The 113,933-nt window shown below is 72.7% G+C and carries 98 protein-coding genes and 1 pseudogene (1 of these 99 running past the window's edge); 54 read left to right on the top strand and 45 right to left on the bottom strand.

Annotated features, from left to right (window positions below):
• A protein-coding gene (locus ACIRPH_RS01650; RefSeq protein ID WP_402908055.1) for an ABC transporter crosses the window boundary here: on the bottom strand, positions 1–446 show its 5' portion. Its footprint begins 763 nt before the window's first position; the window shows 446 of its 1,209 coding nt (coding positions 1–446); the start codon lies at positions 444–446; its stop codon lies off the left edge, out of view.
• Positions 443–1,336, bottom strand: coding sequence for a zinc ABC transporter permease AztB (aztB, locus tag ACIRPH_RS01645; protein WP_402908053.1), 894 nt, complete (start codon positions 1,334–1,336; stop codon positions 443–445). Before aztB ends, ACIRPH_RS01650 begins: the two co-directional genes overlap by 4 nt.
• 51 nt (positions 1,337–1,387) lie before the next feature.
• Here aztB and aztA point away from each other — a divergent pair, with 51 nt between their 5' ends.
• Both aztA and ACIRPH_RS01635 read left to right on the top strand, forming a co-directional pair.
• Positions 1,388–2,086 (top strand): zinc ABC transporter ATP-binding protein AztA, encoded by a 699-nt coding sequence (gene aztA / locus ACIRPH_RS01640; protein WP_402908051.1) that lies wholly within the window; start codon positions 1,388–1,390, stop codon positions 2,084–2,086.
• A gap of 61 nt (positions 2,087–2,147) precedes the next feature.
• Complete coding sequence (locus ACIRPH_RS01635) at positions 2,148–2,456, top strand: threonine dehydratase (RefSeq protein WP_402908049.1); 309 nt, start codon at positions 2,148–2,150, stop codon at positions 2,454–2,456.
• A 186-nt stretch (positions 2,457–2,642) separates the two neighbouring features.
• Here the strand turns inward: ACIRPH_RS01635 and ACIRPH_RS01630 are convergent, their stop codons facing one another.
• Positions 2,643–3,143, bottom strand: a complete 501-nt coding sequence (locus ACIRPH_RS01630; protein ID WP_402908047.1) for a GNAT family N-acetyltransferase — start codon at positions 3,141–3,143, stop codon at positions 2,643–2,645.
• A gap of 66 nt (positions 3,144–3,209) precedes the next feature.
• Positions 3,210–4,490, bottom strand: a complete 1,281-nt coding sequence (locus tag ACIRPH_RS01625) for an isochorismate synthase MenF (RefSeq protein WP_402908045.1) — start codon at positions 4,488–4,490, stop codon at positions 3,210–3,212.
• A gap of 321 nt (positions 4,491–4,811) precedes the next feature.
• Between ACIRPH_RS01625 and ACIRPH_RS01620 the strand changes: the two genes are divergently transcribed.
• The 6 genes from ACIRPH_RS01620 to ACIRPH_RS01595 all read left to right on the top strand — a co-directional run bounded on the left by ACIRPH_RS01620 (position 4,812) and on the right by ACIRPH_RS01595 (position 10,331).
• Positions 4,812–6,440: a glycoside hydrolase family 10 protein gene (locus ACIRPH_RS01620; protein ID WP_402908043.1), complete on the top strand. Its 1,629-nt coding sequence runs from the start codon at positions 4,812–4,814 to the stop codon at positions 6,438–6,440.
• 178 nt (positions 6,441–6,618) lie between these two features.
• A complete protein-coding gene (locus ACIRPH_RS01615; protein WP_402908041.1) occupies positions 6,619–7,020 on the top strand; it encodes a molybdopterin-binding protein in 402 nt (133 codons plus the stop codon).
• The gene (gene modA, locus ACIRPH_RS01610; protein ID WP_402908039.1) at positions 7,013–7,825 is read left to right on the top strand and encodes a molybdate ABC transporter substrate-binding protein; all 813 of its coding nucleotides are present in this window, start codon (positions 7,013–7,015) and stop codon (positions 7,823–7,825) included. The genes ACIRPH_RS01615 and modA overlap by 8 nt, the downstream gene beginning before the upstream one ends.
• A complete protein-coding gene (locus ACIRPH_RS01605) occupies positions 7,822–8,667 on the top strand; it encodes an ABC transporter permease (protein ID WP_402908037.1) in 846 nt (281 codons plus the stop codon). The genes modA and ACIRPH_RS01605 overlap by 4 nt, the downstream gene beginning before the upstream one ends.
• On the top strand, positions 8,667–9,755 hold the full coding sequence (locus ACIRPH_RS01600; protein ID WP_402909449.1) for an ABC transporter ATP-binding protein: 1,089 nt from the start codon (positions 8,667–8,669) through the stop codon (positions 9,753–9,755). The genes ACIRPH_RS01605 and ACIRPH_RS01600 overlap by 1 nt, the downstream gene beginning before the upstream one ends.
• A gap of 204 nt (positions 9,756–9,959) precedes the next feature.
• Positions 9,960–10,331 carry a DUF3040 domain-containing protein gene (locus ACIRPH_RS01595; protein WP_402908035.1) on the top strand — a complete coding sequence of 124 codons (372 nt, stop codon included), beginning with the start codon at positions 9,960–9,962 and terminating at the stop codon, positions 10,329–10,331.
• 323 nt (positions 10,332–10,654) lie between these two features.
• On the opposite strand, the gene ACIRPH_RS01590 is transcribed toward ACIRPH_RS01595, so the two are convergent.
• The 3 genes from ACIRPH_RS01590 to ACIRPH_RS01580 form a co-directional block, all read right to left on the bottom strand.
• A complete protein-coding gene (locus ACIRPH_RS01590; RefSeq protein WP_402908033.1) occupies positions 10,655–13,531 on the bottom strand; it encodes a penicillin-binding transpeptidase domain-containing protein in 2,877 nt (958 codons plus the stop codon).
• Positions 13,532–13,900: 369 nt separating this feature from the next.
• Positions 13,901–15,259, bottom strand: coding sequence for an FAD-dependent oxidoreductase (locus ACIRPH_RS01585; protein WP_402909447.1), 1,359 nt, complete (start codon positions 15,257–15,259; stop codon positions 13,901–13,903).
• A 292-nt stretch (positions 15,260–15,551) separates the two neighbouring features.
• A complete protein-coding gene (locus ACIRPH_RS01580; protein ID WP_402909445.1) occupies positions 15,552–16,235 on the bottom strand; it encodes a lysophospholipid acyltransferase family protein in 684 nt (227 codons plus the stop codon).
• Between the two features lie 251 nt (positions 16,236–16,486).
• Here ACIRPH_RS01580 and ACIRPH_RS01575 point away from each other — a divergent pair, with 251 nt between their 5' ends.
• Positions 16,487–17,140: a cyclase family protein gene (locus tag ACIRPH_RS01575; protein ID WP_402908031.1), complete on the top strand. Its 654-nt coding sequence runs from the start codon at positions 16,487–16,489 to the stop codon at positions 17,138–17,140.
• 69 nt (positions 17,141–17,209) lie between these two features.
• Here ACIRPH_RS01575 and ACIRPH_RS01570 read toward each other — a convergent pair whose 3' ends face one another.
• The 3 genes from ACIRPH_RS01570 to ACIRPH_RS01560 form a co-directional block, all read right to left on the bottom strand.
• On the bottom strand, positions 17,210–19,318 hold the full coding sequence (locus ACIRPH_RS01570; RefSeq protein WP_402909442.1) for an FUSC family protein: 2,109 nt from the start codon (positions 19,316–19,318) through the stop codon (positions 17,210–17,212).
• Positions 19,319–19,394: 76 nt separating this feature from the next.
• Positions 19,395–20,603 (bottom strand): hypothetical protein, encoded by a 1,209-nt coding sequence (locus ACIRPH_RS01565; protein ID WP_402908029.1) that lies wholly within the window; start codon positions 20,601–20,603, stop codon positions 19,395–19,397.
• A gap of 316 nt (positions 20,604–20,919) precedes the next feature.
• The gene (locus tag ACIRPH_RS01560; RefSeq protein ID WP_402908027.1) at positions 20,920–21,462 is read right to left on the bottom strand and encodes a GNAT family N-acetyltransferase; all 543 of its coding nucleotides are present in this window, start codon (positions 21,460–21,462) and stop codon (positions 20,920–20,922) included.
• 317 nt (positions 21,463–21,779) lie between these two features.
• Between ACIRPH_RS01560 and ACIRPH_RS01555 the strand changes: the two genes are divergently transcribed.
• A complete protein-coding gene (locus tag ACIRPH_RS01555) occupies positions 21,780–22,709 on the top strand; it encodes a LysR family transcriptional regulator (RefSeq protein WP_402908025.1) in 930 nt (309 codons plus the stop codon).
• A 30-nt stretch (positions 22,710–22,739) separates the two neighbouring features.
• On the opposite strand, the gene ACIRPH_RS01550 is transcribed toward ACIRPH_RS01555, so the two are convergent.
• Positions 22,740–23,660, bottom strand: coding sequence for a LysR family transcriptional regulator (locus ACIRPH_RS01550; RefSeq protein WP_402908023.1), 921 nt, complete (start codon positions 23,658–23,660; stop codon positions 22,740–22,742).
• Positions 23,661–23,731: 71 nt separating this feature from the next.
• On the opposite strand from ACIRPH_RS01550, the gene ACIRPH_RS01545 reads away from it, so the two are divergent.
• Positions 23,732–24,793 (top strand): EamA family transporter, encoded by a 1,062-nt coding sequence (locus ACIRPH_RS01545; RefSeq protein WP_402908021.1) that lies wholly within the window; start codon positions 23,732–23,734, stop codon positions 24,791–24,793.
• A 66-nt stretch (positions 24,794–24,859) separates the two neighbouring features.
• Here ACIRPH_RS01545 and ACIRPH_RS01540 read toward each other — a convergent pair whose 3' ends face one another.
• Entirely contained in the window at positions 24,860–25,141 is a 282-nt protein-coding gene (locus ACIRPH_RS01540; RefSeq protein WP_402908019.1) for a helix-turn-helix domain-containing protein, read from the bottom strand.
• 98 nt (positions 25,142–25,239) lie between these two features.
• Between ACIRPH_RS01540 and ACIRPH_RS01535 the strand changes: the two genes are divergently transcribed.
• The 3 genes from ACIRPH_RS01535 to ACIRPH_RS01525 all read left to right on the top strand — a co-directional run bounded on the left by ACIRPH_RS01535 (position 25,240) and on the right by ACIRPH_RS01525 (position 28,225).
• Positions 25,240–25,980, top strand: a complete 741-nt coding sequence (locus ACIRPH_RS01535) for a Scr1 family TA system antitoxin-like transcriptional regulator (RefSeq protein WP_402908017.1) — start codon at positions 25,240–25,242, stop codon at positions 25,978–25,980.
• Positions 25,977–26,147, top strand: coding sequence for a DUF397 domain-containing protein (locus tag ACIRPH_RS01530; RefSeq protein ID WP_402908015.1), 171 nt, complete (start codon positions 25,977–25,979; stop codon positions 26,145–26,147). Before ACIRPH_RS01535 ends, ACIRPH_RS01530 begins: the two co-directional genes overlap by 4 nt.
• Positions 26,148–26,422: 275 nt before the next feature.
• Entirely contained in the window at positions 26,423–28,225 is a 1,803-nt protein-coding gene (locus ACIRPH_RS01525) for a hypothetical protein (protein WP_402908013.1), read from the top strand.
• Positions 28,226–28,277: 52 nt separating this feature from the next.
• Here the strand turns inward: ACIRPH_RS01525 and ACIRPH_RS01520 are convergent, their stop codons facing one another.
• Positions 28,278–29,090, bottom strand: coding sequence for a hypothetical protein (locus ACIRPH_RS01520; protein WP_402908011.1), 813 nt, complete (start codon positions 29,088–29,090; stop codon positions 28,278–28,280).
• Positions 29,091–29,293: 203 nt separating this feature from the next.
• Between ACIRPH_RS01520 and ACIRPH_RS01515 the strand changes: the two genes are divergently transcribed.
• The 3 genes from ACIRPH_RS01515 to ACIRPH_RS01505 all read left to right on the top strand — a co-directional run bounded on the left by ACIRPH_RS01515 (position 29,294) and on the right by ACIRPH_RS01505 (position 32,159).
• Positions 29,294–29,947, top strand: a complete 654-nt coding sequence (locus ACIRPH_RS01515) for an alpha-ketoglutarate-dependent dioxygenase AlkB family protein (protein ID WP_402908009.1) — start codon at positions 29,294–29,296, stop codon at positions 29,945–29,947.
• A 97-nt stretch (positions 29,948–30,044) separates the two neighbouring features.
• A complete protein-coding gene (locus ACIRPH_RS01510) occupies positions 30,045–31,130 on the top strand; it encodes a magnesium and cobalt transport protein CorA (RefSeq protein ID WP_402908007.1) in 1,086 nt (361 codons plus the stop codon).
• 54 nt (positions 31,131–31,184) lie between these two features.
• Positions 31,185–32,159, top strand: a complete 975-nt coding sequence (locus tag ACIRPH_RS01505) for a methyltransferase (protein ID WP_402909439.1) — start codon at positions 31,185–31,187, stop codon at positions 32,157–32,159.
• A gap of 33 nt (positions 32,160–32,192) precedes the next feature.
• Here the strand turns inward: ACIRPH_RS01505 and ACIRPH_RS01500 are convergent, their stop codons facing one another.
• Entirely contained in the window at positions 32,193–32,960 is a 768-nt protein-coding gene (locus ACIRPH_RS01500) for a DUF1266 domain-containing protein (RefSeq protein ID WP_402908005.1), read from the bottom strand.
• Positions 32,961–32,971: 11 nt separating this feature from the next.
• A complete protein-coding gene (locus ACIRPH_RS01495; RefSeq protein ID WP_402908003.1) occupies positions 32,972–33,142 on the bottom strand; it encodes a hypothetical protein in 171 nt (56 codons plus the stop codon).
• 218 nt (positions 33,143–33,360) lie between these two features.
• On the opposite strand from ACIRPH_RS01495, the gene ACIRPH_RS01490 reads away from it, so the two are divergent.
• Positions 33,361–34,764: a GH1 family beta-glucosidase gene (locus ACIRPH_RS01490; RefSeq protein ID WP_402908001.1), complete on the top strand. Its 1,404-nt coding sequence runs from the start codon at positions 33,361–33,363 to the stop codon at positions 34,762–34,764.
• A gap of 46 nt (positions 34,765–34,810) precedes the next feature.
• Here ACIRPH_RS01490 and ACIRPH_RS01485 read toward each other — a convergent pair whose 3' ends face one another.
• Positions 34,811–34,984 (bottom strand): hypothetical protein, encoded by a 174-nt coding sequence (locus tag ACIRPH_RS01485; RefSeq protein ID WP_267949469.1) that lies wholly within the window; start codon positions 34,982–34,984, stop codon positions 34,811–34,813.
• Positions 34,985–35,587: 603 nt separating this feature from the next.
• Positions 35,588–36,196: a TetR/AcrR family transcriptional regulator gene (locus tag ACIRPH_RS01480; protein WP_402907998.1), complete on the bottom strand. Its 609-nt coding sequence runs from the start codon at positions 36,194–36,196 to the stop codon at positions 35,588–35,590.
• Between the two features lie 115 nt (positions 36,197–36,311).
• Here ACIRPH_RS01480 and ACIRPH_RS01475 point away from each other — a divergent pair, with 115 nt between their 5' ends.
• A complete protein-coding gene (locus ACIRPH_RS01475; RefSeq protein ID WP_402907996.1) occupies positions 36,312–37,133 on the top strand; it encodes an SDR family NAD(P)-dependent oxidoreductase in 822 nt (273 codons plus the stop codon).
• 346 nt (positions 37,134–37,479) lie between these two features.
• On the opposite strand, the gene ACIRPH_RS01470 is transcribed toward ACIRPH_RS01475, so the two are convergent.
• Complete coding sequence (locus ACIRPH_RS01470) at positions 37,480–38,388, bottom strand: LysR family transcriptional regulator (RefSeq protein ID WP_402907994.1); 909 nt, start codon at positions 38,386–38,388, stop codon at positions 37,480–37,482.
• Between the two features lie 283 nt (positions 38,389–38,671).
• Between ACIRPH_RS01470 and ACIRPH_RS01465 the strand changes: the two genes are divergently transcribed.
• The 6 genes from ACIRPH_RS01465 to ACIRPH_RS01440 all read left to right on the top strand — a co-directional run bounded on the left by ACIRPH_RS01465 (position 38,672) and on the right by ACIRPH_RS01440 (position 45,203).
• Positions 38,672–39,988, top strand: a complete 1,317-nt coding sequence (locus ACIRPH_RS01465; RefSeq protein ID WP_402907992.1) for an MFS transporter — start codon at positions 38,672–38,674, stop codon at positions 39,986–39,988.
• A 226-nt stretch (positions 39,989–40,214) separates the two neighbouring features.
• Complete coding sequence (locus ACIRPH_RS01460) at positions 40,215–41,504, top strand: flavin-containing monooxygenase (RefSeq protein ID WP_402907990.1); 1,290 nt, start codon at positions 40,215–40,217, stop codon at positions 41,502–41,504.
• 7 nt (positions 41,505–41,511) lie between these two features.
• Complete coding sequence (locus tag ACIRPH_RS01455; RefSeq protein ID WP_402907988.1) at positions 41,512–41,934, top strand: RidA family protein; 423 nt, start codon at positions 41,512–41,514, stop codon at positions 41,932–41,934.
• On the top strand, positions 41,931–42,599 hold the full coding sequence (locus tag ACIRPH_RS01450) for a DUF1028 domain-containing protein (RefSeq protein WP_402907986.1): 669 nt from the start codon (positions 41,931–41,933) through the stop codon (positions 42,597–42,599). Before ACIRPH_RS01455 ends, ACIRPH_RS01450 begins: the two co-directional genes overlap by 4 nt.
• The gene (locus ACIRPH_RS01445; protein WP_402907984.1) at positions 42,589–43,788 is read left to right on the top strand and encodes a M20 family metallopeptidase; all 1,200 of its coding nucleotides are present in this window, start codon (positions 42,589–42,591) and stop codon (positions 43,786–43,788) included. The genes ACIRPH_RS01450 and ACIRPH_RS01445 overlap by 11 nt, the downstream gene beginning before the upstream one ends.
• A complete protein-coding gene (locus ACIRPH_RS01440; protein WP_402907982.1) occupies positions 43,785–45,203 on the top strand; it encodes an aspartate ammonia-lyase in 1,419 nt (472 codons plus the stop codon). The genes ACIRPH_RS01445 and ACIRPH_RS01440 overlap by 4 nt, the downstream gene beginning before the upstream one ends.
• 262 nt (positions 45,204–45,465) lie before the next feature.
• Here ACIRPH_RS01440 and ACIRPH_RS01435 read toward each other — a convergent pair whose 3' ends face one another.
• Positions 45,466–46,827, bottom strand: coding sequence for an MFS transporter (locus ACIRPH_RS01435; RefSeq protein ID WP_402907980.1), 1,362 nt, complete (start codon positions 46,825–46,827; stop codon positions 45,466–45,468).
• Positions 46,828–46,867: 40 nt separating this feature from the next.
• Positions 46,868–47,812, bottom strand: coding sequence for an SDR family oxidoreductase (locus ACIRPH_RS01430; protein WP_402907978.1), 945 nt, complete (start codon positions 47,810–47,812; stop codon positions 46,868–46,870).
• 327 nt (positions 47,813–48,139) lie between these two features.
• Here ACIRPH_RS01430 and ACIRPH_RS01425 point away from each other — a divergent pair, with 327 nt between their 5' ends.
• Positions 48,140–48,979 carry a helix-turn-helix transcriptional regulator gene (locus ACIRPH_RS01425; protein WP_402907976.1) on the top strand — a complete coding sequence of 280 codons (840 nt, stop codon included), beginning with the start codon at positions 48,140–48,142 and terminating at the stop codon, positions 48,977–48,979.
• Positions 48,980–49,198: 219 nt separating this feature from the next.
• On the opposite strand, the gene folE is transcribed toward ACIRPH_RS01425, so the two are convergent.
• From folE to ACIRPH_RS01395, 6 genes are all read right to left on the bottom strand, one after another.
• Positions 49,199–49,777, bottom strand: coding sequence for a GTP cyclohydrolase I (folE, locus tag ACIRPH_RS01420; protein ID WP_402907974.1), 579 nt, complete (start codon positions 49,775–49,777; stop codon positions 49,199–49,201).
• Entirely contained in the window at positions 49,774–50,379 is a 606-nt protein-coding gene (locus ACIRPH_RS01415; protein WP_402909436.1) for a 7-carboxy-7-deazaguanine synthase QueE, read from the bottom strand. Before ACIRPH_RS01415 ends, folE begins: the two co-directional genes overlap by 4 nt.
• Positions 50,380–51,256: 877 nt before the next feature.
• Positions 51,257–51,988: a 7-cyano-7-deazaguanine synthase QueC gene (gene queC / locus ACIRPH_RS01410; RefSeq protein WP_402907972.1), complete on the bottom strand. Its 732-nt coding sequence runs from the start codon at positions 51,986–51,988 to the stop codon at positions 51,257–51,259.
• Positions 51,989–52,143: 155 nt separating this feature from the next.
• The gene (locus ACIRPH_RS01405; protein ID WP_402907970.1) at positions 52,144–54,951 is read right to left on the bottom strand and encodes an AAA family ATPase; all 2,808 of its coding nucleotides are present in this window, start codon (positions 54,949–54,951) and stop codon (positions 52,144–52,146) included.
• Positions 54,952–55,234: 283 nt separating this feature from the next.
• Positions 55,235–56,131: a class I SAM-dependent methyltransferase gene (locus ACIRPH_RS01400; protein WP_402907968.1), complete on the bottom strand. Its 897-nt coding sequence runs from the start codon at positions 56,129–56,131 to the stop codon at positions 55,235–55,237.
• Positions 56,132–56,928: 797 nt separating this feature from the next.
• Positions 56,929–57,405: a MarR family winged helix-turn-helix transcriptional regulator gene (locus ACIRPH_RS01395; RefSeq protein WP_267949488.1), complete on the bottom strand. Its 477-nt coding sequence runs from the start codon at positions 57,403–57,405 to the stop codon at positions 56,929–56,931.
• Positions 57,406–57,629: 224 nt separating this feature from the next.
• On the opposite strand from ACIRPH_RS01395, the gene ACIRPH_RS01390 reads away from it, so the two are divergent.
• Both ACIRPH_RS01390 and ACIRPH_RS01385 read left to right on the top strand, forming a co-directional pair.
• Complete coding sequence (locus ACIRPH_RS01390; protein ID WP_402907965.1) at positions 57,630–59,447, top strand: flavin-containing monooxygenase; 1,818 nt, start codon at positions 57,630–57,632, stop codon at positions 59,445–59,447.
• A gap of 100 nt (positions 59,448–59,547) precedes the next feature.
• Positions 59,548–60,579, top strand: a complete 1,032-nt coding sequence (locus ACIRPH_RS01385; RefSeq protein WP_402907963.1) for an SMP-30/gluconolactonase/LRE family protein — start codon at positions 59,548–59,550, stop codon at positions 60,577–60,579.
• A 386-nt stretch (positions 60,580–60,965) separates the two neighbouring features.
• Here ACIRPH_RS01385 and ACIRPH_RS01380 read toward each other — a convergent pair whose 3' ends face one another.
• Positions 60,966–61,661, bottom strand: a complete 696-nt coding sequence (locus ACIRPH_RS01380; RefSeq protein WP_402907961.1) for an alpha/beta hydrolase — start codon at positions 61,659–61,661, stop codon at positions 60,966–60,968.
• A gap of 408 nt (positions 61,662–62,069) precedes the next feature.
• Positions 62,070–62,708, bottom strand: coding sequence for a TetR/AcrR family transcriptional regulator (locus tag ACIRPH_RS01375; RefSeq protein WP_402907959.1), 639 nt, complete (start codon positions 62,706–62,708; stop codon positions 62,070–62,072).
• 148 nt (positions 62,709–62,856) lie between these two features.
• On the opposite strand from ACIRPH_RS01375, the gene ACIRPH_RS01370 reads away from it, so the two are divergent.
• From ACIRPH_RS01370 to ACIRPH_RS01360, 3 genes are all read left to right on the top strand, one after another.
• Positions 62,857–63,591: an SDR family NAD(P)-dependent oxidoreductase gene (locus ACIRPH_RS01370; RefSeq protein ID WP_402907957.1), complete on the top strand. Its 735-nt coding sequence runs from the start codon at positions 62,857–62,859 to the stop codon at positions 63,589–63,591.
• A 203-nt stretch (positions 63,592–63,794) separates the two neighbouring features.
• Positions 63,795–65,060 carry a pyroglutamyl peptidase gene (locus ACIRPH_RS01365; protein ID WP_402909434.1) on the top strand — a complete coding sequence of 422 codons (1,266 nt, stop codon included), beginning with the start codon at positions 63,795–63,797 and terminating at the stop codon, positions 65,058–65,060.
• 694 nt (positions 65,061–65,754) lie between these two features.
• Positions 65,755–66,693, top strand: coding sequence for a serine hydrolase (locus ACIRPH_RS01360; RefSeq protein WP_402907955.1), 939 nt, complete (start codon positions 65,755–65,757; stop codon positions 66,691–66,693).
• A gap of 154 nt (positions 66,694–66,847) precedes the next feature.
• On the opposite strand, the gene ACIRPH_RS01355 is transcribed toward ACIRPH_RS01360, so the two are convergent.
• The 4 genes from ACIRPH_RS01355 to ACIRPH_RS01340 form a co-directional block, all read right to left on the bottom strand.
• The gene (locus ACIRPH_RS01355; RefSeq protein WP_330158028.1) at positions 66,848–67,798 is read right to left on the bottom strand and encodes a DUF1177 domain-containing protein; all 951 of its coding nucleotides are present in this window, start codon (positions 67,796–67,798) and stop codon (positions 66,848–66,850) included.
• A gap of 140 nt (positions 67,799–67,938) precedes the next feature.
• Positions 67,939–68,580 (bottom strand): aspartate/glutamate racemase family protein, encoded by a 642-nt coding sequence (locus ACIRPH_RS01350; protein WP_402907952.1) that lies wholly within the window; start codon positions 68,578–68,580, stop codon positions 67,939–67,941.
• The gene (locus tag ACIRPH_RS01345) at positions 68,577–69,284 is read right to left on the bottom strand and encodes an AroM family protein (protein WP_402907950.1); all 708 of its coding nucleotides are present in this window, start codon (positions 69,282–69,284) and stop codon (positions 68,577–68,579) included. The genes ACIRPH_RS01350 and ACIRPH_RS01345 overlap by 4 nt, the downstream gene beginning before the upstream one ends.
• Positions 69,285–69,298: 14 nt before the next feature.
• Complete coding sequence (locus ACIRPH_RS01340; protein ID WP_402907948.1) at positions 69,299–70,948, bottom strand: OPT/YSL family transporter; 1,650 nt, start codon at positions 70,946–70,948, stop codon at positions 69,299–69,301.
• Positions 70,949–71,162: 214 nt separating this feature from the next.
• Here ACIRPH_RS01340 and ACIRPH_RS01335 point away from each other — a divergent pair, with 214 nt between their 5' ends.
• Positions 71,163–72,014, top strand: a complete 852-nt coding sequence (locus ACIRPH_RS01335; protein ID WP_402907946.1) for an IclR family transcriptional regulator — start codon at positions 71,163–71,165, stop codon at positions 72,012–72,014.
• Between the two features lie 9 nt (positions 72,015–72,023).
• Positions 72,024–72,782, top strand: a complete 759-nt coding sequence (gene pepE / locus ACIRPH_RS01330) for a dipeptidase PepE (RefSeq protein WP_402907944.1) — start codon at positions 72,024–72,026, stop codon at positions 72,780–72,782.
• 236 nt (positions 72,783–73,018) lie between these two features.
• Here pepE and ACIRPH_RS01325 read toward each other — a convergent pair whose 3' ends face one another.
• Entirely contained in the window at positions 73,019–73,408 is a 390-nt protein-coding gene (locus ACIRPH_RS01325) for a DUF2267 domain-containing protein (protein ID WP_402907942.1), read from the bottom strand.
• A gap of 421 nt (positions 73,409–73,829) precedes the next feature.
• On the opposite strand from ACIRPH_RS01325, the gene gntD reads away from it, so the two are divergent.
• The 6 genes from gntD to ACIRPH_RS01295 all read left to right on the top strand — a co-directional run bounded on the left by gntD (position 73,830) and on the right by ACIRPH_RS01295 (position 77,008).
• A complete protein-coding gene (gntD, locus tag ACIRPH_RS01320) occupies positions 73,830–74,858 on the top strand; it encodes a guanitoxin biosynthesis L-enduracididine beta-hydroxylase GntD (protein WP_402907940.1) in 1,029 nt (342 codons plus the stop codon).
• 174 nt (positions 74,859–75,032) lie between these two features.
• On the top strand, positions 75,033–75,188 hold the full coding sequence (locus ACIRPH_RS01315) for a hypothetical protein (protein ID WP_344178579.1): 156 nt from the start codon (positions 75,033–75,035) through the stop codon (positions 75,186–75,188).
• A gap of 25 nt (positions 75,189–75,213) precedes the next feature.
• On the top strand, positions 75,214–75,630 hold the full coding sequence (locus ACIRPH_RS01310) for a DUF5959 family protein (protein WP_402907937.1): 417 nt from the start codon (positions 75,214–75,216) through the stop codon (positions 75,628–75,630).
• Positions 75,631–76,003: 373 nt separating this feature from the next.
• Positions 76,004–76,303, top strand: coding sequence for a polymorphic toxin-type HINT domain-containing protein (locus ACIRPH_RS01305; protein WP_402909432.1), 300 nt, complete (start codon positions 76,004–76,006; stop codon positions 76,301–76,303).
• Positions 76,198–76,599: a hypothetical protein gene (locus ACIRPH_RS01300; RefSeq protein WP_402907935.1), complete on the top strand. Its 402-nt coding sequence runs from the start codon at positions 76,198–76,200 to the stop codon at positions 76,597–76,599. The genes ACIRPH_RS01305 and ACIRPH_RS01300 overlap by 106 nt, the downstream gene beginning before the upstream one ends.
• 46 nt (positions 76,600–76,645) lie before the next feature.
• Entirely contained in the window at positions 76,646–77,008 is a 363-nt protein-coding gene (locus ACIRPH_RS01295) for a hypothetical protein (RefSeq protein WP_402907933.1), read from the top strand.
• 70 nt (positions 77,009–77,078) lie between these two features.
• Here ACIRPH_RS01295 and ACIRPH_RS01290 read toward each other — a convergent pair.
• A pseudogene (locus tag ACIRPH_RS01290) lies at positions 77,079–77,942 on the bottom strand (tyrosine-type recombinase/integrase).
• Between the two features lie 812 nt (positions 77,943–78,754).
• On the opposite strand from ACIRPH_RS01290, the gene ACIRPH_RS01285 reads away from it, so the two are divergent.
• From ACIRPH_RS01285 to ACIRPH_RS01260, 6 genes are all read left to right on the top strand, one after another.
• Positions 78,755–82,240 carry a LamG-like jellyroll fold domain-containing protein gene (locus tag ACIRPH_RS01285; RefSeq protein ID WP_402907931.1) on the top strand — a complete coding sequence of 1,162 codons (3,486 nt, stop codon included), beginning with the start codon at positions 78,755–78,757 and terminating at the stop codon, positions 82,238–82,240.
• A gap of 225 nt (positions 82,241–82,465) precedes the next feature.
• Positions 82,466–82,762: a hypothetical protein gene (locus ACIRPH_RS01280; RefSeq protein WP_402907929.1), complete on the top strand. Its 297-nt coding sequence runs from the start codon at positions 82,466–82,468 to the stop codon at positions 82,760–82,762.
• 193 nt (positions 82,763–82,955) lie between these two features.
• Positions 82,956–89,396 carry an RHS repeat-associated core domain-containing protein gene (locus ACIRPH_RS01275; protein ID WP_402907927.1) on the top strand — a complete coding sequence of 2,147 codons (6,441 nt, stop codon included), beginning with the start codon at positions 82,956–82,958 and terminating at the stop codon, positions 89,394–89,396.
• Positions 89,397–89,421: 25 nt separating this feature from the next.
• Positions 89,422–89,886 (top strand): hypothetical protein, encoded by a 465-nt coding sequence (locus ACIRPH_RS01270; RefSeq protein ID WP_402907925.1) that lies wholly within the window; start codon positions 89,422–89,424, stop codon positions 89,884–89,886.
• Positions 89,887–90,015: 129 nt separating this feature from the next.
• Positions 90,016–90,759, top strand: a complete 744-nt coding sequence (locus tag ACIRPH_RS01265) for an Imm1 family immunity protein (RefSeq protein WP_402907923.1) — start codon at positions 90,016–90,018, stop codon at positions 90,757–90,759.
• A gap of 405 nt (positions 90,760–91,164) precedes the next feature.
• Positions 91,165–91,425 carry a hypothetical protein gene (locus tag ACIRPH_RS01260; RefSeq protein ID WP_402907922.1) on the top strand — a complete coding sequence of 87 codons (261 nt, stop codon included), beginning with the start codon at positions 91,165–91,167 and terminating at the stop codon, positions 91,423–91,425.
• Between the two features lie 76 nt (positions 91,426–91,501).
• On the opposite strand, the gene ACIRPH_RS01255 is transcribed toward ACIRPH_RS01260, so the two are convergent.
• Positions 91,502–91,750, bottom strand: a complete 249-nt coding sequence (locus ACIRPH_RS01255; protein WP_402907920.1) for a PLDc N-terminal domain-containing protein — start codon at positions 91,748–91,750, stop codon at positions 91,502–91,504.
• Between the two features lie 318 nt (positions 91,751–92,068).
• On the opposite strand from ACIRPH_RS01255, the gene ACIRPH_RS01250 reads away from it, so the two are divergent.
• Positions 92,069–93,772, top strand: coding sequence for a RelA/SpoT family protein (locus ACIRPH_RS01250; protein ID WP_402907918.1), 1,704 nt, complete (start codon positions 92,069–92,071; stop codon positions 93,770–93,772).
• 175 nt (positions 93,773–93,947) lie between these two features.
• Positions 93,948–94,283, top strand: a complete 336-nt coding sequence (locus ACIRPH_RS01245; protein WP_402907917.1) for a hypothetical protein — start codon at positions 93,948–93,950, stop codon at positions 94,281–94,283.
• Positions 94,284–94,413: 130 nt separating this feature from the next.
• On the opposite strand, the gene ACIRPH_RS01240 is transcribed toward ACIRPH_RS01245, so the two are convergent.
• The 5 genes from ACIRPH_RS01240 to ACIRPH_RS01220 all read right to left on the bottom strand — a co-directional run bounded on the left by ACIRPH_RS01240 (position 94,414) and on the right by ACIRPH_RS01220 (position 99,744).
• A complete protein-coding gene (locus ACIRPH_RS01240) occupies positions 94,414–94,872 on the bottom strand; it encodes a hypothetical protein (protein WP_402907916.1) in 459 nt (152 codons plus the stop codon).
• Between the two features lie 329 nt (positions 94,873–95,201).
• The gene (locus tag ACIRPH_RS01235) at positions 95,202–96,476 is read right to left on the bottom strand and encodes an MFS transporter (RefSeq protein WP_402907914.1); all 1,275 of its coding nucleotides are present in this window, start codon (positions 96,474–96,476) and stop codon (positions 95,202–95,204) included.
• A 166-nt stretch (positions 96,477–96,642) separates the two neighbouring features.
• Positions 96,643–97,095 (bottom strand): MarR family winged helix-turn-helix transcriptional regulator, encoded by a 453-nt coding sequence (locus ACIRPH_RS01230; RefSeq protein WP_402907912.1) that lies wholly within the window; start codon positions 97,093–97,095, stop codon positions 96,643–96,645.
• Between the two features lie 214 nt (positions 97,096–97,309).
• Complete coding sequence (locus ACIRPH_RS01225) at positions 97,310–97,966, bottom strand: response regulator (RefSeq protein WP_402907910.1); 657 nt, start codon at positions 97,964–97,966, stop codon at positions 97,310–97,312.
• Positions 97,963–99,744 carry a sensor histidine kinase gene (locus ACIRPH_RS01220; protein ID WP_402907908.1) on the bottom strand — a complete coding sequence of 594 codons (1,782 nt, stop codon included), beginning with the start codon at positions 99,742–99,744 and terminating at the stop codon, positions 97,963–97,965. The genes ACIRPH_RS01225 and ACIRPH_RS01220 overlap by 4 nt, the downstream gene beginning before the upstream one ends.
• 194 nt (positions 99,745–99,938) lie before the next feature.
• On the opposite strand from ACIRPH_RS01220, the gene ACIRPH_RS01215 reads away from it, so the two are divergent.
• The 3 genes from ACIRPH_RS01215 (at position 99,939) to ACIRPH_RS01205 (ending at position 103,154) form a co-directional block, all read left to right on the top strand.
• On the top strand, positions 99,939–101,768 hold the full coding sequence (locus ACIRPH_RS01215; protein WP_402907906.1) for a serine hydrolase domain-containing protein: 1,830 nt from the start codon (positions 99,939–99,941) through the stop codon (positions 101,766–101,768).
• Between the two features lie 79 nt (positions 101,769–101,847).
• Positions 101,848–102,615 carry an enoyl-CoA hydratase/isomerase family protein gene (locus ACIRPH_RS01210; RefSeq protein WP_402907904.1) on the top strand — a complete coding sequence of 256 codons (768 nt, stop codon included), beginning with the start codon at positions 101,848–101,850 and terminating at the stop codon, positions 102,613–102,615.
• 38 nt (positions 102,616–102,653) lie between these two features.
• Complete coding sequence (locus ACIRPH_RS01205) at positions 102,654–103,154, top strand: metallophosphoesterase family protein (protein ID WP_402907902.1); 501 nt, start codon at positions 102,654–102,656, stop codon at positions 103,152–103,154.
• Positions 103,155–103,191: 37 nt separating this feature from the next.
• Here the strand turns inward: ACIRPH_RS01205 and ACIRPH_RS01200 are convergent, their stop codons facing one another.
• Entirely contained in the window at positions 103,192–104,031 is an 840-nt protein-coding gene (locus tag ACIRPH_RS01200; RefSeq protein WP_402907900.1) for a phosphotransferase enzyme family protein, read from the bottom strand.
• 244 nt (positions 104,032–104,275) lie between these two features.
• Positions 104,276–104,797 (bottom strand): DinB family protein, encoded by a 522-nt coding sequence (locus tag ACIRPH_RS01195; protein ID WP_402907898.1) that lies wholly within the window; start codon positions 104,795–104,797, stop codon positions 104,276–104,278.
• Between the two features lie 497 nt (positions 104,798–105,294).
• Between ACIRPH_RS01195 and ACIRPH_RS01190 the strand changes: the two genes are divergently transcribed.
• On the top strand, positions 105,295–105,669 hold the full coding sequence (locus tag ACIRPH_RS01190; protein ID WP_402907896.1) for a hypothetical protein: 375 nt from the start codon (positions 105,295–105,297) through the stop codon (positions 105,667–105,669).
• Positions 105,670–105,923: 254 nt separating this feature from the next.
• On the opposite strand, the gene ACIRPH_RS01185 is transcribed toward ACIRPH_RS01190, so the two are convergent.
• On the bottom strand, positions 105,924–107,720 hold the full coding sequence (locus ACIRPH_RS01185; protein ID WP_402907894.1) for an acyl-CoA dehydrogenase: 1,797 nt from the start codon (positions 107,718–107,720) through the stop codon (positions 105,924–105,926).
• Between the two features lie 398 nt (positions 107,721–108,118).
• Between ACIRPH_RS01185 and aroQ the strand changes: the two genes are divergently transcribed.
• Positions 108,119–108,583 carry a type II 3-dehydroquinate dehydratase gene (gene aroQ / locus ACIRPH_RS01180; RefSeq protein ID WP_402907892.1) on the top strand — a complete coding sequence of 155 codons (465 nt, stop codon included), beginning with the start codon at positions 108,119–108,121 and terminating at the stop codon, positions 108,581–108,583.
• A 54-nt stretch (positions 108,584–108,637) separates the two neighbouring features.
• On the opposite strand, the gene ACIRPH_RS01175 is transcribed toward aroQ, so the two are convergent.
• Entirely contained in the window at positions 108,638–109,273 is a 636-nt protein-coding gene (locus ACIRPH_RS01175) for a histidine phosphatase family protein (RefSeq protein WP_402907890.1), read from the bottom strand.
• Between the two features lie 238 nt (positions 109,274–109,511).
• Here ACIRPH_RS01175 and ACIRPH_RS01170 point away from each other — a divergent pair, with 238 nt between their 5' ends.
• Positions 109,512–110,858, top strand: coding sequence for a TIGR01777 family oxidoreductase (locus ACIRPH_RS01170; protein WP_402907888.1), 1,347 nt, complete (start codon positions 109,512–109,514; stop codon positions 110,856–110,858).
• Between the two features lie 84 nt (positions 110,859–110,942).
• On the opposite strand, the gene ACIRPH_RS01165 is transcribed toward ACIRPH_RS01170, so the two are convergent.
• Positions 110,943–113,258 carry an FdhF/YdeP family oxidoreductase gene (locus ACIRPH_RS01165; protein WP_402907886.1) on the bottom strand — a complete coding sequence of 772 codons (2,316 nt, stop codon included), beginning with the start codon at positions 113,256–113,258 and terminating at the stop codon, positions 110,943–110,945.
• 467 nt (positions 113,259–113,725) lie between these two features.
• On the opposite strand from ACIRPH_RS01165, the gene ACIRPH_RS01160 reads away from it, so the two are divergent.
• The coding region (locus tag ACIRPH_RS01160) for a tectonin domain-containing protein (protein WP_402907884.1) at positions 113,726–113,933 on the top strand (208 nt) is incomplete at its 3' end.

The raw sequence follows: 113,933 nt of genomic DNA, 5'->3' as shown, positions 1-113,933 counted from the left end.
GCGGTGTCGGTCGCCGCGTTCGCGGCGGCGATCCCCTCGGCGGTCCCGGCCGGGCGGATGTCGGCCCGGTAGTAGTGCATGTGGTCCCCGTGGTCCACGGTCCAGGTGCCGCTGTCGATCACGGTTGTCATCCGTTCACCGGATGAAAAGAGGTACGCGAACCTTCCGTCGCCGGTGATCCCGTCGACCGGTCCGACCGGGTCCAGGAGCGTGGTTTCCCCGGTGATGAGGTCGAGGACCTGGACGGCCCCCTCGGCGTCGGCGACGACCAGGCGGGACTGGGGCTCGGCGGCCTCCTCGGCCCCCTCGACGTAGCCGTGGGGTGTGGCCTCCCCGTCCTCGGGCTCCTGCGGGTCCGGGGCGGAGGCGCATCCGGTGAGCAGTGCCGCGGCGAGCAGCCAGGCGGACACCCCGGGGACCGCGGTCCTGCGGTGGGGGCGGTTCATGACACGTTCGACCTTTCGTGGGCGGGGATCGGTGCGGGGGGCGCGTCGGCGGCCCGGGACCGGCGCAGCGCCTCGAAGAGGGGGCGTGCGCGGGAGGAGGCGACCGAGACGAAGAAGAGGGCGACGGCGGTGGCCGAGATGCTGGCCCCGGCGGCCGTCCCCCAGTGCCAGGAGACGAGCAGGCCCACGAAGGTCGAGGCGGCGCCCAGCAGGGCGGCGCCGACCATGATCGCCGGGATGCTCCGGGCCCAGATCGCGGCGGCCGCCGGAGGGGCGATGAGCAGGCCGAAGACCAGCAGGGTGCCGACCACGTGGAACGAGGCCACCACCGCCAGGGTGACGAGGCCCAGCATGGCGGCGTGGGCGGCCCGGGGCGCCAGCCCCAGCGTCGTCGCCTTGCGCGGGTCGAAGGCCAGGGCCACGAAGGCGCGGTGGCCCCCGACCGCGATCACCAGGGCCGCCAGCAGGGCCAGCGCGAGGAGGAGCAGGTCCCGCTCCCGCACGGCGAGCACGTCGCCGAAGAGGAAGCCGGTCAGGTCCACGGCGAAGGAGCCGGAGTGGGAGACGATGATGACGCCCGCGGAGAGCATGCCCACGAAGAGCAGGCCGATGCTCGTGTCCTGGGAGAGCCGGGGCGACCGGTTCAGGGCGGTGACCCCCAGGGCCATGGCGACGGCGGCCAGGGCCGCGCCGACGAAGAGGCTCCCGCCCAGGAGCGAGGCCACCGCGACGCCGGGCAGCATCCCGTGCGACATCGCGTCGCCGAGGAAGGCCATGCCGCGGAGCACGACCCAGGTCCCGGCCAGGGCGCAGATGAGCGAGACGAGGACGCCTCCCCACAGGGCGCGTTGGACGAACACGACCTCGAACGGGTCGAACAGGGCTTCCATGTCGGGCACTCTATAATGAAAACCGTTTTCAATACCAAATCGGGAGTGGTCATGACATCGGTCGATGCGGCGGCGCCAGCTGCGGTGACGCTGGAGGACGTGTACGCGGGCTACGGCGGACGGGCGGTCCTGCACGGCGTCACCGCCACGATCCACGCGGGCACGGTCACGGCCCTGGTCGGCGCCAACGGCTCGGGGAAGTCGACCCTCCTGGCGGTGATGGCCTCGACCCTGGCCCCGACGGCGGGAAGGGTCCGCCGGGGCGCCGCCCGGCGTCCCGCCCTCGTCGTCCAGCGCAGCGCCGTCTCCGACGCGCTGCCCGTCACGGTGCGCGAGACCGTCGAGATGGGGCGGTGGGCCGAGCGCGGGCCCTGGCGGCGCCTGACCCGCGCGGACCGGGCTGCGGTCGAGGCGTGCATGGACCGGCTGGCCGTCGCCGACCTGGCCCGGCGCGCCCTGGGGGACCTGTCCGGAGGGCAGCGCCAACGGGTCCTGCTGGCCCAGGGGCTGGCGCAGGAAGCGGACCTTCTCCTGCTGGACGAGCCCGCCACCGGGCTGGACGCCGACTCCCGGGAGCGCATCACGGCGGTGCTGGCCGAGGAGAGGGAACGGGGGGTCGCGGTGGTCCACGCCACGCACTCGGCCCGGGAGGCCGCGCACGCCGACCGCGTCCTGCGCATGGAGGACGGGCGTCTGTCGGAGCGGTCCCCCTCCTCCGACCAGGCCCTTTCCACCGCGGACGATCTCTGATGGACTGGTCGTGCACGCGTTCCGGCCACACCGGGACGACGGACCGTCTCGAGGGGGAGAGATGACGGCGAGGCATCTCGTGCACGAGGACCACGGGCACCGGCACGGAGAGGGGTGCGGCCACGTGTCGGTGCCCCACCAGGGCCATGTGGACTACGTGCACGACGGGCACCTGCACCACGGGCACGACGGCCACTGGGACGAGTGCGCGAACGAGGAGCACACCGTGCACGAGGATCACGGGCACCGGCACGGGGAGGGGTGCGGCCACGTGTCGGTGCCCCACGGGGACCACGTGGACTACGTGCACGACGGGCACCTGCACCGCGAGCACGACGGCCACTGGGACGAGCACGCCCCGGGTTCCTGACCCGGCCAGCGGGCCCGCTCCGGGTCCGCGCCCGCCCGGCCGCGAACGCGGCCGGTGCGGCGCGAGGGGTCCGGCCCGACCGTCCCGCGCCCGGGGCGGCGGCTGCCGCCCCCTCCGTGCGGGGCGGCCGGTCCCCTGTCCCGCCGCCCTCGGGAGGCCCGGGGCCGGTCCGCGCGCCCGGCCGCCTCAGCCGAGGCGCGCCTCGAGGCCGGCCCCGGAGGCCCCCGGGAGCGGCGCCCCGAGCGCCTTCTCGAAGCACAGGGAGGACGCCGACCCGGCGTACGCCCCGAAGCACGGGATGGGCGTGTAGCCCGACTTGGTGTAGAAGCGCACGGCGTCCGGCTGGCGGTCCCCGGTCTCCAGCCGCAGGTGCGTCCACCCGCGTCCGCGCGCCCAGTCCTCCAGCACCCCGAGGAGCCGGGGCGCCGCGCCGCTGCCGCGCGCCCCGGGGAGGACGTACATCCGCTTGACCTCGCCCACCCCGCCGCCGAGGTCGCGGAGCCCGCCGCACCCCACGGCGGCGCCCGAGCCGTCGCGGGCCACGGCGAAGACCGCGATGTCCTCGGCGGAGGGGGCCGCCCCGGGCTCGGAGTCGGGGGTTCCGTAACGCTCGGCGATCTCCGCCCGCTGCCCCGCGCGCAGGGCGGTGGCGTCGGGATCGTCCCAGTTCACGATGTCGATGCGCATGGGCGGTAACGTACCTCCCGCGTGTTTCCGGGGTGTGACGCGGCCCGTGCGGCGGTCCGGGGCCCTTCAGGCCCCGTCGGTGAGGGCCTCGCGCATGACCCGGAACTTGGACTCGGTCTCGGCGAGCTCGGCTTCCGGCACCGACCCCTCCACGATCCCGCCCCCCGCGAACAGCCGGGCCCGGGCGCCCTCCACGTGCGCGCAGCGCAGGGCGATGCCCCACTCGGAGTTGCCCGCGCCGTCGACCCACCCGACCGGTCCGGCGTAGCCGCCGCGGTCCATGCCCTCGGCCCCGGCGATCAGCCGCATGGCGGTGCCGGTGGGCGTGCCCCCCACGGCGGCGGTGGGGTGCAGGGCTGCGACGGCGTCCAGGGCGGACACGCCGGGGGAGAGGCGCGCGTGCGCGCGGGTCGCCAGGTGCTGCACGTTGGCGAGCCGGAGCAGGCTGGGCCGTGCCGGGACCTCCATCTCCTCGGCGAGCGGTGCGAGCGCGGTGCGCAGGGAGTCCACGGCCATCCGGTGCTCGTCGACGTCCTTGGCGGAGGCGAGGAGTTCGTCGGCGAGGCGCCGGTCGTCGCCGGGGTCCTCGCCCCGGGGACGGGTCCCGGCCAGGACCAGCGAGGTGAGCCGGTCGCCCTCGCGGCGCAGCAGGAGTTCCGGGGTCGCCCCGACCATGCCGTCGACGGAGAACGTGAAGCAGCTCGGGAAGCGCAGGCGCAGGCGTTCGAGGAGGGTGCGGACGTCGATGGGGGAGGCGGCCTCGGCGAAGGCGTCGCGCGCGAGCACGGCCTTGTCGAGCTCCCCCGCGCGGATGCGTTCGACGGTGCCGGCCACGGCGGACATCCAGTCCTCCCGTGACAGTGACCCCTGCGTCCAGGAGACGGGGCCCACGGGGCGCGGTTCGGACGCCGGGGGCGGGAGCTCGCCGGGGCGGTCCCCGGGCTCGTCGCCGACCGTGGTCAGCCAGCTGCGCCCGCCGCGCCGCCCGACCAGGACGCGGGGCACGACCAGGGCGGAACCGGGGGAGGTGGGGGCGAAGGCGAACGTCCCGAACGCGACCAGGCCGGTCCCCGCCGCACCGACCCCGTCGGAGACCTCGGCGTGCTCCATGAGCCCGTTGAGCCACCGGGCCGCCTCGGAGAAGCGGGTGGTGTCGGTCGGCGCCGTCCCCTCGGGCTCGGCGCCCAGGTCCAGCCGCGCGGCCTCGCCCCAGCCCACGACGCCCTCGTCCCCCGTCAGCCAGGCCAGGGGGGCGCCGTCCGGCAGGAGGCGGACCAGACCGGTGGTGTGATCGCTCAGGGGAACGGTGCGGACGAACAGTTTGGGTGGGCTCAGGGCGACGTTCACGGTCACCGAGTGTAGGACCTCGCCCGGGGCGGTTGTGTCCCGGTCCGTCCGAGGTCGGTGCGGTCTCCGCCCCTCGTGCTTCCCCGGGCGGACGGTCCGGATGGTGCCGATTTGACCCTTCCCGGGGGAGCGGGAGGGGCGGAGCCCCCTGGGCGGCGGTGTTTCGTTGCGTCGCGAGAATGTTCCCTCACCTGCCTTGATGCGACGTTATCCACAAGTTGTCCGAATCGTGTCCAAAAATTGACTTCCTGCCCTAACCTTGATCGCGGCGCCACGCCAGGGGGACGGCTGTGCGCCAAGGACCTCAGAGGAGAACCGTTCATGGGATCAGTGGCACGGGCCGGGAGTACGCGGCGCACCGCAGCGCGGTGGGCGGCGTCGGCAGCCGCGACCACCTTCCTGCTGTCGGGCTGCGCCGCCTCCGGCGGCGGGACGGCCGACGGCGACGCCCCCGGCACACGAGAGGCCGGGACGGCGGCGACCCCGCTCCAGTGCGAGGGCGCAGGCGCCGAGCGCCAGATGCGCGGGGCGTGGCTCACCACCGTCCGCAACATCGACTGGCCCTCCGAGCCCGGCCTGTCCGCGCAGGAGCAGAAGGACGAGCTCGACGCCTACCTCGACGACGCCGTCGACATGGGCCTCAACGCCGTCTTCCTGCACGCGCGCCCCACCGCCGACGCGGTCTACGAGTCCGAGCTGGAGCCGTGGGCCCGCTACCTCACCGGCGAGCAGGGCGGCGACCCCGGCTACGACCCGCTGGAGTACGCGGTGGCCGAGGCGCACGAGCGCGGGCTGGAGATGCACGCCTGGTTCAACCCCTACCGCGTGGGCCTCCAGGACCCCGACATCGAGGACATGGCCGAGGACCACCCGGTCAAGGAGAACCCGGACTGGCTGGTCGACTACGGCGACGAGGCGTACGTGGACCCGGGCAACCCGGAGGTCCGGGAGTGGGTCACCGGCGTCATCATGGACGTCGTCGAGCGCTACGACATCGACGGGGTCCACTTCGACGACTTCTTCTACCCCTATCCCAAGGACGGGGAGGAGTTCGACGACGACGCCACCTGGGAGGAGCACGGCGACGGCTTCGACGACCGGGGCGACTGGCGGCGCGACAACGTCAACCAGCTCATCGCCGACGTCCACGAGGGGATCGAGGCCACCAAGCCCTGGGTGAGCTTCGGGATCTCCCCGTTCGGGATCTGGCGCAACGAGAGCACCGACCCCAGCGGCTCGCCCAGCTCCGGCCTGCAGTCCTACGACGCCCAGTACGCGGACACCCGCACCTGGATCCAGGACGGCACCGTCGACTACGTCGCCCCGCAGCTGTACTGGGAGAGGGGCTTCTCCACCGCCGACTACGAGGCCATGACCGACTGGTGGGCCTCGGAGGTCGAGGGCACCGGCGTGGACCTCTACATCGGCCAGGCCGCCTACCGGGTCGGCGAGGAGGGCTGGCGCGGCGACGACGCGCTCAGCACCCAGCTCGACTACTCCGGCGAGCTGCCCGAGGTCGGAGGGGACGTCTACTTCTCCATCAAGAACCTGCGCGAGCAGGCGTCCGACGCCTACGCCGAACTCGCCGACGCCCACTACGGCCGGCCGGCGCTCCCGCCGCAGGCGGAGGCCCCGGAGAACCAGGGCCCGCTCGTCGGCGAGGTCGGGGGCGTTGAGGCCCGGACCGACGGCGACCGGGTCGAGGTCGCGTGGGACGCCGCCGACGCCGCCCGCTTCTACGCGGTCTACCGCCTGCCCGAGGGCGCGGACGCCGGCTCGGAGGAGGCGCGGTGCGCCGCCCTGGCCCCGGAGAACCTCGTGGGGCTCACCGGCGGGACCTCCCTGGCGGACGACGCGCCCCTGGAGGACGGCGCCGGGTACGTGGTCACCGCCCTGGACGACTACCGGGCCGAGGGCCCGGTGAGCGAGGCCGCCGACATCCGCGGCTGACCCGGGGAGCGCACCCTGCACGGGACCCCCGGCCGACGGCGATCCGTCGGCCGGGGGTCCCGTCGTCCGCGCCGCCCCGCGGGTTCGGCGCAACATCCATGCCCTTGGATGAAAAAGTTATGATCTGCCAGCCGAATACACCTTTTGCCCTGGTATCGACGAGGGGTAGGTTCGTCGCATGCCGACCTACCAGATCAGCGAGGCCGCCGACCTCCTCGGCGTCAGCGCCGACACCGTCCGCCGCTGGGTCGACTCCGGTCGGCTCGCGGCCACCCGCGACGCCTCCGCGCGGCGCCTCCTCGACGGGGCCGAACTCGCCGCGTTCATGCGCGCGGGAGCCGACGAGGACCCCGGCCGCCGGGTCTCCTCCGCCCGCAACCGCTTCCGCGGGCTGGTCACCAACGTCGTCCGCGACCAGGTCATGGCGGCCGTGGAGATCCAGGCGGGGCCGCACCGGGTGGTCTCGCTGATGAGCCGCGAGGCCGCCGACCAACTGGGGCTGGACGTGGGGACCACCGCCACCGCCGTCGTCAAGTCCACCAACGTCGTCGTCGAGACCACCGGGGGACACCATGCGTGAGAGCGCTCCCCGACGCGTCCCGCGCACGCTCTGCGCCCTGGCCGCCGCGGCCATGGCCGCCACCGCCTGCGGCGGGCAGGGCGGAGGAAGCGGCGGCTCCCCGGCCGGGGGCGGCGAGCTCCACGTCTTCGCCGCCGCCTCGCTCACCGACGTGTTCACCGCCCTGGCCGAGGACTTCGAGGAGGACCGCCCCGGCGTCGAGGTGGTCCTCAACTTCGCGGGCAGCAGTGAACTGGCCGCCCAGATCAACGCGGGCGCCCCCGCCGACGTCTTCGCCGCCGCCGACACCGCCACCATGCGGCGGGTCGTCGAGGGCGAGGGGCTGGACGCCGGGTGGGCGTCCGGCAGCGGCGGCGCCGCCGTCTTCGCCACGAACACGCTGCGGATCGCGGTGCCGCCCGACAACCCCGGCGGCGTCGAGGACTTCGCGGACCTGGCCGGGGACGGCGTCTCCGTCGCCCTGTGCGCCGAGGAGGTCCCCTGCGGCGCGGCCACCGCCACCGCCATGGAGGCCGCCGGGGTCGCCATCACCCCCGACACCTACGAGCAGGACGTGCGCGCCGTCCTGACCAAGGTCGAACTGGGCGAGGTCGACGCCGGGCTCGTTTACGCCACCGACGTCGCCTCGGCGGGGGGCAGGGTGACCGGCATCGACTTCCCCGAGGCCGGCGAGGCCGTCAACGAGTACCCCGTCGGGGTCCTGGCCGGCGCCGCCGACGCCGGGCTCGCCTCCGACTGGGTGGAGCTGGTCCTGTCCGAAACGGGGGAGCGGGTCCTCGCCGAGGCCGGGTTCGGTACGCCGTGACCGCGGGAGACCCGAGGGGAGGCCGGGCCGTCCGCCGCGGACGGGACCGCCCGCCGCGCATCCGGTCCGGCCGCCCCCCGTGGATCCTGGTCCTGCCCGCGCTCGCGGGCGCGGCCTTCCTCGTGCTCCCCTTCGCGGGGCTGCTGATCCGCGCGCCCTGGTCCACGATGGGTGCGCGGGTCACCGAGCCCGAGGTGCTGGCCGCCCTCTGGCTGTCCCTGTCGACCGCCACCGCCGCCACCCTGGTGTCGCTGCTCCTCGGGGTGCCCCTGGCCTGGCTGCTCGCCCGCACCGACTTCCCCGGCCGACGCGTCCTGCGCGCGGTGGTCACCGTCCCCCTGGTCATCCCGCCGGTCGTCGGCGGAGTGGCGCTGCTGCTCGTGCTGGGGCGCAACGGCCTGCTCGGCCGGCACCTGGACGCCTGGTTCGGGCTCACGATCCCCTTCACGCCCGTCGCCGTGGTCCTCGCGCAGGTGTTCGTCGCCATGCCGTTCCTGGTGATCAGCGTCGAGGGCGCGCTGCGCGGCGCGGACCGCCGCTACGAGGAGGCGGCCGCCACCCTCGGCGCGAGCCGGGTCACCGTCTTCGCCCGCGTCACCCTCCCCATGGTGCTGCCCGGGATCGGCGCGGGCGCCGTCCTGTGCTGGGCCCGCGCCCTGGGAGAGTTCGGCGCCACCATCACCTTCGCCGGGAACTTCCCCGGAACCACCCAGACGATGCCGCTGGCCGTCTACATGGCCATGCAGCGCGACCCGGAGGCCGCCATCGTGCTCAGCCTGGTCCTGCTCCTGGTCTCCCTGGCCGTCCTGGCCACGCTGCGCGAGAGGTGGGTGAACTCCTGATGGAGCCGGACGGCGACCGCGCCCCGCGTGCCCGGCCCCCCGCCCTCGACGCCGAGCTGCGGCTGAGCCGGGGCGGGTTCTCCCTCGACGTGGCCCTGGAGGCGGCGCAGGGGGAGATCCTGGCCCTGCTCGGCCCCAACGGGGCCGGCAAGTCCTCGGTTCTGCGCGCCCTGGCCGGGCTGGAGCCCCTCGACGGCGGGCACGTGCGCGTGGACGGCCGCGACGAGACCACCACGCCGGCGGAGCGCCGGCCCGTCGGCATGGTCTTCCAGGACTACCTGCTGTTCGAGCACATGAGCGCCCTGGACAACGTGGCGTTCGGCCCGCGCTGCCAGGGCGCGACCCGGGCCGCCGCCCGGGAGCGGGCCGCCAGGCTCCTCGACCACATGGGCCTGTCCGACCACGCGGGGGCCCGGCCCCGGAACCTGTCCGGCGGCCAGGCCCAGAGGGTCGCGCTGGCCCGGGCCCTGGCGGTGCGCCCCCGCCTGCTGCTCCTCGACGAGCCCATGGCCGCCCTGGACGCCAGCACCCGCATCGACGTGCGCGGCCGGCTGCGCCACCTCCTGGAGGGGTTCGACGGGGCCACCGTGCTGGTCACCCACGACCCCCTGGACGCCATGGTGCTGGCCGACCGCATCGCGGTCGTCGAGGACGGCCGGGTCGTCCAGCAGGGCCCTCCCGCCGAGGTGGCGCGCAGGCCCCGCACCCCGTACGCGGCCCGCCTGGTGGGGCTCAACCTCTTCCGGGGACGGGCCGAGGGGACCTCGGTCCTCCTGGACCCCCGGGGGCACGCGGACCGGGCCCGGGTGGAGGTGGGCGGGGAGCACCGGGGGGAGGTCCTGGTGGCCTTCCCGCCCCGCGCCGTCGCCCTGTACCCGCGGCGCCCGCACGGCGGCCCCCGCAACGTGTGGCGGCTGACCGTGGACGGCGTCGAGAGGTTCGGCGACCAGGTGCGCGTGCACCTGGCGGGCCGGCTGTCCCTGGCCGCCGACGTCAGCCCGGCCGCCCTGGCCGAGCTCGGGCTCGAACGGGGGAGCGAGGTGTGGGCGGGCGTCGAGGCGGCCGAGGTGGAGTGCTACCCCGGTTGAGGGCGTCGTCCCAGTTCACCGCGGTGACGGGCCGAGGCGGGGGCATGTCGGGCCCGGGATCCGTCCCCCGGGCCCGTCCTCGGCCCGCGTGCCCGAAACAGGCTCGGGAAAAGCGGCGGACACCTGGATATCCGGGGCCCACCCGGGGGAGACTTAAGGAACCCGGCGACGACAGTCCTTCCCCCAGCGGCTGAGGAGGGTGCCATGTCCCTGAGAGAGCATGAGCGAAGAATCCTCGAGGAGATCGAGCGGCAGCTCCGCGAGGACGAACCGGACCTTGCCGAACGCCTGGACTCCTTCGGGGCGGAGGATCCCGACGCCATGGCCGACCCGGGCCTGGACGGCTGGAAACCGTGGGTGGCGTGCGGCCTGATCGCCGCGGTCACCGCGGGGCTGCTGGTCCTGCTGTTCGTCCTCACACCGACCGCTCCGCAGCCCCCGCCGCCCGTGCCGGCCGGGACCTCGGAGACGGTGGAGGACACCGTTCCGGACACCGGCCCCGCGGGTGTCGCCCCGGCGGACGAGGACCCCGCGGACACCGGTCCGGGGACCGTGGACGAGGAACCGGGCCGCTAGAACCGGGCCGCCAGGACCCGGACCGCCAGGAACCCCGGGGGCCCGTCCCCCGTGGTTCCTGGCGGCCCCGGTCGGTCACGGCTCCGGCCGCGACCCCGCGGACGGGGGGGGGGGGGGGGGGGGGGGGGCGCCGGGGGGGGGGGGGGCCCCCCCGCCGGGGCGGGGGGGGGGGGGGGGGTGGGGGGGGGGGGGGGGGGGGCCGGCGGCCGCGCCCCCCGGGCGACCCGGCGGCCCCGGCCGGGCCCCGGCCCCGCCCCCCCCCCGGGGGCCGGCGGGGGGCGGCCCCCCCCCCCCGGGGGGCCCCCCGCCCGTCGCCGTTCCCGTCAGAGGGCGTTGGTGAACGCGGCGGCCAGGGGCGCGGCCACGGCCGAACCGCCGCCACCCCCGTCGACCACCACGGCGAACGCCACGTCGCCCTTGTACCCCACCATCCACGCGTGGCTGGGGAGCTCCTCGTCCTCGCCGGCGTCCTCGGCGGTCCCGTACTCGGCGGTGCCGGTCTTGCCGAACACCTCGCCCTGGAACGGGACGTTCTGGGCCGTGCCGTCGGTGACGACCGCCCGCATCATCCCCCGCAGCGCCTCGGCGTTGGCGATCGGCCGCGGCTCGGGCAGCTCGGTGGCGGCCGGCTCGGTCACCAGCACCGGGTGGCGCCAGGAACCGTCGGCGACGGCGGCGGGCACCGTCGCCATGTGCAGCGGCGACGTGAGGATCTGGCCCTGGCCGATGCTCTGCGCGCCCAGCATGGTGCTGCTGTCCACCGGCGGGAAGGACGGCTCGAAGGCGGGGACGCCGATGTCCAGCGGGGCGTTCATGCCGAACTGCTCGGCGCTGGCCTGGAGGGTCTCGCCGCTGAGCTGCGCGCCGACCCGCTCCACGAGGGCCGTGTTGCAGGAGGTCGCGAACGCCTCGGTCACCGACTGGGCGCCGTACTCGGCCCCGCCGGCGTTGCGGAACGGCCATCCGCCCAGGTCGTACTCCTCGGGGCAGTCCAGGGAGGCGTCCATGCCCATCCCGTTGTCCAGGAGGGCGCTGTAGGTGACGATCTTGAACGACGAGCCGGGAGGGTACTGGCCCTCGAAGGCCCGGTTGAACCCGCCGGGCACGTTCACCGCGGCCAGGACCTCCCCGGTCGAGGGCCGGATCGCGACCAGGCCCGCGGGGTCGTCGGAGTCGATGATGGCGCTCGACGCCGCGCTCTGGATCCCCATGTCGATGCTGGTGGTGATGTCCTGTCCGTCGGACCCGTCCAGGGTGGCGACCGTGTTCGCCTCGGTCGCCTCCAGCGAGGCGGGGTCCTCGGCCTGGGCGGCGTCCACCATCAGGATGGTGGTCGCCGCCTCGCCGGCCAGCTGCTCCTCGTAGGTGAGCTGGAGGCCGCCGAGGCCCACCGTGTCGCCGACGCTGTAGGCGGGGCCGAGGCGTTCGAGGTCCTCCTCGGTGGCCTCCCCCAGGGAGCCCGCGATCATCTGGAGCGAGCCGGAGATCCCGGAGCCCTCCAGGGGGGTGCCGTCCGCGGCGAGGACCTGCCCCCGCTCGCCCCACACGGCGGTGCGGGCCAGGACCTGGCCCTCGCCCAGCCCGGGGTAGGCGACCTCGGGCGAGAAGTCGATCCACCACGCGCCGTCCTCGCGGATGAGGGGCAGCTCCCCCTCCCACCCCCAGTCGTCGGCGTTGGTCAGCGACATGGTGACCTCGTAGGGCGCGCTGCCGGTGCCGCCGTCGGTCGTGGGCGTGCCGACCTCCACCTCGATGGAGTCGACGCCCAGGCCCGCGTCGATGCCGCCGAGGACCTCGGCGGCGTCGCCGCCCCTGGTGACGGCGGCCAGGCGCTCGTAGTCCTGCGCCTCCCAGGAGGCCTGGTACTCGGCGGCGGCCTCCTCGGGCTGGGGCATGGTCAGCACGTACCAGGACACGCCGCCGCCGACGAGCGCCAGCACCACCACGGCGGAGACGACGCCGATGATCAGGCCGCGCCGCGACTTGCGGGGCGGGGGCGGGGGCGGGCCGGGGGCGTGGGCGTCGTCGGGCCCGTCGGGGCCCTCCGGGCCGCCCGGGCCCGAGCCGCCGTTGTACAGGTACTCGAAGCCCTGGCCGGACGCCGGGCCCGCCGCCGCGCGGTTCTCCGCGTCGTCGCGGTGGGGCTCGCTCCCCGGATAGGGGGTGTCGCCCTGGTGGACGGGCTGACCCCTGTAGGGGTCGTCGTCCCAGCCGTCGGACCGGTCGTCCGGGGCGCCCGCCGCGGAGCGGGACTCCCGCCCCGGCTCGCCGGTGCTCCGGTAGGGGTCGTCGTCCCACGTGCCGCCGCGGCCGTCCGGGCCCGGCCCGGACTCCGCGTGCGGCTCCTGCCACGAGTCGTGCGCGTGCTGGGGGCCGCCGGGCTCGGGGGAGGCGTTCCAGTCACCGGAGGGGCCCTGGGCGGCGGGGTAGGGGGTGTCCCAGGAGTCGTCGGGCCTCGCGTCCGCCACGGGCGGGTTCCACGACTCGTCGGAGGGGGTTCTCCCCGAGGGGGCGTCCCATGCGTTCGTGGCGGGGGTCTCGCCGGAGGGGGCGTCCCAGGTGTCGCGGGGGCGCGCGTTCGCGTCGGAGGCGCTCCAGGTCCGGGCGGTGTCGCTCCAGGACTCGGTGGAGGGCTCTTCGTCCGAGGGGCTGTCCCACGCGTTCGCGGCGGAGGAGCCGCCGGCCGGAGCGTCCCAGGAGCGGGGCCGGTCGGGGTCGGCGGGGGCGTCCCACGCGTTCGGGGCGGGGGTCTCGCCGGAGGGGGCGTCCCAGGTGTCGCGGGGGCGCGCGTCCGCGTCGGAGGCGCTCCACGACTGCGTGGAGGGCTCGCCGTGCCGGGGGGAGTCCCACCCGGAGGGCTGCGCCCCGTCCGGGGGCGAGTCCCGGTCCGCGGACTCCTTGTAGGGGTCGTCCCACGACGGTGCCGAACGCTCGAAGGAGTCGTCCTCCCCCGGGTGTCCGTGCCGACCGTGCTGGGGCTCCCACGGCTGGGCCGGAGCGGGCTCCGGTCCGCCGGAGGCCGCGGGGTCCGCCGGGCGCGGCTGCTCGTAACCGAACCCCCCGGTCTCGGCCGGGCTCGGCGGTTGGGGCCGCCGGGGGATGCGGTAGGGGTTCTCGGGGCGCGAATCGCCTACCGGGGTCTCGTCCGACTGTTCGGGCGGCCCGGAGGAATCCGGCTGCCGGGGGGACCGTTCGTCCACGCCTGACCGTCCTTCGCTACGTTGCCTGGAGATACCACGATGCCCCGCTCCCACCTCGGTGGGAGCGGGGCACGAGGATGAAGGTCGGCATGGCGGTCGCCTCTCGGCGCGGGGCACAACGGGGCTCCTGGCCGTACGGTCACCCGCCCGAGGGCGGGGCCGGACGCGGTATTCCGCGAAGGCAATAGTTGAGGCCCGGGGGACACTTGCTACCACACCGACCAACAGTGACTCTAACCCATCGGCAGACGCCGTTGTTCCGCTACGGGGCGGCGATCGCACATGCGCAATCTCACGATGGGAACCCGACCCGGGCGGGAAGGGGGTGCGGCCGGTCCCGCAGAGGGGCGCGGGACCGGCCCGGGAAGCTCACACGCCCGGGCGGACCTGGCGTGCGATGCTGGTCTGTTCCTCGCGGGAGCGCAGCTTGAGGCGCTTGCGGCCGCGCTCGGCCCCCAGCTCCTCCTCGCGGGCCTCGATCCGCTGCCAGCCCTCCCAGGTGGTGTAGTCCACGCCGCGCTCCTCCAGCAGGGACCGGAAGGCGACCGGGTCGGGCTCGGCGGCGGGGGTGAAGGACTCGCGGTCGGCCACCAGGTTGGTGACCGTCTCCAGGGCGTCGCCCTTGGTGTGGCCGATGAGGCCCACGGGACCGCGCTTGATCCACCCCGTGGCGTAGACGCCGTCGATGTGGTTCTCGTCCAGGTCCAGGACGCGGCCGCCCGTGTTGGGGACGACGCCGCGCTCCTCGTCGAAGGGCAGGTCGGCCAGGGGCGACCCCAGGTAGCCGATGGCCCGGTAGACGGCCTGCACCTCGTGGTCGACGTACTCGCCGGTCCCGCGGACGCCGCCCTCGCCGTCCAGCTCCATGCGCTCGGTGCGGAAGCCGGTGACCCGGTCCTCGCCGAGGATCTCCACGGGGCTGTGCAGGAAGTGCAGGTGCAGGCGGCGCTCGGCGCCGCGCGGGTCGCGGATCGCCCAGTTCTGGAGGACCTTGACGTTGGTCTTGACCTGGTTGGACTCCTCGCACGAGCGGAGGCTGCCCTCGTCCATGTCGAAGTCCTCGGGGTACACGATGACCTCGACGCCGGGCTGCTTGTCGAGCTCGCGCAGCTCCATCGGCGTGGCCTTGCACTGGGCGATGCCGCGGCGGGCGAACACGTGGACGTCGGTGATCTGCTTGGCGCGCAGGCCCTCGTACACGTTGTCGGTGATGTCGGTGTCCAGCAGGTCGTCCGCGCTCTTGGCGAGGATGCGCGCGACGTCGACGGCGACGTTGCCCGCGCCGATCACGGCGACGCTGGTGCCCTCGACGTGCCAGGAGGGCGGGACGTCGGGGTGGGAGTCGTACCAGAAGACGAAGTCGGCGGCGCCGTGGCTCCCGGGCAGGTCCACGCCGGGGATGTCCAGCGGCCGGTCGCGGTCGCTGCCGGTGGAGAAGACGACCGCGTCGTAGTGGCGGCGCAGGTCCTCCAGCTTGAGGTCCACGCCGTACTCGACGTTGCCGTAGAAGGTGATCTCCGGCTTGTCGAGGATCTTGTGGAGGGCTCCCTGGATCTGCTTGATCCGGGGGTGGTCCGGTGCGACGCCGTAGCGGACCAGGCCGTAGGGGGCGGGCAGCTTGTCGAGGATGTCGATGCTGACGGACGTGCCGCACGCGGACAGGGTCTCGTCCTTGGTGAGCAGGTCCGCGGCGTAGATCCCCGCAGGCCCCGCACCCACGATTCCCACTCGCAGTGGTCGCGTCATCGCACAGCTCCAAGTCTTCGCGCCAGAGTCGGACGCCATCAAAAGGTAAGGCTTGCCTAATCTATCCGGTGTTGGCACCGGGAAAACCTACTATAATGGTAGACAATTCCGCTCCCGCCTCCAGGGGCGTGGAAGGGGCCCGGCCCCGCCCTGGGGGCGGACGCCCCTGGTGGGGGCGGGGTCCGCGGTGCCCCGCGGACGTCACCCGTGGTCCTCAATCAGGGGTCAACGCCCCGTCACGGGCGAATCAGCCCCCGTGCGCCTGTGGGGAAAGTCACCCCTGTTCGAGCTCGGCCTTGACCGACGAGGCGAACCGCGGCACCCGGTCCTGGCCGGAGAGCTTGGCGATGGCGTCCATGACGGCGTCCGTCGCCTCCCGGCGCGGACGCGCCTTGTGGGCCTCGCCCTTCCAGGGCGACAGGTCCACCGGCTCGCCGAAGCGCACCCCCACCCGGTTGAGGGAGGGGACCTTGCGGCCGGGGGGCAGGATGCGCTCGGTGCCGGTCAGGGCCACCGGCACCACGGGCGCGCCCGTGGTCAGCGCCAGCCACGCCAGCCCCGTCTGTCCCTTGTACAGGCGCCCGTCGGGGGAGCGGGTGCCCTCGGGGAAGATGCCGAAGACCTCTCCGCCCTCCAGGACGGCCAGGCTGTTGTCCATGGCCTCCTGGGCGCTCTCGCCGGGGCGCCGGTCCACCGACAGCTGGCCGATGGCGCGCAGGGCGCGGGCGAAGAGGCGCCGGGGCAGGGTGCCCTCGTCGAAGAGCTCCTGCTTGGCGATGAAGCGGACCGGCCTGCGGCAGGCCACGCCGATGAAGAGCGGGTCGATCAGCGCGAGGTGGTTGGAGGCCAGGATCACCGGCCCCGTCGAGGGGACGTGGGCCGCGCCCTCCACGCGCTGCGGCCACACCACGCGGGTGGCCGGCGCGATGACGGCCTTGGCGGCTGCGTAAAGTGACACCATGAGGTCGCCTCTTCTCGGTGGGTAGTGGGTCCGTGGGGTGTACGGACTTCCCGAGGGCTCCCGATGGTCCGCGCGCCCTCGAGCCTAGCGGGGGTCGGGAGCGGGAGGCGGGGCCGAGGCGCGGCCGGGCCTGTTCCCTCGGACACTGCCGTGCCGTGGGTCACACGCGCTACGCTGATGGTCTAGACCTCTGGCGCAGGTCGGGGGCCCAGCATCCGGACGCGCTCGTGAAGCGAGGAAGAACAGCCATGCCGAAACTGGTCGACGTCAGCCACCAGATCACCGACGGGATGACCACCTCTCCGGGCATCCCCCGGCCGGCCGTCAGGGAGGGGGCCGCCGTCCCCGGCGCCGTGCCCGGCCACGGCGACAGCAGCGGCCGCGTGACGATGGTGGGAGCCACGGGCACCTACGTCGAGATGCCCGCCCACCGCTACCGCGACGGCGCCGACCTCGCCGACCTGGACCTGGCGCGCGTGGCCGGCCTTCCCGGCAGGGTCGTCACCGCCGCGTCGTCCCCCGAGATCGGCCCGGAGGCCTTCGGCGGCCTCGACCTGCGCGGTCGCGCGGTGCTCGTGCGCACGGGGTGGGACAGGCACTGGCGGACCGAGGCCTACGGCCGTTTCGACCACCCGCACCTGACCGAGACCGCCGCCAAGGCCCTCGTGGAGGCCGGGGCCGTCCTGGTGGGCATCGACTCGGTCGGCGTGGACGACACCTCGCCCGCCGCGGAGGGGGCCAGGCCCGCGCTGGCCGTCCTCCTCGCCGCGGGGATCCCCGTCGTCTCGCACCTGTGCCTGCTCGACCAGCTCCCCGAGGAGGGGTTCACCTTCTTCGCCGCGCCCCCCAAGGTCCGCGGGATGGCGGCCTTCCCCGTGCGGGCCTTCGCCCTCACCGACTGACCGCCGCCGGACGCGTGCCGGGGACCGCGCTCCCCGGCATCCGTCCGCCCCGGCACACGGCGCCCGGCGTCACAGGTCGGCGTCCACGTCCTTCTGGGCCCGGTTGCGCTCCCGCTGGGCCCGCCGCTCGACCTCCTGCTGGGCGGCGCGCTCGTCCTGGGCGACGGCGCTGGTCATCGAGTTCGACAGTGCCCGCAGCTCCATGTTGATCCGGGGGTAGGCGGCCAGCCGCGGCAGCGCGCCCAGCCGCGGCGTGCGGCGCTCCTCTATCGCCGAGATCAGCTCGCCGAACGCCAGGTCCACCCTCTGGAGCGTGATGACGCCCACCGGTTCGGGCTTGCGGTCCTGCGCCAGCGCCGCCAGGGCGAGGTAGCCGATGCGCTGGGTGGCCACGACCACGGGCCACAGCGGCCGGGTCGAGGCGGCGCGCGGGACGTCGCCGATGGCGCTCTCGTACACGCCGCGCAGGCTCACCAGGGCCGCGCGCATGTCGCGCCGGAGCCGGTAGCGGCGCCCGGAGCCGATCTCCACCTCCTGGTCCAGCACCGCCAGCATGCACTGGCGCGTGGTCCCCAGCACGCCCGCGATGGCCTGCGGAAGCCGCGTCGCCGACGCCTTGCGCCACAGGAGCAGCGAGCCCGCCATGCCGAACGCGGACCCCACCACGGTGTCGATGATCCGCGACTCGGCCAGCGCGGTGATGGGGTGCGGCGAGGCCGTGTAGGACAGCAGCAGCGCCATCGGGGTCAGCAGCACCGAGGCGTAGAGGAAGTTGCGCCCCACCACCAGCTGCGTGGCCCCCTGGAGCACCCCGGCCAGCACGATGACCGCCGCCAGCGGCAGGTCGAGCGTCAGCAGCCCGGCGCCGGCGACCACGCCCAGCAGGGTGCCCAGCGAGCGCTGCACCGAGCGGTTCATCGTGAGCACGACGTTTCCGGCCTGGAGGACCGCCGTCGTGGTCAGCGCCACCCAGTAGTAGTGGTCCAGGCCCAGCCACAGGCCGAACGCCCCCGCCGCGGTGACCGTCACCCACATGCGCAGCGCGGTCGGGCGGATGAGCGAGTCCCCGCTCAGGCTGGAGCGCAGGGCGCCCCACAGCGCGGGGTAGCGCTCGTCGTGCAGGGTCTCCGTGCGCTCGTCGTCCTCCTCGTCCTGGCTCGCGCGCCGCGCCGAGTGCGCGGCCCGGGAGAGCAGCGAGTAGAGCCTGGCCTCCAGCGAGCGCGGGCGCATGCCCCGGCGCAGTTCGTCCAGGGAGTCGGGGTCCGGGGCACGGCCGGGGTCGGCCACGGCCAGGGCCAGGGCGTCGGCGTACTCCGAGACCTCCTCCGGGAGCGGGGAGGGGCGCGCCATGCACACCTGCGTCGCGGCCAGGTGGATGTCGGACACCCACCGGAGCAGGGCGCGCAGCCTGGCGGCCTCGGCCGTGGTGCGGTAGCCGCGGGTCTGTCCCAGGAGGACGATGCGCCAGGCGTCCGCGAGGGTCGTCGACGCCTTGTGCTGGGCGTGGTCCAGGTCCGGGGTTCCCACGGAGCGCAGCAGGGAGCCCAGCGCGCGGAAGGCCGCGGCCACCGCCTGGTACTCGGGGTGCCGGGCGCGCAGGGGCGCCCCCGACATGGAGACGGCCCACCCGACCGCCGCGCCCAGGGCCGCGACCAGGGCGTGCAGGGGCACGTCGGCCAGGGTCCCGGGGGCGATCGTGGAGATGGTCGCGACCAGCACGAAGAACATCGGCCCGGGCTTGTCGACCCGCCAGGCCGCGCAGACCCAGGTGGCGACCCCGGCGGTCAGGCCGATGGAGGCCACCGCCGCCCACGGGGACAGGGACGCGGCCATGGAGTTGACCGCGACGGCGGCGACGAAGCCCAGGCCCACCAGGGCCAGGGCGGCGGAGCGGTAGGCGTAGGGGGTCTTCTTCTCGTACAGGACGGTCATGGACCCCAGGGCGGCCAGGGTGCCGATCTGCGGGCCGAAGACGAGGGCGGCCAGGGCGAACGACACCGTCATCGCGATGGTGGCCTGGGCCGCGGTGGTCCACGCCCACGCCCCGGCCTCCAGGCCGAAGACGGCCTTCAGGTCCACGCGGGGGCGGGGGCGCTCTCCGACCTGGGCCCGCCGGGGCCCCTTGTCCGCGTCCGCGCCGGGGCCGCCGTCGGAGGCGTGGGAACCGCCCAGGTTCATCGGCCCGGTGTCTCCTGTGGTTCCCAGATCTCGCACGGCTTCCATCCTAGACCGGGATGAACCGGTACTTAGGTGACTACTTGGACGACTGTTGTACCGCAGCGGCGGCCGAGGCGACAGCCTCGTCGCGCTCCGCCTCCGCCCGCTCGGCACGCTCCACCGCCCTGTCCCGGGCCTCCTTCGCCAGGGAGAGGCGGGCGGCGGCGGCCTCCCTGGACTCCGCGAGGGTCAGCTCGGCGTTGCGGCGCTGGGAGTCGAGCTCCGCGGACAGGCGCTCGCGGTCGGCCGTGAGCCGGTCGAGTTCGGCCGCCAGGCGCTCGCGCTCGGCCGCCGCGGCCGCGCGGTCGGACTCCAGCCGCTCCTGGGCGCGGGCCAGCTCGGCGCCGAACCGCTCCCGCTCGGCGGACAGGTCCTCGGCCGACCGGAGCGCCTGCGCCTCGGCGCGCTCCGCGCGGGCCAGCGCGCTCTCCGCCGCCAGGACCGCCTCGTCGCGGCGGCGCGCGTGCTCCGCGGTCTCGGCGCGCAGCCCCTCCGCCTCGGCCCTGGCGTGCTGCACCCTCCGAGCGGCGTCGGCGCGCTCGCGGTCGAGCTCCTGCGCCGCCCGGGCGGTGATATCGGCGATCCGGCGCTCGGCCGAGGCCAGCCCGGCGTTGGCCTCCGCGGTGGCGGCGTCCCGCTCGACGGCGGCGGCGCGGGCCGCGGCCTCCTGCCGGTCACGCTCCTCCCGGGCGGCGTCCCGGGCGGCCAGGGCCTCGTCGGCCATCCGCTCGGCCTCCTGGGCGGCGGCCACGGCGGAGGCGGCCGCGTCCTCCGCGACCCGGCGCGCGGCCTCGGCCTCGCGGCGGCGGTTCTCCGCCTCCAGCCGTGCCCCGTCGGCCTCCGCGGCGTGCCGTGCGCCCGCGAGGCGCGCCGCCTCCACCTGGGCCTCGGCGGCAGCCGGATCGGTCATGGTGGAGAAGGCCTCGGTCGCGGCCCGCAGGGTGGCGGTGAGCTGCTCGCTCTGCACGGCGAACCGGGTGAGGAGGTCGTCCGCGCGCAGGCGCGCGGCGGTGACGGGCTCGGCGCCCGGCGCGGGGGAGGGGCCGGGGGCCGGCTCCTGGGCGGCCCGCGCCTCCTCTTCCTTGCGCTCGGCCTCCTGGGCCTGGCGCTGGCGCTCCTTCCAGGCGCGCCACCGGGTGTGCTCCGGAAGTCCGCAGTACTGGGGAGGACGCCCGGGGGAGGACGCGCGGGGCACCGGCCGGTCGCAGCCGGGGAAGTTGCAGGTGTTGGAGTCGGAGGTGGCCACGGGGTGAGCGTAGCGGTTCGCCGCCGCCCGCCGCCGGGGTGTGTCGCCCTCCCGCGAGGTGGGGGGCGGCCTCCGGCGCGCCCGCGGCCCCGCCCCCGCCGGGCACGCTCCCCGCGGGGGCGTGGGGCGGCGCGTCGGCGTCATCGGCCCCGAGGAGCCGGACGGGACCGCGCAGCCGGGGTGGAGGGCGCCGCGCCCCGCACCGGACAGGATCGGTGCGGGGCGCGGCGGGGGCGCCTGCCGGGGCGCCCTCCGCGACCCGCGCCCAGGGGGCGGGCCCGGACGCCTCTGCGGCGCTCGCCGGGGGAGAGGGGCGTCAGTCGTGGGCGCCGAAGCCGTCCACGCGGCAGACCATGGTCGTCACGAAGGGGCGGAAGCCCTCGCGCTCCAGGAAGCTGATGTCCTCGGACGCGGTGGCCAGCGCGGAGAACTCGATGTCGCGGATGCCCATGGAGGCGAGCTGGCGGCGCACCTCCTCCAGCAGCTTCGACCCGACCCCGCTGGAGGCGTACTCCGGGTCGATCGCGAACGTCTGCACGACCGCGACCCGCGCCCCGCGGTCCCAGCTGCCCTGTGCGCTCTCGCGGATGGTGACCATCGCGTACCCCGCCAGGTCCTCGCCGCTCTCGGCGAGGATCGCCATGGTGTCGGGGTCCGACAGCCAGGACAGGTACTGGGCGCGGCGGCGCCGCCAGGACTCGTCCAGGCTCGTGGCGCCGATGATGTCCGACAGGTGCGGGGCGCTCAGGGTGTGCTGCTGGTGGAGGGCGCCCCACAGGTCCGCGAGCTCCTCCACCTCGTGCGCGCCCAGGTAGCGGAAGCTGAGGAGCCCGACGTCGGTCGTACGAGGTTTGGTCATCAGCGAAGTTTGCATGTTCTTCTCACCCGTTCCCACCAGCATTGGGTGCTGATCCCCCGGGGGCCCCGAGATGGGGACCCGTGGTTGAGCTGTGCTCCGACTGTACGTGCCGGTATCGACCCGCATGGGCGTGACACGAAAAAAAGAGATGCACGAGATCGCACTAGGAGAATTAGTTCGATTCTTTCCTTGGTAAACCCAGGATTCGCCCGGTGTTGGGCCACGCTTCGACAGTGTGCACGGAATCACCTTCCGAGCTGGGGCAACAGGACGGAAACCACACGGAAACCTGTTCGTACTGTCATAAGTTGGATCACATGATCGACGTTCGGCGGTTGCAGCTCCTCCAGGCACTCGAACACCACCGCACGGTGGCGGCGACGGCGGAGGCGCTCAACGTGACCCCGTCGGCGGTCTCCCAGCAGCTCGCCGTCCTGGCCAAGGAGGCCGGGGTCCCCCTCGTCGAACGCCAGGGCCGCCGCTTCCTGCTCACCGGCGCCGCGCGGGTGCTGCTCCAGCGCGCGCACGTCATCTTCGCGGAGATGGAGCGGGCCACCGCCGACCTCGCCGAGTACGCGAAGGGCGACCGCGGCGTCATCCGCGTCGGCTCCTTCTCCACGGGGATCAGCGACCTCGTGGCCCCGGCCCTCGCGCGCCTGCGCACCAGCCACCCGGAGTGGTCGTTCGAGGTCGTCCAGGCCGAGCCCGAGGAGAGCGCCGAGATGGTGCGCTCCGGGCGCCTGGACGTGGCCCTGACGATGTCCACCCGGTACCTGCCCGCCTCGGGCGACCCCGACTTCCGGGTCGACCCCGTCATGGTGGAACTGCTCGACGCGATCCTGCCCTACCAGCACCCGCTGGCCGCCCGCACCAGCCTCCACCTGGCCGAGGACCTGTCCGACCAGGACTGGATCATGTCCGCGCCCGGCACCGCCTGGCACGAGTGCGTGTCCGGCGCGGCCAACCAGGCGGGCTTCCAGCCGCGCGTGGTGCACACCGTCGACGACTTCAGCGCCGTCTTCGCCCTGGTGCAGGCCGGACTGGGCATCGCCCTGATGCCGAGGCTGGCCTGGACGGGGCTGCACGCGCCCCAGATCGTCGTGCGGGGCGTGCGCGAGACGGCGCGCAGGCACATCGTCGCCCTGTCCCGCGCCGGCTCGTCCCCCGAACCCCTGCTCACCGCCGTCCGGGAGGCCGCCAGCAAGGTCCCGGTGCCGTCCGTGGGCCCCTTCGCCATCGCGGGCTGACCGGCGCCCGCCCGGGACACCGCCCCGGGCTCAGGCGGGCAGCGGCGGGACGTCGTCCAGGACCTCCCCGGCCGCCTCGTGCAGGTACCGCGCCACCAGCTGGATCGGCCGCCACGCCCACCCGCCGGTGCGACCGGCCAGGAAGACCTCCCTGACCCCGCCCAGCTCGCCCAGGGGCGCGTGCGCCACGCCGCGGCGGGTCACCGCCGCCAGGCGCGGGGCCACGCCGATGCCCAGCCCCGCCGCGACCAGCTCCTCGAACAGCTCCATGGTGTCGACGCGGTGCGCGATGCGCGGCGTGAAGCCCGCGTCGGCGCACATCCGCTGCACCAGCGCCTCCTCGTCCCCCCGGTAGGGGCTGGCGATCCACGACGCCCCCGACAGCTCCCGCAGCCGCCGCCGGGTCAGGGTCCGGCTGTCCGCGCCCTCGGACGGCTGGGACAGGAGCAGCTCCTCGCAGCCGATCGGGCGCACCGTCAGGGTTCCCGGGAAATTCCGGGGGAGAAGGCTGTACTGGTACACGACCCCCAGATCCGCGCCCCCGGTCTGGAGGAGGGTGAGCGCGTGCTCCGACTCGTGCTCGGTCAGCTGGACCTCGATGCCGGGGTGGTCCTGGCGCAGGCGCCGCAGGGCGGGAAGCACCACGGGCGCGGCGCTCGTGTACATCACCAGGTCGACGCGGCCGACGGGTTCGCCCTCGCCCTCGAACTCGGCCCGGGCCGCCTCCACCCGCGCCAGGATGTCCACCGCGTGCTCGGCGAGCCGCCGCCCCGCCGGGGTGAGGCGCACGCGGCGGCCGTCGGGCGCCAGGAGGGGGACGCCGGCCTCCTTCTCCAGGACGGCGAAGTGTTTGGAGACCGCCGACGTGCTCATGCCTGTGACCTCGGACACTGCGGCCATCGTGCCCAGGCGCTCCAGTTCCACGAGCAGGCCCAACCGGGTGAAATCCATCCACCGAAACTACACGGTCCATCAACCATCGGTCCGTGGACAGAAACGAACCTCTCGGATCCAATGGTCGGGTGATCCCCTCATTCGTGTCCTCGCTGCGCCGTGCCCGCCCCCCGGTCCCGGCACCGTTCATGCTGCTCGTCGGCATGTTCACCCTGCACACCGGCAGCGCCCTGGCCGTCACCGCGTTCGCGCACGCCAGCCCCGCCACCGTCACCTGGCTCAGGCTGACGTGGGCGGCGGTCCTGCTGCTGGCCCTCGGCGGTCGCTCCCTGTGGCGCGCCGTGCGCGCGGCGACGCCCCGCGAACTGGGGGCCGTGGTGATCCTGGGCACGGCGAGCGCGGGGATGATGCTGTTCTACTCCGAGGCGACGGCGCGGATCGAGCTCGGCGCCGCCACCTCGATCGAGTTCCTCGGCACCCTCGTCGTGGCCGTGGCCGCCATGCGCCGCCGGCGCGAACTCGTGTGGATCGCCGCGGCCGTGCTCGGCGTGCTCTGCCTCACCCGGCCCTGGCGGGGGGACCTCGACCTGGCCGGGGTCGGCTTCGCCCTGGCGGGGGCGGTCTGCGTGGTCGCCTACATCGTGCTGACCCAGAGGGTGGGCGCCGGCTTCGGGGCGGTGCACGGCCTGGCGCTGGCCATGACGGTGGGATCGCTGGTCAGCGCGCCCTTCGGGGCGCCCGCCGTGTTCGCCGCCCCGGACGTGGACCTGATCCTGTTCACGCTGGTGATCGCGCTGCTCTTCCCGATGGTGCCGTTCCTGCTGGAGATGGTCGCGCTCCAGCGGATGGGCCGGACCGCCTACAGCACCTTCTCCAGCCTGGAGCCCGCGGTCAGCCTGGTGATGGGCCTGGTCGTCATCGGCCAGGCGCCCGTGGCCGTGCAGGTCGTGGGCATGGCGCTGGTGGTGGTCGCCGGGGTCGGGGCGGCCCGGGGAGACCGGAGCGACCGGCCCGCGGTGCCCGGCCCGGAGGCCGTGCGCCGGAGCCGCGAGGGCGAGGGCGTCGCCGGGGCGTCGGCGGAGCCTCCCGCCGAGGGCCGGGACGGGCCCGTGTTCCCGACCGGCCTCGGGGCCCCCGAGGCGGGGCCGGGGGAGTCGCCCGGGCCCCGCGAGGCCGACCGGGCCGCCTGAACCGCCGGGCCCGTCGGTCGCCGGAGGGGCCACCGTCCCTGCGCGAGGGCCCCGGTCCTGCCGTGTTCACCCGGGATCGCCGGTCCGCTCCTCCCGGAGCGCGAAGACGTCGCCCGCGCGGAAGAACCGCACACCGCGCGGGTTCCTCGCGCAGACGAGGCGTCCGCGGTCCGACCAGCGCCTGACCGTGGAGGCCCCGACCCCCAGGGCCAGGGCGGCCTCCCCGGTGAACAGGTAGAAGTCGGGCCCGGTGGCGAGGACCTCCTCCAGGTCGTACCGGTGGTTCACGGCCGACCGCGGGGGAGCGAACGCCGCGGCTGCTTCCTTCGACTTGCGCTCTTGTTTCATGCCACCAAAGTGGCCTCTGCCGGTCAGGTTGCTCCACCGATCGACGGGTTTCGGGATACGCCGGACACGCGGGTGGAAGGCGTTGCACAATGATTCCCGTGAAGCCCCCTCATTTCCCCGATGTGCTCCGCCGCCACCTCCAGCTCAGCGGGATGACCCAGGCCGCGCTGGCCTCCCACTCGCGTGTCTCACAGGCGTCCTTGTCCCGGTACCTCTCCGGAAAGACGAATCCGACGCGCGGGGCGGTGGACGCGCTCGATCAGGCCCTGGAGGCGAACGGCGCCGTCCTCGCGGCGTGGAAGGAGGAGGTCAGGGACGACCTTCCCCCATTCCTGAGGGATGTCGACACATTGGAGCGGGAGGCACTCCGGATTGATCTCGTTTCGCCGGTCACGGTTCCGGGCTTGTTGTGGTGCCAGGCGTATGCACGTCTGGTGTATCGCGCTGGTAGAAAAGTCCAGGACGTCGAACGGCTCGCGCAGTTGCGGTCCGAGCGCTTGGGTCACCTGTCCTCAGATATCTGGGCGGTTTTTCCTGTAACGGCATTGACGGGTGTCCCGGACGCGGTTCGTGCTGATCAAGTCAAACACCTGCTGTCACTCCCGGAATGGGTGTCGCTTCACTTGGTCCCGGAGAAGAGTCTGCTTCTGGGCATCCCCGGCCCGATCATGGTGTTCCAGCTCCGGGACGGTCGACATGTCGTGACGAGTGACCACTTGGAGGGGAATCAGGTCTATGGAGACGCGGTTCTTCCCAGGGTGACCGAGTTGCTCCGAGACGCGTACGCGCTAGCGTTGCCTCACAAGACCACCCGTGAACTGCTAGGGGAACTGCTGTGACTGCTGACTGGTTCAAATCCTCCTACTCCGCGAACAGTGGAGCATGTGTGGAGGCTCGTCTCTCCGAGATCGGTGCGGACGTCCGCGACACGCAGAACCGCGATGCGGGGACCCTCTCCTTCCCCTCCGGCGAGTGGCGCGCGCTGCTGGCCGCCGAGGGCCGCTAGCCGCTGCCGCCCGTCGGCGCCGTGCCCGCCGATCGTCAGACCGGGCGGTAGGGCGTGCCGGGTCCCGGGAGAGGGGTTCTCCCATGTCCGAAAACTGTGAGACGCGACACTTCTGCGGCGGAAAAGCGGGGGGATTCAGGCGGAAACCGGCGGGCGTCACCACGCCGGAGGGGGCCTGAGCAGGGCATACCGTCACGTAGTGTATGGGAACCGGTCCTGAGCTGGGATTTCCCCTCGCGTATCGGACGGTCCCCATGCACTAGCTTGGTGCGATCATGGCCGCGAAATCTGATCTCGAACTCCTGCGCGCCCACGAACCCGTGCTCATGTGCACGAAGGGGGAACTCTTCTTCCCCACCGACGTGGACGCCTACGTACGCAATTGCAGCCTGTGGATCGAGGAGCCCGGCGGACGCGAACGCGTCCTGGTCCCCGCGGGGGAGCTGACCCTCGACCGTCTGTCCCAGGCCGAGGAGGAGTGGCCCGAGCGCCACAAGCACCTCCGCTTCGTCCAGGAGGAGACCCTGCGCGAGGAGGCCCGCCGCTACAAGGGCGTCGCCCGCTCGGTCATCCCCAAGAGCGGCCGCCTCGCCGCCGTCGGCGTCCTGGGCCGGGTCCTCGACATCCTCATGAAGCTCTCCCTGCTCATCCGGGGCGCCGTCCCCGGCGGCGTCACCTTCGCGGCGGTGACCCGGTACCGGGAGCGCGTCGACAACGGCGGCGCCACCTACTACGGCCGGGTGTCCCGCGAGGGCGGCTACATCATCCTCCAGTACTGGTTCTTCTACGCGATGAACGACTGGCGGACCATCTACGGCGGGGTCAACGACCACGAGGCCGACTGGGAGCGCGTCACCGTCTACGCCGTCGAGAACCCCGACGGCACCACGCGCCCCGTCTGGGTCGGCGCCTCCTCGCACGAGTACCACGGCGACGACCTGAGGCGCAGCTGGAACGACCCCGACCTGCACCGGGACGGCGACCACCCGATGGTCTACGTCGGCGCGGGGTCGCACTCCCACCAGATGCTCCCCGGCGACTACCTCATCCAGGTGGACCCCTCCTTCCTGCGCGGCATCATCCGCGTCTGGCAGTGGATCGCGCACCGCGTCTTCCGCGCGGACAGCGCGATCAACCGCCACGGCATCGGCGTCCCCTTCGTCGACTACGCGCGCGGCGACGGCGAACGCCTCGGCCCCGGCGGCGACCGGGAGTGGTACGCCGTCCTGATCGACGACGACACCCCCTGGCTCAAGGGCTTCCGCGGCCTGTGGGGGCGCGACACCCGCGACTTCTTCGACGGGGAGCGCGCGCCCAGCGGCCCCCGCTACGAGCGCGACGGCACCATCCGCCGCTCGTGGGCGGACCCGCTGGCCTGGGTCGGCCTCCAGAAGGTGGCGCCGACCGAGGTCGCCGCCCGCGCCGAACTCCGCTCCCACGTGGAGGTGCTGGACGAGCGGATCCGCGAGATGGAGGCCGACGTCCTGCGCCGCCGCCACGAGCTGCGCCAGCTCGACTCCGCCCGCATGGCCCTGTCCCGGGAGGCGCACTCCCGGCCGCGCGCCCGCGAGTACACCGAGCAGATCGAGGCCCTGGAGGAGGAGCTGGCCCAGGTCTACGAGAAGCGCGTCCTGACCGCGGACGAGCGTGACACCCACCTGCGGGCCCTGGCCTCCGACACGCCCCTGGTGCCCACGCCGACCGGGCACCTCAAGGCCCCGCACCTGCCGTACTCCTCCGGCCAGCAGCGCACCACCCGCTTCCTGCACCTGTGGGTGGCCCTGAGCACCCCGCTCCTGCTGGTGTCCCTGGCCCTGCCCATGTTCCTGCTGGACGGGCAGTTCACGCTCTACGCGATGCTCGGGGTCGTGGTGGCCTTCGCCGCCGTCGACTCGGTCGCCCGCCGCAAGTTCATCCAGTACCTCACCGGCCTGGCGATCGCGGCCTTCGTGATCGGGCTCGCCGTCGGGATCGTGGCCGCGTTCATCGCCGACTGGCGGATCGCGATCGCCGTCCCCATCGCGGTCATCGTGGTGCTCCTGCTCGTGGTCAACATCCGCGAACTCCTGCGCCGCTGACCCCGTCGCCCCCGCGGCCCCGCCGCGGGGGCGGGGCCCTCCGCCGCACAGGTCAGTCGCGCGGGGTGGTCGTCGTCCCGTCCAGCATCGGCACGAGCGCCGCGGGCAGGACGGGCACATGTTCCTGGCGCGTGGTGCACCACTTCTTCTCCTCGTCGGAGGAGAGTCTGCGCTCCTTGGCCACCAGCATCCCCTCGGGGCGGCCGTCGGTGGCCTGGCCGGTGATCGTGGCCGTTCCCCAGAGGGCCGTTTTGGCGTCGTCGAGCAGCATCCAGATCTCGCCCTCGAGCGTCTGCAGGGTGGGGCTGCGCTCCAACCACCCCATGTGCCGGGACGGGACGGTCACCGCCGTCGTGTCGGTGAAGGTCTTGGACATGGTCCAGGAGACGCTGTAGGACATCGAGAACGACGCCGTGAGAACGTCCTCGAACCCCACCGACGCGCTGGCGGAGAGCGTCAGACCGTGCGTGGTCGACACCGTCTGCGACCATCCCACCGAGCGGCCGACCGGAGAACCGGTGCAGTTGACGACGGCGTCGCCGACCGCCTTGAACCCGCCCGGCCAGAACTTCAGCCGCTCCGAACGGACCAGTATCGCCTTCCGCCACTTGGAGTCCTTCAGGCACTCCTCCAGGAGGGAACGCGCGTCCGACCTGGTCCAGTCCACGCGGTCGACGGACACCGGCTTGAGGGGCTGCTTGGTGGCCGGATCGGCCCCGAAGCCGCGGATCCGCTCGTCGGTCCCGGTGTTGTCGGGGAGGCGGATCTCGGGCCAGGTCCCCGCCCCTCCCTCCCGGTGGCCGGCCTGGGCCGGTACCGCTCCCCCGACGGCCCCGGCCTCCTGCGCCGCGCTGCGCCGTCCCATGGTCGCCTCCTCACGGTCGTGGACTCCCCGCGAGAGCCCCGCCCACCCGACTACCCGCGCGTTCGCGCCGCTCACCGCACATGGAGGCGAATTGGGAGGATGCATACGCGCGGTGGCGGACCGTGCCGGCGTCCGGCCTCCCCGCGGAACCCTCCCCGGGGGCCGCGGTTGGCGCCGGGGCCCCGCGCGGGGACGATGGGGGTATGAGCGACGCGTTGTTCGGCTCCCCGCCGGTGGAGGTGGCCCCCGGCGCCGTGCACCTGCCCGGATGGCTGGACGGGGACGCCCAGGCCGACCTGGTCCGCCGCTGCCGCGACTGGGCCCGCGGCCCCGCCGGGATGCGCCGGCACCCGATGCCCCGCGGAGGGGTGATGAGCGTGCGGATGGTCGGCCTCGGCTGGCACTGGCAGCCCTACTCCTACTCCCGCACCCTCCCCGACGGCACACCGGTCCGGCCCTTCCCGGCGGTCCTCGCGGACCTGGCCGCCCGCGCGGTCGAGGCCGCCTACGGCGCCCCGCCCGGGCCCGGCGCCGACCCCTACGACGTGGCGCTGGTCAACTTCTACGACGCCGACGCCCGCATGGGCATGCACCAGGACAGGGACGAGCTCTCCCGCGAACCCGTCGTCTCCCTCAGCCTCGGCGACACCTGCGTCTTCCGCTTCGGCAACACCGAGACACGCACCCGCCCCTACACCGACGTCGAACTGCGCAGCGGCGACCTCTTCGTCTTCGGCGGCCCCTCCCGCATGGCCTACCACGGCGTTCCGCGCACCCGGCCGGGGACCGCCCCGTCCCCCCTCGGGCTGGCCGGGCGGCTCAACATCACCGTCCGCGCCTCCGGGCTGGAGGGCTGACCGCTCCCGGTTCGCCCGGGCGTGGCGTGTCGGCGCGCCCCGGCCCGCGCGCCCCGCCAGGATCGGGCACAGTACCCACCGCCCGGGAGGGAACCCCATGCACGACTCCTCGCCCGAACGCGTGATGGCCCTGGGCCGCGAGGCCGCCCGGCTGCCGGCCCGGGACGCGCCCGGGACCGTCCGCGCCGTCCTCTACCGCGACGGGAGCCGGGAGGGCGAGTCCGACTCCGTCGAGGAGGCCCGCCGCGCCCTCGACCGCGACGGCGGGCTCATGGCCTGGATCAGCATGGACGAGCCCGACCAGGAGCAGCTCACCGACGCCGCCCGGCACTTCTCCCTGCCCAGGCTCGCCCTGGAGGACGCCATCGTCGCCCACCAGCGCCCCAAGGTCGAGACCTACGGCGACGTCCTGTTCGTCGTGCTGCGGCCGGCGCACTACGACCGGGACCGGGAGACCGTCGAGGTCGGCGAGCTCCACCTGTTCGCGGGCCGCGGCTTCGTCATCACCATCCGCCACCGGGGCCAGGTGGACGTCGAGGCCGTCCGGGACCGCCTGGAGGCCGAGCCGCGGGTCCTCGCCCACGGTTCCCTGGCCGTCGTCCTCGCGGTGATCGACCGGGTCGTGGACGCCTACGCGCCTGTCGTCTTCGACATCCAGGACGACATCGACGAGGTCGAGACCCAGGTCCTCGACAGCGCCCCGGAGGCCTCGCGCCGCACCTACCGCCTCGCCCGCCAGGTCATCGTCCTGCACCGCGCGGTCGACCCGCTCGACGTCGTCATGACCGACCTCATGACGCTCCTGGAGCGCCCCGAGGACGCCGACGCGGGGCCGCCCCACGTCCCCGCCGAGGCCCGGAGCCCGCTGCACAACCTCCTCCGCGACGTCGCCGACCACGTCAGCGCCGTGCGCGAGCACGCCGAGGGGTTCCGCCAGATCCTGCAGAACATCATGTCCGTCAACAGCGCCCTCATCGACCAGGCCCAGAACGAGGCCATGAAGAAGGTCTCCTCCTGGGGCGGCATCCTGGTCGTGCCCACCCTCATCGCCTCCGCGTACGGCATGAACATCCCGCCCGGGCCCGGGTTCGAGTGGATGTTCAGCTGGCCTCTGTCCCTCCTTCTGATGGCGCTCTCAAGCCTCACCCTCTACGTTGTGTTCCGACGCAACGGCTGGCTGTGAGGAGGGAACACGGTGCGCGACGGGGAATCCGCCGAACGCGAGGTGATCCGGCTGATGACGGGGGCGTGGGTGTCCAGGGCGGTCGCCACCGCCGTCGAGCTGGGGGTCCTGGACCGCCTCGGCGAGGGCCCCGCCGACACCGGCTCCCTGGCCGAGGGGCTCGGCCTGCACCCGGACCGGCTGGGCCGCCTGCTGCGGCTGCTGGCGGCCGTGGGCGTGGTCCGCGAGCGCGACGGCCTCCACGAGCCCACCCGGGTCGGCTCCCACCTGCGCCGGGGCCACCCCTCCGGGATGGCCGAGCTCGCCCTGCTCTACGACAGCGACATGTTCGGCGACTCGTGGGGGCGCCTGGCCGACGCCGTCCGCACGGGGCGGACCGCCTTCGGGGAGGCCCACGGCACCGACGTCTTCTCGTACCTGGAGCGGCGCCCCCGGGACGCGGCGCTCTACACCGCGGGCATGGCCGCGGGCGGCCGGTTCTCCACGCGGATCCCCCACGTGTACGACTTCGGCGGGGCGCGCACGGTCGTCGACCTCGGGGGAGGGGACGGCGAGCTCCTCGCCGCGGTCCTGGCCGCCGCCCCCGGCGCGCACGGTGTCCTGGTGGAGCGCCCGGCCGCGCTCGCCGCGGCCCGTGAGCGCCTCGGGGCGTTCGCGGACGCCGGACGGTGCGACCTGGTCGAGGGCGACTTCCGGGAGGGGGTCCCCGAGGGCGCCGACGTCTACCTGCTCAGTAGGGTGCTGCACAACTGGTCCGACGAGGACGCGCGCGGGCTGCTGCGCCGCTGCCGCCGGTCCATGGCCCCCGGCGGCAGGGTGCTCGTCGCCGAACGCATCCTGCCCGACGAGGGCCGTCCCTGGCTGTCGCTGGTCCTGGACGTGCACATGATGGTGATGACCCCGGGGGCCGAGCGGACCGAGCGCGGCTACGAGGAGCTGCTGCGCTCCGCCGGGCTCACCACGCGCGAGATCCTCGACCTGCCGCTGGAGATGCGGCTCCTCGTCGCCGGACCCGTCCCGCCCCCATGACCGCGGGGCGGTCCGCCCGCTCCGCCTCTCCCGTCACATCCGCCAGGGGAGGTGGAGCCACGGGCTCGCCGGATCACCGACCAGGACCTCGTGCGCCGCCACCGAGTCCTTGTAGTAGGGGCCGAACGAGCCCTCGTCGAAGGCCATCGCCCGCCCCAGCACGAAGCCCGCCGACATCTCCTGCCACGAGCCGTGGTGGCGCATCGACTGCGCGCCCGCCCGCAGGATGTGCCCGTGCGCGGCCCGCTCGTCGGCGTACCCGGCGTTGACGCCCCACCGGGCGAGGTTGACCGCCCGGCCGAAGTCGTAGGCGCGCACGGTCCGCACCGGCACGCCCCGGGGGAGGACCCCGTCCTCGGCCATGCGCTCCTCGTACTCCCAGATCAGGGCGGCCTCCAGGACCATCTCCTCGTAGACCCGGTGGGCGGCGCCGCGGGCCCGGCACCAGTGGGCGATCAGGTCCGGCCACACGCCCGCGTCGAAGGGGAGCCCGGGCGCGCGGGCCATCGCCCGGTTGCGCAGGTCCAGCAGGACCGTCACGCCCGAGGCGGGGCGGTGGTCGTCGGTCAGGCGGCGCAGCGCCCCGTCCCACCCGGCGGTGTCGGTGATGCCCCAGGAGTCCCGGAGCTTGGCCCGCTCGTCCTCGGCGTCGCAGCAGGAGCACGACGAGTGGACGGCGTTCCACACCCCGCCCCCCGCCGTCGGCATGTGCGCCCCGGAGGCGAAGGCGTGCGCCAGCGGCCCCTGGAAGAACCCCGCGGGGTCGCTCCGGAGCCTCGCCCGCTTGGAGAACAGTCCCATGGCGCCCCTCCTCAGGGGTTCGGGAGGCGGATCTCCTCCGCCTCGCGTCGGGCCCCTGCGGTGCTCCGCTCCGGGGCGGCGGGGTGGGGGAGGACCGCCGTCCGGGGGCGGGCGGAGTCCGCTGCCCCCTCCGGCCCCCGGATCCCGGGGTTCTGCGAGTGGTCGGTCCAGCTGCCGGCCATACCTTGTTCCCTTCCGTCGCGCGCCCGGCGGACCGTGGGGCGCGCCGCGTGGTGTGACGTCCGGGCAGGGCCGCGGGTTCCGGATTTCGCCGATCGGGGGGAACAGGAGTGGAAGGGGTGGTTTCCGTGCACTCCCGGTGTTCGCGGTGTGACGGAGAAGGGCTTGGTGTCAGGGGTCACATCACCTACGATGGGAGCGCTCCCAGAAAGGACTCCCCATGGATGCCCCGACACTGCCCGCACACCTCCAGTTCGGTACCGCCACCGCCGCCTACCAGGTCGAGGGGGGAGTACACGAGGGCGGGCGCGGACCGTCCATCTGGGACACCTACTGCCGGACCCCCGGACGCGTCGCGCGCGGCGAGACGGGCGACGTCGCCTGCGACCACTACCACCGCTACGGCGAGGACGTCGGCCTGCTGGCCGACCTCGGGGTGGACCTCTACCGCTTCTCCGTCGCCTGGCCCCGCGTCCAGCCCACGGGCAAGGGCCGCCCCAACCCCGAGGGCCTCGCCTTCTACGACCGGCTCGTCGACACCGTCCTCGGCGCCGGGATCGAACCCGTCCTCACCCTCTACCACTGGGACCTGCCCCAGGCCCTGGAGGACGAGGGCGGCTGGCGGGTGCGCGACACCGCCCACCGCTTCGCCGAGTACTCCCGCATCGTCGCCGACCGCCTCGGCGACCGCGTCAACCGCTGGATCACCCTCAACGAGCCGTTCTGCTCGGCCTTCGTCGGCCACGCCGTCGGCCGGCACGCCCCCGGCACCCGCGAGGGGACCCCCGCGCTCGCCGCGGCCCACCACCTCCTCCTCGCCCACGGCATGGCCGCTGGAGAACTGCGCGCCGCCGCGGCGGGCGAGGTCGGCATCACCCTCAACCCCGACCACCTGCTGCCCGCGTCGGACTCCGACGCCGACCGCGCCGCCGTGGAACGCGCACGCACGCTCCACAACCGCGTGTGGTTCGACCCCATCTTCAAGGGCGCCTACCCCGACAACGAGGACGAGGTCTGGGGCGGCATGGCCGACGGCTCGTACCGCGCCGACGGGGACCTGGAGATCATCGCCCAGCCCCTGGACTTCCTCGGCGTCAACTACTACCGGCCGATCATGCTCCGCGACGCCCCGCACGCCGAGGCCGACCCCTCCGCCCGCACGGCCGTGGACATCCGGACCGAGCAGGTGGACTTCGAGGGGGTCCGGCACACCACCATGGGCTGGCCCGTGCTCCCCGACACCTTCGCCGACCTGCTCATCGACCTCGACCGCCGCTACCCGAACCTGCCGCCCGTCCTCATCACGGAGAACGGCTCGGCCGAGGACGACCGGCCCGACGAGACCGGGCGCGTCCGCGACACCGGCCGCGTCGACTACCTGCGGGACCACCTGGCGGCCCTGGCGCGGGCCATCGAGGCCGGGGTCGACGTGCGCGGCTACTTCGTGTGGTCGCTTCTGGACAACTTCGAGTGGGCCTACGGGTACGACCGGCGCTTCGGCCTGGTCCGGGTCGACTACGAGAGCCTGGAGCGCCACCCCAAGGACAGCTACCACTGGTACCGCGACTTCCTGACCTCCCACCGGGCCCGCAGGGTCGGCGAGGCCGTCCGACAGGGCTCCTGAGCGGCAGCCCCAGCCGCGCCCCGCGGACGGCGGGGCGCGGCCGAGCTCAGGCGTGCTGGCGCGCGACGCCGCCGAACGCCCCCACCACGGCGCCCAGGGCGAACATCGACGCCTCGTCCTCGTCCATGTGGACGATGCCGGCCGGGACACGCACCCGGTAGGGCTTGGGCTCGGCGGGAAGGATCTCCAACCCGTCGATGATCCCCTGCCCCTCCAACATCAACAGGGCCTCTTCGACCCTTCCTGTACGGTCACCGCGGGACCATATGGACATGCGTCAACCCTCACTACGGCCGGGGCCGGGTACAACCGAGCGGGAACGGCGCCACTGGGGCAGGGCGGTCCACTGTTTCCCGGGCCGGGAACCCAGCCCTGTCACGCTCCGGGGTCCGTTCCGGTGTGCGCGGGGAGCAATCCCAGTGATACCACCGGCGCGGCGGGGCGGGGACGGCATCGCGGGCACGGCGCACTGGCCGGAACCGGCCACGCCCCGGGGGTGTGGCCGGAACCCTGTTCCGGCCTGCGGCGGCACCGGTCGGCGGGGGCGGCCGCCCCGTCCCCCCGCGCGCACCGGCGGGCCGCCGCGGGGTGGGGGCCGGGACCGGGTCGCCGCACGGGCTCGGTGGAGGCGGCGCGCCGCCGGGGTGGGCATCATGGCTCCTCGGGGTCGTTCCGGGCGAGCCTAGGGACGCTCCCGCCGACCCGCCCGGCGAACGCCGAAACCGGTCGCCAATGCCCGGAAAGTCCTGTGCCACAGGCATTCCGGGCCCGGCGTCACCGCCCGTGGCTCCGCGCCGGAACGCTCGACGGCGGACGCCCGGGGTCAGGGGCGGGCCGGGCCGAAAGCCCTGAGGGTCGCGTCGACGAGTGCGTCGGCGTACGCGGGGGTCAGTGGGCCGCCGCGGTGCAGCCACCTCTGGAAGAGGGGGGCGTAGAGCACCTCCAGGACCAGGTCGAGGTCGGCCTCGGGATCGAGCTGGCCGGCCTTTTGGGCGCTGCGCAGGCGCGTCTTCTTCGCCTCGTCCAGCGGCCGGGCCAGTTTCTCGCGGTACTCGGCCGCCAGATCGGCATCGTTGGCGATCTCGGTGTTGAGGGCGCGGAGCAGCCTGTCGAAGGACGGGTCGGCGAACTCCTCCGCCGTGGCCCGCATGACCAGCTTGAGGTCGGACTCCAGGTCGCCCGTGTCCGGTAGCGCGACGGACTGTCCGTCCGCGCCCTCGCTCAGGGCCAGGACGGCGGCGAAGACGACCGCGCTCCTGGACGGCCACCGCCGGTAGATCGTCTGCTTCCCGACGCCGGCGCGGGCGGCGATGGCTTCGACCGTGACCTTGTCGTAGGACTGCTCCGCCACCAGGGAGCGGGCGGCCGAGAGGATCGCCTGCCGGGACCGTTCCTTGCGCCGGGAGTGGTCCGGCCCCTTCGCGTTGGACATGCCACCCAGCCTATCCAGAACAATAAACGAGACGCTCCGTATTGCTATACCGGATGGCGTGTCCTACACTCGCATGAAAACGAGACGGACCGTTTCCTTTTTTGAGAGAGGTGTCATGGCGGACGCACGAGTCTGGCTCATCACCGGGGCGTCCCGCGGCCTGGGGAGAGCCTTCGCCGAGGCCGCCCTGGCGGGCGGCGACCGGGTGGTGGCCGCCGCCCGCGACGTCGGGCCCCTGGAGGAGCTGGCCGGGAAGTACCCCGAGCACCTGGTCCCGCTCGCGTTGGACGTCGCCGACCGCCGGGGCGTGTTCGCGGGGGTGGAGCGGGCGGCGGCCGCGTTCGGCGGTCTGGACGTGGTCGTCAACAACGCCGGCGCCATGCTCTACGGCATGGTGGAGGAGGCCACGGAGGAGCAGATCCGGGCGCACATGGACGTGAACTTCTTCGGCGCCGTGTGGGTGGCCCAGGCGGTTCTGCCGCACCTGCGCGCCCGGGGCGGGGGGCGGCTCCTGCAGGTCACCTCGATGGGCAGCGGCGGCGGCATGGCCACCGTCGGCCTCTACGGCGCGGGCAAGGCCGCCCTGGACTCGGTCAGCGAGGCGCTGGCGATGGAGGTCGAGGGGTTCGGCGTCAAGGTCACCGTCGTGCAGATGGGCGGCTACGAGACCGGTCTGTTCACCGCCGGAACCACGGCCACGCGACCCCTGGAGCGGTACCGGCCCCTGCGCACCGAGATGGAGGCGATGTGGGGCGACGCCGTCGCTCCGGCACCGGACACCGCCGCTCCGGCCCTCATGGAGCTGGTGGCGCTGCCGGACCCGCCCCGGCGGCTCATCCTCGGCAGCCGGTCCTTCGACCACGTCCTGGAGATGGACCGGGCGCGGACGGAACTGTACCGGTCCTGGGAGCGCCTCAGCCGGACGGCCCCGGGCTGACCGCGTCCCGCGCCGCGTCCGGGACCGTCACACGAACGCGCCCTCGTGGCGGCGAAACCGCGTCAGCGCCCCCGCCGCCTCCACGGGTATCCCGCAGTCGGCTCCGTCCCGGACCGTCTCCGGGGACCGGGAGGCGCAGACGCCCGAGGGCGGGCGATCGCGTGGGGGACCGGGCGCACGGTCGCCCGACCCACCGGAACCGGTGCGGTCGCCGGGCGCGTGCGGTGCACGGCCCGCGCCGCCAACGGATCCGGCGCGGACGGTGTGCGTCAGGCGCTTCCGGACTTCTGGTCCTACAGGGCTCCGGCACGTATCGGCTGCGGTGGAGCCGGTGCCGCGCCGGGGCTCAGACGATGATCTCCCGGCAGACGTCGACGAAGGCCTGCACCCGCCGCACCGGTCTGCGGTCGGCCGGCTCGATGACCTCGATCCCGAGCCCCCCGGACTCGATGTCGAGCTCCCTGGTCACGTAGGGCAGGTCCTCGTAACTGCGTTCGAGCGCGGTGCGCTGGGTGAGCAGCGCGCAGCCCAGCCCCCGGGCCACCAGGGCGCGGACCATCTCGAAGCTCGCGGTACGGAAGCGCACGTTCGGGACCAGGCCGGCTTTGGCGAACAGGCCGAGGAAGTAGTCGCCGGCGGGCGGCAGGTCGAACAGGATCAGCGGTTCGGAGGCCAGGGCGGCAAGGCTCAGCGGGCCCTCCGTGTCCCATGCCTTGTCCGCGGGGACGAGCGCGTAGGGCGGGTCCGACCGGAGCGACTGCGCCGTCACCCCGCCCGTGGCGCGCACGGAGTCGAGCTCGTAGTGGTAGGTGATCGCGAGGTCGATCCGGGTGTTGAGCAGGTCGTCCAACAGCGTCCCGTGGGCCGCCTCGACGAAGGAGAGCCGCACCTGCGGGTGCCGCCGCGAGAACTCCGCGATCACCTTCGGCAGGAGGATCGGCGCGATCGTCGCGTAGCAGCCGACGGTGAGGTCTCCCTCGACCTCCTCCCGCTCCCGGCTGGCCGTCTCCCGGAGCTGTTCGAGGTTGGCCCGCACGTTGTCGGCCACGGCCAGGGCGCGCTGCCCCGACGCCGTGAGGAGCATCCCCTTCGGGGAGCGGACGAAGAGGGTCACCCCCAGCGCCGACTCCAGGTCGGTCAACGCCGTCGACACCGTCGACTGCGACACGAACAGCTCCCGCGCCGCCGCCGTCACCGAGCCGAGCCTGGCGATGGCCCTCAGGTACTCCAGCTGCCGCAGGCTCACGTCACCCACCGGATCGGCCCTCCCGCCGGAGCCATCGGTTTTTCCGAAGGCGTTCTTTGGATCTATGTGTTTTACAGATCCTATCCCCCGCCTGGATAGTGGTGACCCATGACACAGGCAGGTCGGATGCCGACGGCACCGGGGGCTCTACCGCGTCCCCGCAAGGCGCTCGACTCCACACTCCCGCGAACGAGCGACCTCCTGATCATTCACCAGAGCGTTCCGGCGCGCTGGGGGCCACCGGCGCCTCCGGGGCCCCGGCGCGTGCGAGGACAAGATTCCAGGAGGAGAAATGACGAGTGAGATCGCAGAGCAGGTAGACAAGAAGGACCTGCGGCGGAGTGTGTTCGCCGGAGCGGTGGGCGTCTTCGTCCACTGGTTCGACTGGGCCGTCTACGCGTACCTGGCCACCACCATGGCGCAGGTGTTCTTCCCCGAACAGGACGGCACCGCCGGCCTGCTGTCGGTCTTCGCGGTCTTCGCCGTGGCGTTCTTCGTGCGTCCGCTCGGCTCGGTGCTCTTCGGCCACCTCGGTGACCGGTTCGGCCGCAAGACCACACTGTCGATCGTCATCATCTCCATGGCGGCGGGCACGCTCATGCTCGGGCTGCTGCCCAGCTACGAGTCCGCCGGCATCCTCGCGCCGATCCTGCTCGTGGTCGCCCGCATCATCCAGGGGCTCGCCGCGGGCGGGGAGTTCGGATCCGCCGCGGCCTTCCTCGCCGAGTTCTCGCCGCCCAAGCGCCGTGGATTCGGATGCTCGTGGATCGAGTTCGGCTCGGTCGGCGGGTTCCTGTGCGCGTCGTTCGCCGTCTGGGCCCTGCACTCGGCCTTCCCGGCGGAGGTCGTCCTCGACTGGGCCTGGCGGATCCCCTTCCTGCTGACGGTGCCCATGGCCGCGGTCGGCCTCTACATCCGCCTGCGTATCGAGGACACGCCCGAGTACCGCGCCCTCGAGGACATGAACAACGTCCCCAGCCAGCCGGTCGTCGAGGTGTTCCGCTCCAACGGCAGGCAGTTCCTCCAGACGGTCGGCATCGAGACCTTCATGAACTCGACCTTCTACATCGTCCTCGTGTACCTGATCACCTACCAGGAGGAGATCGTGGGGGTGCCCGCCGACCGGGCGGCCCTGCTCTCCGCGGCGGCCTCGGTCGTCGCCATGGGGATCATCCCGCTGTCGGGCAGGGTGTCCGACCGCGTGGGCCGCAAGCCGGTGCTCTACACCGCCGCCGCCCTGCTGATCGTCGCCGCCGTGCCGCTGTTCCTGCTGATGCAGGTGAACACGTCCTGGGCGGCGTTCGCCGCGACCTTCGGCCTGGCCGCGATCCTGGCGATCATCCTGGGCACGCACGCGTCCACGGTGGCGGAGCTCTTCCCGACACGGACCCGGCAGAGCGGCCTGTCGATGGCCTACAGCGTCGCGGGGGCCTTCTTCGCCGGAACCCTGCCGTACCTGATGACCTGGCTGATCTCGCTCACCGGAAGCTCCATGGTCCCGGCGTTCACCATGATCGTGATCGGCGTCATCGGCGCGGTCACACTGCGCACCATGCCCGAGACCAGCGGTTCCGACCTGCTGCACGAGAGCGACCGGGCCCCGCGCTGAGCAGTACGCGGGCCGGGGGCCGTCCGAGTGCGCTCCGCGCCCGGCCGGCGCCCCGGGCCGCCCGAGAACAGAACCGTCCGCCCGGCGGACGGGCCCGTGGAGCGGCCCGTCCCGGCGGACTCCGCGGACACCGCCCCGGTGCGCCGGCCGGGTCCACGGAGAAAGCACGCAGAGCGCGTCCGCCGCTGCGGAACCACACGCGTTGACCGAGCCCTGGAGGTTTCGCATGTCAGTCCAAGAGATCGAGGTCGTCGTCGTCGGAGGGGGGCAGGCCGGGATCGCGGTGAGTGAGCACCTCAACGAACGCAAGGTGCCGCACGTCGTCCTGGAGAGGAACCGCGTCGCCGAGCGCTGGCGCTCGGAGCGGTGGGACTCGCTGGTCACCAACGGGCCCGTCTGGCACGACCGCTTCCCCGGGCTGGAGTTCACCGGCCTCGACCCGGAGGACTTCGCCTCCAAGGAGCAGGTGGCCGACTACCTGGCCGCCTACGCGGAGAAGATCGGTGCGCCGATCCGCTGCGGCGTCGAGGTGACGTCCGTGCGCAGGCACACCGGCCGCAGGGGGTTCCGGGTCCGGACCTCGGACGGGGACTTCGACGCCCGCTACGTGGTGGCCGCCACCGGCCCCTTCCAGCGCCCGGCCGTCCCGCCGATCATCCCCGAAGAAGCGGGCCTGGTCCAGATCCACTCCAGCGCCTACCGCAACCCCGCCCAACTGCCCGAGGGCGCCGTGCTCGTGGTCGGATCGGGCTCCTCGGGGGTCCAGATCGCCGACGAGCTCCGTGCCGCCGGCCGACGGGTCCACCTCTCCGTAGGACCGCACGACCGCCCCCCGCGCAGGTACCGCGGACACGACTTCGTCTGGTGGCTGGGCGTGCTCGGCAAGTGGGAGGCGTCCTCCCCTCCGCAGGGCGCCGAACACGTCACGATCGCGGTCAGCGGCGCGCACGGAGGCCGCACCGTGGACTTCCGGACGCTGGCCGACCGCGGCATCACACTGGTCGGCCGGACCGAGTCCTTCGACGCCGGGACCCTCCGCTTCGCGCCCGACCTGCGGGACAACATCGCGCGGGGCGACGCCAACTACCTGTCCCTGCTGGACGAGGCCGACGCCTACGTCGAGCGCAACGGCCTCGACCTCCCCGAGGAGCCGGAGGCCAGGGTCCTGGGCGATGACCCGGAGTCGGTGACCGACCCCGTCCTCGAACTCGACCTCGCCGCCGCCGGGATCACGTCCGTCCTGTGGGCCACCGGTTTCACCGCCGACTACGGCTGGCTGCAGGTGGACGCCTTCGACGCGGACGGCAGACCCAGGCACCAGCGCGGGGTCTCCTCCGAGCCCGGCGTGTACTTCATGGGGCTTCCGTGGCAGTCCCGCCGCGGCTCCAGCTTCCTCTGGGGGGCCTGGCACGACGCGAAGTACGTCGCCGACCAGATCTCGATCCAGCGCGGCTACATGGAGCACAACGACTCGAACCCGCGCCCGTCCCACACCCGATCCCGCGTCCAGGAGTGACCTCACCATGACCACGCACAAGCGCATCCGCCCGTTCAACACCAAGGACACCTACCCCGAGCAGAACCTCGACAACGACCTGTGCCAGGCGGTGGTGGCCGGCGGCGTCGTCTACCTGCGCGGCCAGATCGGCCAGGACCTGGACACCCGGGAATCCGTGGGCATCGGCGACGTCCGCGCGCAGACCGAGAAGGCCATGGCCAACATCGACCTCCTCCTCAAGGAGGCCGGGAGCGACCTCCGGGACATCGTCAAGGTGACGATCTACCTCGTCGACCCGCGCTACCGGGAGGACGTCTACCGCGAGATCGGGCGCTGGCTCAAGGGCGTCCACCCGGTCTCCACCGGCATCGTCGTCCAGGCCCTGGCCCGTCCGGAGTGGCTCGTGGAGATCGACGCGACGGCCGTGATCTCGGGAGGCGGGGAATGACCTTCTCCATCGCAGCCCACCAGGACGGCCGGTTCGGCGTCGCCGCCGCCTCGTCCTCCCCCGCGGTCGCGGCGCGGGTCGTGCACCTGCGCGACTCCGTCGGCGCGGTCGCCTCGCAGAACATCACCGACCCGCGGCTGGGAACGGCGCTGCTGGACGGGCTCGCCGCGGGCGCGGGCCCCCGGGAAGCGCTCGCCTCCGTCGTCGACGGCGAGCCGGACATCGACTACCGGCAGCTCACCGTGGTGGACGCCTCCGGGGCGGCGGCGACCTACAGCGGCGCGCTCACCCTCGGCGTCCACGGGGAGGCCACCGGACCGCACTGCGCGGCCGCGGGGAACATGCTCTCCCGCCCCGGCGTCCCCGAGGCCATGTGCGAGGCCTTCGGCTCCGCCGGGGGAGAGCTGGAGGAGCGCCTCCTCGCCGCGCTCGCGGCCGGGCTGGCCGCCGGCGGCGAGGCGGGACCGGTGTACTCCGCCGGCCTGTCCACCGTGTCCGCGAACGGCTGGCGCGACACGGACCTGCGCGTCGACTGGCAGGAGGGCCCGATCGAGGCGCTGCGGGGGCTGCTCGGGGTCTGGCTCCCGCAGCGCGACGACTACGTCCGGCGCGGCCTGCAGCCGGCGGCCTCGCCCGGATACGGGGTGCCCGGCGATGACCGTTGAACCCGGCGGGCAGCCCGGCGCCACGGAGCACCTGGAACGCCTGATCACCTACTCCGAGACCCTGCACGCCCACCCGGAGACCGCCTGGGAGGAGCACCGCGCGGCACGGTGGACGGCGGAACTGCTCGAGGAGTTCGGTTTCGACGTCGAGACCGCCTACCTCGGCTTCCCCACCGCGGTGCACGCCGCCTACGGGACCGGGCGGCGCCGGGTCGGCTTCGTCGTCGAGTACGACGCGCTGCCGGGCCTGGGCCACGCCTGCGGGCACAACCTCATCGCCGCGATGTCGGCGGGCGCCGCGATCGCGCTCCGGGCGTGGGCGGACCCGCTCGACCTGCGCATCGACGTGATCGCCGCCCCGGCCGAGGAGGGCGGCGGGGGCAAGATCGAACTGCTCGACGCCGGGGCCTTCCGGGATCTGGACCTGGCGCTGATGGCCCACCCGGGCCCGGTCGACGCCCCGCGGGCCGAGCCCTACGCCGTCGCCCACGACCACGTCCGCTTCACCGGCCGGTCCGCCCACGCGGCCGCCTACCCGCACGAGGGCCGCAACGCCAACGACGCCTTCGTGATCGCCCAGGTGGCCCTCGGCCTGCTGCGCCAGCAGCTCCCGCCGGGCACCCGCGTCCACGGGATCCAGACGGTGGGCGGACAGGCGCCCAACGCCATCCCTGAGGCCACCGAGGGCCGCTGGTACACCAGGGCCGAGAGCCTGGCCCAGCTGGAGCCGCTGCGCCGCCGGGTGGAGCAGTGCTTCGAGGCCGGGGCGCTGGCCACGGACACCGCGGTGGAGTTCACACCGGAGTCCCGGCCCTACTCCGAGTTCCGCACGGACGAGCGCGCCCTGGAGATCTACACGCGTCACGCCCTCGCGATCGGGCGCAGGCTCGACGCGCCCGTGGAACACCGGACGATGAACCGCGCCTCGACCGACATGGGCAACGTCTCCCAGCACGTGCCCGCCATCCACCCCTACATCGGACTGGACTGCTTCCCGGTGAGCAACCACCAGCCGGAGTTCGCCGCCGTCTGCGTGGGAGAGGCGGCCAACCGGGTCATCGGGGACGGCGCCACGCTGCTCGCGCGTACGGCGCACGAGTACTTCGCGCGGGAACCCGGCCCCGCCGGCGCCGATCCGGCGGGGGGCGCGCCCGCCGGCGGACGAGGGCCGGGAGGAGGGCCGGCATGAGCGCGGACGTCCCCGTGGAGAGAACGGAGGCCGACCAGCTCGGCGAGGTGGCGGTCCCGGCGGACGCGCTCTGGGGGGTCAACACCGCACGCGCCAGGGCGAACTTCCCCGTCACCGGCCGCCCCTGGGGCGAACTGCGCGACCTCGTCTGGGCCTACGGGGCGGTCAAGCTCGCCGCCTGCCGCGCCAATGCCCGGCAGGGGCTGCTGGACCCCGCCCGGGAGCGGGCGATCGCCGCGGCCTGCCGCGAGCTCATGCGGGGCGACCTCGACGGGGAGCTCCTCGTCGACCGGGTCCAGGGCGGGGCGGGAACCAGCGCCAACATGAACGTGAACGAGGTGGTGGCCAACCGGGCGCTGCGGATCCTCGGCCTCGCGCCGGGGACCCGCGCGGTGATCGACCCGCTCGACCACGTCAACCGCAGCCAGAGCACCAACGACACCTATCCCACCGCGGTCAGGATCGCGGTCCACCGCGGCATCGAGCGGCTCGTGCCCGCGCTCCTCCGGCTCGCCGCCGAGTTCGAGGCCCGCTCGGCGGACTTCCGGGGCATCGTCAAGATCGGCCGCACGCAGCTGCAGGACGCCGTGCCGATGACCCTGGGGCAGGAGTTCGCCGCCTTCGCGGAGACGATCCGGGAGGACGCCGCCCGGCTCGAGGAGTTCCTGCCCCACCTGCGTGAGGTCAACCTCGGCGCCACGGCGATCGGGACCGGCATCACCGCCCCCGCCGGATACCGGCGGAGCGTGGTGGCCGAGCTCAGCGAGGTCACGGGGTATCCGCTGACCCCGGCGAGCGACCTGATCGAGGCGACCTCCGACACCGGTGTGTTCGTCCTGGCCTCCGGGCTCCTGAAGCGCTGTGCGCTGAAGCTGTCGAAGATCTGCAACGACCTCAGGCTCCTCGCCTCCGGTCCGCAGGCAGGGCTGCGGGAGATCGTGCTCCCGGCCGTGCAGGCGGGATCGTCGATCATGCCGGGAAAGGTCAACCCGGTCATCCCGGAGACCGTGAACCAGGTGGCGTTCCTCGTCGTGGGGGCGGACACGACCGTGACCATGGCGGCCGAGGCCGGGCAGCTGCAGCTCAACGCCTTCGGCCCGGTCATCGCCTCCTCCCTCCTGGACTCGGCGGACCTCCTGACGAACGCCGCCGACCTGCTCACCGGGCGTTGCGTGAGCGGTATCCGCGCCGACGGCGAGGCCGTCACCGCGCGGACCAGGGGCAGCCTCGCCGTCGCGACCGGACTGGTGCCGCTCCTCGGGTACGCGCCCACGGCGGCTCTCGTGAAGGAGGCGCTGAACGGGCCCCGCACACTGGCCGAGCTGGTCCTGGAACGGGGCCTGCTCGACGAGGAGCAGCTCGACGCCGTGCTCGCGCCGGAGAAGCTGACCGGTGAGGGCGCCGCCGTCCTCTAGCCACCCGCACGGCCGCGCCCGCGGTCACGCCTCAGGGGCGGCTCCGACGGTTCCGGCGTCGAAGCCGCCCCGTCCTGCGGTCCGGGGCCGCGGTCGCGGTCGCGGCAGGATCCTGCCCTGCCCGGCCGGGGCCTCCTCCTGCGAGGCCGTCGCGGCCCGTCCGCCCGGGGCCGGGGGAGACATCCCCTGCCCCGGGCGGACGGACCGCGACGGCGGCCGAGGGCCCGTGGCCCCGGCCCTGGGGCGTGCCGGCCCGGGACGGTCAGCCGTGGGCCCCGGCCTTCGGCCTGTCGGGGGAGCCGGGGGCGTCGCCGACCTCGGCGATGCCGCTGAGCACCTCGGAGGCGGCGAGCTCGTCGCGCGCGGCGAGGCGGTCGAAGCCGCTGACCGGGGGGTGGACGTAGCGGCCCAGGGTCGCGATGAGGATCGCGCCGATGACGAGGATGCCCATCAGGACGGGGATGACGGGGTCGTAGGAGCCCAGCAGGTCGTAGCCCAGCCCGAGGAGCAGCGGCCCGAAGGCGGTCCCCAGGAGGAACGCGGCCTGGACCACGCCCAGGATCCGGCCGAAGTAGCGCGTGCCCAGGTAGCGGCTGATGAGCAGGGCGAGCAGATCGCCCTCGATGCCGAAGGCGACGCCGATGAAGGCGACCGCGACGACGGCGCCGCCGAACGGCGGGTACAGGAAGAACATGCCCGCGATGGGGGCGATCATCACGATCGGGCCGATGACGGTTCCGGGCACGCGGTCGACGATGAAGCCGCCGGCCACGCGTCCCACCAGCGAGGCGAGGCCGAAGACGACCAGCAGGGCGGCCGCCTGCTCGGCGCTCAGCCCGCGGTCGGTCATCATCGGCACGAGGTGGACCTGGAGGCCGTAGACGACGACCCCGACCAGGCCCAGCCCGAGCGCGATGCCCCAGAACTGCCGGGTGCGGAACGCCTCGCGGACCGTCAGGCCGGGGAGCTGGAGGCTGACGTCGCGGCCCTCCACCCGCGTCTCCCGGACGAGGCGTCCGCGGACGTGCCGTTCCGCGCGGGCGCGCACGAACAGGGTGACCGTCGTGACCGAGACCAGGACCGAGATCAGCGCCATGACGCCGTACGTCATCCGCCACCCGACGTTCTCGATGAGCGCTCCGGCCAGCAGCGGGGCCAGGGCCGAACCCAGCCCGATGATGCCCGTCACCACGCCGACGGCGAGGGCGCGGTTGTTGTCGAACCAGCTCACCACCGCCCTGGTGGCGGGTACCGCCGTCCCGGCCCCGAAGAACCCCACGAAGAAGCACGGGACGAAGTAGACCCACTCGACCGGCGGCACCAGTCCGACCAGCGCCATCGAGGCCGCGAACAGCACGAACCCCGGCACGAGGATGTAGCGCGCGGCGAAGCGGTCCACGAGCTGGGCGACGATGATCAGGCCGATCGCCATGCCGACCGCCGCGACCGAGAACGCCCCGGTCACGGTCGTGCGGCTGAAGCCGGTCTCCTCGACGATCGGCAGCACGAACAGGCCGATGGTGGCCAGGTACATCTGGGGGCCGACGGCGTTGGAGGCGCCACCGCCGACCACCACCCACCAGGGGCTTCTCTGTCTCCGTGCGCGGGGGGTAACGGTGCTCATGCGGACTCCGTGGGTAGTGGGGCGGTCGTGCGAACGGCGATCAGGCGGCGAGGAAGGAGACCTCGGCCAGTTCCTCGGAGACCTTCCAGACGCGTGCCGCCTCCTCCGCGCTGCGCAGCGTCGGGTACAGCCGCTGCTCGGAGGGCGGGCCGCCCAGCCTTCCGAGGCCGCTGGGGCTGTAGAGCGCACCCGGCTCGGAACCGGGGTCGGTCGCGGCCATCAGCGCGGGCAGCTTCGCCGTCTCGAGGGTGCCCAGCAGGATCCCGCGGGCCGACAGGGACCGGATCCGGCGGATGTACGGGGTGTCCTCGTCGCGGCCGAGCTCGGGGCGGGCGGCCAGGAGGCTCGTGGGGGCCACCCCGGGGTGGGAGAGGTTGCTGGTGACGCCCCACCCGTGGGCCTTGCTGCGGCGGTCCAGTTCGAGGCCGAACAGCCCGAACGCGATCTTGGACTGGCCGTACGCGCGCATCCCGTCGTAGGAGCGGTCCCAGTTCAGGTCCTCCCAGTTGATGGACCCACGGCGCGCGGCGACACTGATCTGCGAGGTCACCCGCGCCCGGCCGGCGCGCAGCAGCGGCAGGAGCCGGCCGACCAGGGCGAAGTGGCCGAGGTGGTTGGTGCCGAACTGCAGCTCGAACCCGTCGACCGTGGTCTGGTGGTTCGGGGGCCGCATCACGCCGGCGTTGTTGATGAGGATGTGGATCGGCCGGCCCTCCCCGCGGAGCGTGTCGCCCAGGGCGGCGACCGAGGCCAGCGAGGAGAGGTCGAGGCTGCGGGTGGACACCCGCGCTCCCGGGTGGTTGCGGCGGATCCTCTCGACCGCCTTCTCCCCCTTGGCGGGGTTACGGACGGGCATGAGGACCTCCGCGCCGGCCGCGGCCAGCCGCTCGGCCATTCCCAGGCCCATGCCGTCGCTCGCGCCGGTCACGACCGCCAGCTTCCCGGTCAGGTCGGGCACGGTGATGTCGATGTTTCGACGTGGCATCGCTCTGCTCCTCGGATAGTCGATCCCTCACGCCGGTCGGCGGCGTGGGAGGCGTCCGGGCCTTCCCCTCCGCCGGGGGCAGGGGCGGGCAGGGGTCACCGGACCGCGCGGTCCGGGAACGGGAGGGACCGGTCAGCGACGCGTCCCGCTTCCGTTCCCGGTGCGCAAGAGCGATCCTCGGTCCTCGGCGGGGGGGTAACCACGGCCTCCCGATCCCAGGCTCGCGGGTCCACCCCTCGGGCTGATGACCGGAAGGGGGGATCGGCGGTCCGTGGCTACACTCGCGCGCGGACGGTAGACACAGAGCATGACCTTGGAAGGAATGCTGTGATCGATCGCACCGGGCTGGCGGAGTTCCTCCGCAACCGCAGGGGGGCGCTGCAACCCGAGGACGTCGGGCTCCCGCGCGGGCAGCGCCGCAGGACCACCGGCCTGCGACGCGAGGAGGTCGCGTCGCTGTGCCACATGTCGACCGACTACTACTCCCGGCTCGAACGGGAGCGCGGGCCGCAGCCCTCGCTCCAGATGCTCGCCTCGATCGCCCAGGGGCTGCACCTGTCGCTGGAGGAGAGGGACCACCTCTTCCGCCTGGCCGGACACAACCCGCCCGCGCGCGGCGGGGTCGGCGACCACGTCGGCCCCGGCCTGCTGCGGATCCTCGACCGCCTGGACGACACCCCCGCGGAGATCGTCACCGAACTCGGCGAGACCCTGAGGCAGACCCCGATGGGCGTCGCCCTCACCGGCGACACGACCGGGTACACCGGGCCCGCGCGCAGCGCCGGGTACCGGTGGTTCACCGACCCCTCCGTGCGGGACTTCTACGCCCCCGAGGAGCATGCGTTCCTCACCCGCATGTACGCCTCGGGCCTGCGCCAGATCCTCACCCTGCGGGGACCCGACTCACGGGCCGCACACCTGGCCGAGCTGCTCCTCGACCGGAGCGAGGAGTTCCGGCGGGTGTGGGGCGACCACGAGATCGGTGTGCGACCCCACGACGTCAAGCACTTCGTCCACCCCGAGGTGGGTCCCCTGACGCTGAACTGCCAGAGACTGCTCGACCCGGGCCAGGGCCACTCGCTGCTCGTCTACACCGCCGACCCCGGGAGCGAGAGCCACGAGAAGCTGCGCCTGCTCTCCGTCATCGGAGCCCAGGCGCTGCAGTGAGGCCCCCGGCGGGCTCCGGGCGCTGCCGGGGTGCGGGGCCGCTCCTGCCTGGCCCCGGCGCACGCCGACGGCCCTCGGCCCGACCGCCGGATGCGTTCGCCGACGGTTCGGGGCTGTCCGGCGCCGGGGCCCGGAGGGGCCGGGCCCCGGCGGTGCGGTCCCGCCTCCCGGCACCGGGAGGACCGGGCGAGGGCGCCCGTGGGACCGGAACGGGGGCGGTCAGCTCCCGGGGAAGGCGATCTTGATCAACTCCTCACGGGGCGGCCCGTACTCGCGGAAGACCCCCTCGAACACCGAGCAGGTCATGAGCGCGGGGGTGCGGATGCCCCGCATGGTCATGCACAGGTGCTCGCCGCGGCCGATGACGGCGACGTCGTCCGTCTCCGTCACCTTGGTGATGTCCTCGGCGATGTCGCGTACCAGGCGTTCCTGGACCTGGAGGCGGTGCGCGTGGCGGTGGGCGATCCGGGCGAACTTGGACAGCCCGAGCACGTGGTCCGCGGGCTTGTACGCGATGGTCAGGACGCACGAGAACGGCAGGAGGTGGTGTTCGCACAGCGACCACACGGTGATGTCGGAGACCATGACGATCTGTCCGTCCGTGCGCAGCGGGAAGTGCGTCTCGACCCGGCCCGCCTGGTAGTTGCTGAACTCCCGCCACCACCGGGCGAAGCGCCGCGGAGTGTCCTCCAGGCCGCTCCGGTCGGGGTCCTCGCCGATCTCGACGAGGAGTTGCCGTGCCACGCTCTCCAGCGGATCGCGCACGGTGGACTCCTGAGGAAGGTCTGCCAGCGTCATACGCCTCTCCGATCGCCCCACAACGTGATGTGCAGTCTGGTGGTCAGGTTCCAACCGCGAGCCAGGACGGGGTCCCGGATCTGGGCGAGGGACTGGTCCAGGGCGGCCTGGGTCCGTCCCTCGGGCATCACCCAGACCGAGCCGATGCCGTACCGCTCGACGACCGCCCCGACCTCGGCGAGGTCGGCCTCGGTGCGGCACACGAACTTGAACGCGGTCCCCGGTACCGCGGCCAGGGCCTCCAGGGCCCTTCCGACGATGCGCTTGCGCAGCGGGTCCCCCGAGTGGGCCAGCTTCGGAGACACGTTGAACCGCGCCAGCTCCGCCAGCCGGGCGTCCGGGGCTATCGTCCCGTTGGTCTCGATCTCGACGTCGTGCCCCGAGTCGCGCAGGTCCCGCACCAGCGGGTAGAGCCTGGTCTGCTGGTTCAGCGGCTCGCCGCCGGAGACGACGATCAGCGGAACCCCGTAGGCGACCAGGCGGTCGCGGACCTGCGTGTAGGGGATCTTCTGCAGTTCCTTCTTGGGGTCGTAGGCGATTCCGGTATCGCCCTTCCCGGTCCAGTCCCAGGTGTAGGGAGTGTCGCACCAGCTGCAGGACAGGTTGCACCCGCCCAGCCTGACGAAGGCGCAACGACGTCCCAGTGAAGGCCCTTCCCCCTGGAGGGTCTAGTGGGGCCGAAGATCTCGTTCACCACGAGATTCGGCGTGTCCATGGCCTCACCCCCTTCCGTGTTCGAGCGAGAAGCCGTGCTCATGGCCTGTACACCGCCCATGTCCTGTCCGTCCCCGGCACGCGTGCCGCGCCCGGTTCCGGATAGCGGGACGCCCACCGTCCGGGCCCCCGGCGGCGCGGGTCCCGCGCCGTGGGGCCGGAGGTGACGGCGTCGTTCGGATACCGGTGGCCCAGTTCCTGGCCCGCCCGGTGGGAGAACTCCCGGAGGCCGCCGCGGTCCCGTACGGTTCCCGCCCCGCCCGGTGCTTCCGCGCCGGCCGGGAGGGCCGGTCCCACGGTGTGGTCGCGGCAGTGGGGGCGGGCGCGCGTGTGGTCCGGTCCCGGGCCGCCGGGTCGGCGGTCCGCCGGGGACGCGCGCCGTGTCGAGAAACCGAAGGGCATGGATGAACCTCCCTGACTTCGAGGATGGGCGCGAGGCTCCCCAAGCGCATCACGGTCACCACCGAGAGATCTGCGGACCGCCGACGAAGGATGATCAGCGGCCGGCTCCGGCGCCTAGGGGGACCGGTCCGCCCCGGGAACCGGCCGGGGAGCCCCCGGGCCCGCGCCCCTCCGCCCCCGGGCCGCCGGCCGGGGGCGTCCCTCGGGCACGCGTCGGGGCCGCGGCACGACGTGCCACGGCCCCGGGCGCGCGGCCCCGCGCGGATCGGCTCGGGCGGGCCGGTCAGCGGCCCCGGGCGGCGACGGGGAGGGACGGCCCCGGACGCCCGACCCCGACGGCGGGCCGCCCCGCGCGGGGAGCGGTCAGGGCGCGGCGAAGCGCGCGTCGCCGTCCAGGTACTCGGTGGGGTCGGCGAGGCCCGCCTCCCGGAACGCCTCGGCCCGTTCGTAGCAGGTCCCGCACGTCCCGCAGTGGATGTCGCCCCCCTTGTAGCAGGACCAGCTGAGCCCCAGAGGCGCGCCGAGGCGCACGCCGTGCCGGGCGATGTCGGCCTTGGACCACGTCATGAAGGGGGTCTCGACGCGCGGTGCGGCGAACCCCTCGTTGGCGACCGCCACCAGGTCGCGCAGCGCGTCGACGAAGGCCGGGCGGCAGTCCGGGTACACGAAGTGGTCGCCGGCGTGCATGCCGAGCGCCACCGTGTCGGCCCGGCGGGCCACGGCCATCGACACGGCGAGGTTGGCGAGCACCGCGTTCCGGTTCGGGACGACCGTGGCGCGCATGGCCTCCTCGGCGTAGTGCCCGTCGGGGACGGTCACCCGGTCGTCGGTGAGGGCCGAGCCCGTGAGCAGCGACCCCAGTCCCGACAGGTCCAGCACGTGGTGTTCCGCACCGTAGTGGCGGGCGATCTCCCGGGCCGAGTCGATCTCCTTCCGGTGCCGCTGCCCGTAGTCGACCGTGAGGGCCACCAACCTGAACCGCAGCGCCGCGAAGTGCGCCAGCAGTGTCGTGGAGTCCATCCCCCCGGACAACACCACGACCGCGGTGAAGGGGTCGCGCGCGGCATCGTCGTGGAACGCGTCCTGTGCTTCCATCGGCATCTCCATCCACATGGGGCGGCTCGGCGCCGGGGCGGCGCCTGGGCCCGGCGGCTGTCATGTGGTCACAGTGTCGTGCGGGCGCGACCCGGGCACATCACGGCCCGCGACCGAAATGTTCTCGCGCGGTACCGAAGTGGGGCCGGACCCGCTCAGGGACCGCCGACCAGGATCTCCCACGTCCCGGGACCGCCGAGGACCTTGCCGAACTCGCCCCGGCCGGAGATGCCGAGCTTGCGGTAGGCGCTCGACAGGTGCAGCTCCACGGTGCGGCGGGTGATGTGCCGGTTGTCGGCGATCGTCTTGTTGGCCTGGCCCAGGAGCGCGTCGATCAGGATCTCCCGTTCGCGCGGCGTCAGGGCGAGGATGCCCCGCACCGACACGTCCTGCGGGGCGCGTCCCTCCAGGGCCACCAGCTGGAGGCGTACGCGATCGGCGAGGTCGCGGGCCCCCCGGTCGACGGCCAGCCCGGCCGAGCGGCTCAGCGCGGCCACCGCCTCCTCGGGCCGGCCCAGCCGCGCCAGCACCGTCCCCAGCTCGGCGGTGGTCCTCGCCGTCTCGAGGTCGTGCCCGGTACCCTGGAGCAGGTCGACCGCCGAGTGCAGCAGCTCCAGGGCCGCGGGCCCCCCGGAGAGCGAGCCCCACACGCGCAGTGCCCGCGCGCGCTCCTGCGGTGAGCCGGTCCCCTCGGCGAACTCCAGCTGCCTGCGGGCGACCCTCAGCGCCTCGTCGCGTGCTCCCGTCTTGGCCAGGAGCACGGCCCCCTCGCTCCGCCAGCAGAGCGTCCCCGGCCCCGAGGCCCCCGCCTCCTCGCGGCGGCGGACGATCCCCAGCAGCTCCTCGGCGCCCTCGGTCAGTTCACCGGCCCTCACGCGCAGCCTCGCCCGGGCGAGCGGGACGTCGGCGTCGTACCAGGCGGGCGGCACGTGGCCCTCGTGGTGGTGGCGGCGCAGCAGGGCCTCCGCCCCGGCGGGGTCGCCCAGGTCGAGCTGGACGTTGGCCAGCAGGCCGACGAGGCGGGTCCGGAACCGGCCGTAGCCGTGGCCCGCGTGGGTCGGCAGGTCCGCCAGCCGCTCGGCGAGCACGTGCCGTGCCGACCGGAGGTCGCCCGCGGCGTAGTGTCCGGCGGCCTCGGCGAGCTCGACCTCCGCCCGCACCCAGCGGGGGAGGCGCTCCAGGTCGTCGACGAGCGCGCGCCGGCGTGCGAACGCCTCGGCCTGGTGGCCGCAGCCGACGAGCACGGTCAGTGCGGCGGGGAGCGCCGCCGGGTGCAGCAGGAGGTCGTCCAGGTCGTGGTCCAGGGCCTCGCGCGCCTCGGCGAGCGCGACCGCGGGCGCCCCGTCCAGCTGGTGCGAGGACAGCGCCCCCACGGCCGTGGCCGCGGGAGGGCGCGCCGCGCCGCGGCGGGCGCCCGCCGCGGGGGGCGTGGGCACGGGCGCCATGGACCGGCCGTAGGCCAGGAAGGACCGCGGCCAGTCCGCGCGCTCCGTGCCGGCGACCACGTCCCGCACCGCGTCCAGGACGGCGCGCTCGTCGTCGCGGCGGTCGTCCTCGCACAGGGTCGCTCCGATCAGGCCGAGCAGTCGGCGGCGGACCGACGCGTCGGCGGTGCGGCCGAGTATCTCCACGGCGGCGCGCAGCCCCGTCCGCCGGTCGAGCGCGATCCGGGCGGAGGCCAGTTCGGGCGCGACGCGGGCCCAGGCGTCCTCGGTCCCGGCCTGGGCGGCGTACTCCAGGTAGCGGACCCGGTCCCGGGCGGACGTGTCGGGGGCCCGTGCGGCCGTGATCATGGCGGTCGCCGACCACGGGGTGTCCAGGGGGACCGTCGACGCCGCCAGGTGCCGGGCCGGCCTCTGCCCGGCGTCGCGGCGCCGGTGCAGGAAGGTGGCGGCGGCCAGGTGGGCGGCGTTGCAGCTCATCACGGTCATCGAGCCGAGCAGCGCGGTGCCCAGCAGCGGGTGGCGGAGCGCCACGGCGTGGTCGTCGGTGACCAGGCGCATCCGTACCAGGAGGTCGAGTGTGGCCAGCGTGTCCTCCAGGGGGGTGCCGCTGAGGCGCGCCACGAGCGCCGGGTCGGCCTCGCCGGAGGTGGACGCGACGACGATGGCCTCGGCCACCCGCCGGGCCCGGTGGTCGACGCGGCTGGCCCGTCCGATGACCGCGTCGGCCACGGAGGGGATCACGGCCTCGCGCAGTGCGGCCGCCGTGGGGGGAGGGACCGCCCGGGCCCGTATCCAGTCGCCCACGGCGCCGACCATGAACGGGTTGCCGGCGGTGATCCGGTGGCACGTGTCGACGAGGCCGGCGTCGGGGCGGCGGCCGAGCCGCTCGTGCAGCAGCGCGCCGGTCTCCCGCACCGACAGACCGGTCAGGGTGGCGGTGCGGGCGCCGAGCAGCAGGTCCGCGAGCTCGGAGGGCGCCACGGGGGGCTCACCGCTCCTGGTCGAGGCGACGAGGGTCACCGGAAGGTGCGCCACGTCCCGCAGGGCGTCCCGCAGCCGGACGAGCGAGGCCGGGCCCGCCAGGTCGACGTCGTCCAGCGCGATCAGCAGGGGGGCGTCGAGGGTCAGCGCCTCCACCAGCTCCCGGAACCCGGCCGGTACGCCGTCCGCGGGCGCGCTCCCCGGGTCGACGCGGGCCCTCGGGCGCGCGGCGGCGCCCTCCGCCCCCCGCGGCTCGGCGGGGCGGTGGTCGGCGGCCAGCCGGAGCAGGTCGTCCGCGAGCGCGGCGACCAGCCGGTTCGCGTTCCGGGAGCACGCGATGTACACCGCGCGCCCGTCGTGGCCCGGCGCGGGACGGCACACCGAGGTGAGGAGGCTGGTCCGTCCCACCTTGGGCTCCCCGGTGACCACGTGGGAGGTGAGCCCCGTGTGCCTGCTGTGGTGGCGGGCCGACCGCAGTCTCGCGACCAGCTCGGCCCTGCCCGCGATCTCACCGTGCCGTGTCGGCGTGTCCAGCATCGTCGTCCTCGTGATCGGAGAAACCGAACCGACGGAGCCCCCGTCCGGGCCGTGGGGGGGGGGGGGGGGGGGCGGCCGGGGGCCCCCCCCCCCCCGGGGGGGGGGGGGCCCCCGGCGGGGGGGGCCCCCCCCCGCGCCCGGGCCGCCCCCCCCGGGGGCCGGGGGGGGGCGCCCCCCCCGGGGGCGCTGGACCCCCCCCCCCCCCCCCCCCCGGCCGCCCGGGGGGGGGGGGGGCGCGGCCCCCCCCCCCCCCCCCCCCCCCCCCCCCCCACGGCTGTGGGGGTCAGGAACCGGGACGGGCGACCAGGACCGTGCCCTGGTCGCCGATCCCGTGGGGGCGGGCGGCGAAGTGGCGCTCCAGGGCCGGCTCCAGGGCGGCCCTGACCTCGTCCGCCCCGGGGTGAAGCTGGTACCAGAAGTCGGTCAGCACGGTCGCCGCCGCCGCGGCGCGCTTCGCCGGCTCCTCCTCGGGGAAGCGGACCGAGGCCTCCGTGCGGTGCAGGGAGAACTCCCGGAAGCCCCGTTCGGCGAGGAGGCGGGCGGCCGTCGCCAGCAGGTAGCCGTGGTGGTCGCGGGGTTCGCCGGAGGCCGGGACGCAGACGTCGTTGTACAGTCCCAGGACCTCGCTGTCGGCCCCGCCGACGATCAGCACGATCTTGGCCTCCGGGGCGCCCGGGTCGCAGACCCGGACCATCTCCGTGACCGCCTTCCCGACGTCGTCGACGAAGGGGAGGACCCACGCGCCGTAGACGGCGTCGAACGAGGCGTCGGGGAAGGGGAGGTCCTCGGCGGTTCCCGCGAAGACGCTCACCCCGGCCTCGGCGGCCTCGTCCCGCATCGACTCCACCAGTTGCGCGTGCGGTTCGACGGTGGTGCAGTGCCCGATCCGGGCGGCGACGGCGCGGGAGAGCTCCCCGATGCCGCCGCCGACGTCGAGCACGTTGCGGTTGGCGGCCATGAGGCTCTGGACGAGGGAGAGCTCCTCACCGCGTTCGAGCCTGGTCGCGAACCCCACCCACCCGTCGCCGGTCACCCTGCGCGGTCCGCGGAACCGGGTGGGCAGCAGGTCGCGGGGCCCCAGTGCGGGGTGCTCCAGGACCTGGGCGAGGGTGAGACGCGTACCCCCGGGTTCCCGGGGGGAGTCGCCGTGTGCCGGTGCATCCGCTCGTGCTTCGGTCATGCTCTGCGCACCTCTCTTAGCCGTGGGGGAGGGTCCGTGTCCGGGGGAGTGCGGCCCTCTCCGCGGTCCCGTGTCGCCTGCGGCGCCGACCGCGGGCGGGAGCCCCCGTCCTCGAACGTCCCGGAACGCACCGTGCCGCCGTGGTTCGCCGGTCCCGGCGCCGACCGCATGGGGAGGTATCCCCGTGCGGTGGAGGGAAAAACCGCCGGGGTGGTGGAATTCCCCCTCGGGTTTTCCCGATCCCGGCGGGGAGGGCGCCGGAAAGGGGTTTTCCCCGAGGGGAATGGCGGTCGGGCGATGAGTTTCCCGAGCGTGTGCGCGGAGGGGTGGGAGGCGGGGGCGGTGCGGCTCCGCGCCGGCCCCGCCCGGGAGTCCGTGTGGCAAGGGCTGTCGCAGGTGGCGCCTGGGGCGCTGCTCCTGTTTGAGGCGGGCCGGGGGTTCCCTTTCCGGCTTTGCCGGAATCCCCTCGTGGGGGAATCACGGGGCGGATCCGACGGTCGGACGGGGGCTCCGGCAAGCGGTGCGGTCGCCCGAAAGAGCGAAAATTTCGAGCCGTCCGTTTTTTGCCTGGATTCGACTCAAGAACAAATCGGTCTTCTTGTGTATATTGCTGGTCGAATTAATCGGTGTATGGCACGAAGGAAAGAGGGCAGGTGTGCGCGGCGGCCCGGAGGACCGGTCGTTGCGCGTGCGACCCCGCCCCGGCCACCCCGTCCCGGCCGCCACCGGGCGGAGCGCGGGGCCGGGGCCGGCTCGGGGCCCCGGCCCCGCCGCGTCCGGTGTGCCCCGCGAGGGGGTCAGTCCCGCTCGCCCATGAGGGAGATCTGCTCGCTGACCGCCCGGAAGCCCTGTTCGAGGGCGCGCAGGTCCTCCATGCGCAGGCCCATGAGGATGTCCCTGCGGAACGGGCGCGCCACGGCCAGGCGCCGTACGACCGAGGTGCCGAGGGGGGTGGCGTGGACGCGGCGGACGCGGTGGTCGTGGGGGTCGGTCGAACGCGTGGCGACGCCCTGGCCCACGAGCCGGTCGAGAAGGCCGGACATCGACGCCATGGAGACGCCGAACGAGGCGGACAGGCTCCTCCCCGTCGCCCCCTCCTCGGTGGTGACCAGGATCATCAGCACCTTGAGCTGTTGGATCGTGAGGTCCATCGAGAGCAGGTTCTGGAGGAGGGCGGTCAGTACGGCCTCCTCCATGGATCCGTTCAGGGTCTGGATCTCGTGCACGATGCGTTCGCGTTCGTGTTCGCCCTGTTCAGTCACCTCTCGTGGCATACCGCCATGATAGATCGCCGCGCGCGGGCCACCCCCCGACTCAAATACTTAGGACGATGCTAACCTTTTTGAGCACGGTTCACAGACACCTCCGTCGCAGCGTGTGACGAACGCCCCGATCCCCCGCGGAGCCCCGGCGGGCGGCACGGCCGCCCCCGCGAGGTCCTCCGTCCCCGCGCCCGCCGCCCCGCTGCGACACGTCGGCAACGAAGTGAGGACGGCACATGACCACAGCCTCCGGCGGGACCTCGAACATCGACGACCGGATCGAGGAGGTGGACCTCGAGGCGCTACGGGCCAGGTACGCCCGGGAGCGCGACCGCCGCATCCGCCCCGACGGGGCGACCCAGTACCGCACGGCCGCCGGCGAGTTCGGCTACTACGCGAAGGACCCGTACACACCGCGGACCGAGCGCGAGGCGCTGACGGACACCGTGGAGGTGCTCGTGATCGGCGGCGGGTTCGGCGGACTCACCACCGGGGCGCGGCTGCGGCAGGCGGGCGTCGAGTCCCTCCGGATGATGGACGAGGCGGGCGACTTCGGCGGGACCTGGTACTGGAACCGCTACCCGGGCATCCACTGCGACATCGAGTCGTACTCCTACATGCCCCTCCTGGAGGAGGTCGGGTACGTGCCCAGGTGGCGCTACGCCCCCGGGGAGGAGATCCGGCGGCACGCGGTGGCGATCGCCGAGACCTTCGGCCTGTACCGCGACGCGCTGTTCCACACGCGGGTCACCGGCCTGGAGTGGGACGAGCGGGCGGACGAGTGGGTGGTCGGGACCGACCGCGGCGACCGCATGCGCGCCCGGTTCGTCATCACCTCGTCCGGCACGCTGACCCAGCCGAAGCTGCCCGGCATCCCGGGCATCGAGACCTTCCGGGGCCACACCTTCCACACGAGCAGGTGGGACTACGGCTACACGGGCGGCGACCAGGAGGGCGGCCTCCACGGCCTCGCGGACAAGAGGGTCGCGGTCGTGGGCACCGGGGCCACGGGCGTCCAGGTCATCCCGCACCTGGCGCGCGACGCGCAGCACCTGTACGTGTTCCAGAGGACCCCCTCCTCGGTGGACGTGCGCGACAACCGGCCCACCGATCCGGAGTGGGCGGCGTCCCTGCGCCCGGGCTGGCAGCGCGAGCGCATGGAGAACTTCCTCGCGATCGTCTCCGGCGAACGGGTCGGGACCGACCTGACCCGGGACGGCTGGACGTCGACGGCGCAGCTCCAGCGCAAGATGATCACCGGTGCGCTGGACACCAGCCTCCCGCCGGAGGAGCGCGAGAGGATCGACGAACTCGTCGACGCGCGGAAGATGAACCAGATCCGGGCCCGCGTGGACGAGGTCGTCGACGACCCGGCCACGGCCGAACTGCTCAAGCCCTGGTACCGCTACATGTGCAAGCGGCCCTGCTTCAGCGACCACTACCTCCAGACCTTCAACCGGCCCGACGTCACCCTCGTCGACACCGCCGACCACGGCGGCATCACGCGCATGACCGAGGACTCGGTCGTCGTCGGGGACACCGAGTACCCCGTCGACTGCGTCGTCTTCGCCACCGGCTTCGACGTCGGCCGCTCCGGGGTCGTGTCCGGCACGCTGCCGGTGCGCGGACGCGGCGGGCGGGGGCTGCTGGAGTCGTGGGGCCGCGGGCCCAGCACGCTGCACGGCTTCTACAGCAACGGCTTCCCGAACCTCTTCCACCTGGGCTCGCTGCAGAACGCGAACTCCGTGAACTTCGCGCACATCCTGCTGGAGCAGGCCGAGCACATCGCCGCCGTCGTCGCGGAGGCCCGCAAGAGCGGCGTTCCCGTGGTCGAACCCTCGCAGGAGGCGGCCGACGAGTGGGGCCGGACCGTACGGGAGACGGCGCACGACAACTCCGCGTTCCAGGCCGAGTGCACGCCCGGCTACTACAACCGCGAGGGGGCCGGCGTCCACGGCGGGTCCTCGTACAGCCCCGGCCCCGTGGCCTTCCACCGGCTGCTCGCGGACTGGCGCAGGACCAGCATCGGCGACGTCCTGGGCGCGAAGCCGTAGCCGGAGCCGCGGCGGCTGCCGGTCAACGCACGTCCGCCGCCCGCTCCGGACGATCACGGGCGCCGACCGGCGTCCCGCCCCGCTGACAAGGGAGAAACGTATGGATCCGCACGGCCTCAGGACGCTACGGGTGGTGGTCGCCCGTGCGCTTCCGGCACTCGTCCTCGCGGTCGCGGCGACGGGTTGCGCCGACGCCGCCGCCACCAGCACGGACGGCGAGGGGGACCGGACGGCCGAGCTGCTCGTCCAGGTCACCTCCGTCCACGAGGAGACGGGGATGACCCTCCTGGAGGGGCCGACCTTCGCCCCCGACGGAGGCCTCCTGGTCGTCGACGTCACCGCGCCCGCCGGGGAGCCCAAGGTGCTCAGGGTGGACACCGGCTCCGCCGAGGTGGAACCGGTCTTCACCAACGAGGACGGCGCGTACACGTCGGCCCAGTTCAGCCCGCTCGACGACCGGCTGTACCTGACGGACTTCGCCGGGGGGAGGATCGACAGCATCACCCCGGAGGGGGAGGACCACACCACGTTCTTCTCCGGGGACGTCGACGGGACGCCCATGCAGCCGGACGACCTGGCCTTCGACGAGGCGGGGAACATGTACGTCAGCGACTCGACCGGGTTCGGCGATCCGGCCTGGGAGCCCCGGGGCCGGGTCGTCAGGATCGACGGCGAGACGGCCGAGGCGACCGTCCTGGCGGACGGGCTCCCGGCGCCGAACGGCATCTCGTTCAGGGAGGACTTCGGCGGCCTCTGGGTCGGCCAGTACGCCGCGAACCGCGTCGACCACTACGAGCTCGACGAGGACGGGACCTCGGTGGTGACCTCCCACGCCGCCCTCCACTTCGACGGCGGCACGAGCCGGATCGACTCCATCGCCGTCGACGCCGAGGGCAACCTCTACCAGGCGGTCCACGGCCAGCCGAGCATCTTCGTCTATAGCTCGACGGGTGAGCACCTGGCGACGGTGAGCGTGCCCTCCGACGACGCCGAGGGCCTGGAGTCGGCGACCAACGTCGCCATCGCGCCGGGCACGACCGACGCGTACATGACCGTGAGCGGGGAGGACGGCGGTTTCGTCTACTCGTTCGAGGCCCTGGGCGAGGGGATCCGCCAGTCCAACGGGGGCTGACCCCCGCAGGGGCGGGCCGGGGCCTTCGTACGAAGGCCCCGGCCCGCACGCCGTTGGCGGGTCCCTCAGCCCGGTCGGGCTTCCCGGGAACCGGGTGCGGGCAGCGACGGTGGAGGGCACATCGACATCGGAGGCGGCCATGGCGGACACGACGCGCTCCACGGACGTAGGCGGGAACGGGACCCGCGCGCGGGCTGGAGGTGACCCCCACGCGGTGGTCGACGGCTCATGGCCCACGGGACCCGCGTCGGAGGTTCCGCCCCGCCGCCCCGGTCGCCGGTCGGGTCACCGCCGTGCGGTGCCAGGGCGCCCGATGTCCCGGCGGTCCCGGGCCGGCAGCCGTCCGCGAGCTCACGCCGCGACCCTGGGCGTGCACCGGGAGCGGATCAGGTCGCCGTGGCGAGTTCGACGAGGTGCCGGGCCGTGCCGGCGGGATCGACGAGCTGGTGGAGGTGCGCGCCGGGCAGGCGCGCCACGCGCCAGCCGCGTCTGCGCGCCTCGGCGGCGAGGCCGTCGTACGGGGGGCTGAACTGCAAGTAGGAACAGGGATGGTCCTCCCAGGAGTCGGGAACCGGGACGTGCTGCTCGTAGTAGGACAGCGGCAGGGTGGGCTGCTCCTCGGTGACGGTCCGCCGTACCGACGGATCGGGGAACAGGGCTGCGATGTCCGCCTCCTCCCACCAGTCGGTCCAGCGTGGCAGTGTGCCGTTCACCGCCATCGGGCGGAGGAACTCCAGCACCTCGGGCGGGGCGACGGGCATCGGGCCGGTCCGTGCCGGCAGTGCGGCGTCGACGAAGACCGATCCGGTCACCGGGTGGTCGAGGCCTGCGCGGACCACCGGGAGGAACAGGCCCGCGTTGCTGTGCGCCACCAGGGTGACGGGACTGCCGGCCGGGACCCGACGCAGGTCCTCGCGGACGGCGTCCGCGATGCGGGGCCAGAAGGGCGGGGCGCCGGCGCCGATGCGCAGGAGGGACGGCACCCGCACCCGGTGTCCCGCCGCTGCCAGGTGTTCGGCCACGGGGTGCCAGGTGGAGGGGCCCACGGACGGACTGTGCACGAGAACGAAGATCGGCTGCATGTGACGATCCTGCCGCCCGGGCCGTCGGTGTCGCGACCGTGTCGGCCGACGGCAGAACGCCTGTTTCCGGACGGGCCCGCTCACCGCCATGGGGCGACGGCCGCGGTGTGGACGGTCGCCTCGCAGGGGCCCGGGGCGGGGGCTCGGCGTTCCTCGGGCGTCAGCGCGTTCGGCTACTGCTCGGCGGTCATGGAGATCCCGCTCATGGCACGTGAGAACAGCCGGACAAGGGCCTTTCCCACGTCGGGGTCGCGGTCGATTCTCTTCCGGGTGTGTGTCCGGCTGCCGGAGCGAGGGGACTCGCATCCGCGCACTGTTGGCCGGGTGGCCGCTCGGGGGCCGGACACGCGGACCGGGCGGCCGCAGCCGGACCGACTCGCGGACGGGTGCCGACGCCCGGCCGCCCCGCTACCGCGTGCCGGCGAGCCCGCCCATCACCTCGTACGTCTGCCGCGGATTCAGCGGGGGGCGGGGGAGAGGTCCCCGTGCGGCCTCCGCGCGCAGGCCGTCGAGCAGGAAGGCGACCCCGCGGCGCCAGACGTCGGGCGCGGCGTCCGCGTCCGCGGCCGCACGGGAGAGCACGGCGTTGGTCCCGAAGACGAGCATGAGGTCCTCGCCGGTGAAGTCCGGGCGGACGGCCCCGGCCCGCCGGGCGCGCTCGATGATCCGCGTGCCGGCCTCCAGCGCCCGGTCGCAGATGGCCATCAGGCGCCCGGAGTTCGGATAGCGCCCGCTGACCACGTCGGCCACCGCGGGGTGGGTGGCCTGCAGCTCGCAGACCCGCTCGACGTAGTACGCGAACCCCTCCCAGGCGTCCTCGAGGGACAGGGCGTGCTCGACGGCCTCGCCGAGCCGGTCCGCGGCCAGGTCGGCCACCACCTCGTCGATGAGCGCCTCGCGGGTGCCGAAGAGGTTGTAGAGGGTGCCGTGGCTCACACCGGCCCGGCGGGCGATCTCCTTCAGGGGCACCTTGAGGCCGCGCTCCTGGAAGAGCTCGGCCGCGGCTGCCCGCAGTTTCTCCGCGTTGCGTTGCGCGTCGGCCCGCATCCGGTCGCTCCTCCTGGCCTCGGTGTTGCGGCCTCCATGGTCCCATGTCCGCGCGGAATCAAATTGACCCTGGGGTCAACTTAAGTGCTAGGGTCGGGCGTTAAGTTGACCTCATGGTCAATTAATTGTCGTGGCAAGGAGAAGCACCATGTCCAGAGTGATCGCCGTCCTCGGCGCCGGAACCGGCCTGGGCGTGTCCGTGGCCCGCCGCTTCGGGCGCGAGGGCTTCCGGGTCGCCCTGGTGGCCCGACGCGAGGACCGGCTGAACGCCCTCGTCGAGGAGCTCGCCGGCGAGGGGATCGAGGCGGTCGCCTTCCCCGCGGACCTCTCCGAGCCCGCCGGCGCGCCCGCCCTCGTCGGGGCGATCCGCGAGCGCCTCGGGCGGATCGACGTGGTCGAGTACGGGCCGATCGGCGGCGAACAGGGCTTCACCCCGGCCGCGGAGCTGGACGCGGCCACCCTGGAGGGCCTCGTCCCGCTGCTGCTCCTCACCCCCGTCGAGGTGGTCCGGGCCGTACTGCCGGAGTGGACCGAGCGAGGCGACGGCGTCTTCCTGCTCGCGCAGGGCTACTCGGCGGTCAGGCCGATGCCCGGCCTCAGCGGGCTGGGCCCGGTCATGGCGGCCACCCGCAACTACCTGCACTCCCTCAACGCCGAGCTGGCCGGCACGGGCGTCTACGCCGGAGCCCTGACCATCGCGTCCCTGATCGACCGCAGCGAGGTGGCCACCGCGGCCAGGGCCGCCTTCGACGCGGCCGACGGCCCCGACTTCCCGCTCGTGGACCCCGACGACCTCGCTGAGCTCTATTGGGAGATGTACACCGGGCGCGACCGCTTCGAGCGGTTCCACCCCGAGCCGCCGGCCCCGGAAACCGCCGGGTAGCGCCCCGCGCGCCGTCGCCCCCGGCCTCCGTCGCCCCCGGCCGGAGCGGGGCCGGCGTCCGGGTACGGCCGTCCCGGCACCCCGGCCGACGCCCCGCACCGGCCCGTTCCCTAGCGTGGTGTGGCACCAGGAAGTGGAACGACCGGAAGGAACAGGACATCTTGTCGAACAGGTCACAGAGCCGCAGCGGAGCGGGCGCGCGTATCCGGCAGGCGGGCCCCCGCGTCGCCGCCTCGGCGCTCATCCTGGCCCCCGCCCTCGCCCTGGCCGCTCCGGCGCAGGCCGAGCCGACGCCCGCATGCCTGGGTGAGGAGGGCGCCACCGTCGAGGAGGCCCGGATCGCCGGGGAGGTCCCGCAGGAGATCCTGGACAGGTCCGGGTTCGCCGCGGACGTGGACCGCTTCACCGAGGAGCTGTGCGCGGCCTCCGACACGGACGAGGCGGCCGAGATCGTCGGGCGTCACGCCGACGCGCTCTGGCGCAAGGCGGTGGACCGCGTCCGGGGGACCGGGGCCGTCGAGGGGGACCTCAGCGCAGGGGACGACCGGCCGCTCTACTGGGCGCGGCTCGGCATGACCTCCGCCCTCCACCGCTGGGAACCGGGCTTCGAGCTGACCGGGGCCGACCGCGAGGCGCTCGTGGCCGACATGGACCGCCGCTCCCGCGGCCAGGACGACGCCGGCTTCGCCCAGGACCCCGGTGGTCCCGGGGTCTCCCGCGTCGTCGTGACCGGGTTCGACCCGTTCCGGCTCGACAACGACATCCGCCAGGCCAACCCCTCCGGCGCGGCCGCCCTCGCCCTGGACGGAGCGGTGATCGAGACCGGCGACGGCGTCGCGGTGGTCGAGGCGATGCTCTTCCCGGTGCGCTGGCGCGACTTCACCGACGGCATGGTCGAGCACGCCCTCCTGCCGCACTACACCGGCGACCGCCCGGCCGACGCGGTCATCACCGTCAGCCAGGGCCGGGACGGCCGGTTCGACCTGGAGGCGCACAACGGCGCCTGGCGCGGCGGCGCCGCGGACAACGAGTCGGTCGGCACGCCGGAGACGGCCCCCATCCCCGAGGGCGTCCCCACCGTCACCCCCCAGCCGCAGTGGTCCGACTCCTCCCTGGACCACCCGTCCATCATCGGGGAGACCGGCGGGGCGCCCTTCCCCGTGGTCGACAACACCCAGGTGACCGAGATCCCGGCGGGCGGGACCGCGCCGGTGGTGCGCCCGGACGGGCCCACGCCCGGCTCCGAGGCGCGGGCCGGGGGCGGGGGCGACTACCTCTCCAACGAGATCGCCTACCGCAACACCCTGCTGCGCGACGCCACCGGCCTGGACATCCCGGCCGGGCACGTACACACGCCGATCCTGCACTTCGGACCCGGCGGCGGTGTCACCGACCCCGAGTTCGAGGAGAACCGCGAGGCGATCTCCGGCCAGGTCGAGGCCATCGTCGCGGCCGCCGTCCGGCCGTGACCCCGGGGGCGGGCGCCCCCCGCGCCCCCGGACCTCCGTTCGGACCGTCATGGCGCCTGCGCGGCGGGCCGGGCGGCCGACGCTTTTCGCAGGCCGTTCACCAGGGGAACTCCCCGGTGAAACGGTGAGGCCGGACGTGATCCGTGCCGGGCCGTTCTCCGGGGGAGCGGAACGGCTCCGCCCGCAGCGCACCGTGAGGAAGAGGTGTGCGTTTCACCAGGGCATCGACCAGTGGTGCGCGCGGGGAGCAGAGTGCTCATGCGTTCCGTCCTGATCAGTGGTGTCACCGCATTCCGAGAGGGGTGTGAGTTTCTCCCCCGGACCCCCTTCCGGAGGATGTGATTCCCTCCGGAGCCCCTGCGGTTACGGGCATGCAGACCCCGGTGTCGGTCCCTGTGCGAGGCCTTGATAAATTCTTCCGGTCCCTGTGGAAGGGTGGAGAATCCGAATTCGTGGCCGGGGCAACGGTTTATTCGGCGTGCTTATATGTCGTTCCCTGTCCCCTTCTCCGCGTGAGATGTCCGGAGGGTGAAACGGAGATGAACATCGGCGCTGACCGGGGGCCAGTGAAGAAGACGTGTTCCTGACGCGCCGGTCGTCGTGCCTGCGTTCCCCTTCATGCCCCGCCCCGATTCAAGCCCGTGGCCACCGACATCCGATCACAGAACGTCCGATCATCCTGAGGAGACACACGATGTCCGCTGACCGAACGAGCGCCACCCCCCGACGAGCCACAGCAGCGGCGCTCACCGGCCTGCTCGCCGCGGGATTCGCCGTCGGCCTGCCCGCGACCGCCGTCGCCGACACCGGGCCCTCGCCCGTCTGCACCTCTGAGACCCATCCCGAGGTCGCCGAGCGGCTCGACCAGCGGATCAGACAGGAGGTCGCCCTGCGCGAGGGCACTGTCGCCGTGGGGGTCTCCGCCTTCGAGGGGGACCTCGTCTGCGAGCTCGGGGCGGACACCCGGTTCGACGCCGCCAGCGTCGGCAAGGTCGTCGTTCTCGGCGCGCTCCTGCGCACGGCCATGGACGAGGGCAGGGAGCTGACCGCACGGGAGCACGAGCTCGCGACCGACATGATCACCGTGTCGGGCAACGACTCCGCGGTGGAGCTCCGCAACCAGCTCGGCCCGGAGCGCATCCAGGGCTTCCTCGACCTCGCCGGGATGGACGACACCCAGTTGCACCCCGAGGGGTACGTCGGCCTGATGAAGATCAACGTCGGTGACCAGCTGACCCTGCTCGACGTGCTCGGCAGCGACAACGACGTGCTCGGGGCCGACGAGCGCGCCTACGCCCGCGGCCTGATGGGCGACGTGGTCGAGGAGCAGCGCTGGGGCGTGCCCACCGGGGCGCCGGCGGGCGCCGAGGTCTACCTGAAGAACGGCTGGCTGCCCTACGACAACACCGACACCTGGCGGATCAACAGCATCGGCGGGTTCCGGGACACACCGGTCGGCGACTACGACGTCGTCGTCCTCACCGACGGCAACGACGGCATGCAGTACGGCGTGGACACCATCGGGTCCGTCGCCGCGGGAGTGCACTCCGTCCTGTCCGGCGAGGGCATGAGCACCCTGTCGCAGCCGTCCCGGACCCCCGAAGCGGTCTCCGACGGCTCCGACCGGGCCTGAGCCCCCGGCTCCGCACCTCCTGGACGGTGGACGCGGAGCCGAGGCGCGGTTCGGGCGAGCGGGGCCGGACCACGGGGGCCGTGACCGCGACCGGCCACGGCCCCGGAAGCCGCCCTGCTCGTGCTCCCCACGGGCAGGGCGGCGCCGTCTCCCCTCAGGAACCGGCGGGCGCGCCCGCGCCGCGCAGGTGGGACATGCTGCCGTACAGGTCCTGGAGCCGCCGCACCTCCTCGGCGTCGACGAAGTGCGCGATGCCGCGGCCGTAGTCCTTGGCCGTCTCGACGGCGAACCGGACGGCGGTCTCCACGCTGCGCAGATCGGTGGCCCCGGTGGCCGACCCGGCCACGGCGGTCTCGGTCACGATGGCCACGCCCACGACCGGCGCGGCGGTGGCCGTCGCCGGCTGCAGGATCGAGTTCACGTGGTAGACGCCGTTGCCGTAAGGGGTGATGTCCTGCATGGTCAGCGGCATGACGACCGGGGCGCGGCCGGTGGTGCGGGAGACGATGTCCAGTAGGGTCTCCGGCACGCGGACGATCCACCCGTCCACCACGGCCGGGGTGATGGCGATGCCGTGGTGGTTGCACACCCGGTTGCCCTTGGTGGTGTCCACGGACAGGATCGCGTCCATGGCGGGCAGGACCTCGTGCCGGTTGCTGACGTCCTGGTCCACGACCGACCCCATGAACGGGACGGGGTCGTGGGGCTGGGTCGGGGCGTCGGGGTCGATGTGGGTGGCGACGACGACGTCGCCCGGGAGGGCGTCGCCCCGGCGGCGCATGTCCAGGAGCTTGGCGGCCGCGGCGACGGCGGTCAGGGCACCGTCGCCGTCGCTGACGAAGCCGATCTGCTCCGGGCGCGCGCCCAGGCCGCCGAGGCGGCCGAGGATGCCCAGGGTGGGGGCCGACCCGCCCGACGACGCGCCGTCGGTGCCGGGGATCGTCACCCGGACGAAGTCGGTGGACCCCCCCTCGCCCGCGACGGTCTCGACGGCGACCTCGCCGTCGGCCGCACCGTGGCGGCGCAGGTACTCCGCGACGGACGCCCCGTCCGCGGTCGGGGTGTCGAGCAGGTCGTGGGTCTCGATGACGTGGCTCCAGGACATGGGTGCCTCTCTCGGTCGATGGCGGGCCGCCGGGCCCGGTCGGGCGGTACGACCGGTGCGGACACCGGTCGCGGCGGTCCTTCGGGACGGCGCCGGCCGCGCGTCCGGAGCGCGGCCGACGGGACTGTGCGGGACGGGCGTCAGCCGCCCGCGGCCCGTACGGCGGCCCGCGCCCCGGCGCGGACGGCGTCCACGACGGGGACGCCGACCTCGTCGGCGAGCCGGGCGTACAGGCCGATGGTGGTCATGCCGGTGCACGCGAACATCAGGGTGTCCGCGCCCATGGCGACCAGGCGTTCGGCGGCCTCGACCGAGGCGGCGAACCCCGCCCCGGTGGCCAGGTCGTGGGTCCGCCGCACGCCCTCGGGCACGAGCGCGGCCACGCGCGCGGACCCGAGCACGGCGGTGACCGACTCCGGGGTGCGGGTGGTCAGGTCCAGGACGCCGACCCGTGAGCCCAGTTCCAGGGCCCGGCGGGCCGCGGACTCCCCGGCGCCGACGACGGGGACGCCGACCGCGGCGCGCGCCCGGGACAGCCCCGGGTCGGCGGCGCAGCTGACGAGCAGCGCGTCCACGCCGTCCTCGCGCTCCATGCGCGCGGCCAGGTCGGCGACCTTGGCCGAGGCGAGCGCGAAGGTCGCGTCGTCGTGCACCCCGTCCGGCTGGTCGGGCAGGCACCGCGAGACGGTGTCCACGCCCAGCTCCTCCCGGATGACGCGGCCGTGGTCGTCCAGCCGCTCCCCGTCGTCGGTGGTGACCACCCGGATGACGCCGATCCTCATGCCTCCACCCCCGCCCGCGCGTCGAGGGAGTCCAGGACCTCCGAAGCCAGGCGCACGCAGACCGACCGGGCCAGGACCACCGGCAGCCCCGAGGCGGCGGCCGCGCGGGCGCGCATCTCCTCCGTGTAGCCGATGCAGTCCAGTGCCAGGAGGTCGGCGCCCCCCTCGGCGAGGCGACGCGCGGCGGCGGCGAGTTCCTCCGGGGCGCCGGTGTAGGGGGAGCAGACGTCGGTGAGGACGCGCGCCCCGGAGGGGAGGCGGCGGCCGAACTTCGCCTCGGTGTCCGTCCGCTGCTCGGGCAGGGGGCACACCACGCCCACGCACCCGGTGTCGCCGAGCAGGGCCGCGGCGCCGAAGGCGATCAGCCGGTCCGGGACGAAGAGCGGCTTGGCGTGCTCCAGCTCCGGGAAGGCGCCGGTGCAGGCGAGCAGCACCGCGTCGACCTCGCGCTCCAGGTCCGCGAGGACGCCGGGCAGCCGCTCCATGACCAGTGACTCGCCCAGGACGACGGAGGAGCCGTCGGCCAGGCGGGTGGTGAGGGCGTGGTCGTCCGGCGCGACCGGCCGCGCCTCGATCTCGGCGCGGGTGAGGCCGTCGAGCACCCCGCGCTCGACGACGACGGCCTCCGGGACCAGGGCGGTCAGCTCCGGCGTCAGGTCCGGGCGCGGCGCCTGGCCGATGGTGAGGACTCCGAGGCGTGTCATGGTTCCTCCTGGTTTCAGCGGCTGAAGATGGTGCCGACGGAGTGGACGGAGTCGCCCGCGATGAGGCCGGCGCCGACGAGGGCGATCTCCTGCTCGCCCTTCTCGCCGCGGCGGCGCTCCCACACGAGGCGGATCGCCAGCCCGGCCAGGACGAGCCATCCGGCGTTGGGCGTGGCCACGAGCAGACCGGTGGCGAGCAGCACGCCCATCTGCCGTCGGGGTCCGCCCAGGAACTGCACGACGGCGCCGGGCACGGCCCACAGCGCGAGCTGGAGCAGGACGGACGGGTCGGTCAGGCCGGCCTCGATGGTGTCGGCGTAGACGATCGAGGTCGGCGGCACGGCGCCGTCCGCGAACAGGCCCTGCCACAGCAGCGCGACCATGCCGATCGCGACGGCGAACCCGATCATGGAGGAGAAGAGCTGCTGGCGGCGACCGTCCAGCTCGTAGGCGGTGTAGGGGCGGCGGTCGCGGCGCAGGACCCAGCCCGCCTTGAAGTCGTAGCCCATGTCCGCGAAGGCGGGGCCGGTGGCCGCGCAGTAGCCGACGAGCAGGGCCAGCGGGACCCCCGGGATGCCGAGGGCCAGGCCCAGGATGAGGAAGATCAGCGTGACCGCGAAGGCGGGGAACCAGCCCGCGTGCATGGCGGCCAGGCCGACGATGAGCTCGTGGACCAGGGCGGCCACGGCGGCGAACAGGACGAACCCGACGATGCCCAGCCAGCTCATGTCCGCCCAGATGCCGCCGGTGACCGCGAGCACGAGGGCGCCCAGGGCGAACAGGACGTAGCCCGAGCCCAGGGCCCGGCCCAGCGTGGCCCGGTCGACCGTGTAGGCCAGGGAGGGGTCGTCCTGGGCCGCCCGCTCGCGGGCGGCCTCGCGCTCGGCCTCCCGGCGGCCCTGCCGTCCGGCGAGGATGACGACGATCTGCACCAGGGCGACCACGCCCGCGCCGATCATGACGCCGTGCGGCACGTAGACCGCGTTGAGGTCGACCCCGATCACCGCGGGGGAGTACTGGGCGACGAGCAGGCCCACGGCGAACATGAGCAGCGCCCAGACGTTGCCGATCATCGCGATGCCCGCCGCCGACATCGGCATGCCCAGGAAGGACGCCCCGAGCCCCACGACGCCGCCGCCCACCAGGACGGCGGCCTGGCGCCCGCCCTTGTCCCCGGCCTTGATGGTCTCGGCGGCGGCGACACCGGGGGGCCAGGCGGCGTCGGCCGGCAGGAACCGTGAGCCGAACGCCTTGTACAGCACGAACACGTCGATGAGCAGGCCCAGGGACGCCCCCAGCAGCATCGGCCACACCAGGTCCGGCCGGCCGAAGAGGAACGGGATGGCGATCGGGGTGAGCAGCGAGTTCGCCGCGGCGAAGGTCGCGCCGGAGATCGACGACTGGACGAGGTTCTGCCGGTGCGTGTCACGGAAGGACCGCAGCCCCAGGAACCCGGCCCGGCCGATGAGCATGGCGACGACGGCGCCGATGACGCTCGTGTTGGGGGAGACGCCGAGCGTCGTGATCATGTGGATGCCGATGACCGCTCCGAGGAGGCTCACCAGGACGGTGACGATCACGACGACGGGCTCGAACGCCCGCGGATGGCGCGCGCCCTCCGAAGTCTGCGGTTCTGTGGACGAACCGTGTGCCGAGGGTTCCATGTGTGTCCTTCGGGGATGGCTCGCGTCCGGCGGGGACGGAGTGTCGCTGGTCGAAGGCCTGCGGGGCGCGGATGCCGCACCCCGGCCCGTCACGCACAGGCTGCCCCCCGTTCACCTGCCGAGGCAAAGGTTTCCCACTATGTGGGAGTTAAGATCACATTGCGATCCCTTGGAACAGGGCCCCCGGACCGGCGGCGCGCATAGGGTGAGCCCCATGTCCACCGGTCCCACGGAACGCACCGGCCCCCTCCAGACGGTCGACCGCGCGCTCGACGTCCTCCTCAGCTTCGACGAGTACCGCACGAGCTGGGGCGTCATGGAACTCGCCGAGGAGTTCGGCCTGGCCAGGTCGACCGCCCAGCGGCTCCTCGCCTCCCTCGCCGGAAAGGGGTTCCTGCGCGCCGACCCCGACACCCGCCGCTACGGCATGGGCCCCGCCATGTGGCGCATGGCCGGGCTGTGGGAGCGGTCCGGCGGGCTCTCCGCCCTGGCCGAGCCCCTGCTCGCCGACCTGGCCCGCACCAGCGGGCGGACCTCCCTGTTCTGCGTCCCCGACGGCGCCCACGTGCGCTGCATCGCCGCCGTCAGCGGCTCCGAGGGGCCGCGCCGGTCGCACCCCTTCGTCGACGAGCTCTACCCCGCCCACGCGGGAGCCACCTCCCGCGCCTACTTCGCCTTCCTCGACCCGGCCGAGCGCAGGGCCCTGCTGGCGGGCCGCCCGTCCGCCCGCTTCTCCGACCTCACGCCGTTCGACGAGCACGAGGTCGAGGGGCTCTTCGACGCGGCCGTCGAGGAGGGGTACGCGCTCTCCCAGGGCGAGTACGACGCCGCCTCCCGCGCGCTCGCCGTCCCCGTGTTCGGCGGCAAGCGCCCGGTCGGCTCCGTGACCCTGGTCGAGAACAAGTACTCCGACCACGACGACGACCTGCTCGACCACCTGGCGCCGCTGCGCGCCTCCGCCGACGAGCTCACCGGGCTGCTCTCCAACCGGCGCCCGGCACCGCCCACCCGCAGGTGGAGGCGGGGCCACGGCTCCCGCCCCTCCCCGCGCCCGACCGCTCCCTGAAGGGGGACCATGCCCGAGCTGCTGCTCCTCTCCAACTCGACCAACCACGGCCGCGACTACCTCGACCACGCGTGGACGGACGTGGAGGCCTTCCTCGACGGCCGCGACGAGGTCGCGTTCGTGCCGTTCGCCGGGGGAGACCACGACGCCTACACCGCGCGGGTCGCCGAGGCCTTCGCCGCCCGCGGGATCCGGGTCACCGGGGTCCCGGCCGACGCAGGGGCCGCGCGCGTCCTCGACGGTGCGCAGGCGGTCTTCGTGGGCGGGGGCAACACGTTCCGCCTGGTGGCGACCCTCCAGCGCACCGGGATCATGGGGGAGCTGCGCGACCGCGTCCTGGCGGGCCTGCCCTACATGGGGGCGAGCGCGGGCACCAACATCACCGCCCCCACGCTGCGCACCACCAACGACATGCCCATCGTCGAACCGGAGTCGTTCGCCGCGCTGGGGTTCGTGCCGTTCCAGATCAACCCTCACTACCTGGACGCCGACCCGCGGTCGACGCACAACGGCGAGACCCGCCTGACCCGGCTGACGGAGTTCCTGGAGGCCAACGACGTGGACGTGCTCGGCCTGCGGGAGGGCGTCCACCTGCGGGTGGAGGGCGCGGGGACGGACGTGGTCCGGGCGACCCTCTGCGGCGCCGCGGTGCAGCCGGACGCCCCGGGCCCGGCGATCGTCTTCCGGCGCGGCACGGAGCCCTTCGAGGTGTCGGGCGAGGTGACCGACCTGTTCGCCCGCACGCCCCGCTTCGACCACCCGGTCTGAGGCGGACGGCACGGCGGCCCCTCCGCCGCCTCCGCGGCACCGGCCCCCGGTCGGCGTCCCGCGTCCGGGCGCCTCTCCCCCCGCAGAACGCGCGACCTCCCGGACGCGGTCCCCGCGGGCCCGTTCCACCGGGACGGCGGGACGCCCGCGGACGCCGGACGGGCCCAGGCCGACGGCGCAGGAGCCGCCGGCGGGCGCCCGGCGCGCACGCCCGGCGACGGGCGCGGCCCGTGCCGTCAGGCCAGACCGGCCCTGCCGAACAGCGGGGCGTAGCCGGACGGCAGGTGGCTCAGGAGCTGGTTCAGCTCCCCGCCGGAGACGTTCTCGGCCACCGCCGTCAGGACCGCCCCCGCGTCATGCCTCGCGGTGTCCTCCCGCGAACCGGTCCGCTCCGCGACGCGGCGGCAGAACTCCCCGGTCCCGAAGGCGTGGGCGCCCGGCTCCCCCGTTTCCCGGAGTTGCGCCCCCAGCGGGTCCGGGAGCTGCGCGGCCAGCTTGGCGACGGACTCGTCCGGCAGGCGGGTCGCGAGCACGGCGAGCACCTCCTCCGTCACCTGCGCGGCCTCGCGGTTGTCCTGGTACTCCCCGAGCTCGCGTACCTCGGCCACAAACTCGTCGTAGCGCATGGTCCACCTCGCCTCACATCGGAGTCGGAACTGTTCTCCCTGTACGGGCCCCTGCCCGACCGGGCGGGGGCCGAACCGCCTCCGCTCCGCACCTCCGCTCCGCACCGGGTGCGGGCCGACCGGGGCCGGACCCGTGGGCCGCGGCGTTGCGCGCCCGGTCTCCCGCCGTTCCGGGCGATGCTTGTCCTGCGGCACGCGGCCGGGGACGGGCGGGAGCCGCCGGGGGGCGGGGAGCACGAACCCCCCTCCTGAACGGGGAAGGCACGGCGACCCGCGGCGCCACCGTGTCCGGGGCCCGGGGCCAGAGGATCCGACCCGCCCGGAACCGTGTCCGGCGGCGTCGCCGCGCCCGGCCGGACGTGTAGCCCCGGACCCGACGGGGCGTGCGCGCCCCGGGGACACCGCCCACCTGGAGGAGACGGTGAGCACCACGCCGACGGACGACATCGCCGTCCACTACCGATTGACGCCCGCCGAGGTCGAGGAGATCGGGACGGCCCTGCGGGAGGCGGAACCCTGCGGGCCCCCGCCCACGGATCCCGCGTTCTACGAGCGCAACTGGTCGCTCCACGACTCCCTGCCCCGCGGGCTCCGCCTGTTCCTGGAGCGGTTCCGCCGCACGGAGGAGGCCGCGGCCTGCTGCGTCCACGGGTTCCCCGTGGACGACGGGACCGTCGGCCCGACGCCCCGGCACTGGAGGGGCGCGGACACGGGCCCGACCCGCCCGCAGGAACTCTTCCTGGCCATGTGCGCCCTCGCCCTGGGGGAGCCCTTCACCTGGTCCACGCTCCAGGAGGGCAGGATGGTCCAGGACATCCTCCCGGTCCGGGGGGACGAGCTGCGCCAGAGCGGCCACGGCAGCGAGGCCCTCCTGGAGTTCCACACCGAGGACGGGTTCCACCCCGGCCGGGCCGACTACCTGATGCTGTTCGGGATCCGCAACCGGGACGACGTCCCGACGGTCCTGTCCTCGGTGCGGGACGTGAAGCTGGACGCCGCGACCGCCCGGGTGCTCTCCGAACCGCGTTTCCTGATCAGGCCCGACGACGAGCACGTGCGGCAGCTGCGGGCGCACCACCCCGACCACCCCGCGCTCGAGCGCGTGCTCGGGATGCGGGACCGGCCGCAGCCCGTTCCCGTACTGTTCGGCGCGGACGCGGCGCCGTACCTGCGCATCGACCGCCCGTTCATGCGCTGCGTCGGCGACGATCCCGTCGCCGAGCGGGCGCTCGACAACCTCATGGAGGAGCTGGAGCGCGTGCAGCACTCCGTCGTGGTCGGCCCCGGGACGCTGCTGGTGGTGGACAACCACCTGGCCGTCCACGGCCGCAAGCCGTTCCGCAGCCGCTACGACGGCACCGACCGCTGGCTGAAGCGGATGGTCGTGAGCCGCGACCTCCGCAAGTCGGCCGCGCACAGCATGCCGGAGAGCCGCAGGGTCCTGGCCTGACCGGCCGGACCGCCGGGAGCGCGTTCCCCGCCTTCCGGCCGTGCGCTGCATGAAACGGATCGGGTACCACCGCCAGAAGGGGTCGGAGAACCGCCCGGAGCGATCGGCCCCGTGTCGTCGCCGTGGGATACAAAGGACGGATCCGCGTTCCACGACCGTCGTGAGGTACACCCGATGCGCCTTCCCGCTCCGCCCCTGCCCCCGGTCGACGACGCTGTGCGCGTGCACGGCATGCCGCTGGTCCGCACCGACCACGGCGACGACGACGCCCGGGACGTCGAGGACTGCACGGGCCCCGACACCGGGGCGAGCTTCCACGGCACGGAGTGACCCGTCGAGCGGCAGGGGAGCAGTGGTGACAGGAGAAGTGCGGGTCCTCGAACTCTTCCGTTTCGCGGACCCGGTGCAGGGCGTCGCCGTCGAGGTCGAGCTCTCGGCACCTCGGGGATCGGGGCAGGAGTGCTTCCTCGGCGCCCGCCTCGTGCTGGAGAGCGGCTTCGTCAACGGTCGGCTCGCACTGGCGCTGTCGTCCGGGGACCTGGACGACTGGGAGCGCTGCCTGGACGACCTCCACGCGGAGAAGCGGGCCGTGTGGCCCAGGGGCGACCGTACCGCCTGGCTGGAGGTGGCCCCCGAGGACCCGGTGGAGGTGACCGTGCACGACATGCCCTCGACGCAGATCGCGGTGCGCATGCCGATCGACGTCGCCGAGGACTGGCTGGAGGAGAACCCGGCGCGGCCTGACCGTGTCCGCGAGGCCGTCGGGCGGTGAGGCGCCGCCGCTCTCCTGGAGAGAGGCGGCGCGTGCCGGGAACATTGCCGGCCACTTGAGTCCGGGGCCGGTGCTGGTCCATAACTGCACCGCGGTTCCCACGAATTACAGCGCCCCCTGGCGGAGGAGGACCAGGAAAAGGTCTTTCGTGCTTCTGGTGGGCCTCCGACCCCGAAACCGTGGAGGAGGGGCCGCGTACGGTCCTGGCCACCATCGTCGGTGAGGGTGTCAAGACCCTGGTCGAAATCACCGTCGACGCCGCCACACAGATCGATGCCGACTCCCTGGGGCAAGGCGAGTTGTCCGACGGTCCGTCCCGACCTGGGCCGACGGTACTGGGCGATGCGGTCATCGCGACCGACGGCCACCCCTTCTGGGCGAGTGGGTCGACGCCGTCGACCTGGTTCCCGGGATGTGGTTCCTGCCCTCGGAGGGAACTCTGGTCCAGGTCACTGGCACCAGAGTCTGGACCGAATCGGAACGGGACTACAACCTCACGGTCAAGGACCTGCACACGTACTATGTGCTGGCGGGTGAGACGCCGGTACTCATTCACAATTCTGGGGGATGCCCAACTGGGGCCCGCGGTCTGCGGACGGCAAGTTCTCGAAGCGTAATGGCGAGCCTGGGCGTGATGGCGCTGCGGATGAAGCAAACGCCTGGGATCAGCTAAAAATGGCCGACGCAGTGGTCATGCGCAACGAAACTTTAGTTTCCGCACCAGGAATGCGAGTCCGCAAGTATGACGGCGCGGTTGAGATCAACGGTCAGTGGTGTGGAATAGAAATTGAGGGAGGAACTGGCAGGAAGAATCCTCAGCAACGGCAATTTGATGATTGGCTCAATGCGCCTGGAAATGCAGTGGAAACTAGCGATGGCCGTACGCTTTTCGGGGCCCACGATGCGTGGATGGATCGGTCGACCTCACAGGCGATCTGGCTGGACTGCGGTACCGTATCCGCAGCTTAGTGCTGCGAGTCGGCCACGGCTCGCGACTTCGGGAGAGGTGGTGGCGATGAGTTTCGATCTGATTTTTTGGTATCAAAAAGTGGCCCCGACATCAGGGGAGGTCGCTCAGATCTACGATCAGTTGACGGATGGAGTTGCCGGTATCGTCGAAGAGAGTTCGGCTGTCGAGGACTTCTATCGAGCTGTGATCTCCGAATTTCCAGATCTAAGCGAAGAAAATATGGAGGAGTCTCCGTGGGCCTCTCCTCTCTATGTCACTGGAGAGTGCGTCATTGCCGCCATCTCCTGGTCGCGTTCCAGTGAAGTCTCTTCGGTGTTGCTCGGCTTGGCGTCGACGCACGGGCTGACTGCGTATGACCCCCAGGGTCAAGTGGTCTACGGAAATTCCGGAGACAGCTTAAACCGCTGATGAATTGGCGGAGGAGCGCATACCGCGGACAGCGCGTCAGTTACCGCTGCACAGGTGCTTGACGGCAACGTCAGCGGACGACGGCTGAGACTGGTGGGTCGTCGAGGTCGTTGCCGGTGGGCCGGAGGGCGTTGCCGAGGATGTCGATGGCCCGGCGCTGGAGGCGGAGCCGGACGTGGGCGTAGACACCGGCGGTGACGCCTATGTGGGCGTGGCCGAGAAGTTCCTTGATGACGACGAGGTCGATGCCCTGTTCCAGGAGCAGGGTGGCGGTCGAGTGTCAGAGGTCGTGGAAGCGGATCGTCCGGAGTTCTGGGCGGTGGAAGCGGCGGGTGATGTTGGTGGGGTCGAGCGGCCTGCCCTTCGGGGTGGTGAAGATGAGTCCGTTGTCCGTCCAGCCCGTTCCGGCTGTCTTGCGTTCTTCCTCCTGCCGTTCCTGGTGGATCTCGAGCGAGTTGATGCATTCGGTGGGGAGGACGATGCGGCGCTCGGAGGCCAGGGTCTTGGCGTTCAGGACGGTCAGCCCCTGGCTGCGGGTGCGTTGGAGGGAGCAGTGGATGGTGGCGGTGCCGCCAGTGAGGTCAAGGTCTTCCCAACGCAGGCCGAGGAGTTCGCCCTTGCGGAGTTCGGTGCGCAGGGCGAGTTCGAACAGGGCGTGCAGCCAGTGATCGCGCACGACGGTAAGGCACTGGCGGGCTTCGTCGGCGGTGAGGGGTTCGAAGCGTCGGGGCCGTGGGGTGCCGGTGCGGGCGACGTTGCGCGGGATCTCTCCCTCGCGGACGGCGTGCTCCAGGGCGGACTTGAGCACCGAGTGGATGTAGGTGGGCGTCAGCGGGGAGAGCAGCTGCTCGGCGAAGCGGATGACGAGCCCGGACTTGATCGGCGCCGCGAGCGCGCCGTCGACGTACGCGGAGAATGCGGCGACGCTGCCCATGGCCCCGGGCTTGACCGCGTATACGGCGCTGGTCCCGTACAGGGCGCGCATGGAGTCCAGGAACCGCTTGCGCTCGGAGCGATGGACACCGACGACATGGCGCAGCGCCGACCTGCCGCGGACGAGGAAGTAGTCGACCCCGGCGGCCTTGAGGGCGTCGGTGACCAGGCGTAGGTTGTGCTCCGCGGCCCGGGACGCGGTGAATCGGTCCACGACCCGGCCCAGGAGCTCGGCGCCGTCCAGGGTCAGGGAGCGCAGGGCGGGGTCGCCCTCGAGGAGCACGGAAGGGGTAGAAGGCCCATATGTGCACAGAGGTGACGAGTGAGGTGTCTGATCCGTTGACGTGGAGCGGCGAGAAGTTGCCTCAGATGTGAAGACGTACCGGAGATGCTCGCATAACGCTCTTTGTTGATGACCGAGGGTTATGACTTGGAGGTTCGGCAGCTTCGAGGCTCGGGGTGTGGACTGTTCGAGTGGTGCCGCCTCGGTGGGTCGGGGTGGCGAGTCGGCGGTCCGGCCTGCGATTTCCGGTTTCTCGTGGTTCCTCTTTCAGGAAGTGTCGACAGAGGCTTCGCCGTCGGCGTCGATGTGCGGAGTCACTCTGGGTCATAGTGGCCGGATCCGGCCAAACAGGTTTGGTGCCAGCTCAAGCCCTCGAAAATCGCGGGCGCGAAGCTTCGGGTGCTCTGGTGGACTCTGAGGCACTTGTTTGGATCTGAGGGCTCCAGTAGCTTCTGTCTCGTTTGAGGTAGCTGTGACTGGGTTCCGCGTGGTGCGGTGTCCCGTTGGACAACAAAAGACAGGCATCCCCCATGCATCCCCCCTTGACCCGGGCGACGGCGGTCACCGCTGCCGCGATCCTTGCCCTGTCACTGCTCACAGCACTGCCCGCGGCAGCGGACGAGGACGACCCCACCACGTCCGCCGGTGAGGATTCCCCGAGCGAGGAGTTCGACGCCCTGGAGCTGGCCCGGGAGACCGGGGAGCGGGTGGAGATCCCGTCTCTGACGGACGAGAAGACCCAGCACTTCGCCAACCCCGACGGTTCCCTGACCGCCGAGACCCACGCCGTCCCGGTACGGGTGCGCTCCGAGGACGGCTGGATCGACGTCGACACCACCCTGGTCACCACCGACGACGGGCTCGTCCGACCCAGGGCCGCGGGGATGGACATCGCCTTCTCCGGCGGCGGCGACGCCCCCATGGCCAGGATCGGGATCGGCTCCAACAGCGTCGCACTCGACTGGAACGGCGACCTTCCCACCCCCACACTGGAGGAGGACCGGGCCACCTACGCCGACGTCCTCCCCGACGTCGACCTGGTGCTGACCGCCGGGACCGAGGGCTTCACCCAGGTCCTCGTTGTGCACACCCCCGAGGCCGCGACCTCCCCCGACCTGGCCGAGTTGGAACTCGCCCTGGCCGCCGACGGCGTCACGATGAGCGCCGACGAACACGGCAACATCGAGGCCCTCGGTGACGAGGGCGGGCACAGCGTCTTCACCGTCCAGGCCCCGGCCATGTGGGACTCCACCGGCCACGACGAAGCTCTCGGTGAAGACCCCATGGTGGCCCCCACCAGCGGGGCGCGCACCGCCCTCGTCGAGACCTCGATCGGTGTGGACTCCATCCGGTTGGTCCCCGACCAGGAGATGCTGGTCGACGACACCACCGAGTTCCCGGTCTACATCGACCCCTCGGTCAGCGCGAGCCGCCCCAACTGGGCCTATGTCGACAAGGCGTACCCCTCCGTGGCGTACTACAACACCAAGGAGGCCGACGTCGGCGTCGGCCGTGTGGAGTGGGACCAGGACTACACCAAACGTCTGTTCTTCCAGTTCTCGGTCATGGCCCGTACCGACCACCCGAACACCATCATCAACTCGGTGACCCTGCGCGCCCAGGTCGAGTGGGGATGGGACTGCACCAGCAACTCCTACATCGAGCTTCACCGGGTGGACGCGTTCAACAGCAGGACCACGTGGAACAACCAGCCCACGGCCCGCACTCTCCAGGACACTCAGAACGTCAAGGGCGGCTGGGCCACCTGCCCCAAGAACAGCGGGGTGGAATTCGACGCGCTCAACGCCTACCAGTGGGGACTGGACAACAACGCCTCCCACATCCACCTGCGGCTGAAGGAACGCAGCGAGGCCGGCACCACCGCGTGGCGACGCATCAACACCAAGAGCACGCCTCCGGTGCTGGTGATCAACTACAACCACCCGCCCGAGAAGCCGGTCACCTCGACCCTGTCCGACTCCCTCGGCGGTGCCTGCTCGACGGACAAGACCAACCCCCGGCTGGTCAACAGCACCGAGGCCATCCTGCGCGGCCAGTTCCGCGACCGAGACTCCTACTGGGTCGGCCAGCAGGTCAAGGGCCAGTTCCAATGGAAGGTCGACGGCGCCGAGACGAACCTGGGGACCTCGGACTCGGCCTACGTCACCGTCGCGAAGTGGTCCGGCGGCAGCTACCGGTCGGTGGCGGCAGCGGGCCTGCCCGAGAACGAGCTGATCGCCTACCGGGCACGGGGACACGACCAGTCGAACTGGGGGCCCTGGTCCTCCTGGTGCTACTTGACGATCGACACCACCAAACCCGAGAGCGGACCCGCTGTGGTCTCCACCGACTACCCGGCGGGAGACATCGTCCACGGAGCGGTGGGCCGTACCGGCGACTTCACGTTCTCCAACAACGGCGTCGCCCAAGCAGTGGCCTACCACTACAGCCTCAACGACGCCTCCTGCTCCACCCGGATCGACCTCGACACCCCCGGTGCGACCGTGACCGTGCCGATCACTCCGCGCCGAGACGGTCCCAACCTGCTGCACGCCCGCACCACCGACGCCTTCGGCAACTCCTCCGGGTGCGTGCTCGTGTACACCTTCACCGTCGCACCGCCCTCGAACCCCGTCGCCCACTTCCCCCTCGACGAGGGACAGGGCACCACGGCCGCGGACCTCGCGCACGACGGCCGCGTCGCCACAGCATCCGGTGCCGTGGACTGGACCCGGGGGCGCGTCGGTGAACGCCGTGGACAGAACTACCGGCTAGAGAACGCCGGCCTGGACACCGTCAGCGGTGAACGGCTGACCACCGAGGATCCCGTCATCGACACCGACGACGCCTTCACGGTCTCCGCCTGGGTCCGCCTGGACGTCCAGCCCAGCCGTGCCTACACCGCCCTCGCCCAGGCCGGAGACCGGCACAGCGGCTTCTACCTCGGCTACCAGCACACCGACGGCGGCCGTTGGATCTTCAAACAGGCCCCCTACGACGGAGACGGCACCCCCATCTCCGAACGCGTTCTGTCCCTGGAACCGGCCCAGGTCGGGGTGTGGACCCATCTGATGGGCACCTACGATCCCGCAAGCGGCGAGCTCACCCTGTACGTCGACGGCGTCGAACAGGGCACCCATATCCAGGAGACCGCGTGGAATGCCCAGGGGCCGTTCGTGATCGGCGGCGCCCTGTACCGGGGCACCTACCACGACTTCTGGCCCGGAGCCATCGACGACGTCCTTGTCTGGGACCGCGTCCTCACCGACGAGGTCCCGGAGGAGACAGAGGACGCGCGATCGGAGATCTGGGAGCTGGCCAACCGCCCGGCCGCCCTGGAAGGGCGCTGGAAACTGGACGAGTACGAGGGCACCGTGGTCGCCGACGCCTCGGACCACGGCCTCGAGGGCACTCTGCACGGTGACCCGCTCACCGCCTGGAACCAGGCGGTCAACGACGTCACCTTCGCGCCCGGGGTGAGCCTGGACCGCGGGGCACAGGAGCACATCTCGACCGAAGGCCCGGCCGTCCGCACCGATCGCAGCTACAGCGTGGCGGCCTGGGTCCGCCTGGACGAGGTCGGCGCGAACACCGCCGCGGTTGCCCAGGACGGCAACGACCACAGCGGGTTCACCCTCGCCTACCAGCACACCTATGAGTGGAACAACTGGGTGATGAAGCTGCCCCCCGAAGACCGGACGGGAGCCACGGGGTGGCACCGGGCCCTGTCCGATCACGCCCCCGAGTTCGGCCGCTGGACCCACCTGGCCGCGACCTACGACCACACCTCGGGCGAGGTCACCCTCTACGTCGACGGGGTCGAGAACGGCACGGCGGAAGTGCCGGCCGCTTGGCACGCAGACGGGCCGGTCGTCATCGGCGGCGGACGCTTCGAGCGGCAGTTCGCCGACGCCTGGATGGGTGATGTCAGTGACGTCCACCTCTACCAGGGTGTGCTTTCCCAAGCCGACATCTACAACGTCTATGAGGGGCTGATTCCGACAGGGGCCTTCTGAGATGTGAGAACGCTGTAAACCCCAAGCCACACCTCTGTCCTTCTCGAACCAGGCGCTCCCGGTGACATCGACGATCACCGGGGCTGGAGGCCCCCTGTGTCCATATTCCACCCTTCCTCGCCCTCCTCCCGGGATCTTGCCGAGACCGGAGATCCCACACTGCTCCAAACAGTGCGGACACGATCCCGACGGTGGCTCACCGGGATCACCTCCCTTGCGGTACTGGTGAGCCTGCTCTCGGTTTCGTCTTCCCAAGCCGACTCGATCAACCAGCAGCCTGAAGTGGAGGACGAGCCACTGCTGGCCACCACAGATCTGGTGGCCGAGGCCGTGGAGGAAGACTCCGCGGTCGACGACGCGGCCATCATCCAGCTTCCGGATGCTCACTGGCCTGAGACCGAGACAGTCGACCTCGAAAGCTCTCCGGAGGAAGGGACGGCGTCCATGGCGCCCCTGGATCCGGAAGAGTTCCTCGAGTGGGAAGTGCCCGAGTTCTTGCAAGGGCTCCCCCCCCGAAGCTGAAGATGAGGACGCCCCTGGTGAGGGCGGGGATCGCATCCACGGCGAGCCCCAGCCCGAGAACGAGCCCTCAGCCAACCCGGAGGACACGGACGGCCAACCAGGCGAAGAGGAGCCCGAGACTGAGGCGGCTCAGGGTCCAGACCCGTCTCCCTCCATACCTGAGGTTGATCCGACAGAACCGGCAGAAGCCCCCGTGGAGCCTCTTGTCGTCGGCCCCGAGCCGGTCACCGGAGCGAACCTGGAGATTCTCGACCAGGAGGCAGCGGAGGACGTTGGCGTCAACGGAGTTCTGATGCGCCTTTCGCGCACCGACGGCGTGGACGCCCCCGGCCCCGTCCAACTGGATCTGGACTACACCGATTTCTCCACGGCCTTCGGTGGTGACTACGGGTCGCGCTTGCGCCTGGTCGCCGTGGACGATTGCGCTCTGGAGGCCGATCCCGCGGCCGGCTGCCAGGCCACCTACGACTTGGGTTCGGTCAACGATTCCTCGGCCCGCACTCTCAGCGCGATCGCCCCCGCGACCGCTGGTGGGGTGACTCTGGCCGCTGTGTCCGAGGCAGATGGAGACAGCGGTGACTACCAGGCCAGCGACTTGTCGCCTGCGGCCTCCTGGGATGTCGGTCTGCAGACGGGAGACTTCTCCTGGGCGCATCCGATCACCACCCCCGATGTAGCCGGTGACCTGGCCCCCAGCATCTCCCTGGCTTACTCTTCCGGCTCCATCGACGGCCGCACCGCCTCGTCCAACAACCAGACCTCATGGTTGGGCGAAGGTTTCGAGTACCACCCGGGCTACATCGAGCGTTCCTACGTGCCCTGCGCTGACGACGGACAGAAGGACCCGAACAAGACCGGTGACCAGTGCTGGCGCCGCCAGAACGCGACGCTGTCGCTGAACGGCATGTCCAGCGAGATTCTTCTGGGAACGGACGATACGTGGCGGCTGCGTAACGACGACGGCTCCAAGGTCGAGCACTTGACCGGAGCGACGAACGGCGACAACGACGGCGAGTACTGGAAGGTCACCACCGCCGACGGTACCCAGTACTTCTTCGGCCGTAACCGACTCCCCGGCTGGTCGAACGGGAAACCGGAGACGAATTCGGCGTGGAGCGCACCGGTCTACGGCAACGACACAGGGGAGCCCTGCCACAAAGCCACCTTCGCCGAGTCTTGGTGCCAACAGGCATGGCGGTGGAACCTCGACCACGTCGTCGATGTCCACGGCAATGTCATGAACTTCCACTACACCAAGGAGGAGAACCACTACGGCCGTAACCGCAGCACGGTGGCCACCCCCTACGACCGCGGCGGCTACTTGCGCCACATCGATTACGGGCTGCGCAGTGACGATGTGCACGCAACCGCGCCGGCCCGAATCGAGTTCACCACAGGTGAACGGTGCCTGAAGACGGACAGCTTCGACTGCGCCCCCGAAAAACGCACCAAGAACAACGCCTCGCACTGGCCCGACGTGCCCCAGGACCAGGAATGTAAGGCCGAAGGGAAGTGCTCCAGCAACTACGCTCCGACCTTCTGGAGTACCAGGAAGCTCGACAAGATCGCCACCCAGTACCACGACGGCACTGAGTACGTGCCCATCGACTCCTGGACGCTCACCCACAAGTTCCCGGCTCCGGGTGACGGGACCGACCCTGCGCTGTGGTTGGACTCGATCACCCACACCGGACACGTCGGCGGCACATTGGCCAACCCCGCGCTGACCTTCGCGGGCACTCCTATGCCCAACCGTGTCGACTCGCGTTCGGACGGCGTGGCTCCGATGAACAAGTGGCGCATCACCGCCGCCTACTCCGAGTCGGGTAGCCAGCTGGACGTCATGTACTCCCAGCCGGACTGCGAGGCAGGTGAGGAACCGGAACCACACGACAACACCAAGCGCTGTTACCCCGTCGAGTGGACCCCCACAGGTGTGGGCGACGACATCACCGACTGGTTCCACAAATACGTGGTCACCCAGGTCACCGAGGTCGACTTGGTCACCGATCAGCCGGACGTGATCACCACCTACGACTACCAGGGTGGCGCGGCCTGGCGGTACATGGAGGCCGACGGGTTCACCAAGGACGAACGGCGGACCTGGTCGCAATGGCGTGGCTATGCCACCGTGCGAGTGGGCACCGGGGTGGAAGGGGAGTCCCCAACGGAAGAGGAGCACCGCTTCTTCCGCGGGATGCACGGTGACAAACAACCCTCCGGTACCCGGAGTGCGAAGGTCACCGACTCCGAGGGAACTGAGCACACCGACCACGACCACTTCTACGGTCAACCATTGGAAACGCTGGTCCGCAACGGCCCCGGTGGTGAAGTGGTGGACAAGACCATCACACTGCCCTGGCACCGGCAGACCTCGTCAAGGTCCTATTCCTGGGGAACTCTGACCTCGAACATCGTCAGACCGGCTTCTGAACGCTCCTACACACCTCTGTCCGGAGGCGGGTGGAGAGTCCACCAGATCGACACCGCCTACGACACGCGCGGTCTGCCCACCCAGGTGTTCGACCACGGAAACACCTCCACCGAAGGGGACGAGCGGTGCGCCCGCACCAGCTACGTCGACAACTCCGGCAAGAACATCATCGGTCTCGTGTCCCGGGTCGAATCCGTCTCCGTGGGATGCGACGTCACGCCATCCCGGCCTGAAGACGTGAGTCTTGATCTTCGCAGCTCCTACGACGGCGGAGGCTTCGGTGAAGAACCCTCCCAAGGTATGGAGAGTCGTTCCGAGCGTCTGGTCGAATACGACGGCGACGAACCCGTCTACCAGACCGTCACCGAGTCCACCTTCGACGGCTACGGCAGGCAGACCAGCGAATCCGACGCGCTGGGCAACGAGACCACCTACGCCTACACCTCGCAAATCGCGCACGGTGCGCCGACCTCCCTCATCGTGACCAACCCGCTCGGCCACGAATCGGTGACCCACCTCGATCCGGCCAGAGGCCTCACACTCACCGAGATCGACCCCAACGGCAAGAAGACAGAACTCGCCTACGACCCCATGGGACGCCTGACCGAAGTCTGGATGCCTGATCGCAACCGTTCTGGCGGTATAAGCCCCAGCCTGAAGTTCGAATACCACATCACCAAGGACCGGGCCTCCTACGTCACCACGAGCAGTCTCAACCCGCAGGGTGACTACAACACCACCTACCAGATCTACGACGGCCTACTGCGCCCACGCCAGACTCAGACTCCCGCGACCGGCGACGGACGCCTCATCAGTGACGTGCTCCACGATCACCGCGGTGTGCAGGTCCAAACCCGGACCGCCTACCCGACCGCTGGAGAGCCCAGCGGCACAGTCGTCACCGTGAACAACACCGACGAGATCCCCCGCTACGAGCGGTCGGTCATCGACGGAGCAGGACGCCCTGTCCACACCATCAGCATGTCCCGAGGCGTGGAACTGTGGCGCACCAGCACCGAGTACGACGGGGAAAGGACCCTGCAGACCGCCCCCCAGGGGGGGACGGGCACCACCACCATCACCGACGTCCGCGGCAGCACCACAGAACTGCGACATCACCACGGTCGTGAACCCGTCGGTGAGTACGACGCGATCACCTACACCTACACCGCTCGCGAGGACCTCGCCACGGTGACCGACACCGCTGGCAACGAGTGGTCCAACACCTACGACCTCATGGGTCGCAAGGTCGCCAGTTCCGACCCCGACACAGGCATCACCACCTACACCTACGACGACCTGGACCAGCTCCTCACCCGCACCGACGCCCGCGACCAGACCCTGGCCTACGCCTACGACGCCATCGGACGCACCACAGCCCTGCACGAGGGCTCGATCGACGGCGAAAAACGCGCTTCCTGGGTTTTTGACACCGTGGCAGAGGGGCATCTCACCTCGGCCACTCGCCATGACGGGGAGAATGCCTACACCACGCGGGTCGTTGCCTACGACCAGCTGTACCGACCCGCCACCAGCGACATCATCATCCCAGCTGCGGAGACCGGGGTCGCAGGAACCTACCGGTTCACCACTCGCTACCACCCCGACGGCAGCATCAGGAACCAGACCTTCCCGGCTGCCGGGGGACTGGACGTAGAAAACGTTACGTACGCCTACGACACTCTGGGCCAGATGACCGGCGTGGAGGGTGAAGGAACCTACGTCCAGGCCGCCCACTACTCCAAGGTCGGCAACCTCGTCCAACGCTCGCTCCACCGCGGCGGACGAAGTGACAGAACCACCTGGGTCACCTGGGACTACAACGAGGGCACCAACCGCCTGGACTGGGCCAGCGTCGTACCCCAAATCGGCAACGGGTCGCTGTTGCACCAGCACTACGCCTACGACGACGCCGGCAACATCCTCTCCCTCCGAGACGAACCCACCGACCCCGACCGCCAGTTCGATGTCCAGTGCTTCGACTACGACCACCAGCGACAGCTCAGCCAGGTCTGGACGCCCGACGCCACCGGTGAGAACGCCTGTGAGGCACCCCCCGAGGTGACCGACCTGGGAGGGGCTTCTCCCTACTGGCACACCTACGCCTACGACTCCGTGGGCAACCGTGTCACCGAGACCCAACACGGACCGGGAGGCCAGACCACCCGCTCCTACGACCACCCTGCCTCCGGCCAGGCCCAGCCCCACGCGCTTTCACAGGTGCAGGAGACCGGGCCCGCCGGTGACAGGCTGGAGGAGTACTCCTACGACGACGCGGGGAACATGGTCTCCCGCGTCACCGCGAGCGCCGATCAGGTCCTGGAATGGGACGCCGAAGGCCGACTCTCCAGAGTGGGCGACGCCGACCTGGGCGTGACCACCTACCTCTACGACGCCGGCGGCGAACGGTTGATCCGGCGCGATCCGACCACCACCACCCTGTACCTGCCGGGGATGGAGATCCACTACGAGCGGCAGAGTCTGCTCCGGCAGGCGTTCCGGTACTACCAGCACAATGGGGACACGGTCGCGGTACGCGATTCCTCCACCGGCGTGGTGTCCTGGCTGTTCTCCGATCATCATGGCACTGGACAGCTGTCAATCGACTCTGTGACCCGAGAAGTGACACAGCGCAGATTCACCGCGTTCGGTGTGGAGCGGGGCGGCACCGGTCAGTGGCCGGACGAGCACGGCTTTGTCGGGGGCACGATCGACGAGTCCACGGGACTGACCCAGCTCGGCGCCCGCGCTTACGACGCCACCCTTGGACGGTTCGTCTCGGTGGACCCGGTGCTGGACGTGACCGACCCGCAGCAGATGCACGGCTATACCTACGCCAACAACAACCCGGTGAGCTACACAGACCCCGACGGCCTTTACCTCCGAAAGGCCATCGGCAGGAGCTCGAAGCCCAAGGCTGCTCCGAAGCCGCGAGCTAGGCACATTCCAAAGACACCTCGTCCGCGTGGTATCGGCGCTGGGGTGCGTCGTACCTCCGCCAACATCGGAAGAACTGCTGATCGATTCTTTCGGTCAGCTGTGAGAAGGCTCCCCAGTCGGCGTCAGGTGTTCGACTTCTTTGCGGGCACTGGGCATTCTTACCTCAATCAAGGAATCGTAGGTTTTGGCTACAGGGCGGCGCAGAGAAATGGGGCACCTTCTTTTGCTGACTATTCCGACATGTTTGGAGATGGTTCTGATTCGGGCGCTTTCTCTGCGGGGCATTCCACTGTCGAAATCAGCCATGAAACCGTAGAGACGGTTGTCACGACAATTTTCCCCGTCGGTAGGATTGTGGGAGGGGGTAGTCGGGCTATTTCCCGAATGCGGGAATTCGCTATGGAGCAGACGAGCGATACGTGTAACAGCTTTGTCAGGGGTACACGGGTCCTGATGGCCGACGGCTCCCACAAGCCGATCGAGGACCTCCAGATCGGTGACCTGGTGTGGGCTTCCGACCCTGAAACCGGGGAGGAGGGGCCGCGTACGGTCCTGGCCACCATCGTCGGTGAGGGTGTCAAGACCCTGGTCGAGATCACGGTCGACACCGCGACGCAGATCGACGCTGGCACCCTGGACCGAGGCGAGCTGCCCGATGGTCCGTCCCGACCTGGGCCGACAGTGCTGGGCGATGCGATCATCGCGACCGACGGTCACCCCTTCTGGGTCCCCCTGCTGGGTGAGTGGGTCGAGGCCATCGACCTGATTCCTGGGACGTGGTTCCTGTCCTCCGAGGGGACTCTGGTCCAGGTCACTGGCACCAGAGTCTGGATCGAACCGGAGCGCGTCTACAACCTCACCGTCCAGGACCTGCACACGTATTATGTGCTGGCGGGAGCTGCCCCAGTCCTGGTTCACAATTCGAATGGTTTGTGCGGAACTGAAGCGCTGGAAAATGGAGACTGGCAGCACATCGCCGCTCGCCATCGTCCTGGAGGTGCGCTGGTAGATAGTTCGGCTGGAATTTTTAGCGGTAAGGAGAATATTGTCCGTCGGCGAATAGCTGAAACCATTGATCGGGGACGTCCGCGTCCGAACAGGCCGGATCCTGTTACGGGCGAAGCGCGGCCTGGCCAAATCTACGAGTGGGATTTCGGAACGCAGGTAGGTTGGGTCGGTACTGGTAGAGGCCGCAGGGAACTGACGGGTATTCGTGTAATTGTGAACGAAGACAAAGTCGTGACGGCATTTCCGTACTAGTTGGTTAATAATAAAAAGGAAGATCGTGATTCAGCTTTCCTTCACTCCTCCGGAGAAGAGTTCGCCCTGGAGTAAAACCTGGGACAGTGTTACGTGGGACGATCCTGCTGCTATTTCCGAGATTGATCTTCGCTACAAGTACTTTGGGGTAAATTTTGAAATGGTGGTCGATGATGTTGAAATAGTATCCAAGAAGAGGTTTGTTACTCTTGTTGATCTGGCTTTGTCTCTCTCTGGCGTGATGAAGCGTATCTCGTCAGGAGAAGACGCCGCATTCGGTTTCACGGAAAGTGATGAGGTTATTCATCTGATTTGTGATGGGAATCTCATTTCGGTGACTTCATCGAAGTCTCTCGTGCAGGCGTCTGTGGGGCGCAAAGAACTCCTTGATGAATTTTCTCGATTCCTTCGAGAGGTGCATTATCGACTGGTTTTAAATATCCCCGGGTTGTCAAAAAACCCAGTTATATGGCGATTTTATTCGGAGTAGGACGACTTTTAAGTGGGGGGATGAATGAAGTGTTAAGTTATTTCACTGGAGTGGGCTGGCGGAGCTCCCAATAGTTTACCTAAAAATACATCATCATGCTTGTAAGGTGCTTTTGGAAAATGAGAATAAATGCGATGTCGAGCATGGATGGGAAGTCAGAAGAATTGTGGCCATAGTGCACGTTCAACCTGCACTAGGGGGCCATTCATGTCATGGAGAGCTCGGTCTGAATCCACCAGGATAACTCACTTGGAGGTGCGGTCTCACGGATGTGAGACTGGGTGCTGGACTGGCGGAACAGGGAATCGAGGGGCCGTTTTTCTGAGCGTATTTTTCAAGGGTGAGTGGAACTATTGCGAGAGTTCGCTCGGGGCTTCATTGCTCATTCCTCAGGTCATTAATGGCCTGCAAGGTGAAAGAGAGGTTACAGGGGCCTATTTTCCGGGGGAGGACGCCTGGTTCTGTCTCACTGGACAGCGGAAAACTGATGTAGATCTGGTAGGGGGAAGCCATCTGAGGCTGGCAGTAAATCCGGATCGCAGTTACGGCGCGCTGGTGTGGTGTGTTGATGATAAATTCCCTAGGAAGGGAGGAGTCTACGACTATGTGTGGATTTCTGACAACCCCGAACCTCTTGATTTCGACCCGCACGTAGTTTCCGATCCGGGGTATCCACTCTTTCATGACCCGGCTAGTGCTCTGCCGATTTCCCAAATCCGGGCCGCGGTGGAGGAATTTTGTCGCCTGGCCTCGGGGGCTCGACCCGAGTGCATCAACTGGGTTTCCGGTGAAGTGAACGGCCAGCGATTGGATCGCCCACCGATTGTCGATTACGTCGAGGAACCGGAGATCGACTGGGGCAGCCTTCGATAGCTGAGTCCCACCATGCGGGAAGTGCGGCTGCGGATTCTCTCGTTTTTATATTGAGGAAATATTGTTGAGGTGGATTTCTTGGATGTCTTTCGTGGGCCTCGAGAGAAAAAACCTTCGATGGTCCTGAGGAATAGATGGACGGCTTCCTTTGGGGTGGTCGTCAGTCTCCTGTTTGGCATGTTCTGGCTTGCTGGAGTTCTGGGCTCCACTGCTTCTGGAAATGGATTGTATGCGTGGGAATGGTTTTATTTTTCACTTTTCCACCCTCTTTGTTGCTGGTTCTTCTTGAAGGTTTCTTTCTTCGCGCATGTCGAGCTGAAGGGGGATTCAGTGGTCGTGAAGAATTTATTCACCAAGCACACCTTCCCCGCTCGGATGGTTTCGAGGGTTCTGTGGGAGGGAGGTGTGGACATCATTCTCGCCGACGGGAGCAAGTGGTGGTGCATCAACCTCGGCGGGTCGCTGCTCGGCGCCCTCGCCGGTTTCCCCACGAACCGGAGGTGTGCCCGGGAGATCGAGGCGTTCGCCGAGGCGAAGAAGCGCGAGCGGCAGGCCGGGGAGGGCGACAGGGTGGTGACCTCCCCGCACCTGAACCTCGGGTTCCTGCTCGGGGCGGCGCTCGTGTCCTTCGTGCTGATCTACCTGTTCGGGCTCGCGCTCGCGTAGGCGGAACCGTCTGCGGGACCGCGCCCCGGTCCGCTCCGGGACACGACGGTCCCGCGGCGCGGACCGGGACGGCGCGCTACCTGTACCTGCGGCCCTGGTTGCGGCCGATGAGGAACCACAGGAGGGCCCCGATGAAGGGGGCGATGCATACGAAAATGAGCCAGACGATCTTCATGGCCCCGTCCACCCGGGAGCCGAGGATGCTGAACACCGCGGCGATGATGAAGACGACCACGGCCAGGCCCACCAGCAGGGCCATGATGAGGATGAAGGCCGTGATCCCGGCTTCCATGGTGGTCGCGTCGGCCAGTGCCAGCAGCGTCATGCGGTGCCCTTTCGGGGTCGGTAGTTCAAGTCGGTCCGTCCCTCCGGGGCAGGTCGGCTCCGGGGAACGTTCTCCACGCTAGGTGCGGGGTCGCCTTCCCCACATCCACCTGCGGGCCCTACCGCCGCGGCGACCAAAGCGGTAGAGGCACGACCACAGGGTCCGCTTTGGTCGGTGGGCGCACCGACTTTCGTCGGTGGCCGCGCGCGGGCGTCCCGCCTCCCGGTGATGAGCTCGCCCCTTCCCCTCGTGGAGTCGCCGGCCTGACCTTAGAATCGGGTGATCCCGTCGGATGTCCGAGCGTGAGGGGTCCTGTCCATGGCCGCGTCGACCGATCTGACCGCGTCGTCCGAGTGGTGGCGGGGCCTGAACGAGGCCATGTCCGCCCGGCGCCCGCTCCCCAGGGTGCAGCCGCTGGTCAAGGAGCACCTGCGCTGGTACCCCAAGGCGGACGTCGCGCTGTTGAGTCGCGCCTACGCCGTCGCCGACCACCTGCACCGCGAGCAGAAGCGCAAGAGCGGCGAACCGTTCATCATCCACCCGCTCGCGGTCGCCACGATCCTCGCCGAGATGGGGCTGGACACCGCCACCCTGGTGGCCGCGCTCCTGCACGACACCGTGGAGGACACCCCCTTCAGCCTCGCCCACCTGGCCGCCGAGTTCGGCGCGGAGGTCGGGATCATGGTGGACGGGGTCACCAAGGTCGACCGGTCCATGTACGGGAGCGCGGCGGCGGGGGAGACGTTCCGCAAGATGGTCGTCGCGGCCAAGGACGACCTGCGGGTGCTCCTCATCAAGCTCGCGGACCGGGTCCACAACCTGCGCACCCTCCAGTTCCAGCCGCCGCACAAGCGCGTCAAGATCGCCCGGGGCACCCGTGAGCTGCTGATCCCGCTGGCGGAGCGGCTGGGGGTGTACCAGCTCAAACGGGAGCTGGAGGACCTGTGTTTCGAGTACCTGGAGACGGAGGACTTCGAGCGCGTGCGGGAGCGCACCGAGCAGGTGCGCCGCTCCCACGAGCACGAGATCGACTCCCTGCGGGTGAGCCTGCGCGACGTGCTGCACGGCTTCCGGGTCAAGGCGGAGGTCGTGGTGCGCGAGCGGCACCTGTACTCCGTGTTCACCTCCGGCCTGCGCGCGGGCTCGGAGGTCGGCCCGGTGGCGACGGTCCGGTACGTGGTCGTGGTGCGCGGCGGGGAGCAGAACGCCTACCTGGCGCTGGGGGCGGTCCACGGCAGATGGCGTCCGGTGCCGAGGAGGTTCCGAGACTTCATCGCGACCCCCAAGTACAACCTGTACAAGGCCCTGCACACCACCGTGGTCACCGAGTCGGGCCGCCAGGTCCAGATCATCATCTGCGACCCCCACGCCCGCGAGGTGTCGGAGTTCGGGATCATCGCGCAGATCCGCCAGGAGACCTCGAAGGACGGCCGACTCCTCCAGGACGGCCGCACCAGGGCCGACCCCGAGTGGCTGACCCGGTTGCTGGGGTGGCAGGAGCAGGCCAGCGCCGAGGACCTCCTCACGGGGGCGCGCACCGACCTGGCCGACACGATCACGGTGCTGACCGGCGAGGGCAGGGTCCTCACCCTCCCGGAGGGGGCGACCCCCGTGGACGTGGCCTACGCCCTGGGCGAGGAGACCGGCAACCACTTCTCCGCGGCCACGATCGACGGCCGCCTGGCCGGGCCGGCGGCGAGGATCCGCGAGGGCGACACGGTGCGGATCGTCACCACCGACGAGCCCGCCCCGGACCGGGGGTGGCTGGACTCGGTCCGGACGGGCGAGGCGCGGGTGGGCATCACCGCCTGGCACCGCGTCCGCGCCCGCGAGCGCGCCTCCGAGGACGGGCGGTGGCGGCTCGCCGAACTGCTGGGGCAGGACCGGCTGGTCGAGGCGGAGGCCGCCGGAAAGCTGATCGGGGTGGCCCGGCGCATGGGCCACCCCGACATGGAGGACCTGTACGTGGCCCTGGGGGAGGGGCGCTGCGCCCCCGAGGAGGTCTCCGACAGGCTGTCCTGAGGGGGATGCGGCCCTGCTCCGCGCACGGCGGAGCGCCCGGCGGGCAGGCCGGTGTCCGCTCGACCCCTGGTCCGGTGCTGACCCGCAGCAGGGAGGCCGCCCCCACTCCGCGGAGGCGCGACACGCCGGGCGCCCGCGTCCCCCGTGACGCGCCCGCGCGTCGGAGGATGTACTCATGGAGAGCGAGCAGGACGAAGGTCAGGTCAGGGGGTACGAGGATGGTGACGATCCCATCCAGGTGTGCCTGGTCGGTGGGCCGCGTGCCTGGTCCGGCCTGGTGATGGAGGACGTCTTCACCCGCGACGAGATTCTCGGCGTGCCGTGGGAGGACCTGGGCGCGGACCTGGTGGTCCCGGGCGACGTGCGCCCCGATCCGCCGGTGGCCCGGTACCGGCCGCTGGACGGGACCGCGCGGTGGGTCTGGCACTTCACGGGGTGGGAGCCCCCCGAGGCGGAACCGGCGGCCGAGGCCCTGCCCGTCCGGCGTGTTCCGGAGAACGCCCCGCAGTGAGGCGTCTCGCCGCCGCTTCGCGCACGCACCGTCGGCGCGCCCGTCCGGAGCCTTCCGGGCGGGCGCGCCGCCGTCACGGGCGGGGGCCGTGCGGCCCCCGCCCGGCGCTGCGGTTCAGGACCGGGGCGGTTCAGGTCCTGGCGGAGCGGAGCCGGACGAGCGCGGCCAGGCCCCAGGCGACCAGCCCCGTGACCGCTCCGACGGCCACCCCGGTCACCAGGCTGCCGACCACCGCGAAGCCGCGGATGACGACCGCGTGCGCCAGGGGCGGCAGGTCCGCGAGGTTGCCGCCGAGGGCCGGAGGGTCGCCCTCCCAGGCGACGTTCCACAGCAGCTGGTGTCCGAGCGCGAGGAACACCCCGTAGAACGCGCCCACGACGAGCAGGGTCGGGAACGGGTTCGGCACCCGGGCCAGGACGGCCGCGGCGATCCATACGACCAGCGGGACGAACACGAACAACGCGTTGACGAACGTCCCCTCCTGGATGAGGCCGAGGTCGTGCAGCACCACGCGCGGCGCCGCGAGCAGGGCCAGCCCGATCAGGGCGATGAGGGGCAGGCCGAGGGTGGAGCGCTTCTGTCCGGTCATGCCACCGACGTTAGGGAAGGCGCTCCCCCGGGGCATCCGCGCCGGGTCTCGCCCGTGTACGTCGAGAAGCGACCTCGGGGCCGCGCTCGCGGGCCCCGGCGCGACGGCCCGGACCGCCTCTTCCCGCCGGGTTCGGGGCGCGGTGGCTCCCCCTCGGGCGGGGGCGGACGCACGGCGCAGGAGCGGTGCCCGGCCGCCACGGTCCTACGGTTCGGCCGCGCGGTGCGCCGGGTCCTCGCCGGTACCGTGCGCGGATGGCGCGGAGGGGCTCTGGCGGCGGCTGCCGCCGGAGCCCGTGGCCGCCCTGGCCGCACGGCCCGGACGATCCGTCACCGGCCCAGGGCGATGGCCTGGGCCTCGACCTCGGCGGGCTCGGGGCCGTCGTCGACCCTGCGCAGCGCCCGGCGCCCGAGGAGGACGATCAGCGCGGCCACGACGACCGAGCCCGCCGCCGCGTACATCGGGGCGCCAGGGGACAGGGCCGCGGCCAGCGCCGAGGCCGCGGGGGGAGCGGCCGCCCCGCCGAGGAAGCGGATCGCCGAGTAGGACGACGACGCCACCGGCCGGGGCAGGTCGCTGGCCTCCATCACCGACTCCGTCAGCACCGTGTTGAGCACGCCCAGCAGCAGTCCGCCGAGCACGACGCAGGTGATCAGGCCCGCCGTGGAGGAGATGAGGGCGCCCGCGGCGGCCAGGTCGGCGGCGAGCAGGAGCAGGGCGGCCCACAGGACGCCCGTGCGGCGCCACCGCCGGGTCAGGACGGGGGCGACGAACACGGAGGTGACGGCGACGGCCAGTCCCCAGCCGAAGAAGGTGAACCCGAGCCCCATCTCGTCCAGGCCCAGCGGGAAGGGCGTGTACGCCAGCAGCGCGAAGAAGCCGATGTTGTAGAACAGCGCGGTGAAGGCCAGCACCAGGACGGCGGGCTCGCGCAGCGCCGTGAACGGCGCCGACAGCGGGACCGGCGCCGTCCCGGCGATGGTGTCGCTCCGCAGCAGGGTGGCGATCGTGACGAACCCGACCGCCATGAGCACGGCGGTGCCGAAGAAGGGTCCGCGCCAGCTGACGCTGCCGAGCAGTCCGCCCATGAGCGGTCCGGTGGCGATGCCCAGTCCCAGGGACGCCTCGTAGAGGACGATCGCGGAGGAGGAGCCGCCGCTGGCCGCGCCGACGATGGTGGCCAGGGCGGTGGAGATGAAGAAGGCGTTCCCGAGCCCCCAGCCGGCGCGGAAGCCGATCACGGACCCGACGTCGCCCGCGGCCCCCGCGGCGGCCGCGAAGACCACGATCAGGGCCAGTCCGAGCAGGAGGGTGCGCTTGGCCCCGATCCGGCTCGACACCCAGCTGGTCACGAGCATGGCCAGGCCGGTGACGAGCAGGTAGCTCGTGAACAGCAGCGAGGTCTGGGTCTGGGTGGCCTCCAGGCTGCGGGAGATCGCGGGAAGGATCGGGTCGACCAGCCCGATGCCCATGAACGCGATCACGGAGGCGAACGCCACCGCCCACACCGCGCGCGGCTGCCGGAGGATCGAGCCCTCCTGTCGGGGTGGCGCGTCACCCGCCCCGTGCGGGGCGGTGCGCTCGTTGTCGGTCTCCGCCACCATGTCTCGCAACTCCTGTCGGTCGTCGGTGGGGAGGACGGCGGCCGGTGCGGTCGGGGTCCTCGCGATGATTCATATAGGTAACCTATGTTAATCCTCGGGGATTCCCGCCCGTGCCGGGAGGGTTCGGGGGAGGGACCGGAAAGGGGCCGGGGGAGAAGCGGCCCGCTCAGGCCTCGCCGCGCCGCAGCCGGCCGTCCAGGAGCCGCACCGAGTCCGCCAGCAGGGTCCGCTCGTGCTCGGACAGGTCGGTGAACAGCGGGGTCAGCGCCGAGCCGATCCGGGACCTCCAGTCGTCCAGCGCCGCCTCCCCCTCGGCGGTCAGCTCGTGGAGGTTGGCGCGCCCGTCGTCGGGGTCGGGGCGGCGCTCGACGTACCCGGAGGAGAGCAGGGACTCGACGATCACCGTCATGGTGGGCTGGCGGACCCGGCAGTGGTCGGCCAGCACGCCCAGCCGCAGCGGGCCCTTCTCCCGCAGGACGCTGAGCGCGCGCCAGGTCGCGGGCGAGGTGCGCTCCCCGGTCGCGTGCGCGGCGTAGCGGGCGAGGCGGTTGCTGATGTTGATCAGGCGGACCAGCAGTTCGGCGACCTCGTCGTCCTCACGGCCCTCGTTGTTCCTCACGCGGCCAGGCTAGCCGCAGCGGCCCCCGGGTCCCGCCACGGCGGGAGGGCGGCGCCGGGCACGTCGGTGCGGTCGGCGGGCCCCGTGGCCGCGTTCGCGCACGTGGAGGGGGCGCGGGCCGATCGGGACGGGCGTCCGGTCCGGGTCGGCGGGGCCCGCGCTGTCCGGAACCGGCCGCGGTCCCGGCAGCGGCCTCCGGGGAGGGGGCGCGGGCTCAGCCCCCGGCGGTGAGCCCCGCGTCGTGGGCGATGAGGGCCGCCTGGACCCGGTTGCGCACCCCCAGCCGGGCGAGGACCGCGCTGACGTGGGTCTTCACGGTGTCCTCCGCCAGGTGCAGGGCGCGGCCCACCTCCGCGTTGGACATCCCCGCCCCCACCAGCGCCAGGACCTGCCGCTCCCGCGGGGTGAGGGCGCCCAGGCGCTCGTCGGCCGCCTCCGCGCGGAACTCCCTCCGGTTGCGGAAGCCCGCGACGACCCGGCCGGTGACCTTCGGCGACAGGAACGCGCCGCCCTCGGCGAGGGTCCGCACCCCCGTGACGAGTTCGCGCGGAGGGGCGGCCTTGAGCAGGAAGCCGTCGGCCCCGCCGTCCAGCGCCCTGGCCACGTAGTCGTCCTGGCCGAACGTCGTCAGCATGGCGATCGAGGTCGTCGGGCAGGTGCGGCGGATCGCCTCCACGGCGGTGAAGCCGTCCGCGCCGGGCATCTGGATGTCCAGCAGTGCCACGTCGGGGCGTTCGCGGCGGGCGAGCGCCACGGCCTCGATCCCGTCGCGGGCCTGCGCGACGACGGTGACGCCGGGGTCGGAGGAGAGGATGGCCGCGATCCCCGCGCGGATGAGGGGTTCGTCGTCGGCCAGCAGGACGCGGATCACCGGTCCCCGCCCTCCCCGGCCTCCGGTGCGCTCCCGGCGCCCGTCGGGACCGCGTCCTTGGCGACGAGGCGGTCCCGCGCGAAGCACAGCCGGTAGGCGTCCGCCCCCGAACCCGGCAGGGCCGTCCGGGAGCGGTAGTGGTCGCAGGTCCATCCGCTCGGCACCGGCCCCGTGTCCGGCGGGTCGGGCATGGTGGACGGCGGGAGCACCGGCGCGACCGCCGACCGCGGGTCCCCGACCCGCAGCGACGCGAAGTCGGCCGGGTCCAGGACCGCACGGGAGGAGACCAGGGCGTAGTGCCCGGCCCACAGGACGACCAGGGCCGTCAGCAGGGCCGCGGGGACCGCGAAGGCCGCCGCCAGCGCCCTGCCGGTGCGGCTCCGGCTCCGCTCCCGCTGCCGCGCGGACTCGGGGGCGGAGGGGAAGGGCTCCGGGGCGGAGCTGGGGGCGCAAGGGTCCGGGCCGGGGGCCGAGGGGGTCGGGAGGCGCACGGTGAGCGTGAACCCGGCGCCCGTCGGGGACGCCGGCCCGCCGGTCCGCGTCGGACCGGCGGAGAGGGTCCCGCCGACGGCGCGCACCCGTGCGCGCAGCGCGGCGAGGCCGGACCCGCCGGAGGCCAGGACGGGGGTCTCGGTCGCGGAGCCGTTGACCACGGAGACCGTGTAGCCCTCCGCGGGGGCCGGGGCCGGGGCCGGTTCGTCGGGGGAGGCCGGCGGGCCGCTGGAGGCGGTGGCGTCCGGTCCGCCGGCGGAGGAGACCGCGTCCCCCGTGACGGTGGCGGCACCGGCGGGACCGCGGAGCGCCCGCGCCGGCCGGACCCCGGCCCCGTCACCGGTCGACGGGCCGGAGGAAGCGAGGACGGCGGCCCCCGGGGCGCCGGCGCCGGACGCCCGCGTCCCGAGCCGGTCCACCCGCACGGCCACCGGTGCGCCGGGTGCGTGCTTGGCGCTGTTGGTCAGCCCCTCCCGGACCACGACGTACACCAGGGCGCGCACCTCGGCGGGCATCCCCTCCCACAGCCGCCCGCCGGTCAGGCCGACCTCCAGGGAGGCGTTCCGGGCGTGCCCGACGAGACCGGCCAGGTCGCCGTCGCCGGTCCCGGGTCCGGCGGGCTCCGCGCCCCCGGCCTGGAGGAGCCCGATGATCTCCTGCAGGCGCTCGACCGCGCCGATCGCCCCCGCGCCGAGTTCGGCCACCCCGCGCCGGTAGTCCTCCGCGCCCAGCCCGGGCGCGACCTCCAGGGCCCCGGCGCGCACGGCGATCAGGCTGAGCTCGTGGCCCAGGGAGTCGTGCATCCGCGCCGCGATGCGCTCGCGCTCCCGGACGCGTTCGCGCTCGGCCGCCACCGACCGCTCCCGTTCGAGGAGTTCGGCGCGCCGCCAGCCGAGCCCGGCGGAGTCCGAGCGCACCCGCAGGTAGCGGCCCACCAGCCACGGCAGTACCGCGCACACGACCGCGAGCACGCCCCTGGCCAGGGCCGAGGTCGTGTCCTGCCCCAGGGCGAGGGCGGCGGCCGGCTGGACCAGGAACGCGGCCGCCGCGCCCGCGCCGGTCACCCGCCCCCGGAGGTTCCAGCCGGCCGCCAGCGCCAGCGAGGCCAGGGCGACGCCGCTCCCGGTCAGGGCCGTGGCGGCGGTGAGCGGCACGAGGCAGCTCAGCCCCGAGGCCAGGACGGCGGCGCACAGGAGGGTTCCCCGGGTCGCGCGGCCCGGGGCGCCGCCGCTCTCACCGCCCCCGTGAACAGGGTCCTGCGTCCTGATCCCCGCCGTCTTTCGCACAGCGGTCAGGCTACAGAACGGCCGTTCGGCACGGCCTCACCCGAAAGTGCCGGTTCCGGGGAGGCCGACACCGCGTCGGGGGCGGGGCCGCCCCTCCGGCCGGACACGTCCGGGTGAGGTGCGCGGGGCCGCACGGGGCCTAACGTCCCACTGGTCCGCGACGGGCGGGCACACCACGGCCTCGGGAGGGCACGATGAAGGACACCGGAGACACCGCGAACCAGGACGCGGGAGGCCGCGACCCGGCCGCACCGGCGGGACAGCACGACCGGGGACCCCGCCGGGGGCGGCCCTCCCGCGCGGGGGCGGTCCTCGCCCTGGCCACCGCCGCCGCCCTCGTCCTGGGCGGGCCGGCGGCCGCCGCCCCGGCGGACGGCGTCCCCGAGGAGGCGGTCGCGGGGCAGGACCCGTTGCAGGGAGCGGGTCCCGTACAGGACGGGATCGCGGACGGCGGCCCGGAGGCCCCGCCCGGAGAGCCGGGCCCGGCACCGGGGGCCGCCGACCGGGACGCCGGTTCCGGCGGTGACGGGGCCGGCGGCGTGGACGCGGCGGAGCTGGACGCCTTCATCACCGCCCACCTCGAACGCGTCGGCCTGCCGGGGGCGACCGTCGCGGTCACCCGCGGGGACCGGGTCGTGCACACGGGAGGCTACGGGCACGACGGGAACGGCGAGCCCCTGCGTGCTGACTCGCCCATGCGCATCGCCTCCCTCAGCAAGTCGATGACCGCCCTCGCCGTCATGCAGCTGGTGGAGGGCGGCGCCGTCGACCTGGACGACCCGGTCCGCGACCACCTGCCCGAGTTCACCACCGCCGACCCGCGCGGCGACCTGATCACCGTCCGCCAGCTCCTCGACCAGAGCTCGGGCCTGTCCGACCGGGGCCACCCCGACGTCGCCGGATCCCCGCAGCCCGCCACCCTCGCCGAGGCGGTGGCCCGGCTGCGCGACGCCGAGCTCACGTCGGCTCCGGGGGAGCGGTGGCAGTACCACAACCCCAACTACCAGGTGGCGGCCCGCCTGGTGGAGGTCGTGTCCGGGGAGCCCTTCGCCGAGTACCTGGAACGGCACGTGTTCGCCCCGGCGGGCATGGACGACACCCGTTCCCCCGGCCCGGACGCCCCCGGCCCGCGTGCGCACGGCGGCGGCGCGCGCCCCGGACCCGCGCCGGGACACATCCGCGCCTTCGGCGCCAACGTCCCCGTCGCCGAACCGCCCGCGTTCGGGACCGGCTCCGGGGACGTCGTCTCGACCGCGGAGGACATGGCCAGGTGGCTGCTCCTCCAGGTCGGCGGCGGGAGGGCCCCCGGCGGCGAGCGGCTGCTCTCCGCCGAGGGGGTGGAGCTGACGCACACCCCGTCCGCGCCCGGGGGCCGGTACGGCCTCGGATGGATACGGCGCGAATCGGCCGACGGCTCCTCCGGAACACGGGTCTGGCACGGCGGGGCGTTGTCCACGTACAGCTCCTACCAGGTGCTCGTCCCCGGAACCGGGTACGGCGTCGTGGCGCTGTTCAACAGCGGGATCACCCTCACCGAGAACGACGCGTGGGGCCTGGTCGAGGGGGTCCTCGACCTGACCGAGGGCAGGACGCCGGCCGGGGCGGACTCGTCCCTGTGGAAGGTCGACGCCGCCTTCGGGGCCGCCACGCTGACCGTGGCGGGGCTGGGCGTGCTCGGGGTGCGCCGGGCCGGGGCCTGGGCCGGGAGGCGGGCGGGCCCGCCCCGGTGGCGGACCGCGCTGCGGCTGCTGCCCTACGCCCTGCCGCCCCTCCTGTTCCCCCTGGTCAACCCGGTCATCACCTGGGTGATGGGCGGGCGGGAGGGCACCTGGCTCCAGCGGTTCTACGGGATCCCGGCCGCACTGGCCTTCGTCGCCGCCACTGCCCTGGTGTGCCTGGCGGTCCTCGCCGCCCGGACCGCGGCGCTCGTCCGCGCCGCCCGGCGGCCCGCGGGTGCGGTCGGCGCCGCCGACGCCCCGGCCCCGTCCGGCCCGGCCGGGGGCGCCGGAAGGGCCGGGTGGTAGAACTACCGCGTACGCGGGGTGAGCCGGGCGGTCGACGGGGCCGGACGGGCCCCGCACCGACAGCCCCGGGAGGGCACCCGTGAGTGACGACCTGTCCGTGAGCGTGGACGGCCACGTCGGCGTCCTGGAGTTCCGGCGCCCGCCCAACAACCACTTCGACCTGGCGCTCCTGCGCGACCTCGCGGACGCCGCCGCCGAGCTGGAGGGCGCGCGCGGGTGCCGCGCCATCGTCCTGTGCTCCGAGGGCCGGCACTTCTGCGCCGGGGTGGACTTCGGCGGCGAAGGGGTCGGGCCCGACCCGGCCGCCACCCTCGAGGCCGTCTACGCGCAGGGGCTGCGGCTGTTCTCCCTCGCGGTGCCCGTGGTCGCGGCGGTGCAGGGAGCGGCGGTCGGCGGCGGCCTCGGCGTGGCGTGCGCCGCCGACTTCCGCGTCGCCGCGCCCTCGACCAGGTTCCACGCCAACTTCGGGGCGCTCGGCATCCACCAGGGCTTCGGCCTCAGCGCCTCCCTGCCCCGGATCGTCGGCGCGCAGGGCGCCGCCGAGATGCTGTACACCGCCCGGCGGGTCGGCGGTGAGAGGGCCCTCGCCCTCGGCCTCGCCGACCGGCTGGTCGAGGACGGCGCGGTGCGGGAGGCCGCCGTGGCCTTCGCGCACGAGATCGCCGCCGGGGCGCCGCTGGCCGTGCGGTCGATGCGGGAGACCCTGCGCGCCGGGTACACGGACGAGGTCCGCGCGGCCATGGAGCGCGAGATCGCCGAGCAGACGCGGCTGCTCGCGACGGAGGACGCCGCGGCCGGCATCGCGGCCTCGCTGGCGCGGACCGCGCCCGTGTTCACGGGGCGTTAGCGCCGCGCCGGACGGTGGGACGGCTACCCTGGCGTGCCATGCGCCTGCTCATCATCTCCGACACCCACCTGCCCAAGCGCGCCCGCGACCTGCCCCCGTCGGTGTGGGCGCAGGTCGAGCGCGCCGACGCGGTCGTCCACGCGGGGGACTGGTGCGTCCCCGAGGCGCTCGACGCCCTGGAGGCGCGCGCCGCGCGGGTGGTGGGCGTCCACGGCAACAACGACGGGCCCGAACTGCGCGCACGCCTGCCCGAGGTGGCGAGGGCGACCCTGGGCGGCGTCCGGTTCGCGGTCGTCCACGAGACGGGGCAGGCGGCGGGCCGGGAGAAGCGGTGCGCCGCGCGCTTCCCCGACGCCGACGTCCTCGTCTTCGGCCACTCGCACATCCCGTGGGACACGAGCGCGGACAGCGGGCTGCGGCTGCTCAACCCGGGCTCTCCCACGGACCGCCGGCGCCGGCCGCACCACACCTACATGACGGCGGAGGCGGCCGACGGCGCCCTCACCGGGGTCCGGCTGCACCGGATCGAACCCGCCTGAGCGGGGCCGGTCCGGCGTGACCGCGCCCGGCCCGTGCTCAGGGGGCGATCCGTCCGGCGATGGCGGGGCCCTCCCGTGCGATCCAGGCCTCGGCGCGGGGCATGCGGTCCCGGACGCCCTCCTCCCACATGCGGCGGAAGACCGGGTCGCTCCCGGCGGCGGCCCGGGCCCTGCGGTGGAAGCGGTGGATCATCCGTGTCGCCAGGGGCACCAGTTCCGCGCGCTGCCGACCGGAGGCCCCGTAGGCGTCGACGAAGACGGCGACCCGGCGGGCCGCGTCGAGGCCGGCGAAGGCGGGGGCGCGGTCCCGGGGGTCGAGCAGCGGCACCCACCAGTAGAGGGCGTTGGCGATCTCGTAGAGGCGGGTGGTGGGCCGGGCGAGGTCGAAGTCGATGAGGGCGGCGGGCAGGCCCTCGCGGAAGACGACGTTGCCGGGGCAGTAGTCGCGGTGGCCGACCAGTTCGGGTTCCCCCTCCACCGGGGCGTCGTCGACGGCGGCGGTTCCGGGGATGCCGCCCCAGACCGCGTCCGCCGGCGGAACCCAGCCGTCGGCGGCCCCGTGCAGCCGCCGGATCAGCTGCGCCAGCGCGACCAGGACGTTCTCGCCCGCGGCGTCGGCGGGCAGCGGCTCCCGGGGGACCTCGCCGGGGACGTAGGTCAGCACCTCGCGGCCCTGCCCGTCGACGCCGAGCGGCTCCGGCGCGGCGGTGAAACCGGCCCGGTGCAGGTGGGCGAGGTAGGACTGGACCGTGGCGGTGAACGGCCGGAGCGGGCGCCGGACCGTGTCGCCCACGCGCACGATGCCGGGGGTGACGCCGTCGCCGACCAGGGGTTCGGCGGGTCGGCCGTCGTGCTCGTCGCGGAACCGGTCGGTCATGGGGTGCCTCCGTTCGTCCGGTGGGAACGCGGAACCGCCCGCCCGCCGCCGGGGCGGGGAGCGGGGGAACCGCTCCGATGCTCCCCGAGCCCCGGGTCCCTGTCCAGCCGGACACCGGGGGAGGCCCGGTGGAGGACACGGCTCCCGGCGCGGGCCCTGCGCCACGGCGTCGGACGGCCACCCGCCCGGTCCTCTCCGCGCGGGCGGGGACCGGGCGGGCCGCTCGCACGGCCGGGCGCCGGGGTCAGGGCCGGGCGGCGCGCAGCATGCGCAGCTGGCCGATCTCGGCGACGTTCTTCATCAGCTCGGCGTTGACCCACGCGACCGTGTGGGCGACGGTCTGGCCGGAGCCGGGCGGCCACGGGAAGGCGGCGGGCGCGTCGAGGTCCTCGGCCCCCAGACCGTCCAGTACCTCCAGCCACTCCGTGCGCAGGCCGCGCAGCCACGCGACGGCCTCGTCCGCACCGGGCCAGACCACGTCCTCCCGGCCCCTCGGGGTACGTCCCCGCAGGTGGTCGAGGGTCACCGACCACCACCAGCCGATGTGCCAGGTGACCCAGGCGACGGTCGGGACGGGCACGGGGTCGGGCTCGGCGTCAGCCCAGTCCGGGGTCCACACCCCGTCCTCCCCACGGCGGACGGTCCAGCAGAGGGGGCCGGGTTCCCAGAGGAAGTCGCCGGGTTCCAGGCGCTCCAGGTGGTACTCGAACAGCGACCAGGTGAGGTCGGACTGCCAGCGCAGCAGTTCGCGGGGTGTCTCGGGCATGGGGACCACCCTGGCACAGGAGACCCTCCGGACCGAAGCGGTTTTCGGGCGGGCCGCCCCGGGCCGGGGCACTCCTCCGTCGGCGCGCGGGCCGGTCGGGGACGCGGAGGGAGCCCCGGGCGCCTCGGCGCGTGCGAAGGAAGGCCCCCGCGTACGATCGCCGCCGGTTGTCAGCCGTCTTGTCCGCCGACCTGGAATGCCGGCTGGCAGACCGGGGGTCACCGTGTGGATGCACAGGGTGGTCCTCGGGGTAGGAACACCCCACGGGCCCGGGATCCGGAGTCCGGGCCCGCCCGCCCGGGCCACCGGACACCCCGGGGGCGCCGAGGAGGACCCCCTCCACCCGAGGCGCCCTCGGGGCCTTCCGGACCCCGCCCCGTCACACCGCCGCCCCGAGGAGGCCGCACGGCGCCCGCCCCGCCGGTACCTTCGTGCCGTGGGCTCGACGGGACCGGACGCGGGGTCCGCCCCGGCGGGGGACGTCAGAGGGGGAGCGGATGCGGATCACGGTGACCGGGGTGGACGAGGCGGCGGTCCGGTTCCGGTGCGCGGCCGGAGCGGCCACGGGTCGGTGGGCGGGCCCGGCGCTGCCCGTGCCCGGGGAGCACGATGTGGAGCTGGACGTGGCCGAAGAGGTCGTGTTCGCCCGGGCGGAGCCGGGACGCGATCGCGTCGAGGACGTTCCGGGCGGCTCCGGGGCCGTGCTGGTCGCGGGGCGCGTCGAGCAGGCCGGGACGGGGGCGGGCGCCGTCGTGGTCCTGCGGGTGGGCGGCGGCCTCCTCCTGCTGGAGGCGTGCGGGGCCGGACCCTCCGCCGGGGACTGGGTCCGCTGCACCGCGGCGGAGCTCCGCCTGTACCCGACGGGGGTGTAGAGGGCCTCCGGCCGGGGCGCCCGTGCCACCGGACCGACCCGCACCCGGCAACGACCCCCGCCCGCGCGGAGTTCGGGCTCCCCGGCACCGGTCCTGTTCCTCTTTCCCGGACCCGGCCGCCGTCCGCGCCGGGGCCGGTCTGCGGCCCGTCCCGTGGCGGACGCCCGCCCGGCGGACCCCGTGCCCGGCGGGGGCGCCCGCCCCCACCTCGTGTGCGGGCGCCCCCGGGGCCGTCGACGCCGTTGCGACGGGTCCTAGAGCACGTCGGGTGAGACGTCCAGGACGGTGCGGTCACGGGAGGCCACCAGGTCGAACTGCGGTCCGGTGCGGGGCAGTTCGTGGCGGAAGAAGTACGCCGCCGCGGCGCGCTTGCCCTCGTAGAAGTCCCCCTCCCTGCCGTGCGCGGCCACCAGCTGTTCCAGCCACAGCCACGCCACCACCACGTGGCCCACCGCCTCCAGGTAGGGGGTGGCGTTGGCCAGCGCCACCGCGGGGTCGCCCCCGGCCCAGGCGGAGGCGGCCGTCTCCGCCGTCCGCGCCAGGGCCGCCGACAGCAGGTCGGCGTACACGGCCTCGTCCCCGCCCAGCCCCCGGGCGCGGTCGGCGGTCCGCTGCGCGGTCTCCACCAGCAGTGCCAGCCGAGCTCCGCCGTCCTGGACGGCCTTGCGGCCCAGCAGGTCCAGGGCCTGGATGCCGTGGGTGCCCTCGTGGATCGGGTTGAGCCGGTTGTCCCGGTAGTGCTGCTCCACGTCGTACTCGCGGGTGTACCCGTACCCGCCGTGCACCTGGATGGCCAGGCTGTTGGCCTCCACGCACCACTGGGAGGGCCAGCTCTTGGCGATCGGGGTGAGGACGTCCAGGAGCAGGTTCGCGCGCTCGCGCCCGGCGTCGTCGTCGGTGCTCGCCGCCTCGTCGACCAGCCGCGCGCAGTACAGCACCAGGGCGAGGGCGCCCTCCACGTAGCTCTTCTGGGCGAGCAGCATCCGCCGCACGTCGGTGTGGACGATGATCGGCGTCTGCGGCCGGGCCGGGTCCTTGTCGCCGAGCGGGCGCCCCTGGAGCCGTTCGCGGGCGTAGGCCAGCGACTTCAGGTACCCGGTGTAGCCGACGGCCGCGGCGCCGGCGCCCACGCCGATCCGGGCGCCGTTCATCATGTGGAACATGTACCGCAGGCCCTGGTGGGGTTCGCCCACCAGGTAGCCGACCGCGCCGGCCCGGCCGCCCGGCGTGTGCGCCCCTTCGCCGAAGTTGAGCAGGGCGTTGACGGTGCCCCGGTAGCCCATCTTGTGGTTGAGCCCGGCGGGGACGACGTCGTTGCGCTCACCGATCGTCCCGTCCGCCTCCACCAGGTACTTGGGGACGACGAACAGGGAGATGCCCTTGACCCCGGGCGGGCCGCCGGGGAGCTTGGCGAGCACCAGGTGCACGATGTTCTCGGTCAGCTCGTGGTCGCCGCCCGAGATCCACATCTTGTTGCCGAACACCCGGTAGCCGCCCTCGCCGTCCTCCTCGGCGCGGGTGGTGATGTCGGCCAGGGAGCTGCCCGCCTGCGGCTCGGACAGGCACATGGTGCCGGTGAAGCGCCCCTCCACCATGGGGAGCACCCACGTGTCGACCTGCTCGGGGCTGCCGTGCGCCAGGAGGAGGCGGGCGTTGCCGGAGGTGAGGAAGGGGTAGGCGGAGGTGCCCAGGTTGGCGGCCTGGAAGTAGGCGCCGCACGCGCTGGAGACGACCTGCGGCATCTGGGCCCCGCCCACGGAGGCGGGCATCCCGGCGGCGGCGAGGCCGGTCCCGGCGTAGACCTGCAGGGCCTTGCGGACCTCGGGGATGACGTGGACGCGCTCGCCGTCGAAGCGCGGCTCGTTGGCGTCGTTGGCCTTGTTGTGCGGGGCGAAGTGGTCGGTGGCCACGCGCTCGGCCAGTTCCAGGGCGGCGTCGAAGGTCTCGCGCGAGTGGTCGGAGTAGCGGGGGCGTGCGGTGAGGGCCTCGGCGTCGAGCCACTCGTAGAGCAGGAAGTGCAGGTCACGCGCGGACAGCAGGGTGGACGCCACGGTCGCCTCCTCGGAAATTTTGACCGACTGGTCGGTATGGTATCCGTTCCCGGAGCCTCCTCCGTGACGGGGGTCACGGGACCGTCCGGGGGGCATGGTCCGCGGGCCGTCCCGAGCTCGCGCCTCCGGGCCGCCCCCGGCGCGCCGACCGCGCTCGGCCGGCCCCGGGCCGACGGCAGGGCGGAACGCTTCCACCGCGCCCCGGCCGGGGAACGGGCCTGCGCCCACCCCTGCGCCGGCGGCACCGAACGCGCGGGGGCGCTCACCGGGCGGCTGCGCCACGACGGTCGCCACCGGTTCCCCACCGCCGTCGGCGGCCCTGCCGCCACCCGCCTACCTGACCTCTCGGGTCGGTACGCCTAGGCTGGTGGCCACCGAACCAGAAGGAGCACTGCCCCATGTCCGCTGCCGCCGAGCCCTCCCGCACCGTCCTGCTGCTCAACGGTCCCAACCTCAACCTGCTGGGCACCCGCGACCCGGAGCAGTACGGCACCGTCACCCTCGAGGAGGTCGAACGGCGGGTGGTCGCCCTCGGCGTCGAGCTGGGGGTGGAGGTGGTGTGCGCGCAGAGCAACAGCGAGGGCGTCATGGTGGACCGGATCCACGCCGCCCGGCACTGGGCCGGAGTGGTGCTCAACCCCGGCGCCTACGCCCACTACGGCATCGCCCTGCGCGACGCGATCGACGCGGTCGAGGCCCCCGTGGTGGAGGTGCACATCTCCAACGTCTACGCGCGCGAGGAGTTCCGGCACACGTCGGTGACCGCGCCCGTCGCGGCCGGGTACGTGGCGGGGTGCGGGGTGTTCGGCTACGAGCTCGCCCTGCGCGCGGTGCTCCGGCGCGACGCCGAGCGCCGCGCCTGAGGCCCCGGCCGGCGCGGCCGTCCCGGCGGGGTCCGCCGCCGGGACGGGCGCACCTCAGCGGTAGGTCATCAGCGCGGGGCCGCCCTGCTCCAGGTGGGCGTGGTCGTTGAAGGACAGCACCCGGGTGCCGCCGCGGCCGTGCAGCAGCTTGCTCACCGAACCGTTGACCACCACCCGGTTCATCGCCAGGAACCCGGCCGGGGAGGTGCCCAGCAGGGTCGAGCACACCGCCGCGACCACCCCCGCCGAGGTGAACACCAGCGCGGTCTCTCCGCGCCCCAGCCCCGCGACCAGGTCGGTGAGGGCGGCGTGCACCCCCTCGCGGAACCCCTCCCAGGTGCCCGGCCCGCTCCCCCCGGCGCCCATCCACGAGGTCAGGGCCGCGTCCAGGCGTTCCTGGAGCGTGCCCGTCGCCGCCAGGTGCGGGCCGAGCAGGCCGAGGTGGTCGTACTCGTCCCACCGGGGGTCGGTGGCGGGCGCGGTGTCGATGCCCGCCTCGGCGAGGGCGGCCGCCGCCGTCTGGCGCTGGCGGCGCAGCGCCCCCGTGGCGACCGCGCCGATCCGGAGGTCGCGCCGCTTGAGCTCGGCGCCGAGCAGCCGGGCCTGCTCGTGGCCGGTGGGGCTCAGCTCGTCGTAGTCCTCGGCCTCCGGAGAGGCCTTCCCGTGGCGGATGAGATAGATCGCTGGCATCGCCCCAGGGTACGAGCGGGCCCGGGACCGTCGTCGCGCCGGGGCCCCGTTGGCATACCGTCCGGTCGGTTCGCGGTGGTGGAGGGCGGTGCCGACCGCAGGGGCGTCCCGCGACGGGCCCGGTGGGCCGGCGGGCCGGGGACGGAGGGGCCCGGGGCTCCGCTCGGCCGGAGCCCGGCGGCGCGCGTGCGGTCTCCGGCGGCCTTCGCGTTACCGTGGCCACACGCGACACGGAGGGATGACCATGGTCTTCCGGTATTCGAGCGTGGTGCCCGCACCGCGCGACGAGGTCTTCGACTGGCACGCGCGGCCGGGCGCGTTCGCCCGGCTGGCCCCGCCCTGGCAGCCGGTGCGCCTGGCCGCCGAGGCGGACTCCCTCAGGGACGGAACGGCGGTGCTCTCGTTCCCCGGCGGCCTGCGCTGGGAGGCCCGCCACCTCCCGGAGCGGTACGACCCGCCCCGCAGGTTCGCGGACCGGCTGGTGTCCCAGCCGCTGGCGACGCTGCTGTCCTGGACGCACGCCCACGACTTCGTCGCGGAGACCGGGGAGAGCACCCGCGTCGTCGACCGGGTCGCCACCTCCGTCCCCGAGGCGCTGCTGCGGCCCATGTTCGCCTACCGCCACGCCCAGCTCGCCGACGACCTGGCGGCCGGGGCGCGGGCGCGGGCCTGGAACGACCGCCCGGTGACCGTGGCGGTCACCGGAGCGGGCGGGCTGGTGGGGCGCTCCCTGTGCTCGCTGCTCACCACGGGCGGGCACCGGGTGGTCCGGCTGGTGCGCAGGGACCCCGCCCACCCGGACGAACGGCGCTGGGACCCCAAGGAACCGGCCGCCGACCTGCTCGAAGGCGTCGACGCCCTGGTGCACCTGGCGGGGGAGCCGCTGTTCGGGCGGTTCACGGAGCAGCACAAGGAGGCCCTGCGCGACAGCCGTGTCGGCCCCACGCGCGCGCTCGCCCGGCTGGTGGCCCGCAGCGGGACGCGCGTGTTCGTGACCGCGTCGGCGATCGGCTACTACGGGCCGGACCGGGGGGACGAGGTCCTCACGGAGGACAGCCCTCGCGGGACGGGGTTCCTGGCCGACCTGGTCGCGGACTGGGAGGAGGCCGCCGAACCCGCGGCCGAGGGCGGCGCCCGGTGCGTGCGGGTGCGCACGGGCATCGTGCAGAGCCCCGCCGGGGGAGTGCTGGGTCTGCAGTACCCGCTGTTCGCCGCGGGGCTGGGCGGCAAGATCGGCGACGGCCAGCAGTGGATGTCGTGGATCGGCGTGGACGACCTCGCGGACGTCTACGTGCGCGCCGTCCTGGACGGGGCGCTGACGGGCCCCGTCAACGGGGTGGCGCCGAACCCGGTGCACGGCGCCGAGCACGCCGACGCGCTCGCCGGCGTCCTGCGCCGCCCCGCGGCGCTGCCGGTGCCGGGCTGGGGGCCGGCCCTCCTGCTGGGACGGGAGGGGGCGGACGAGGTGGCGCTGGCGGACCAGAGGGTGGCCCCGGCCCGTCTGGAGGCGGCGGGGCACCGTTTCCGGTACCCGCGCCTGGAGGGGGCGCTCGCCCACCTCTTCGGCCGGGAGCGCCCCGTGTGAGGCGGCGGCGCGGCCGTCCCCCCGGCGGGAGCCCGCCGGGGGGACGGGGGCGCGGCCCGCGGGACGCGCCGGGGCCTCCCCGCCTCAGGCGGCGCCGGAGTCCGGCTCGAAGCGCACCACCACCGACTTCGACGTCGGGGTGTTGCTCACCTCCGCGGTGGAGTCCAGCGGGACCAGCACGTTGGTCTCCGGGAAGTAGGAGGCCGCGCACCCGCGCGCCGTCGGGTAGTGCACCACGCGGAAGTGCGCCGCGCGCCGCTCCCGGCCGTCCCGCCACTCGCCCACCAGGTCGGTGTAGGAGCCGTCCTCCAGCCCCAGCTCGCGTGCGTCCTCCGGGTTGACCAGCACGACCCGGCGGCCGTCCTTGATGCCCCGGTACCGGTCGTCGAGGCCGTACACCGTCGTGTTGTACTGGTCGTGCGAGCGCAGCGTCTGCAGCAGCAGCCGCCCCTCCGGCACCTCCGGCGCGTACGTGCCGTTGACCGTGAAGTTCGCCAGGCCCGTCTCGGTGGGGAAGCGCCGGTCGTCGCGCGGCGCGTGCGGCAGGGTGAACCCCGCGGGCTTGCGCGCACGGGCGTTGAAGTCCTCGAACCCCGGCACGACCGCCGCCACGTGGTCGCGGACCCGGTCGTAGTCGAACAGCTCCGACCACGCCACGGGCTCCTCGCCCAGCACCCGCCGGGCCAGGTCGCAGATGATGTCGACCTCCGAGCGCATGCCCTCCGACAGGGGCGGGAGCACCCCGTGGGAGGCGTGCACCTTGCCCATCGAGTCCTCCACGGTCACCCACCGGGGCTCGCCGTCGCGCAGGTCGCGGTCGGTGCGCGCGAGCGCGGGCAGGATCAGCGCCCGAGCCCCCGTCACCACGTGCGAGCGGTTCAGCTTGGTGGACACGTGCACCGTCAGCCCCACCCGGCGCATCGCGTCCTCGGTGACCAGGGTGTCGGGCGTGGCCGCCACGAAGTTGCCGCCCATCGCGAAGAACACCCGCACGTCGCCGTCGGCCATCGCGCGGATGGCGTTGACGGTGTCGTGGCCGTGCTCGCGCGGGGGCTCGAACCCGAACTCCGCGCCCAGGGCGTCCAGGAACGCCTCCGCGGGGCGCTCGAAGATCCCCATCGTGCGGTCGCCCTGCACGTTGGAGTGGCCCCGCACCGGGCACACGCCCGCGCCCGGTCGCCCCACGTTGCCGCGCAGCAGCAGGAAGTTGACGACCTCGCGGATGGTCGGCACCGAGTGCTTGTGCTGGGTCAGGCCCATCGCCCAGCACACGATGATCCGCTCCGACCCGGTGACCATCTCCGCGATCCGCTCGACGAGCTCCCGCTCCAGGCCGGTGGCCCTCTCGACCCGGGGCCAGAACTCCTCGTCCGGCTCGGCCAGCAGGTCCTTGGAGAACTCCTCGAACCCGTGCGTGTGGGTGGCGATGAAGTCGCGGTCCAGGACCTCCTCCCCGCGCTCCTGCGCCTGCAGCAGCAGCCGGTTGACCGCCGAGAACAGGGTGAGGTCGCCGCCCAGACGGATCTGCGCGAACAGGTCGGTGAGCTCCGTGCCGCGTCCGAGCAGGCCGCCCGCCTTCTGCGGGTTGCGGAACTCGCGCATGCCGGCCTCGGGCAGGGGGTTGACGGTGATGATCCGGGTCCCGGAGCGCTTGGCCTTCTCCAGGGCGGAGAGCATCCGGGGGTGGTTGGTGCCGGGGTTCTGCCCGGCGACGATGATCAGGTCGGCCTTGCGCAGGTCCTCCAGGGAGACACTGCCCTTGCCCACGCCCAGCGTCTCGGTGAGGGCGGAGCCCGACGACTCGTGGCACATGTTGGAGCAGTCCGGCATGTTGTTCGTGCCGAGTTGCCGGGCGAACAGCTGGTAGAGGAAGGCGGCCTCGTTGCTGGTGCGGCCCGAGGTGTAGAACACGGCCTCGTCGGGGGAGGACAGCCCCCGCAGGTCCTCGGCGACCAGGTCCAGGGCGCGGTCCCAGCTCACCGGTTCGTAGTGGGCGGCGCCCTCGGCCAGGTACATGGGCTGGGCGAGGCGGCCCTGCTGCCCCAGCCAGTAGCCGGAGCGCCCGGCCAGCTCGGCGACCGGGTGCTGGGCGAAGAACTCGGGGGTCAGGGCCCGGGAGGTGGCCTCCTCGGCGACCGCCTTGGCGCCGTTCTCGCAGAACTCCGCCGTGTGCCGCTTGTCGCCCTCGGGCCAGGCGCAGCCGGGGCAGTCGAAGCCGCGCTTCTGGTTGATCGCGAGCATGGCGGGCAGCCCGCGCCGGACCCCGGCCTGTTCACCGACGTGGCGGACGCTGTTGAGCACGGCGGGCATGCCCGCCGCGCTGGTCTTGGGCGGGCCCACCGTGGGGGAGTCCTGGGCGGGATCGTGCTGTACGGAGTTCTGGTGTCTCACACTTCGCATTGTGGCATCGCGTCCCTCGGCGCCGTGACGCCGGGGGAGCGGCCCGGCCGGTCAGGGGCGGTGGGGCGGCTGCCGGGTCCGCGGTGGAGGCCGCGCGAAGGGGGGACCGCACGCCCCTCGACAGAGCGACTTTTCATGACATAAGAATATATTTTCGCAATACTAATATTGTATGGTAATGGTGTTTTTGTCCTCTCATTATCATGGATATCCACCCCTGGGAATGCTTCCCGTGATACTGGCCGGAACGGGTCCTGGGGGATTGTCCGACTCCGGTGCCGGGAATCTCGCTGGGGCGACGCCCCCGGGTTTCGGATGAAAAGGAGTCGGAGGCGAGTCTCCCCCGGCCCATCCCTTTCCCGCAGCGGATTCCCCGCTCGCCGTCCCGCTGGACGGTCCCCTGCGGACCGGGCCGTCGTGAAACGCATTTCGTCAAGTGGTCGGTGCAGTGTACGAAGCGAACAGAGATGGGTGTCATGGCGCACTGGAAGAACATTCCTGGTGGTCTTACGAAGATCTCGGCGGGGTCCCGGAGCAATGTGTGGGGTGTGAACGCCAACGGTGCCATCTACCGTTTCACGAACGACGACGCCAACCCCTGGGTCAAGGTTCCCGGCGGCCTCACGGACATCAGTGCGGCTGCTGACGGCACGGTGTGGGGTGTGAATGCGAACA

The sequence above is a fragment of the Nocardiopsis sp. NPDC101807 genome (assembly GCF_044766605.1).
GTDB classification, from domain to species: Bacteria; Actinomycetota; Actinomycetes; order Streptosporangiales; family Streptosporangiaceae; genus Nocardiopsis; species Nocardiopsis tropica.
The sequence above is the reverse complement of the archived record's forward strand: the minus strand, read 5'-3'. Positions and strand labels throughout refer to the sequence as shown.

Coding starts and splice junctions, on each gene's coding strand:
- aztB (WP_402908053.1), bottom strand. CDS start 1,336: ATGGAAGCCCTGTTCGACCCGTTCGAGGTCGTGTTCGTCCAACGCGCC.
- aztA (WP_402908051.1), top strand. CDS start 1,388: ATGACATCGGTCGATGCGGCGGCGCCAGCTGCGGTGACGCTGGAGGAC.
- ACIRPH_RS01635 (WP_402908049.1), top strand. CDS start 2,148: ATGACGGCGAGGCATCTCGTGCACGAGGACCACGGGCACCGGCACGGA.
- ACIRPH_RS01630 (WP_402908047.1), bottom strand. CDS start 3,143: ATGCGCATCGACATCGTGAACTGGGACGATCCCGACGCCACCGCCCTG.
- ACIRPH_RS01620 (WP_402908043.1), top strand. CDS start 4,812: ATGGGATCAGTGGCACGGGCCGGGAGTACGCGGCGCACCGCAGCGCGG.
- ACIRPH_RS01615 (WP_402908041.1), top strand. CDS start 6,619: ATGCCGACCTACCAGATCAGCGAGGCCGCCGACCTCCTCGGCGTCAGC.
- modA (WP_402908039.1), top strand. CDS start 7,013: ATGCGTGAGAGCGCTCCCCGACGCGTCCCGCGCACGCTCTGCGCCCTG.
- ACIRPH_RS01600 (WP_402909449.1), top strand. CDS start 8,667: ATGGAGCCGGACGGCGACCGCGCCCCGCGTGCCCGGCCCCCCGCCCTC.
- ACIRPH_RS01595 (WP_402908035.1), top strand. CDS start 9,960: ATGTCCCTGAGAGAGCATGAGCGAAGAATCCTCGAGGAGATCGAGCGG.
- ACIRPH_RS01575 (WP_402908031.1), top strand. CDS start 16,487: ATGCCGAAACTGGTCGACGTCAGCCACCAGATCACCGACGGGATGACC.
- ACIRPH_RS01570 (WP_402909442.1), bottom strand. CDS start 19,318: ATGAACCTGGGCGGTTCCCACGCCTCCGACGGCGGCCCCGGCGCGGAC.
- ACIRPH_RS01560 (WP_402908027.1), bottom strand. CDS start 21,462: ATGACCAAACCTCGTACGACCGACGTCGGGCTCCTCAGCTTCCGCTAC.
- ACIRPH_RS01555 (WP_402908025.1), top strand. CDS start 21,780: ATGATCGACGTTCGGCGGTTGCAGCTCCTCCAGGCACTCGAACACCAC.
- ACIRPH_RS01550 (WP_402908023.1), bottom strand. CDS start 23,660: ATGGATTTCACCCGGTTGGGCCTGCTCGTGGAACTGGAGCGCCTGGGC.
- ACIRPH_RS01540 (WP_402908019.1), bottom strand. CDS start 25,141: ATGAAACAAGAGCGCAAGTCGAAGGAAGCAGCCGCGGCGTTCGCTCCC.
- ACIRPH_RS01525 (WP_402908013.1), top strand. CDS start 26,423: ATGGCCGCGAAATCTGATCTCGAACTCCTGCGCGCCCACGAACCCGTG.
- ACIRPH_RS01520 (WP_402908011.1), bottom strand. CDS start 29,090: ATGGGACGGCGCAGCGCGGCGCAGGAGGCCGGGGCCGTCGGGGGAGCG.
- ACIRPH_RS01515 (WP_402908009.1), top strand. CDS start 29,294: ATGAGCGACGCGTTGTTCGGCTCCCCGCCGGTGGAGGTGGCCCCCGGC.
- ACIRPH_RS01510 (WP_402908007.1), top strand. CDS start 30,045: ATGCACGACTCCTCGCCCGAACGCGTGATGGCCCTGGGCCGCGAGGCC.
- ACIRPH_RS01505 (WP_402909439.1), top strand. CDS start 31,185: ATGACGGGGGCGTGGGTGTCCAGGGCGGTCGCCACCGCCGTCGAGCTG.
- ACIRPH_RS01500 (WP_402908005.1), bottom strand. CDS start 32,960: ATGGGACTGTTCTCCAAGCGGGCGAGGCTCCGGAGCGACCCCGCGGGG.
- ACIRPH_RS01495 (WP_402908003.1), bottom strand. CDS start 33,142: ATGGCCGGCAGCTGGACCGACCACTCGCAGAACCCCGGGATCCGGGGG.
- ACIRPH_RS01490 (WP_402908001.1), top strand. CDS start 33,361: ATGGATGCCCCGACACTGCCCGCACACCTCCAGTTCGGTACCGCCACC.
- ACIRPH_RS01485 (WP_267949469.1), bottom strand. CDS start 34,984: ATGTTGGAGGGGCAGGGGATCATCGACGGGTTGGAGATCCTTCCCGCC.
- ACIRPH_RS01480 (WP_402907998.1), bottom strand. CDS start 36,196: ATGTCCAACGCGAAGGGGCCGGACCACTCCCGGCGCAAGGAACGGTCC.
- ACIRPH_RS01475 (WP_402907996.1), top strand. CDS start 36,312: ATGGCGGACGCACGAGTCTGGCTCATCACCGGGGCGTCCCGCGGCCTG.
- ACIRPH_RS01465 (WP_402907992.1), top strand. CDS start 38,672: ATGACGAGTGAGATCGCAGAGCAGGTAGACAAGAAGGACCTGCGGCGG.
- ACIRPH_RS01460 (WP_402907990.1), top strand. CDS start 40,215: ATGTCAGTCCAAGAGATCGAGGTCGTCGTCGTCGGAGGGGGGCAGGCC.
- ACIRPH_RS01455 (WP_402907988.1), top strand. CDS start 41,512: ATGACCACGCACAAGCGCATCCGCCCGTTCAACACCAAGGACACCTAC.
- ACIRPH_RS01450 (WP_402907986.1), top strand. CDS start 41,931: ATGACCTTCTCCATCGCAGCCCACCAGGACGGCCGGTTCGGCGTCGCC.
- ACIRPH_RS01445 (WP_402907984.1), top strand. CDS start 42,589: ATGACCGTTGAACCCGGCGGGCAGCCCGGCGCCACGGAGCACCTGGAA.
- ACIRPH_RS01440 (WP_402907982.1), top strand. CDS start 43,785: ATGAGCGCGGACGTCCCCGTGGAGAGAACGGAGGCCGACCAGCTCGGC.
- ACIRPH_RS01435 (WP_402907980.1), bottom strand. CDS start 46,827: ATGAGCACCGTTACCCCCCGCGCACGGAGACAGAGAAGCCCCTGGTGG.
- ACIRPH_RS01430 (WP_402907978.1), bottom strand. CDS start 47,812: ATGCCACGTCGAAACATCGACATCACCGTGCCCGACCTGACCGGGAAG.
- folE (WP_402907974.1), bottom strand. CDS start 49,777: ATGACGCTGGCAGACCTTCCTCAGGAGTCCACCGTGCGCGATCCGCTG.
- queC (WP_402907972.1), bottom strand. CDS start 51,988: ATGGAAGCACAGGACGCGTTCCACGACGATGCCGCGCGCGACCCCTTC.
- ACIRPH_RS01405 (WP_402907970.1), bottom strand. CDS start 54,951: ATGCTGGACACGCCGACACGGCACGGTGAGATCGCGGGCAGGGCCGAG.
- ACIRPH_RS01400 (WP_402907968.1), bottom strand. CDS start 56,131: ATGACCGAAGCACGAGCGGATGCACCGGCACACGGCGACTCCCCCCGG.
- ACIRPH_RS01395 (WP_267949488.1), bottom strand. CDS start 57,405: ATGCCACGAGAGGTGACTGAACAGGGCGAACACGAACGCGAACGCATC.
- ACIRPH_RS01390 (WP_402907965.1), top strand. CDS start 57,630: ATGACCACAGCCTCCGGCGGGACCTCGAACATCGACGACCGGATCGAG.
- ACIRPH_RS01385 (WP_402907963.1), top strand. CDS start 59,548: ATGGATCCGCACGGCCTCAGGACGCTACGGGTGGTGGTCGCCCGTGCG.
- ACIRPH_RS01380 (WP_402907961.1), bottom strand. CDS start 61,661: ATGCAGCCGATCTTCGTTCTCGTGCACAGTCCGTCCGTGGGCCCCTCC.
- ACIRPH_RS01375 (WP_402907959.1), bottom strand. CDS start 62,708: ATGCGGGCCGACGCGCAACGCAACGCGGAGAAACTGCGGGCAGCCGCG.
- ACIRPH_RS01370 (WP_402907957.1), top strand. CDS start 62,857: ATGTCCAGAGTGATCGCCGTCCTCGGCGCCGGAACCGGCCTGGGCGTG.
- ACIRPH_RS01360 (WP_402907955.1), top strand. CDS start 65,755: ATGTCCGCTGACCGAACGAGCGCCACCCCCCGACGAGCCACAGCAGCG.
- ACIRPH_RS01355 (WP_330158028.1), bottom strand. CDS start 67,798: ATGTCCTGGAGCCACGTCATCGAGACCCACGACCTGCTCGACACCCCG.
- ACIRPH_RS01350 (WP_402907952.1), bottom strand. CDS start 68,580: ATGAGGATCGGCGTCATCCGGGTGGTCACCACCGACGACGGGGAGCGG.
- ACIRPH_RS01345 (WP_402907950.1), bottom strand. CDS start 69,284: ATGACACGCCTCGGAGTCCTCACCATCGGCCAGGCGCCGCGCCCGGAC.
- ACIRPH_RS01340 (WP_402907948.1), bottom strand. CDS start 70,948: ATGGAACCCTCGGCACACGGTTCGTCCACAGAACCGCAGACTTCGGAG.
- ACIRPH_RS01335 (WP_402907946.1), top strand. CDS start 71,163: ATGTCCACCGGTCCCACGGAACGCACCGGCCCCCTCCAGACGGTCGAC.
- pepE (WP_402907944.1), top strand. CDS start 72,024: ATGCCCGAGCTGCTGCTCCTCTCCAACTCGACCAACCACGGCCGCGAC.
- ACIRPH_RS01325 (WP_402907942.1), bottom strand. CDS start 73,408: ATGCGCTACGACGAGTTTGTGGCCGAGGTACGCGAGCTCGGGGAGTAC.
- ACIRPH_RS01315 (WP_344178579.1), top strand. CDS start 75,033: ATGCGCCTTCCCGCTCCGCCCCTGCCCCCGGTCGACGACGCTGTGCGC.
- ACIRPH_RS01300 (WP_402907935.1), top strand. CDS start 76,198: ATGCCCAACTGGGGCCCGCGGTCTGCGGACGGCAAGTTCTCGAAGCGT.
- ACIRPH_RS01295 (WP_402907933.1), top strand. CDS start 76,646: ATGAGTTTCGATCTGATTTTTTGGTATCAAAAAGTGGCCCCGACATCA.
- ACIRPH_RS01285 (WP_402907931.1), top strand. CDS start 78,755: ATGCATCCCCCCTTGACCCGGGCGACGGCGGTCACCGCTGCCGCGATC.
- ACIRPH_RS01265 (WP_402907923.1), top strand. CDS start 90,016: ATGCGATGTCGAGCATGGATGGGAAGTCAGAAGAATTGTGGCCATAGT.
- ACIRPH_RS01255 (WP_402907920.1), bottom strand. CDS start 91,750: ATGACGCTGCTGGCACTGGCCGACGCGACCACCATGGAAGCCGGGATC.
- ACIRPH_RS01250 (WP_402907918.1), top strand. CDS start 92,069: ATGGCCGCGTCGACCGATCTGACCGCGTCGTCCGAGTGGTGGCGGGGC.
- ACIRPH_RS01245 (WP_402907917.1), top strand. CDS start 93,948: ATGGAGAGCGAGCAGGACGAAGGTCAGGTCAGGGGGTACGAGGATGGT.
- ACIRPH_RS01240 (WP_402907916.1), bottom strand. CDS start 94,872: ATGACCGGACAGAAGCGCTCCACCCTCGGCCTGCCCCTCATCGCCCTG.
- ACIRPH_RS01235 (WP_402907914.1), bottom strand. CDS start 96,476: ATGGTGGCGGAGACCGACAACGAGCGCACCGCCCCGCACGGGGCGGGT.
- ACIRPH_RS01215 (WP_402907906.1), top strand. CDS start 99,939: ATGAAGGACACCGGAGACACCGCGAACCAGGACGCGGGAGGCCGCGAC.
- ACIRPH_RS01205 (WP_402907902.1), top strand. CDS start 102,654: ATGCGCCTGCTCATCATCTCCGACACCCACCTGCCCAAGCGCGCCCGC.
- ACIRPH_RS01200 (WP_402907900.1), bottom strand. CDS start 104,031: ATGACCGACCGGTTCCGCGACGAGCACGACGGCCGACCCGCCGAACCC.
- ACIRPH_RS01195 (WP_402907898.1), bottom strand. CDS start 104,797: ATGCCCGAGACACCCCGCGAACTGCTGCGCTGGCAGTCCGACCTCACC.
- ACIRPH_RS01190 (WP_402907896.1), top strand. CDS start 105,295: ATGCGGATCACGGTGACCGGGGTGGACGAGGCGGCGGTCCGGTTCCGG.
- aroQ (WP_402907892.1), top strand. CDS start 108,119: ATGTCCGCTGCCGCCGAGCCCTCCCGCACCGTCCTGCTGCTCAACGGT.
- ACIRPH_RS01175 (WP_402907890.1), bottom strand. CDS start 109,273: ATGCCAGCGATCTATCTCATCCGCCACGGGAAGGCCTCTCCGGAGGCC.
- ACIRPH_RS01170 (WP_402907888.1), top strand. CDS start 109,512: ATGACCATGGTCTTCCGGTATTCGAGCGTGGTGCCCGCACCGCGCGAC.
- ACIRPH_RS01165 (WP_402907886.1), bottom strand. CDS start 113,258: ATGCGAAGTGTGAGACACCAGAACTCCGTACAGCACGATCCCGCCCAG.